Here is a 115,343-nt window from a genome sequence, read left to right as displayed (position 1 = left end):
GACAACGTCGAATTGATTCGTCAGCGTGTCTACACCCACAACGCGCGACTGGCACAACGTTTTCGTATTGACCGCGTACTGCTGGCGGGCGATGCCGCGCATATCATGCCGGTGTGGCAGGGGCAGGGCTATAACAGTGGTATGCGCGACGCCTTTAACCTCGCCTGGAAACTGGCGTTGGTTATCCAGGGGAAAGCTCGTGATGCGCTGCTCGATACCTATCAACAAGAACGTCGCGATCACGCCAAAGCGATGATTGATCTGTCGGTGACGGCGGGCAACGTACTGGCTCCGCCGAAACGCTGGCAGGGTACGTTACGTGACGGTGTTTCCTGGCTGCTGAATTATCTGCCGCCAGTAAAACGCTACTTTCTCGAAATGCGCTTCAAGCCGATGCCGCAATATTACGCCGGTGCGCTGGTGCGTGAAGGCGAAGCGAAACACTCTCCGGTCGGCAAGATGTTTATTCAGCCGAAAGTTACGCTGGAAAACGGCGACGTGACGCTGCTCGATAACGCGATCGGCGCGAACTTCGCGGTAATTGGCTGGGGATGCAATCCACTGTGGGGGATGAGCGATGAGCAAATCCAGCAATGGCGCGCGCTGGGTACTCGCTTCATTCAGGTGGTGCCGGATGTGCAAATTCATACCGCGCAGGATAACTACGACGGCGTGCTGCGCGTGGGCGATACGCAAGGTCGCCTGCGTAGTTGGTTCGCACAACATAATGCTTCGCTAGTGGTGATGCGCCCGGATCGCTTTGTTGCCGCCATCGCCATTCCGCAAACTCTGGGTAATACGCTGAATAAACTGGCGTCCGTGATGACACTCAACCGCCCTGATGTCGACGTTTCTGTCGAAAAGGTAGCCTGATATGCACGCTTATCTTCACTGTCTTTCCCACTCGCCGCTGGTAGGGTATGTCGACCCGGCGCAAGAGATACTCGATGAGGTCAATGGCGTGATTGCCAGCGCCCGCGAGCGTATTGCGGCCTTCTCCCCTGAACTGGTGGTGCTGTTTGCGCCAGATCATTACAACGGTTTTTTCTATGACGTGATGCCACCCTTCTGTTTAGGCGTTGGGGCGACGGCAATTGGCGATTTCGGCAGTGCGGCAGGAGAGCTTCCTGTGCCTGTGGAGTTGGCGGAGGCTTGTGCACATGCCGTCATGAAGAGCGGGATTGATCTTGCCGTTTCTTACTGTATGCAGGTGGATCATGGGTTCGCCCAGCCGCTGGAGTTCTTGCTCGGTGGGCTGGATAAGGTGCCGGTCCTGCCTGTATTCATCAACGGTGTCGCCACGCCGCTACCTGGTTTTCAGCGTACCCGCATGTTGGGTGAAGCCATTGGACGTTTCACCAGCACGCTGAATAAGCGCGTGCTGTTCCTGGGTTCCGGTGGGCTTTCCCATCAGCCGCCGGTGCCAGAACTGGCGAAAGCGGATGCCCATATGCGCGATCGTCTGTTGGGTAGCGGGAAAGATTTGCCCGCCAATGAGCGCGAAATGCGCCAGCAACGGGTGATTAGCGCCGCTGAGAGGTTTGTTGAGGATCAGAGAACTCTGCATCCGCTCAACCCGATTTGGGATAACCAGTTCATGTCTTTGCTGGAGCAGGGACGCATACAGGAACTGGATGCCGTCAGTAACGAAGAGCTTTCCGCCATTGCAGGAAAGTCGACACATGAAATCAAAACCTGGGTCGCTGCTTTTGCCGCTATTTCTGCGTTTGGCAACTGGCGTAGCGAAGGGCGTTATTACCGCCCGATCCCGGAGTGGATTGCCGGATTTGGCTCGTTAAGCGCCAGAACAGAGAACTGAATATGCAGGAGAAGATGATGAGTTATCAGCCACAAACCGAAGCCGCCACCAGCCGTTTTCTGAATGTAGAAGAAGCGGGTAAAACGCTGCGCATCCATTTTAATGATTGCGGACAAGGCGACGAAACCGTTGTCCTGCTGCACGGCTCCGGCCCGGGGGCTACGGGCTGGGCGAACTTCAGCCGCAATATCGATCCGCTGGTAGAAGCTGGTTATCGGGTGATCCTGCTGGATTATCCTGGTTGGGGTAAGAGCGATTCGATCGTTAACAGTGGTTCGCGATCGGATCTCAATGCGCGCATCCTGAAAAGCGTGGTGGATCAACTGGATATCGCCAAAATCCACCTGCTGGGCAACTCGATGGGCGGCCACAGTTCTGTGGCGTTCACCCTTAACTGGCCGGAGCGCGTCGGCAAACTGGTGCTGATGGGCGGCGGTACAGGTGGCATGAGTTTGTTTACGCCGATGCCAACTGAAGGCATTAAGCGACTGAATCAGCTTTATCGCCAGCCGACTATCGAAAATCTGAAGCTGATGATGGATATCTTCGTTTTCGATACCAGCGATTTGACCGACGCCCTGTTTGAAGCGCGCCTGAATAATATGCTGTCGCGCCGCGATCACCTGGAAAACTTCGTTAAGAGCCTGGAAGCCAATCCGAAACAGTTCCCGGATTTTGGCCCACGTCTGGCGGAAATCAAAGCGCAAACTCTGATTGTCTGGGGGCGTAACGACCGTTTTGTGCCGATGGACGCAGGGCTGCGTCTGCTTTCTGGCATCGCCGGTTCTGAGCTGCATATCTTCCGCGACTGTGGTCACTGGGCGCAGTGGGAACATGCCGACGCTTTCAATCAACTGGTACTGAATTTCCTCGCACGTCCTTAAGGAACGGTCATGACGAAGCATACTCTTGAGCAACTGGCGGCGGATTTACGCCGCGCCGCAGAACAGGGCGAAGCGATTGCGCCGCTACGCGATCTGATTGGTATTGATAACGCTGAAGCGGCCTACAGCATTCAGCACATAAATGTGCAACATGACGTCGCGCTGGGGCGTCGCGTTGTGGGGCGTAAAGTGGGACTGACGCATCCGAAAGTGCAGCAACAACTGGGGGTTGATCAACCGGATTTCGGAACATTATTTGCCGACATGTGTTATGGCGATAACGAAACCATTCCTTTTTCCCGTGTTCTGCAACCTCGTATTGAAGCAGAGATCGCACTGGTGCTAAACCGCGATTTACCCGCAACGGATATTACCTTCGACGAACTGTATAGCGCCATTGAATGGGTGCTTCCGGCGCTGGAAGTGGTGGGCAGCCGTATTCGCGACTGGTCGATTCAGTTTGTCGATACCGTGGCAGATAACGCCTCCTGTGGGGTATATGTCATCGGTGGTCCGGCGCAACGTCCGGCAGGGTTAGATCTGAAAAACTGCACTATGACGATGACGCGTAATAACGAAGAGGTTTCCAGCGGGCGCGGCAGCGAATGTCTGGGGCATCCACTTAATGCCGCCGTCTGGCTGGCACGCAAAATGGCCAGCCTGGGTGAACCGCTGCGCGCCGGAGATATCATTCTTACCGGGGCATTAGGTCCGATGGTGGCGGTAAATGCGGGCGATTGTTTTGAAGCCCATATCGAAGGCATAGGTTCAGTTGCTGCGACATTTTCAAACGCAGCCCTAAAAGGAAGTCTGTCATGAGTAAGCGTAAAGTCGCCATTATCGGTTCTGGCAACATTGGCACCGACCTGATGATTAAAATTTTGCGTCACGGTCAGCATCTGGAGATGGCGGTGATGGTCGGCATTGATCCTCAGTCCGACGGTCTGGCGCGTGCCAGACGTATGGGCGTCGCTACCACCCATGAAGGGGTGATTGGGCTGATGAACATGCCTGAATTTGCTGATATCGATATAGTGTTTGATGCGACCAGCGCGGGCGCACATGTGAAAAACGATGCCGCTTTGCGCGAAGCGAAACCGGATATTCGCTTAATCGACCTGACGCCAGCTGCCATCGGCCCTTACTGCGTGCCGGTCGTTAATCTCGACGCAAACGTCGATCAATTGAACGTCAACATGGTCACCTGCGGCGGCCAGGCCACCATTCCGATGGTAGCGGCGGTTTCACGCGTGGCGCGTGTTCATTACGCCGAAATCATCGCTTCTATCGCCAGTAAATCTGCTGGCCCTGGCACGCGTGCCAATATCGATGAATTTACGGAAACCACCTCGCGAGCCATTGAAGTCGTAGGCGGCGCGGCAAAAGGGAAGGCGATTATTGTGCTTAATCCGGCAGAGCCGCCGTTGATGATGCGCGACACGGTGTATGTATTGAGCGATGAAGCTTCACAAGATGATATCGAAGCCTCAATCAATGAAATGGCTGAGGCGGTGCAGGCTTACGTACCGGGATATCGCCTGAAACAGCGCGTGCAGTTTGAAGTTATCCCGCAGGATAAACCGGTTAATTTACCGGGCGTTGGTCAGTTCTCTGGGCTGAAAACGGCGGTCTGGCTGGAGGTCGAAGGCGCAGCGCATTATCTGCCTGCCTACGCAGGCAACCTCGACATTATGACTTCCAGTGCGCTGGCGACAGCAGAAAAAATGGCCCAGTCACTGGCGCGCAAGGCAGGAGAAGCGGCATGAACGGTAAAAAACTTTATATTTCAGACGTCACGTTGCGTGACGGTATGCACGCCATTCGTCATCAGTATTCACTTGAAAATGTCCGCCAGATTGCCAAAGCACTGGATGATGCCCGCGTGGATTCGATTGAAGTGGCCCATGGCGATGGTTTGCAGGGGTCCAGCTTTAACTATGGTTTCGGTGCGCATAGCGACCTTGAATGGATTGAAGCTGCGGCGGATGTGGTGAAGCACGCCAAAATCGCGACGTTATTGCTGCCAGGAATTGGCACTATTCACGATCTGAAAAATGCCTGGCAGGCTGGCGCGCGGGTGGTTCGTGTGGCTACGCACTGCACCGAAGCTGATGTTTCCGCTCAGCATATTCAGTATGCCCGCGAACTCGGAATGGATACCGTTGGCTTTCTGATGATGAGCCACATGACCACGCCGGAGAATCTCGCAAAGCAGGCAAAGCTGATGGAAGGCTACGGTGCGACCTGTATTTATGTGGTGGATTCTGGCGGTGCGATGAACATGAGCGATATCCGCGACCGTTTCCGCGCCCTGAAAGCGGTGCTGAAACCGGAAACGCAAACTGGCATGCATGCTCACCATAACCTGAGTCTTGGTGTGGCGAACTCTATCGCGGCGGTGGAAGAGGGCTGTGACCGCATCGACGCTAGCCTCGCGGGGATGGGCGCGGGTGCAGGTAACGCACCGCTGGAAGTGTTTATTGCCGCCGCGGATAAACTGGGCTGGCAGCATGGGACCGATCTCTATGCGTTAATGGATGCCGCTGACGACCTGGTGCGTCCGTTGCAGGATCGTCCGGTACGTGTCGACCGCGAAACGCTGGCGCTGGGATACGCTGGTGTTTACTCAAGCTTTTTGCGTCACTGTGAAACGGCGGCGGCGCGTTATGGTTTAAGCGCGGTGGATATTCTCGTTGAGCTGGGTAAACGCCGGATGGTCGGTGGCCAGGAGGATATGATCGTCGACGTGGCGCTGGATCTGCGCAACAACAAATCATGTTGACTGTTGACAACGTACATTTTGTATACCCATCCCAGGCATGATAAGACGCGTCAGCGTCGCATCAGGCAATGGCGCACGACTGCCGGATGCGGCATAAACGCCTTATCCGGCCTACGGATGGCGCGGGAATTTGTAGGCATGATAAGACGCGTCAGCGTCGCATCAGGCAATGGCGCACGACTGCCGGATGCGGCATAAACGCCTTATCCGGCCTACTTTCGTCCGTAGGCAGTCATTAAATGGTTTTGATTACGCGGCTGGCAATGTATCAGCCGCGATTCACCTGCATTCGCAACGAGGTTCATCTTATGTCGACTCGTACCCCTTCATCATCTTCATCCCGCCTGATGCTGACCGTCGGGCTTTGTTTTTTGGTCGCTCTGATGGAAGGTCTGGATCTTCAGGCGGCTGGCATTGCGGCGGGTGGCATCGCCCAGGCTTTTGCACTCGATAAAATGCAAATGGGCTGGATATTCAGTGCCGGAATACTCGGTTTGCTACCCGGCGCGCTGGTTGGCGGAATGCTGGCGGACCGTTATGGTCGTAAACGCATTTTGATTGGTTCAGTTGCACTGTTTGGTTTGTTCTCGCTGGCAACGGCTATTGCCTGGGATTTCCCCTCACTGGTCTTTGCGCGGCTGATGACCGGTGTCGGGCTGGGGGCGGCGTTGCCGAATCTTATCGCCCTGACGTCTGAAGCGGCGGGGCCACGTTTTCGTGGAACGGCGGTGAGCCTGATGTATTGCGGTGTCCCCATTGGCGCAGCGCTGGCGGCGACGCTGGGTTTCGCGGGGGCAAACTTAGCCTGGCAAACGGTGTTTTGGGTCGGTGGTGTGGTGCCGCTGATTCTGGTGCCGCTATTAATGCGCTGGCTGCCGGAGTCGGCGGTGTTCGCTGGCGAAAAACAGGCCGCGCCTCCACTGCGTGCGTTATTTGCGCCAGAAACGGCAACCGCAACGCTGCTGCTGTGGTTGTGTTATTTCTTCACTTTGCTGGTGGTCTACATGTTGATCAACTGGCTACCGCTGCTTTTAGTGGAACAAGGATTCCAGCCATCGCAGGCGGCAGGGGTGATGTTTGCACTACAAATGGGGGCGGCAAGCGGGACGTTAATATTGGGCGCACTGATGGATAAACTGCGTCCAATGACCATGTCGCTACTGATTTATAGCGGTATGTTAGCTTCGCTGTTAGCGCTGGGAACGGTGTCATCATTTAACGGTATGTTGCTGGCGGGATTCGTCGCAGGGTTGTTTGCAACAGGTGGGCAAAGCGTTTTGTATGCATTGGCTCCGTTGTTTTACAGTTCGCAGATCCGCGCAACCGGCGTGGGAACCGCCGTGGCGATTGGGCGTCTGGGTGCCATGAGCGGCCCGTTGCTGGCAGGGAAAATGCTGGCATTAGGCACTGGCACGGTTGGCGTAATGGCCGCATCTGCGCCGGGTATTCTTGTTGCTGGATTAGCGGTGTTTATTTTGATGAGTCGAAAATCACGAATGCAGCCGTGCGCTGATGCCTGACGCGCCTTATTAAGCCGGGGCGAAAGGGACTTGCCCCCCAATACACCCACGGCGTTTACAGGTATACTCGCTAAAAATTATTCAGCGGGTTTGGAAACAAAGATGGCAAAACTTACCTTACAAGAGCAGTTGCTCAAAGCAGGATTAGTCACCAGCAAAAAAGCGGCGAAGGTCGAGAGAACGGCGAAAAAATCGCGCGTTCAGGCGCGTGAAGCTCGGGCGGCGGTAGAAGAAAATAAAAAGGCACAGCTTGAGCGTGATAAACAGCTTAGCGAGCAGCAAAAACAAGCGGCACTGGCGAAAGAATATAAAGCTCAGGTGAAGCAGCTTATTGAAATGAACCGGATCACCATTGCCAATGGCGATATCGGTTTTAACTTTACCGATGGCAATCTGATTAAGAAGATTTTTGTCGATAAGCTCACACAAACGCAGTTGATTAATGGTCGTCTGGCGATTGCACGTTTGCAGATCGATAACAATAGTGAAGGTGAATACGCCATTATTCCCGCCAGCGTTGCCGATAAAATTGCTCAGCGTGACGCCAGCAGTATTGTGTTGCACAGCGCGCTCAGCGCCGAAGAGCAGGATGAAGACGATCCGTATGCCGACTTTAAAGTGCCTGATGATTTGATGTGGTAATCATCGATAAGCCGTGCACAGATGCCTGATGCGATGCTTTGCGTCTTATCATGCCTACGGCTCATGGGCGAAATGTAGGCCGGATAAGGCGTTCACGCCGCATCCGGCAGTTGTGCGCAGATGCCTGATGCGACACTATGCGCGTCTTATCATGCCTACGGTTTATGGGCGAAATGTAGGCGGATAAGGCGTTCACGCCGCATCCGGCTGGCGTGCGCGGATGCTCAACGCATATTCAGTTTATTGGCGTGGTAGGCAATATGCTCGCCAATAAAACTGGAGACAAAATAATAGCTGTGATCATAACCCTCGTGATAACGGATTAACGTTTTGATATTCATCTCCTGGCAGATCTTTTCAAGATTTGGAGTCCGCAGCTGTTCTGCGTAAAAATCATCACTCAATCCCTGATCAACCATGATTTCCGCAACGCGTTGACCTTGTGAAATAAGGCTCACCGGATCGTAATCCAACCAGGCATCTTTATTTTCACCAAGATATGCGGCAAAGGCTTGCTGTCCCCACGGTACTTGCGATGGGGAGACAATGGGCGAAAACGCCGAGACGCTGACATATTCATCTGGGTTACGTAACGCCAGCACCAGCGCGCCCAGCCCGCCCATAGAATGACCTGAGATAGACTTTCTGGTCGTTGCCGGAAAATGTTGCATCACTAAATCCGGCAGCTCGTTGTGGATATAATCATACATTTTGTAATGTTCATTCCACGGCGCTTGCGTTGCGTTCAGGTAAAACCCGGCACCTTGTCCGAGATCGTAACGGTCGGCATCTGCGACATGACTGCCTCGCGGACTGGTGTCTGGCGCAACAACAATAATGTTGTGCTCAGCCGCGTAACGTTGCATCCCCGATTTAGTAATGAAATTCTGCTCGTTACAGGTCAGGCCCGAAAGCCAGTACAGTACCGGCAATTTTTCATTCCCGGCTTTTGGCGGGAGATAGACACCGACATTCATTTCACATTTCAGTGATTGGGAATAATGCCGATACACATTTTGCCAGCCGCCAAAGCTGGCATGTTTTTCAATGAGTTCCATCAGTCATTATCTCATGGTTAATCCCCGGACGGCTGCCCGGGGACGGTATTGAGAACCCCGTCTGAACTGGACGGGGCGAAATCAGCGGGAAATCAGTAACGAATTACGGTTCGAATGGATTTGCCTTCATGCATCAGGTCGAAGGCGTCATTAATTTCATCCAGGCTCATGGTATGCGTGACAAACGGTTCCAGATCGATATCGCCTTTCATCGCATCTTCAACCATACCCGGTAACTGGGAACGACCTTTCACGCCGCCAAACGCGGAACCTTTCCATACGCGACCGGTGACCAACTGGAATGGACGGGTGGAGATTTCCTGACCGGAACCCGCGACCCCGATGATCACTGACTGACCCCAGCCGCGGTGAGCACTTTCCAGCGCCGCACGCATCACGTTGACGTTACCGATGCACTCAAAGGTATGGTCGATACCCCATTTGTTGATATCCAGCAGGACATCTTTAATCGGTTTGTCGTAGTCATTCGGGTTAATGCAGTCGGTGGCACCGAAGCGACGCGCCAGATCGAATTTCTTCGGGTTAGTGTCGATAGCGATAATCCGTCCCGCCTTCGCCTGACGTGCGCCCTGAACCACTGCCAGACCAATCGCGCCAAGACCAAACACAGCAACAGAATCACCTGGCTGGACATTAGCAGTGTTATGCACCGCGCCAATGCCAGTGGTCACGCCACAGCCCAGCAGGCAGACGTGTTCATGGTTTGCTTCTGGATTAATTTTGGCCAGAGACACTTCCGCGACCACGGTGTATTCGCTGAATGTAGAGCATCCCATGTAGTGATAAAGCGGCTGCCCGTTGTAAGAAAAACGGGTGGTGCCGTCTGGCATCAGGCCTTTACCCTGGGTTTCGCGAACCGCAACGCAGAGGTTGGTTTTGCCGGAACGACAGAACTCACACTCGCCGCACTCTGCGGTATAAAGCGGGATCACATGGTCGCCAGGTTTGACGCTGGTTACGCCTTCACCGACTTCAACCACAACGCCGGCCCCTTCGTGACCGAGAACTACCGGGAATACACCTTCCGGGTCATCGCCGGAGAGGGTAAATGCGTCGGTATGGCAAACGCCGGTATGGGTGACTTTAATCAGCACTTCACCTTTTTTCGGTGGTGCAACGTCAATTTCAACGATTTCCAGCGGTTTACCGGGAGCAAATGCAACGGCAGCACGTGATTTCATCTCTCGCTCTTCCTCAATATGGTAATAGATTCAGCTATTTAAGATAGGCGCGAACCAGTTCAATAGTGTCGTCAACGGATTGGCTGACTTCGCGGCTGTAGCAGTCATTTCGGTCAAACGTTTCCCGGATATGGCTTTCAAGCACTTCTGCCATCAGCCCGTTAGCCGCGCCCCGAACGGCAGCGATCTGTTGGAGTATGGCACGGCATTCGGCATCACCCTCCAGCGACCGTTCCAGAGCATCAATCTGCCCCCGAATACGACGAACTCGAGTAAGGACCTTTTTCTTCTCTTCCGGAGTACTGGGCATTTCGCACCTCATCATCTGCACGCAATATACTATAGGGGGGTATGCTATATGTCAATGCATACCCCCCTATAGTATATAACACTGGAGAATAAAATTTATCCGGTGAATGTAGTCGGATAACAAAAAGGAAAGAGGGGCCTAATCGACAGGGAAGGCCGCCCCGGATAGCGGGCGGCAGAAGGAATTAGAATTTCCAGGTCAGATGGGCTGCAAGTTGCAGACCGTTATAATCATCGATTGGGGTGTCGTACCACACTTTACCTGCCGTCAGCCCGAGATTAAGTTGCTCAGTCAGCGGTTGAATACGTTGCAAACTGACGCTCTTCATGCTGCCGTAGCGTGTTTCTGGCGTCCAGTCATAGGTGTAAGCACCTGTTCCGCGACTTAGCCATAGTTGAGTATAACCAGTGCCGCGCGGGTCATTCAGACGCACGGAAATCATATTGCTGTAACTACCACCTGCATCGCTGGAGTCATAATGGGTATAGCGATAGCTGGTGATCACCGGGCCAGTATAGAGGGATACGCCGCCTTGCCAGGCATCGACTTCGACATCATCGAAATATTTAGTGTAGCGATAACCGGTCGTGAAAAGCGTTTTTGGCAACAGGGCCAGGTTAATATCCTGACGAAAATCCTGGCGGGCAAAGACCGGCGTATTATCCGCAAAGGCAATACCCGTTCGGGTTGTCAGCCAGTTATTCCATTTGTACCAGACTGCACCCTGGCCGCGAGTGGCATTGAAATGTTCAGTTTCATAATCACGACGCCCCTGGGAAAGATTAAAAAGTAGCGTTGCGTTTTCAACTTTCGCCACCAGTTCAGCATACGCTAAATTACGATTGCCATGATCGCCAGAATAATCGGTAAAATCGTAGCCCGCGGTAATGGAAGTTAACCCGGCATAAGCGGGCAATGTGCTAAAAATTGCCGCCGCTAATAACGTCCGTTTTATCATTTTAATCTCCTGTACGGATAAGTTCTTGTCGGAGTGAATAAGTTCCGGTAGGTAAATTACGTTCTACAATCACGCGCGGGCCAAGTTGCGTGTTCGGGGAAATAATTCGCCCAGGCAAAATAATAACTTGTACGCCAAGGCGTGAACGCTGTCCGATATAACAACCTAATTTATCGCATCCGGTAGCGATAATTCCCTCTGGAGTTCGAACAGACACGGGCTGTTCATCCAGACGATGATTACTGGTACGTACTTGTGCGCCCAAATATGCCTGGTTTGCGACTACCGAGTCGGCAATAAAACATTGCGGACCAATCGTTGCTTCCGCTTCAATAACCGCATTTTTAATTTCGGTGGCGAAACCAATTTTTACGCCATTGCTGATTATTGTGCCAGGACGAATAAACGCATAATTACCTATCAGGCAGTTTGCGCCAATCACTACCGGACCCTGAATAACGGCACCGTGACAAATACGGGTATTCGCGCCGATAACAACTTCACCTGCAGTTTCATCAATAATTACCTGGTCTGCAATCTGAATATTTTTCTCTTTAACATTAAGCTTTAGATAGTTTTTCAGTTCCTGTGACAGAAGGTTGGGAATAAGCGGTTGACGCTTCCACCAGTGCGGAATAGCGGGTGGGTTTGTCGCGCTGAGGTTCGCGTCCAGTAAAAAAGGCAATAAGTCCATAAATAATCCAGATGGCATAAGCTAATAATACATACACAACGGAAAGCGGCGCTAAAGGCACCAACAACCAGCAACGATGAAACCAGGCGCTAAAAGCACCAATAACACAAACTACGCCGACCCAGATAAGCGGAAACATTGCCAACACCACACTATGCGGCCCGGTGGTGATGAATTCATTAAACTAGGTAGTGAGATAAATCCCAACGCCATAAAGCACAACCAACAGCATAGGAAATATACTGAAGATACCGAAGCGGCTAAATAAAAGTCTTTTATGCAGGCGCATACAGACCGCGTAGCCCACAATCCAACGCCGCCAGCGACGCCATTCCTCACGCGGGCTGTTGCATTCCTGTGGGTATACGATGCAGCGATTCGCCTGCCGAATACGATAGCCGTTTGCCACCAATGTCCAGGTGAGATCAAGGTCTTCGACTTTAGTACGATCAGAGAAACCGAACTTACGTAATACATCAGTACGGAACATCCCGCAGGCACCGCTGATAATAAACGGTGCGCCGCCCAGGAGCTGCTGTAGCGTGCGCTTCATAACAATCATCGGCAACTTTACGGTCGCGCGGATGTGCGGTAACAGACCCGCGCCTTTCAACGCAGTAGAGGGAATGCCGCCTACGGCATCAGCACCGCGCTCTATTTCTGCCAGCATATAGCCCATTCCGTCTTGATCGGGCGGAACATAGGTGTCGGCATCACTTAAAAAAACCTGGTCGCAGGTGGCGTAATTGAGGCCATTCATCAGCGCACCACCTTTACCGGTATTTTTTTGCGTGACGGCAATAAAGCGGTCGCCCCATTTGCGTTTGACTTCCGCCATGACCGCTTCGGTATTGTCCGTGGAGCCGTCGTTAACGCAAATTACCCGGCAAAAATAAGGGTTACGCAGCAGATTATCCAGTGACTGCGCCAGACACGGGCCTTCGTTATAAGCAGGTATAATGGCGTCAATACAGCTTTTTTTTTGGCTGGGCTTACGCCTTAACGTACTTAGGAACCATAGCAATATTGCTACGGCCATACATATAAATATCCAGGTTTTCATGCAATTTGCTCAAAGAATCATTTTATGAATTACAAAGCCTTCACCCAGATCGCTATTGACCTGTTGTCCGCGAAATTGTGCAACTGCACGCAGGCGATCCGGGCGCATATAATCACGATGGCCCTAGCTCTTATGCTGTTTTAATGCAGCCAGTTTAATGGTGAAATATTCCTCTTCCACGGATTCAAAAACCTGTGGCATAAATGAAAGCCAGGTACTTGGCGTTTCATAGCCGAGAATTTGCGGAATAGCGCGACAGGCAACCATTGAGGCTTGATAGACTGCAAGATGATCCTGATGGCGGTCAGCATCATGCATGGTGTATACACGAATGATTTTTACATCAGACGGAATTTGTTTTTTAAGGACATCTTCCAGAGCGGAAATCATATCATTAAGTTGTAAATGAGTACGGGTGTCAGCAAAATTAAAATGAATAGTTTGTTGACACCCCAAAATGTTTAATGCTTCGAGTGATTCCTGATGTCGATTAATTATTTCACTCACGCCGGAATTACCCGATGTCATCACTACCGCTGCAATATAGAACCCTTTTTTTGCAAGACGAGCGAGCGACGCGCCACAGCCCAATTCTATATCGTCAGGATGTGCGCCAATAGCAAGGATACCCTTTCTTTTATTTGCTGAAGAAAGGATGGCTGAATCTAAAACCTTATCCACTTAATGACACTCCATTTTATTTATTATACTACAAGCACAACGATGCCCACAGAGACGTAATCTCTGGCGCAGACAGATGCTAATATTTAAATGTTAAAAATTGCTGATAGCTGAAAAATAAGGGGCTTTCAGGTACGTGGATACGACTGCGTAATCTTTTATGTAGTTCATATGTTAAGTGTTTGTGTGTTTGGTTTGTATAGTTATTTTGTTTTATATATTGTATTTAGATGTGATTTAGTTTGTCAATTAATTACATATTAAAAATATGTTCTATGCACAAATATGGATTATATACATTATGTGAATATATTGTGTGGTTGATTGAGAATGACACAGTTATATATGCGGTGTGAATATAATGGTTTCATTATATGTATTGCTGTTAATAAAATAAAAGACATTATAATCTGCTTGTTTATGCATTAATAAAATGAAGTGCAGTAACTTACTGAATTGTCAGAGTGGGTGTAATTGCATATTTAATCTTTCCTTTGCCGCTTTTTTGCTAAGAATAAAATCATCTGTGTGATAACGACTAATTCTTTTAATGAATATTTTTATTCCTGAATACTGCTCCTATAACAAGACAGGGGAGCAGACAATCATGGCAATTTCATCGCGTAACACACTTCTTGCCGCACTGGCATTCATCGCTTTTCAGGCACAGGCGGTGAACGTCACCGTGGCCTATCAAACCTCCGCTGAACCAGCGAAAGTGGCTCAGGCTGATAACACCTTTGCTAAAGAGAGCGGGGCGACGGTGGACTGGCGCAAGTTTGACAGCGGAGCCAGCATCGTGCGGGCGCTGGCTTCAGGCGATGTCCAAATCGGTAACCTCGGTTCCAGCCCATTAGCGGTTGCAGCCAGCCAACAGGTGCCGATTGAAGTCTTCTTGCTGGCGTCAAAACTGGGTAACTCCGAAGCGCTGGTGGTGAAGAAAACCATCAGCAAACCCGAAGATCTCATTGGTAAACGCATCGCCGTACCGTTTATCTCCACCACCCACTACAGCCTGCTGGCGGCGCTGAAACACTGGGGTATTAAACCTGGGCAAGTGGAGATTGTGAACCTGCAGCCGCCTGCGATTATCGCCGCCTGGCAGCGGGGAGACATTGATGGTGCTTATGTCTGGGCACCGGCGGTTAACGCACTGGAAAAAGACGGCAAGGTGTTGACTGATTCCGAACAGGTCGGTCAGTGGGGCACGCCGACACTGGACGTCTGGGTAGTGCGCAAAGATTTTGCCGAGAAACATCCTGAAGTCGTGAAAGCGTTCGCTAAAAGCGCCATCGATGCTCAGCAACCGTACATTGCTAACCCAGACGCGTGGCTGAAACAGCCGGAAAACATCAGCAAACTGGCGCGTTTAAGCGGTGTGCCGGAAGGTGACGTTCCGGGGCTGGTGAAGGGGAATACCTATCTGACGCCGCAGCAACAAACGGCAGATCTGACCGGACCGGTGAACAAAGCGATCATCGACACCGCGCAGTTTTTGAAAGAGCAGGGCAAAGTCCCGGCTGTAGCGAATGATTACAGCCAGTACGTTACCTCGCGCTTCGTGCAATAAAAGGAGGCGCAGATGCTGCAAATTTCTCATCTTTACGCCGATTATGGCGGCAAACCGGCACTGGAAGATATCAACCTGACGCTGGAAAGCGGCGAGCTACTGGTGGTGCTGGGGCCGTCCGGCTGCGGCAAAACCACCTTGCTGAATCTGATTGCCGGTTTTGTGCCTTACCAGCATGGCAGCATTCAACTGGCGGGCAAACGCATTCAGGGGCCGGGGGCAGAGTGTGGCGTGGTTTTTCAGAATGAAGGGCTGCTACCGTGGCGCAATGTGCAGGACAATGTGGCGTTCGGCCTGCAACTGGCAGGTGTAGAGAAAGTACCGCGCCTGGAAATCGCGCACCAGATGGTGAAAAAAGTGGGGCTGGAAGGCGCAGAAAAACGCTATATCTGGCAGCTTTCCGGCGGTCAACGTCAGCGGGTTGGGATTGCCCGCGCGTTGGCGGCGAATCCTCAGCTGTTATTACTCGACGAACCGTTTGGTGCGCTGGACGCCTTCACCCGCGACCAGATGCAAACCCTGCTGCTGAAACTTTGGCAGGAGACGGGAAAGCAGGTGCTGTTGATTACCCACGATATAGAAGAAGCGGTGTTTATGGCGACTGAACTGGTTCTGCTTTCCCCCGGTCCAGGCCGTGTGCTGGAGCGGCTGCCGCTCAACTTTGCTCGCCGCTTTGTTGCGGGAGAGTCGAGCCGCAGCATCAAGTCCGATCCACAATTCATCGCCATGCGCGAATATGTTTTAAGCCGCGTATTTGAGCAACGGGAGGCGTTCTCATGAGTGTGCTCATTAATGAAAAACTGCATTCGCATCGGCTGAAATGGCGCTGGCCGCTCTCGCGTCAGGTGACCTTAAGCATTGGCACGTTAGCGGTTTTACTCACGGTATGGTGGGCAGTGGCGGCGCTGCAACTGATTAGCCCGCTGTTTTTGCCGCCGCCGCAACAGGTACTGGCAAAACTACTCACCATTGCAGGACCGCAGGGATTTATGGATGCCACCTTGTGGCAGCATCTGGCAGCCAGCCTGACGCGCATTATATTCGCGTTACTTGCGGCGGTGTTAATCGGCATTCCGGTTGGGATCGCCATGGGGCTAAGTCCGACGGTGCGGGGCATTCTGGATCCGATAATTGAATTGTATCGCCCGGTGCCGCCGTTGGCGTATTTGCCGCTGATGGTGATCTGGTTTGGTATTGGTGAAACCTCAAAGATCTTACTGATCTATTTAGCGATTTTTGCACCTGTGGCGATGTCGGCGCTGGCGGGGGTGAAAAGCGCGCAGCAGGTTCGCGTTCGTGCCGCGCAGTCGCTGGGAGCCAGCCGTGCGCAGGTGCTGTGGTTTGTTATTTTGCCCGGCGCGCTGCCGGAAATCCTCACCGGATTACGCATTGGCCTGGGTGTGGGCTGGTCTACGCTTGTGGCGGCGGAGCTGATTGCCGCGACGCGCGGTTTGGGTTTTATGGTCCAGTCAGCGGGTGAATTTCTCGCGACTGACGTGGTGCTGGCGGGGATCGCGGTGATTGCGATTATCGCCTTTCTTTTAGAACTGGGTCTGCGCGCGTTACAGCGCCGCCTGACGCCCTGGCATGGAGAAGTACAATGAGTGAACGTCTGAGCATTGCCCCGCTGGGGCCGTATATCGGTGCACAAATTTCGGGTGCCGACCTGACGCGTCCGTTAAGCGATAATCAGTTTGAACAGCTTTACCATGCGGTACTGCGCCATCAGGTGGTATTTGTGCGTGAACAAGCCATTACACCGCAGCAGCAACGCGCGCTGGCCCAGCGTTTTGGCGAACTGCATATTCATCCTGTTTACCCTCATGCCGAAGGGGTTGAGGAGATCATCGTACTGGATACTCATAACGATAATCCGCCAGATAACGATAACTGGCACACCGATGTGACATTTATTGAAACGCCACCCGCAGGGGCGATTCTGGCGGCGAAAGAGTTACCCTCGACTGGCGGCGATACGCTCTGGACCAGCGGTATTGCGGCCTATGAGGCGCTCTCAGCTCCCTTCCGTCAACTATTGAGCGGGCTACGTGCGGAGCATGATTTCCGTAAATCGTTCCCGGAATACAAGTACCGCAAAACCGAGGATGAGCATCAACGCTGGCGCGAGGCGGTCGCGAAAAATCCACCGTTGCTCCATCCAGTTGTGCGAACGCATCCGGTGACCGGTAAACAGGCGCTGTTTGTGAACGAAGGTTTTACCACACGAATTGTTGATGTCAGCGATAAAGAGAGCGAAGCCTTGTTAGGTTTTTTGTTTGCCCATATCACTAAACCGGAGTTTCAGGTGCGCTGGCGCTGGCAACCGAATGATATTGCGATTTGGGATAACCGAGTGACTCAGCACTATGCCAATGCGGATTACCTGCCACAGCGGCGGATTATGCATCGGGCGACGATTCTTGGGGATAAACCGTTTTATCGGGCGGGGTAAGGGGGAAATGCCGGGTTGGATAACCCGGCATAATGATCATTAACGCAGAATCTTCTTCTCAGCCAGATCCAGCGCAAAGTAGCTGAAAATCAGATCCGCACCCGCACGCTTAATCGAACCTAAGCTTTCGAGCACGACTTTCTCTTCATCTATAGCACCCGCCAGCGCGGCGAACTTAATCATCGCGTACTCACCGCTCACCTGATACGCACCAATCGGCAATTCAGTACGCTCACGCAGCTCACGCACGATGTCGAGGTACGCTCCGGCTGGTTTAACCATCAGGCAGTCCGCGCCCTGGGCTTCATCCAGCAGTGACTCACGAATCGCCTCGCGACGGTTCATTGGGTTCATCTGATAACTTTTGCGGTCGCCTTTTAATGCGCTTCCGGCAGCTTCACGGAACGGACCATAAAAGGAAGAGGCGAACTTGGTCGAATACGACATGATCGCCGTATCTTTAAAGCCCGCAGCGTCCAGCGCCTGGCGAATCGCTTGTACCTGGCCATCCATCGCGGCGGAAGGGGCGATGAAATCTGCGCCTGCAGCAGCTGCAACCACGGCCTGCTTGCCTAAATTTTCCAGAGTCGCGTCGTTGTCGACGCCATGCTCGCACAGAACACCGCAGTGACCGTGAGATGTGTATTCACAGAAGCAGGTGTCTGACATAACGATCATTTCTGGCACGGTCTGCTTGCAGATGCGCGACATACGCGCCACCAGACCATCTTCCCGCCAGGCATCGCTGCCGGTTTCATCGGTATGGTGAGAGATGCCGAAAGTCATCACGGAACGAATACCGGCGTTGGCGATGCGTTCAATTTCGCGTGCCAGATGTTTCTCTGGAATGCGCATCACGCCTGGCATGGCTTCAACGGCTTTGTAGTCGTCAATTTCTTCTTCAACAAAGATCGGCAACACCAGGTCGTTAAGGCTAAGTGTTGTCTCTTCAAACATAGCGCGCAGCGCAGGAGATTTGCGCAGGCGACGAGGGCGTTGGATTAAATCTGTCATGGTCTGCCTGATGTTTGTGGAATCGAGGGGCATAGTATACCTGAAGCAGGGTGGGGATGTTTTACGAAAGTTGTCGCGATGTTGACAAGAAGAGAATGAATGAGAGGTCAGGACATCTTTGTAATAGAAACAGCAATAATTTCATATTCATTGAAAATATTTTTAATTTTTATTTATAGCTATAGATTATTGTTTTTGGGGATTTGGTGACGTTTTCAAAAAGTGAATAGCGTAAAGTTCATTGCGTATTGATACATTATTTGTCTGGTTTGGTTGTTTTATATTTTTATGGTCTATGCTTTAAAATTGGCGCTTTCATTAACCTATTGAAATAATGTATTTTTGTTATTTATTTCTTTATGTGTGTTCACGTGCTTTATATATGTCCGCAATCGGACTTAGGGGAAAGAATAATTGAACCATTCCTCTATAACGCCGCATAATCGTAAACGCGAAACATAATATGTTTTCTATGCATTGATAATTGATGGATCAACTTATTACGTCCCTGAGGAGGGATGACAAATGCACTCCTGGAAAAAGAAACTTGTAGTATCACAATTAGCATTGGCTTGCACTCTGGCTATCACCTCTCAGGCTAATGCAGCGACCAACGATATTTCTGGTCAAACTTACAATACTTTCCATCACTACAACGACGCCACCTATGCTGATGACGTTTACTATGATGGTTATGTAGGCTGGAATAACTATGCCGCTGATAGTTATTACAACGGCGATATCTATCCGGTCATTAATAACGCTACCGTTAACGGCGTGATTTCTACCTACTATCTGGACGATGGTATTTCTACCAATACCAACGCCAATAGCCTGACAATCAAAAACAGCACTATTCACGGCATGATTTATTCCGAGTGCATGACAACTGATTGTGCTGATCGTGCGGATGACTACTACCATGATCGTCTGGCGCTGACCGTTGATAATTCAACGATCGATGACAACTACGAACACTACACATATAACGGCACCTACAATAATGCCGCTGACACTCATGTTGTAAATGTATTTAACATTGGTACTGCCATCACTCTGGATCAGGAAGTTGATCTGTCCATCTCTAATAACTCTCACGTAGCAGGCATTACGCTGACTCAGGGTTATGAGTGGGAAGATATCGACGACAACACTGTCAGCACTGGTGTAAACAGCAGCGAAGTATTTAATAACACCATCACTGTTAAAGATTCTACTGTGACCTCTGGTTCATGGACTGATGAAGGTACAACTGGTTGGTTTGGTAATACTGGTAATGCTAGTGATTACAATGGTGATGGGTGGAATGCTGATGATGTTGCATTAGCTGTTATTGCACATCCATATGCTGATAACGCTATGCAAACCACTGCCACATTCGATAATTCCACACTGATGGGCGATGTATTCTTCTCAAGTAATTTTGATGAGAACTTCTTCCCACAAGGTCGTGATAGCTATCGTGATGCTGACGGTGATGTAGATACTAACGGTTGGGATGGTACTGATCGCCTGGATCTGACCCTGAACAATGGCAGCAAGTGGGTTGGTGCGGCAATGTCTGCGCATCAGGTTGATCTGGGCTCAGATATTGGGACAGATACCGATGGCGACGGTGATGTTGATAACGATACCCTTGATGGTAAGATCGATAAAAACAGCCCGCTGGATGGCATTTACGATGCTTATGCGATGGGGTCCGACGCAACTGCAACTCTGATCGACATCGCAGCGAACAGCCTGTGGCCTTTATCAACTGTTGGTGTAGAAAACAGCGACTCTGAATACAGCGAATTTGATCACATCATCGGTAACGAAGTTTACCAGAGCGGTCTGTTCAATGTGACCCTGAACACCGGTTCACAGTGGGATACCACCAAAACTTCTCTGATCGACACCCTGAGCATCAACAGTGGTTCAACTGTTAATGTTGCTGATTCAACGCTGATTTCTGACTCTATCTCTCTGACTGGTCTTTCTGCGCTGAACATCAATGAAGATGGTCATGTTGCAACTGATTCACTGACTATCGACAACAGTACCGTAACCATTTCTGATGAAGTTTCTGCTGGCTGGGCTGTAGGTGATGCTGCTCTGTATGCCAACAACATCAAAGTGACTAACGACGGTATCCTGGATGTAGGTAACACTGCTGCGAATGCTCTGCAGGTTGATACTCTGAACCTGACCAGCACTACTGATACCAGTGGTAACATTCACGCTGGTGTGTTCAACATCGAAAGCAACCGCTTCGTACTTGATGCCGACCTGACCAACGACCGTACCAACGATACTACCAAGTCAAACTACGGTTATGGTTTAATCGCAATGAACTCTGATGGTCACCTGACCATTAACGGTAACGGCGATAACGACAACACTGCTTCTATCGAAGCTGGTCAGAACGAAGTTGATAACAACGGTGACCATGTTGCAGCGGCAACTGGTAACTACAAAGTTCGTATCGACAACGCTACTGGTGCTGGTTCTATTGCTGACTACAACGGCAACGAGCTGATCTACGTTAACGACAAAAACAGCAACGCGACCTTCTCTGCTGCTAACAAAGCTGACCTGGGTGCATACACCTATCAGGCTGAGCAGCGCGGTAACACCGTTGTTCTGCAACAGATGGAGCTGACCGACTACGCTAACATGGCGCTGAGCATCCCGTCTGCAAACACCAATATCTGGAACCTGGAACAAGACACCGTTGGTACTCGTCTGACCAACTCTCGTCATGGTCTGGCTGATAACGGCGGCGCATGGGTAAGCTACTTCGGTGGTAACTTCAACGGCGACAACGGCACCATTAACTATGATCAGGATGTAAACGGCATCATGGTCGGTGTTGATACCAAAGTTGACGGTAACAACGCTAAGTGGATTGTCGGTGCGGCTGCAGGCTTCGCTAAAGGTGACATGAATGACCGTTCTGGTCAGGTGGATCAAGACAGCCAGACTGCCTACATCTACTCTTCTGCTCACTTCGCGAACAACGTCTTTGTTGATGGTAGCTTGAGCTACTCTCACTTCAACAACGACCTGTCTGCAACCATGAGCAACGGTACTTACGTTGACGGTAGCACCAACTCCGACGCTTGGGGCTTCGGTTTGAAAGCCGGTTACGACTTCAAACTGGGTGATGCAGGTTACGTGACTCCTTACGGCAGCGTTTCTGGTCTGTTCCAGTCTGGTGATGACTACCAGCTGAGCAACGACATGAAAGTTGATGGTCAGTCTTACGACAGCATGCGTTATGAACTGGGTGTAGATGCAGGTTATACCTTCACCTACAGCGAAGACCAGGCTCTGACTCCGTACTTCAAACTGGCTTACGTCTACGACGACTCTAACAACGATAACGATGTGAACGGTGATTCCATCGATAACGGTACTGAAGGGTCTGCGGTACGTGTTGGTCTGGGTACTCAGTTCAGCTTCACCAAGAACTTCAGCGCCTATACCGATGCTAACTACCTCGGTGGTGGTGACGTAGATCAAGACTGGTCCGCGAATGTGGGTGTTAAATATACCTGGTAATATTCTTCACTCCGAAGAAATAGGTAATTTAATCTAAATAATGCCCGTCAAGGATTTGACGGGCATTACTGCAAAGGACGCGCAAATGTTATCTGTAGTTAAACCTCTTCAGGAATTTGGTAAGCTCGATAAATGTTTGTCCAGATACGGCACGCGCTTCGAGTTTAATAATGAAAAGCAAGTTATATTTTCAAGTGATGTCAATAGCGAAGATACTTTCGTTATTTTAGAGGGCGTTATCTCTTTGCGTAGAGAAGAAAACGTACTTATCGGTATTACCCAGGCTCCTTATATTATGGGACTGGCTGATGGTTTAATGAAAAACGATATACCATACAAATTAATATCAGAAGGAAATTGTACGGGATATCATCTGCCAGCCAAACAAACCATTACCCTTATTGAACAAAATCAACTCTGGCGAGACGCTTTTTACTGGTTAGCCTGGCAAAATAGAATTCTGGAATTACGTGACGTACAGCTCATTGGGCATAATTCCTACGAACAAATCCGCGCAACGTTATTATCAATGATTGACTGGAATGAAGAATTACGCTCACGTATTGGTGTGATGAATTATATCCATCAACGTACACGCATATCGCGTTCTGTCGTCGCAGAAGTTCTCGCTGCTTTACGTAAAGGCGGCTATATCGAAATGAATAAAGGCAAACTGGTCGCTATCAACCGTTTGCCTTCAGAGTATTAATCAGGACGCGGGGATGACCAACGGTTTATTCCCGCTCAGTTCGGTCACCAGGTCATTGATGCCATCGCTCATATTTTTAAAGCGCGTCAATGGCGAACGAGTGACCACCACAAATGCGCCAATATTCTTCTGCGGGATCATCGCCATATAGGTAATGAAACCGCCACCACCACCTGTCTTCTGAATAATCCCTGGACGACCCTCTTTCGGGGCCATATATACCCAGCCTAAACCAAGCGCATCCGCTTTGCCGGGGACATCCATGCCAATCACTTTTGTAAACTGCGCTCGCTGATAAATCAACGTCTGCATGCGATCTGCCTGGTTACTGCGCTGATAAAAATCAGATGACAAATACTGCTGCATCCAGCGCATCATATCGCCAGGCGTGGAATAGACTCCGCCGCTGCCAATTGCCGCCAGCGTGTTATTGCATGGACTGGCACCGCGCTCTGCAACCATTAAACGGCGGCACTGGTCCGGCGATGGAGTATAGGTCGTGTCTTTCATCCCCAACGGACGGGTAATCTGCTCTTCAAACAACTGGGTATAAGGCTTGCCAGAAGCATTCGCCAGTGCATCTGCCAGCAGGTCGAACGCAAGGTTAGAGTATGCCGCCTGACTGCCTGGCGCGGCTTTCAGCTTCGCCGTAGAAAGGTATTTCCAGCGTTGCTCGCGCGTTGGCCAGACAAACACTGGGCGATGTGCCGCACCTCCCGGCTGTTCACGGGGCAGGGCACTGGTATGGGTTGCCAGATTCACCAGGGTAATAGGCGTGCCATTGTAAGTCGGCACGCGTGCGCCTGGTGGAGCATATTTACTTAGCGGATCGTTTAACTTCACGGTCCCCTGGTCGAGCAATTTCACCAGCAACTCACTGGTCATTAGCTTGGTGAGCGAAGCAATACGCACGACCGAATCCAGCTGCGGGCGAACGTTATTACCCGGGCGCGTTTCGCCATAACTGCGAAAGACGCGCTGGTTACCGTCGATAACAACCAGCGCCATCCCCGTGGCACCACTGCCATAAAAAATATGATCGGCATAACGATCGACAATATCAGAGGCGAACTCCGGTTCAGTGATCGGCTGCGCCGCATGGACGGGGGTCAATAACGCCGCACAAAGCACGGCAGAAAAAAGCAGACTACGTTTCAACGGTGGTGTCCATAGATTGAATGAAGGTAACTGAGCGTATTTATACTACTCATTGATGGATTGCAAAGGGCGAATTAGTGCAATAATAGTGTTAAAAACGTAACGGCGCGTAAACACGATCTTTTTCCTGCTCACCAATGCCTGCATTTGTGATCCTGCGCGTGTTAATCCGCTAATGTAAATAATCTTTGGTTTGTGAAATCCGTCGAAACAATTCTTATGGTCAGGCTGGCGAACTATGCGCCTTGCTATGGGTCACAATGGGCAGTTTCATTTGGCTGATTCTTTGTAGCGGTCATGCGGTTAATACACAGCAGTTGTTAAAACGATAAGAAGTTAGCAGGAGTGCATATGTTTAAGTCTTTTTTCCCAAAGCCGGGAACGTTTTTTCCCTCGGCCTTTGTTTGGGCATTGATTGCCGTTATCTTCTGGCAAGCCGGTGGGGGGGATTGGGTGGCGCGCATCACCGGAGCTTCCGGGCAGATCCCAATTAGCGCCGCGCGTTTCTGGTCGTTAGATTTCCTGATTTTTTACGCTTACTACATTGTTTGCGTAGGGCTTTTTGCACTGTTCTGGTTTATTTATAGCCCGCATCGTTGGCAATACTGGTCAATACTCGGTACTGCGTTGATTATCTTCGTCACCTGGTTTTTGGTGGAAGTTGGAGTTGCCGTCAACGCCTGGTATGCGCCGTTTTATGATCTGATTCAAACTGCGCTAAGTTCGCCGCATAAAGTCACTATCGAACAATTTTACCGCGAAGTGGGCGTCTTTCTGGGGATTGCGCTGATCGCGGTGGTGATCAGTGTGCTGAACAACTTCTTTGTCAGTCACTACGTGTTCCGCTGGCGTACGGCGATGAACGAATATTACATGGCGAACTGGCAACAACTGCGTCATATCGAAGGTGCCGCCCAGCGTGTGCAGGAAGACACCATGCGTTTTGCTTCAACGCTTGAGAATATGGGCGTCAGTTTTATCAACGCTATCATGACGTTGATCGCCTTCCTGCCGGTACTGGTAACGCTCTCTGCGCATGTGCCGGAGCTGCCGATTGTCGGGCATATTCCGTATGGTCTGGTGATTGCTGCTATCGTATGGTCGTTGATGGGGACCGGATTGCTGGCAGTGGTAGGGATCAAACTGCCGGGACTGGAGTTTAAAAATCAGCGTGTAGAGGCTGCCTACCGTAAAGAGTTGGTTTATGGTGAAGACGATGCATCGCGCGCGACGCCGCCTACGGTACGCGAGCTGTTTAGCGCCGTGCGGAAAAACTATTTCCGCCTCTATTTTCACTATATGTATTTCAACATCGCCCGCATTCTCTATTTGCAGGTCGATAACGTTTTCGGTTTGTTCTTGCTGTTTCCGTCGATTGTTGCCGGTACGATTACGCTCGGCCTGATGACGCAGATTACCAACGTTTTTGGTCAGGTTCGCGGTGCTTTTCAGTACCTGATTAACTCATGGACCACGCTGGTTGAGTTGATGTCTATCTACAAACGTCTGCGCAGCTTTGAACATGAGCTGGATGGTGACAAAATTCAGGAAGTAACCCATACCTTGAGTTAAAAAGGAGAAGTAATGTCGCGCGTCAATCATCTATCTTCGCTTTCGTTGTTGGCGGTTCTGGTTTTAGCAGGGTGTAGTAGTCAGGCTCCGCAACCGTTGAAAAAGGGCGAAAAAGCGATAGATGTGGCGAGCGTCGTGCGGCAGAAGATGCCCGCGAGCGTGAAAGACCGCGATGCCTGGGCGAAAGATCTTGCCACCACGTTTGAAAGTCAGGGGCTGGCACCGACGCTGGAAAATGTCTGCTCGGTGCTGGCGGTGGCGCAGCAGGAGTCAAATTATCAGGCAGATCCGCCCGTTCCGGGCTTAAGCAAGATAGCATGGCAAGAGATTGACCGTCGTGCCGAACGGATGCACATCCCTGCTTTTCTGGTTCATACCGCGCTAAAAATCAAATCGCCAAACGGCAAAAGTTATAGTGAGCGGTTAGATTCTGTGCGTACAGAAAAGCAATTAAGCGCGATTTTTGACGATTTGATCAGCATGGTGCCAATGGGGCAGACGCTGTTTGGTTCGCTTAATCCGGTACGTACCGGTGGACCGATGCAGGTCAGCATTGCGTTTGCCGAACAGCATACCAAAGGGTATCCGTGGAAAATGGACGGTACAGTCCGTCAGGAAGTCTTCAGTCGCCGCGGCGGATTGTGGTTCGGTACTTACCATTTACTGAATTATCCCGCCAGTTATAGCGCGCCGATATACCGTTTTGCCGATTTTAACGCTGGCTGGTACGCCAGCCGTAATGCCGCTTTTCAGAACGCGGTCAGTAAGGCCACTGGCATAAAGCTGGCGCTGGACGGTGATTTAATTCGTTACGACAGTAAAGAACCAGGGAAAACAGAGCTGGCAACGCGCAAACTGGCAAGCAAACTGGGGATGAGCGACAGCGAAATTCGCCGTCAGTTAGAGAAAGGGGACAGCTTCTCTTTTGAGGAGACGGCGCTGTACAAGGAAGTTTATCAACTTGCCGAAGCAAAAACGGGTAGATCACTACCCCGCGAAATGTTGCCCGGCATCCAACTGGAAAGCCCGAAAATTACCCGCAATCTGACTACGGCCTGGTTTGCGAAGCGCGTAGACGAACGGCGGGCGCGTTGTATGAAACAGTAAGCAAGAGGGAACGCCAGGCCAGATAAGGCATTTTAGGCCGCATCTGGCAACCTACTCTTACTGGCGGCGATGTCGCCAGTGCAGCCATAGCGCCACCACTGCAAAAATGAAGCAGCCAATTAAAAATGGGATCAGCCCGAAAATGGTACCGACACCTAAACCAATTTCCACCCGTGGGCGGCCTGTTTCCTGAGCCTGCATTAAACGCTCATAGACGCCGGGCGCATGCACTAACAGGTTCAGCAATTGCGCCCCAGCCCAAAAGCAAAACAGCACAAACAACGCATAGGCAATGTTGCCAGGCGTAGAAGAGGCATTGCGATATTTTCCGCTAAACAGCGATTTTGACAGGGTGAAATCAGCCATAAAAACCTCCGGAAGTCATCTACTTCTCTTCTGGTGTCATACCAGCGGCTTATGGCAAGTCTGACAGGTCATTTAGATTGTCAATATCAGAATCATGGTAAATTGATGTTGGGAATATTCCCGAAGCGGGAATATTTGTCACGAGTCACAAAACGGTAACTTTAAGTTAAATTTTTTAACGATACGGGAAATGCTGTCTACCCCACAGACGTAAGTTATCGATTATGCGAAGATGTTATTTTTCGTTAACGGAGCTGCCATGAGTCTGCCTGTAAAAATTCGCCGTGACTGGCACTACTATGCGTTCGCCATTGGCCTGATATTCATTCTTAATGGCGTGGTGGGGTTACTGGGATTTGAAGCAAAAGGTTGGCAGACCTATGCCGTTGGTCTGGTGACGTGGGTGATTAGTTTCTGGCTCGCGGGGCTGATTATTCGTCGTCGCGATGAAGAAACTGAAAACGCCCAATAACAGTTATTGGGCATTTAAAAATTACATTGTGGTTTTCAATGCGTTATCCGCAGCGTGACGCTCCAGCGCCAACTCGATCAGACGTGTGATCAGGTCGGTGTAACCCAAACCGCTGGCTTGCCACAGCTTCGGATACATACTGATGTTGGTGAAGCCTGGCAGTGTGTTGATCTCGTTGATTACCACTTCGTTCTCTGGGGTTAAAAACACGTCTACACGCGCCATGCCTGCGCAACCCAACGTTTGATAAGCCTGAACGGCAATTGCCCGGATCTTATCGTTAATTTCAGGCGTAATGGCTGCCGGAACCACCACTTTCGCGCCATCTTCGTCAATGTACTTGGTGTCGTAGGCATAGAAATCGCTGGTTAGTACGATCTCGCCACAGGTACTGGCTTGCGGATTGTCGTTGCCCAGAACCGCGCATTCGATCTCACGACCTTTGATCCCTTGCTCAACGATCACTTTATGATCGAACTCGAACGCCAGATCGACGGCAATTGCGTACTCTTCTTCACTGGTTACTTTGCTGACACCAACAGAAGAGCCTTGGTTAGCGGGTTTTACAAACAGCGGTAACCCCAGTTTTGACTTCACTTCGGCAAAACTGATGTTTTGACGATTGGTGCGTGTCAGGGTAATAAATGGCGCAATGTTCAGCCCGGCATCGCGTAGCAGACGTTTGGTGACATCTTTATCCATACAGGCCGCTGACGCCAAAACATCAGAACCCACAAACGGTAAATTGGCGACCCGCAGCATTCCCTGCAAGGAACCATCTTCGCCTAGCGTACCGTGAACAATCGGGAAAATGACATCCACCGTCGGCAATGGCTGACCGTTTTGTGCGTCGATAAGCTGATGCTCATGTTTACCAGGCACCTGCGCAAGACTGGTCGCCGAAGGGCGCAACGCAATATGGGCAGGATCGTCTGCATTTAGCAGATAATTGTTGGCATCGCTGACGTGCCATTGCCCTTGTTTATCAATGCCCAGCAGCACAACGTCGAAGCGACTTTTATCAATGGCATCGACAATGTTTTTTGCCGATTGCAAAGACACTTCATGTTCCGCTGATTTACCACCAAAAACGATTCCTACCCGCAGTTTTTCCATCTTGAAAACCTATCCCGTCTAACACAAAGTGCATACATTACCACGACAAAACGGGGGATTCGCGGCCTTCTGACAGAATGTTGCAATCTTCTACTGACAAAGTGTGCAACGTACTGGTGAAGAAAGTGCGTTATCTCAAAGATGTGCGCAAGATCACAAAAATGATGAACGGGAAGCTAATTTATTCCTGGTTTAAATGGCCATGCAGTGAGTTTTTTTCTCTTAATTATAAGTTAGCAAAGAGAATATATTTCATAACTTTTACTTATAATAAAGGTTGATAATTAAAAACCTATACTTTGTATGGTTACTTATTTAAATAAGAGAAACGTTTCGCTGATAAATATGGAAAAAATATTTGCGCAAAGTATTTCATTCGTCATAAAAATACTACCTCCAGACACTATGAAGTTGTGAAGCATAATGTTAACTTCTCCATACTTTGGATAAGGAAATACAGACATGAAAAATCTCATTGCTGAGTTGTTATTTAAGCTTGCCCAAAAAGAAGAAGAGTCGAAAGAACTGTGCGCGCAGGTAGAAGCACTGGAGATTATCGTCACTGCAATGCTTCGTAATATGGCGCAAAATGACCAACAGCGGTTGATTGATCAGGTTGAGGGGGCACTTTACGAGGTAAAGCCCGATGCCAGCATTCCTGACGACGATACGGAGCTGCTGCGCGATTATGTAAAGAAGTTATTGAAGCATCCTCGTCAGTAAAAAGGTAATCTTTTCAACAGCTGTCATAAAGCTGTCACGGCTGAGACTTATAGTCGCTTTGTTTTTATTTTTTAATGTATTTGTACATGGAGAAAATAAAGTGAAACAAAGCACTATTGCACTGGCACTCTTACCGTTACTGTTTACCCCTGTGACAAAAGCCCGGACACCAGAAATGCCTATTCTGGAAAACCGGGCTGCTCAGGGCGATATTACTGCACCCGGCGGTGCTCGCCGCTTAACGGGTGATCAGAGCGCCGCTCTGCGTGATTCTCTTAGCGATAAGCCTGCAAAAAATATTATTTTGCTGATTGGCGATGGGATGGGGGATTCGGAAATTACTGCCGCACGTAATTATGCCGAAGGTGCGGGCGGCTTTTTTAAAGGTATTGATGCCTTACCGCTTACCGGGCAATACACTCACTATGCGCTGAATAAAAAAACCGGCAAACCGGACTACGTTACCGACTCGGCTGCATCAGCAACTGCCTGGTCAACCGGTGTCAAAACCTATAACGGCGCATTGGGTGTCGATATTCATGAAAAAGATCACCCAACGATTCTGGAAATGGCAAAAGCCGCAGGGCTGGCGACCGGTAACGTTTCTACCGCAGAGTTGCAGGATGCCACTCCCGCCGCGTTGGTGGCGCATGTGACTTCGCGCAAATGCTACGGTCCGAGCGCGACCAGTGAAAAATGTCCGGGTAACGCGCTGGAAAAAGGCGGAAAAGGATCGATTACCGAACAGCTGCTTAACGCCCGTGCCGATGTTACGCTTGGCGGCGGCGCAAAAACCTTTGCGGAAACGGCAACCGCCGGTGAATGGCAGGGAAAAACGCTGCGTGAACAGGCGCAGGCGCGTGGTTATCAGTTGGTGAGCGATGCTGCCTCACTGAATGCGGTGACGGAAGCGAACCAGCAAAAACCCCTGCTAGGACTGTTTGCTGACGGCAATATGCCAGTGCGCTGGCAAGGACCGAAAGCAACGTACCACGGCAATATCGACAAGCCCGCAGTTACCTGTACGCCTAATCCGCAACGTAATGACAGCGTACCGACCCTGGCGCAGATGACTGATAAAGCCATTGAATTGTTGAGTAAAAATGAGAAAGGCTTTTTCCTGCAAGTTGAAGGTGCATCAATCGATAAACAGGATCACGCGGCGAATCCTTGTGGGCAAATTGGCGAGACGGTCGATCTCGACGAAGCCGTACAACGGGCGCTGGAATTCGCTAAAAAGGATGGCAACACGCTGGTCATAGTCACCGCTGATCACGCCCACGCCAGCCAGATTGTCGCGCCGGACACCAAAGCGCCGGGCCTCACCCAGGCGCTAAATACCAAAGATGGCGCAGTGATGGTGATGAGTTACGGGAACTCCGAAGAGGATTCACAAGAACATACCGGTAGTCAGCTGCGTATTGCGGCGTATGGCCCACATGCCGCCAATGTCGTTGGACTGACCGACCAGACCGATCTCTTCTACACCATGAAAGCCGCCCTGGGGCTGAAATAAAACCTCGCCCGGCGGTGAAATTTCGCTGCCGGGTGGTTTTTTTGCGGTTAGCAACCAGACTTAATGGCAGATCACGGGCGCAAACGCTCATGGTTAAAACATGAAGAGGGATGGTGCTATGAAAATAACATTACTGGTTACCTTGCTTTTCGGACTGGTTTTTTTAACCACCGTCGGCGCTGCCGAGAGAACCTTAACCCCGCAACAACAGCGTATGACCTCCTGTAATCAGCAGGCGACGGCGCAGGCGTTGAAAGGGGATGCTCGTAAGACCTACATGAGTGATTGCCTGAAGAACAGCAAGTCTGCGCCTGGTGAAAAAAGTTTGACGCCACAGCAGCAAAAGATGCGCGAATGTAATAATCAAGCAACGCAACAATCTCTGAAAGGTGATGATCGTAATAAGTTTATGAGCGCCTGCCTCAAGAAAGCCGCCTGATACCTGATAGTGCTAACGGGTGAGCTACGAAAATGGCTCACCCGAAATTTCATACTTCTGCCTTTAGCCCCGTCTCTATAATTTGGGAAAATTGTTTCTGAATGTTCCCAAAAATAATGAATGATGAAAACTTTTTCAAAAAAGCGGCGGCGCATGGGGAGGAACCTCCTTTAACTCCTCAAAACGAACATCAGCGGTCCGGGCTGCGCTTCGCCCGTCGCGTCAGACTACCCCGCGCGGTTGGCCTGGCTGGCATGTTCTTACCGATTGCTTCAACGCTGGTTTCGCACCCGCCGCCGGGCTGGTGGTGGCTGGTGTTGGTCGGCTGGGCGTTCGTCTGGCCGCATTTAGCCTGGCAGATTGCAAGTAGGGCTGTCGATCCGCTTAGCCGGGAAATTTATAACTTAAAAACCGATGCAGTATTAGCGGGAATGTGGGTAGGCGTAATGGGCGTAAACGTGCTGCCTTCCACCGCGATGTTGATGATTATGTGTCTGAATTTGATGGGGGCAGGCGGCCCCCGTCTGTTTGTCGCGGGTCTGGTGTTGATGGTGGTTTCCTGCCTTGTCACCCTCGAACTGACGGGTATCACCGTGTCGTTCAATAGTGCGCCGCTGGAATGGTGGCTCTCCCTTCCCATTATCGTCATTTATCCTCTGCTGTTTGGTTGGGTCAGCTACCAGACGGCGACTAAACTGGCGGAACATAAACGCCGATTGCAGGTCATGAGTACCCGCGACGGTATGACGGGCGTGTATAACCGACGTCATTGGGAAACTATGTTACGCAATGAATTTGATAACTGTCGGCGGCATAACCGCGATGCGACGTTACTGATTATCGATATCGACCATTTCAAGAGCATCAACGATACCTGGGGCCATGATGTGGGCGATGAAGCGATTGTGGCGCTTACCCGACAATTACAAATTACCCTGCGCGGTAGCGATGTGATTGGTCGGTTTGGTGGCGATGAGTTTGCGGTGATCATGTCCGGTACGCCAGCTGAGAGCGCCATTACCGCCATGTTACGGGTACATGAAGGGCTAAATACGTTACGTTTGCCGAATACACCGCAGGTGATGTTACGGATTAGTGTGGGTGTCGCGCCGCTGAATCCACAAATGAGTCACTATCGGGAGTGGTTGAAATCGGCAGATTTGGCGCTCTACAAAGCAAAGAAAGCCGGACGTAACCGCACCGAAGTGGCGGCCTGACGTCCGGCGAAAGTCATCAGGATTTGCTGAGTTTTTCTGATTTTTCCATACACTTCGTCATCGCTTCGATCACTGCGGCACGGAAGCCTTTCTCTTCCAGTACGCGTACCGCCTCAATGGTGGTGCCTCCCGGTGAGCAGACCATATCTTTCAGTGCCCCCGGATGTTCTCCCGTTTCCAGCACCATTTTTGCGGAACCCATTACCGCCTGAGCGGCAAATTTATACGCCTGGGCGCGTGGCATCCCGCCCAGCACGGCGGCGTCGGCCATCGCCTCGATAAACATAAAGACGTAGGCTGGCGAAGAACCGCTCACACCGACCACCGGGTGGATCATCGGCTCGGCAATTACTTCCGCTTCGCCAAAGCAGCGGAAAATATTCAGCACATCAGCGGTATCTTCTGGGGTTACCAGCGCGTTTGGCGTTACGGAGGTCATCCCGGCATTAACCAGTGCGGGAGTGTTCGGCATGGCGCGGATAATTTTCCGGTCATGGCCCAGCGCGCGGGCAAGCTGGTCGAGCGTGACACCCGCAGCAATAGAAACGACCAGAGAGTCTTTATTCAGGCTGGAGGTGATTTCGCTAAGCACTTTAATCATGATGCCCGGTTTAACGGCGGCGAAAATGATGTCGGCGATTTGCGCCACTTCTTGCGCCGATTCTGCGGCGTTGATGCCGAACTGGTCATGCAGGGCGGCGACGTTATCCGGGGAGGGGGTATATACCCAGATTTGCCCTGGAAGCACCTGACCGCTGGCAATCAGACCGCCGAGAATGGCTTTTCCCATATTGCCGCAGCCAATAAAACCGATTTTCTTTTCCATTGCCTCACTCCTGCCGTGAAATTCATTGTTTTGATAATCGCTGGCAGAAGCATAAACAGAACTATGCCGGAAGGCAAAAGCGCGACACAATAGAGAATTACCCAACAAAGGATGACTTTATGACAATTTGGGTGGATGCCGACGCGTGTCCCAATGTAATTAAAGAGATTTTGTATCGCGCGGCTGAACGTATGCAGATGCCGCTGGTACTGGTAGCAAACCAGAATTTACGCGTACCGCCTTCGCGATTTATTCGTACGCTGCGTGTCGCGGCAGGTTTCGACGTTGCCGATAACGAAATTGTCCGGCAGAGTGAAGCGGGCGATTTGGTGATCACCGCAGATATTCCTTTGGCTGCTGAAGCCATCGAGAAAGGCGCTGCGGCGCTTAATCCACGCGGCGAACGTTACACACCAGCGACCATTCGTGAGCGCCTGACGATGCGCGATTTTATGGATACCTTACGCGCCAGTGGGATCCAGACCGGGGGACCAGATAGCCTTTCACAACGTGACCGCCAGGCCTTTGCCGCGGAGCTGGAGAAGTGGTGGCTGGAAGTGCAACGTAGTCGTGGCTGAATGTAATTTATTATTTACACTTCATTCTTGAAAATTTATTGGTATAGTAAGGGATGTATTAAAATTTTCACTTTAAGTGGAATTTTTTCTTTACAATCGAAATTGTACTAGTTTGATGGTATGATCGCTATTCTCATGACACCGGCTTTCGCCGCATTGCGACCTATTGGGGAAAACCCACGATGACACAACCTCTTTTTCTGATCGGGCCTCGGGGCTGTGGTAAAACAACGGTCGGAATGGCCCTTGCCGATTCGCTTAACCGTCGATTTGTCGATACCGACCAGTGGTTGCAATCACAGCTCAATATGACGGTCGCGGAGATCGTCGAAAGGGAAGAGTGGGCGGGATTCCGCGCCAGAGAAACGGCGGCGTTGGAAGCGGTAACTGCGCCATCCACCGTTATCGCCACGGGCGGCGGCATTATCCTGACGGAATTTAATCGTCACTTTATGCAAAATAACGGGATCGTGGTTTATTTGTGTGCGCCAGTATCAGTCCTGGTTAACCGACTGCAAGCTGCACCGGAAGAAGATTTACGGCCAACCTTAACGGGGAAACCGCTGAGCGAAGAAGTTCAGGAAGTGCTGGAAGAACGCGATGCGCTATATCGCGAAGTTGCGCATATTATCATCGACGCAACAAACGAACCCAGCCAGGTGATTTCTGAAATTCGCAGCGCCCTGGCACAGACGATCAATTGTTGATTTTCGAGCGCCTATACTTAACGTTCATCCCGTGAAATAAGGAAGAACGATGCCAACGAAACCGCCTTATCCTCGTGAAGCATATATAGTGACGATTGAAAAAGGAAAGCCAGGACAGACGGTAACCTGGTACCAACTCAGAGCCGATCATCCTAAACCAGACTCGTTGATCAGTGAACATCCGACCGCTCAGGAAGCGATGGATGCGAAAAAACGCTATGAGGACCCTGACAAAGAGTGACCGCATCAGACTGCTCGGAAGGGATTCTGAGTGCCACCACAAGGGATCTGCGTCACATTTTTCACAATTCATGTTTTTCAAATAATTAGAATATTAAACAATAACAATCCATTACTGGAATCATTTGGAATCTTTACATTATGCCGTGCAGGTCTGCTGCTACGCTTTTTGTCATTTGTAGCACAGGTAAGTGTCGGCAGTGGTGCTTAGCGCTTGCCCGGTAATTAACGACGAAATAAAAGTAAGGTGGAAGAACAATGAGTGCGTCGTTGGCGATCCTGACCATCGGCATTGTACCTATGCAGGAAGTTTTGCCGCTCCTGACAGAATACATTGACGAAGATAATATTTCCCATCATAGCCTGCTGGGGAAGTTAAGCCGCGAAGAAGTGATGGCGGAGTACGCGCCAGAAGCAGGCGAAGACACAATTCTCACATTATTAAATGACAACCAGCTGGCCCATGTTTCGCGTCGCAAAGTGGAGCGAGACCTGCAAGGTGTGGTTGAAGTGCTCGATAATCAGGGTTACGACGTCATTATATTAATGAGTACGGCAAACATTAGGAGTATGACCGCGCGTAATACGATCTTTCTTGAGCCGTCGCGAATATTGCCACCGCTGGTTTCCTCTATTGTTGAAGATCATCAGGTGGGGGTTATCGTTCCGGTTGAGGAGATGCTGCCCGTTCAGGCGCAAAAATGGCAAATTTTGCAGAAACCGCCAGTATTTTCATTGGGTAACCCCATTCATGATTCGGAACAAAAAATCATTGATGCCGGGAAAGAATTACTGGCAAAAGGGGCTGATGTCATCATGCTGGATTGTTTGGGATTTAACCAACGTCATCGCGATTTACTGCAAAAACAGCTCGATGTTCCTGTCTTGCTCTCTAACGTATTGATTGCACGGCTAGCTGCGGAATTACTGGTGTAATTTTGCGTGACAGCCAGCGCCTCTGGCCCCTATAGTGAAGTAGATGTTCAACTACCAGACAGGGCCAGTTTATGCTTCAAAGTAATGAGTACTTTTCCGGCAAAGTGAAATCGATCGGCTTTTCCAGCAGTAGCACTGGCCGCGCCAGCGTAGGTGTTATGGTTGAAGGCGAATACACCTTCAGCACCGCTGAACCGGAAGAGATGACGGTAATCAGTGGCGCGCTGAATGTGTTACTGCCTGACGCGACCGACTGGCAAGTGTACGAAGCCGGTTCGGTATTTCATGTTCCCGGTCACAGTGAGTTTCATCTGCAAGTTGCCGAACCTACCTCTTATCTGTGCCGCTATCTGTAATTCCCCGCCTTCCCCTTGAACGGGAGGGCATTTTTCTGAAATATCCTCTCTTTAACCCATAATAATATTTCCTTTGCTGCGATTTTTTCGATTTCCGATATATTCATAATTCATCAAGGTTGATATAAATATCAGTGAAGATTATGAATAGAATTAATATATTGGTCATCTGTATGGTCGTGTTTTTTATGACTGGCAATGCATGTGCCATAGAGTGGATCAGTAGCGAGGACCTTATCACCTCTGACTTTCATCTTATGACGGCAGATGAGCGCAACGTGGTTAAAGCGGCAACCAACGATAGTATGGAAGCTGCTTATATGCTAAAAGATAATATCCGCTGGTATTATCATAATGGTGACCTATCATTACCCGCTAACTTCAGCAATCAAAATAAACTGGTGGTGAACGGTAATTTAACGATTTCCGGCGATTATGATGATTATCTGTCAGGTAATGGTCATCTGATTGTATTAGGTAATGTTATTGTCGACAACTTTATTAATCATGATTTCGCGTATGTGAAAGGTCAGATGACAGCGAAAGGTTTGGTTTATGCTGATTATAATGATCACAACTTTGAAGTGATGAAAGGAATTAGCGCGCGAGGCATTATTGTTTCCGATAAAGCAACGCAATTTGAGGTCATCAAAGCTGAGTTTTATATCAATGAAGATGAAAGCGGTGAAGAATATAACTGGGACGAGAATATTCAAAAATCCTATTCACTGGTGACGCCTAATCTTTATGATCATAGTGAAATCGAAACCGATAATATTTCCAATGCGTATCCTGACTATGATAGCGTCGTAGACAATATCGTTCAGGGTTTACCTCTTTTTCGAGATAAAGCTGCTCCTGAAATTAATGAGAAATTACAATGGATTGAAACGGGGAAACTCGATAATTTCCTTGCGGATAAAATAAAGCATGAAGATCCACTGGTGGCACGTTTTCTGACTCATATAGAAAGTTTGTCAACCGCCGTTATGCTGCAATTGTTACAGCACCCTGATGACCAGACGCGTGAATCAATGGCGCAGTCCTGGCCTGCTCAACACATGCATTTGCTTACCGATGAATTAATTAAAGATGAAGCTGTTGCCAGAGGACTGGTTAAAAACAGCAATATATCCGCCGAAGTGAATAAAAAATTAATGTCTGTACCCGTCGAGAGCGTACAGCTGGAGCAGGCCAGACAGGATAATCTTTCTCCTGATATTGTTGTGTCGTTAAGTCAAAGCCCTTTTCTCAGTGTGCGCAAGACATTAATCAGCCATTACGATTACGCCTGGCTGGTTCCAACTGCAGTGGTTGATGAATTGATAAATAGCGAAGATCCGGAGTTACGCGAAAGAATTACCGGAACCGATTTAACCGCACAACAAGCGGTGTTGTTGAGTAAAGATAAATCGCTGAAAGTTCGTCAAGCATTAGCCCGGACGCTTACTGAACTAAAAATCACCCAACTGTCAGCGACCCTGAGGACAGAGGATGTTGAACGTATCGCAGAACAAATGTATCTGGATAATAAAGAAAATAAAAATATCGTGAAGGCGTTATTGGTCGCTTTGCCGGAGTCGCGTCAACTGACTTTGGCAAAAGAAGATGTGCACAACTTACGTGACGGCATGCGTTATCTGACCTCGAAGGAAGTGATTAGTTATCTACTGAATCAGCATGACATTCCCAGCATCTGGTATGAGCTGGCACGCGATAAATTGTTACCTCTGGAGTATAAGAAACAATTATGGCAACACACCTTAAAATTAATGATGAGTAAACGGCAAGAAGATCAAGAGCAAGCCTACGAAGTACAGCTGGCGCTGATTGATAATGGTATTATTGACGAAGAGATGCTTAATAATGCTATCGATTTACTGGTTTATTTACCTGCTGAATACCGCTATCGGATGCGAAACCAGTTATTTGATAATAAAGATTTACCCTCCGGAATTATCAACAAACTCGATCAACAGTATCGTTTTAACTCCGACTGGGCGTTGTCTATTGTCAGTATGAAAAATAGCACCCGTAGACAAAGTGAAAGAGGATTACACCGCTGGAATCATGAGGAAAGCGATATTTTTGCGGAGCTGGATACGATAAAAGATAAATCAGATGATGAATGGTGGTGCGGATTGCTGAAAAGTCACAATGATCATTTGCGGCAGACGGCGTTGCGCAATGTACATACCCCAGCCTCTTTGTTAACGACATTGACTGAGTCACAGGATCGGGCGCTGGCTATTAATAATCCACAGTTGGCTGCCGATGTGAAAACGGCGTGGTTAAAAGAGGATCCATCATTAATCTTATTTGTCGATCAGCCCGATCTTTCGCAGTTACGTGATTTAGTGAAAACCGGGGCAACGCGGCAAATTCGCAGTGAAGCGCGTAATCGGCTTGAGGAAAAACAATGACACAACGCCCCTGGAGCAAGTTACAGAGGGAGATTTATGACTTACTGACGCCAACGATCAACCTGCAAATTCACTGTACCCGTTATCCCATGCGCAGCCAAAATGGTGGAAGCACCGATTTACCGCGTTATTGGATCACGTTGGATAAAGACGTGATCTGGGATTACCCAAAAGACTTTATGGCAGGCAATGGTGGAGTGCGTAATTTTCATGGTGAAACTTGCTGGTATCCTTATCTGACGGATATTTGTTCAATTTCTGATTTATTGCGTGAATATATTGATACCCCAAAAGCGGAGCTGTTAACGAAACAATTTACCAGCGATAAATGGGGGTTAGTGAATATTCTGCGTGCCGCTGACAGGCGAATAGGGATGAGACGGTTGGATCAGTTACGGCGTAAAACGCATAATATTGCTGCGCTAAAAATTATTGCCCGCCGTAGCGAATGATTATATGCCTGGTGTGGATTCGTACGCCGGATAAGACGCCGCAGGCGTCGCATCCGGCATTAAAGGCAAATCAGCAATTAACGTTGTGCTTCGCCACCTAATCCTTCGATCAGGTTTTGGATTAATGCGGCTAGTTCACCGGTCATCAGGATGAAATCGGCATCAAAACGTTGGGCAAAATCTTCACGGTCGATATCTTCGTTTTGATCGCGCAGCTCGTCGCAGAACTTCAGACGCTTGAGTGAACCATCGTCGCACATCACAAACTGAATGCGCTGCTGCCAGTCGAGCGCCAGTTTAGTCACCACTTTTCCTGCTTCAATGTGGTTGGTGATTTCTTCGCTGGTCAAATCTTGTTTCTTCGCGCGGATCACGCCGCCATCTTCCAGCAACGATTTCAGTTCGGCTTCATCAAGCAGCTGGAAGCCTTGTGCCGCACTACCAGAGCGTACCCATTCGGTCAGCGTCAGTTCAATCGGGTTTTCCATGCTCAATGGTACAACCGGTAACGACCCCAGGCTTTTACGCAGTAATGCCAGCGTATCTTCTGCTTTTTTGGCACTGGCGCAGTCCACCATAATCAAACCGTTTACCGTGTCGATCCACATCATAGTTTGGCTGAAACGGCTGAAAGCGCGCGGCAGAAGAGAGTGCAGCACTTCATCTTTCAGCGAATCTTTTTCGGTTTTCTTCAGCTTGCGCGCCTGTTCCGCTTCCAGCTTGGCGATTTTTGCTTCCAGCGCCTGTTTAATCACCGGAGACGGGAGGATTTTTTCTTCTTTGCGCGCGCAGATAACAATTTGACCATTGGCAACGTGCGTTAACGCATCGCTGTGCGATCCCATCGGAGGAACCCAGCCCATCTTCGCCATGTCCTGGCTGCCGCATGGGGTAAATGCCATCGAGGCTAGCTGTTTTTCCATCTCTTCTGCACGCAGCGAAATCTCGCGGCTAAGACGGTAAACCATTAAATTTTTGAACCACAGCATGATAATTTCCACGGCCTTGTCGTTAAATTTAGCGGGCATGATAACGAATTGTCGGCGGCCTTGCATTGCCAATCCGGTTGTCCGTCTCTACGCTATTGATATTGAAAAAAATAAGGAGAGTACCGTGCGTATAGGTATCGATTTAGGCGGCACTAAAACTGAAGTGATTGCACTGGGCGATGCAGGGGAGCAGTTGTATCGTCATCGTCTGCCCACACCGCGTGATGATTACCATCAGACCATCGAAACGATCGCCACGTTGGTTGATATGGCGGAGCAGGCGACAGGGCAGCGCGGAACGGTAGGCATGGGCATTCCAGGCTCGATTTCGCCTTACACTGGCGTGGTGAAAAATGCCAATTCAACCTGGCTTAACGGTCAGCCATTTGATAAAGATTTAAGCGCGCGGTTGCAACGGGAAGTGCGGTTGGCAAATGACGCCAACTGTCTGGCGGTCTCGGAAGCGGTAGATGGCGCAGCAGCGGGAGCGCAGACGGTATTTGCCGTGATTATCGGCACGGGATGCGGCGCGGGCGTAGCGTTCAATGGTCGAGCGCATATCGGCGGCAATGGCACGGCAGGCGAGTGGGGACACAATCCGCTACCGTGGATGGACGAAGATGAACTGCGTTATCGCGAGGAAGTCCCTTGTTATTGCGGCAAACAAGGCTGCATTGAAACCTTTATTTCGGGTACGGGATTTGCGACGGATTATCATCGTTTGAGCGGACATGCGCTGAAAGGTAGTGAAATTATCCGCCTTGTTGAAGAAAGCGATCCGGTAGCGGAGTTGGCATTGCGTCGTTACGAGCTGCGGCTGGCAAAATCGCTGGCACATGTCGTGAATATTCTCGATCCGGATGTGATTGTGTTGGGGGGCGGGATGAGCAATGTAGATCGTTTATATCAAACGGTTCCGCAGTTGATTAAACAATTTGTCTTCGGTGGCGAATGTGAAACACCGGTGCGTAAGGCGAAACATGGTGATTCCAGCGGCGTACGCGGCGCTGCATGGTTATGGTCATAAGAATAAAAAACGTAGACAATTGGTGCATCATGCCTGATGCGACGCTTGCCGCGTCTTATCAGGCCTACAAAATGAGCAGCTCGCGTAGGTCGGATAAGACGCTCGCGCCGCATCCGACAACAAGCAGTGACTGCAACCTATCCCAGTGGTTTCGCCAGCATCGGACTATCCGCCGCTTGCTGGCGCTTATAGCGACCATACAGTAGCAACGACGACATCGCAGCAAACGAGAGCAGGGCGGCAGGCAGCGCCACGTAATTATAAGTCAGCCCCAGCGTCAGCATCATACCTCCGCAATATGCGCCGACGGCGCTACCGAGGTTAAACGCTATTTGCCCACCTGCGGCACCTAATAATTCTCCACCTTTGGCATTTTGCAGTAACAATATTTGCAGCGGTGCAGAGAGGGCAAATAATCCCGCGCAACAAATAAAAGCAAAAATAAGCGACGTTGTTTTCATGCCGCCGAAGAAAAAGAGCATCAGCAATGCCAGCACAATAATGAAATCAGTCACTGCCGCAATGCGTAGTGGTGAATAACGTCCTGAAATCCGGCCACTTAGCACATTCCCCAACACCATCCCCAGCCCAACTAACATCATAATAAAGGTCATCGCCGTTTCCGAAAAACCGGAAATAAACATCATGTATGGCTTTACGTAGCTGAACCAGGCAAATACACCCGCGTTGCCAAACATCGTGGCAGCGAAAATTAACCACGGGGCCGGGCTGCGCAAAAAGTGAAATTGTTCGCGCAGCTTTCCTTTCGCCTCGTCGCGAATATCCGGCACCCAAAAATAGACCGATGCCATCACCGCGATATTAAACACAGAGATCAATAAAAAGGTGTAACGCCAGCTAAACTCCTGACTTAAATACGTCCCCAGCGGAATGCCCAGCAAATTGGCAACTGTCATCCCCGAAACCATCCCCGCCACGGCGGCGGTGACTTTGCCGGGTTTGATAATTTTCGATAACACAATCGCCCCGACGCCAAAAAATGCACCATGCGGAAAGCCGGAAACCAGCCGACCAATGGCGAGCATCAGGTAAGACGAAGAGAGCGTGAACATGGCGTTGCCAATGACGCACAACGCCACCAGAAACAACAAGATATGTTTGAGTGAGTAGCGGCTGGAAAAGAGGGCGATGATTGGCGCACCGACCACCACCCCCAGCGCATAATACGAGATCATATGCCCGGCAGCAGGAATCGAAATTCCTACGTTATGCGCCAGCTCCGTGAGCACGCCCATAATGCCAAATTCGGCCATCCCCAAACCAAACGTGCCCAGAGCCAAAGATAAAATGACTTTTTTCATACCACCATCACAACCACCAGAACGGCTACCAATCACCGTAGCCAATAAAGTGATAGCTTGCAGGATAACGGCCAGCGAGGCCAAGAGATAATTCGCCCCTCTGTATTCATTATCCTGCTGAATAGTTATTTCACTGCAAACGCACTTTCCAGTTTGCTGTATCCCAGGCCGTTGATCTTTTTCACTTTGATCTGCACCGGAATACGCTCTTTCATCGCTTCAACGTGGCTAATCACACCGATAGTTTTACCACTGGCATTCAGAGCATCCAGGGCATCAAGGGCGGTATCCAGTGTTTCGCTATCCAGCGTGCCAAAACCTTCATCAAGGAACAGCGAGTCAATACGCGTTTTATGGCTGACCAGATCCGAAAGCGCCAGCGCCAGCGCCAGACTGACGAGAAAACTTTCGCCGCCAGAAAGCGTACGGGTATCGCGTACCGCGTCTGCCTGCCAGGTATCGACAACCTCGACTTCCAGCGCCTCGCTGGCTTTGCGCTGTAACAGATAGCGCCCATGCAGGCGAGTCAGTTGCTGATTAGCGAGATGGACTAAATTATCCAGCGTCAGCCCTTGGGCGAACTTACGGAATTTATCGCCCTCTTTGGAACCTATTAGCGAATTCAGATATCCCCAGTCCTCAACCTGCTGCGTCATTTGAGCAATTTGCTGCATTAAGGTTTGTTGTTGCTGACGGTTTTCCGCATCCTGTTTCAGCTGCTGGCGAATCTCGCCCTGACTGGTGGTGTTTTCACGCAACTTTTGGTGAGTTTGCGCTAACTCTTGCTGAATCTGCTCCACCGTCACACTGAGATCCAGGCCGTCAGGTCGGTGTTGCTGATGCTGTGCCAGCGTTTCAGCTGTCTGAGTGACCAGCGTTTGCGCCTGACGGCGCTGGTTTTCCAGATTCTGCTTGAGCTGTTCCAGCTGGGTTAGTGTTTGTTCATCCATTAGCGCCGCAAGGAACGCCTGTTGATCGTCAAAGACACTGGCCTGTAGCGCGGTGTCAAACTGCGCCTGGGCTTTTTGCAGACTTTGCGCCGCCAGAACATCCTGTTGCTGTAACGTCTGCTGCTGGCTGTGTAATGCGAGACATTGTTCATGAACCTGCCGCCAGTTTTCCAGCGCCACAGTTTCTTCGCTGTGCGGTAACTCATCACCTTGCGGTAACGTATCCAGAATCGGCGTCAGTTGCTGAATACGGTTTTGCAGCGTGGTTAATTCGTTCTGACGCTGTTGCCAGCTCTGCGCTTCTTGCTGACGCGTCGCCAACCAGCTCTCTTCTTCATCTTCCTGTGGCAATGTCAGTGCATAACCCGCCAATGCCGTTAAGAGTTGCTGCTGGCATTGTTCAATTTGCTGTTGATACTGGATAATTTGCTGATTATGCGTAGCAATCTGCCCTTGTAATTCATGTCGTTGGCTGAGTAACCGCAATTGGCGTTCATGTTCATCTTGTGCATCCAGCCACGGTTGAATGTCGTCCTGTGGCTGCAAGGTGATATTGAGGCTGGCTGTGACAGCTCGCCACTGTTGAGTAAGTGCTTGCTCATCTTGTCGGAGGCTTTGCGCTTCGTTCTCATCGCGCTGAAGCTGCTTCGTTAATGCATCCAGTTGCCCGCGCAGCGCCGCGCCTTCCTCCCCGAGCTTTTTCACTTCGTTTTCAAGCGTCAGTAAGCGGGCCTGATTAACACCCGGTTCCAGTGCCTGATACGCCTTGACCGCCGGGTGGTTGGTGGAACCACAAAGTGGGCAAGGCTGACCCGCCTGTAACTGCGCACGTTGAACTTCCAGCGTTTTGATACGAGCTTCCTGCTCGCAAATGGTTTTCACATCGGCAAGTTGTTGCGTTTTTTCTTTATAACGCTGGCGCATTTCGTTAAGTGCGGCGTTACGTTGCGTCTGTTCCTGCGTGACATTCTGGATAGCAACCTGTAATTGCGCCAGGCGTTTTTGTTGGGGAACAATCTGCCCATGCAGCGCGACCAGGCGCTGACGCAGCGTGCGTTGCTCAGCATGTTGCGCCTGGGCGCTAGCAACTTCATCGGCGGTTAACGTCAACGTGATCGCCGCAAGCGCATTAAGTTTTTGCTCAGCATGGGTTAACTGTTGCTGCCATTGCCGCAGATGCTCGCGATCGCTGGTTTGTTGGGAGAACTGCGCACGCCAACCCGCCAGTTCGTTGTTCCACTGACGGAAGCGGTCGTGTTCCTGTAACCAGGCATTCAGGCTTTGTTGCTGCTGCTGTAATTCTGCTGACTGCTTCGCCGCGTGGTGGCGAATGCTCTCGCGAAGCGCCATTGTGCTCTGTAAGCGAGTATTTACTTCTTCAATCTGCTGGCGAGTATGCGCCAGTGCCGCAGTGTGTTCTGCGATGCGTTCCCAGTGCGGACGAAGATTTCGCGCCGGTTGTGCCAGACTGAGCGCCGCCAGTTGAGGTTGCGCTTTTTCTTCTTCGGCTAACGCCTGTTGCAATGCCTGCTGACGGCGGCTGGCTTCTTGCTGCAATTCGTCCAGACGCGTTAACCAGTTTAGCGATTGTTGTTCTTGCTGCTGCGCGGCGAGTAACTGTTTCTCTTCGACAGTGAGTACCTGCAAACTTTCTGTCAGCGATTGCACTTGTTCTGGCGCTAATAACGCGACGCCGCTGGCCTGCGCTTGCAGTTTCTCCAGCTCAGTGCGGGCCGATTTGTGCTGCTCAAAGACCATCGCCGAGATTTGCCCGTAGATTTCGGTGCCGGTTAATTCCTCGAGCAATTCCGCGCGTTCTTTTGGTTTGGCATTCAGGAAGGCAGCAAATTGCCCCTGCGAAAGCAGCATCGAACGGGTGAAACGCCCATAATCCAGTCCGGTTAACGTCGCCGTCAGTTCCAGCTTATCTTTCACTTTGTCAGCGAGAATTTTGCCATCGGTACAGCGCGCCAGCTCTACGCGCGGCACCTGCAAATTACCGTCTGGCTGGTTACGCGCCCGATTCTGGCTCCAGAAGGCACGGTACGCTTCACCTTTGACTTCAAACTCCACTTCCGCCAGACATTCGGCGGTATCGCGGGTCATTAGATCATTTTGCGATTGTGAAACGTTAGAAAGGCGCGGAGTTTCGTGATACAGCGCCAGGCAAATGGCATCCAGCAGGGTGGTTTTCCCCGCGCCGGTTGGGCCGGTAATCGCAAACAGCCCATTGCTGGCGAACGGCTCGCGGGTGAAATCAATCTTCCATTCGCCTTTTAACGAGTTCAGGTTTTTCAGGCGCAGGCTGAGAATTTTCATGCTTCGTGTTCTCCGGCGAGGGTCTGCAGCGTCGTGGTGAAAAGATGTTGCAGACGTTGCTGCTGTGATTCATCCAGTTCTTCCAGTGCGAGACGACGATTAAACACCTCTTCGACGCTGAGTTCGCTGAGGGTTTCACGCTGTTGGCTGGCTAACACACGCTCGCGCTGTTCACGGCTGCGGCGTACCAGCAATACTTCGACAGGCAGTGATTCAGTTAATGCCTGGATTTTGCGCTGAATATCATGCAGATACTCATCAGTAGTGATTTCGATATCCAACCAGACAGGTGGTTCCTGTGATACATCGCGCCACTGTTCCAGCTGTTCGGTAATCGACGCCAGATCGCCTTTCAGTACCGCCATCGGTTGCGTTATCGGCACGCTCAGGTTTTCCACGCTCTCTAATTTGCCGTTTGAAAATGTCACCAGATGGACATATTTACTTTTTCCGCATTCATCAAAACTCAGTGGAATGGGGGAACCGCAATAGCGAACATGTTCCATGCCGCCAATAATCTGTGCGCGGTGAATATGCCCGAGCGCGATGTAGTCGGCTGGCGGAAAGTTTTGTGCCGGGAAGGCGTCCAGCGTGCCAATATAAATGTCACGCACGGCGTCACTTTTGCTGGCACCAACGGTCGTTAAATGCCCCGTGGCGATGATGGGCAGAGGCTGATCGCCGCGCAGTTTGCAGGCATCGGCATAATGTTGTTGGTAATAATCGGTAATAGCCGCCAGCAAATGTTGTTGTTTTTCAATACCGTTAAGCCCCGACTGGCTGGTAATAATGTCACGCGGGCGTAAAAAAGGAATGGGGCACAGCACTGCGCCTGGCGTCCCGTCGCGACGAGGCAAGATTTGCGGCGCATGTCCGGCGCTGGCGACCACGGTAGTATTGAGGAACGCCATGATATCGCGCGATTCATTCAGCGTGGCGACCGAGTCATGGTTTCCTGCCAGTACCACCAGATGACAGCCCGTTTGCTGTAAATTGACAACAAAACGGTTGTATAACGTGCGGGCGTAACTGGGCGGTGATCCGGTATCGAAAACATCACCGGCAACAATAATCGCATCCACCTGATGGGTTTGCGCTGTTTCCAGCAGCCAGTCAAGAAAGGCCTGGTGTTCAGCTTCGCGGCTTTTACTGTAGAAGTTCTGGCCGAGGTGCCAGTCTGAGGTGTGAAGGATGCGCATAACGATTCCCTGGCGAAAAAGCATGGGCGCGATTATACCCAAACAGATGTGCCATTTGCTTTTTTCTGCGCCACGGAAATCAACTACCTGAAGATATGTGCGACGTGCTTTTCATAAATCTGTCATAAATCTGACGCATAATGACGTCGCATTAATGATCGCAACCTATTTATTACAACAGGGCAAATCATGGCGAGACGTATTCTGGTCGTAGAAGATGAAGCTCCAATTCGCGAAATGGTCTGCTTCGTGCTCGAACAAAATGGCTTTCAGCCGGTCGAAGCGGAAGATTATGACAGTGCTGTGAATCAACTGAATGAACCCTGGCCGGATTTAATTCTCCTTGACTGGATGTTACCTGGCGGCTCCGGTATCCAGTTCATCAAACACCTCAAGCGCGAGTCGATGACCCGGGATATTCCAGTGGTGATGCTGACCGCCAGAGGGGAAGAAGAAGATCGCGTGCGCGGCCTTGAAACCGGTGCGGATGACTATATCACCAAGCCGTTTTCGCCGAAGGAACTGGTGGCACGAATCAAAGCGGTAATGCGCCGTATTTCGCCAATGGCGGTGGAAGAGGTGATCGAGATGCAGGGGCTCAGTCTCGACCCGACATCTCACCGGGTGATGGCGGGCGAAGAACCGCTGGAGATGGGGCCGACAGAATTTAAACTGCTGCACTTTTTTATGACGCATCCCGAGCGCGTGTACAGCCGCGAGCAGCTGTTAAACCACGTCTGGGGAACCAACGTATATGTGGAAGACCGCACGGTCGATGTTCACATTCGTCGCCTGCGTAAGGCACTGGAGCCCGGCGGACATGACCGCATGGTGCAGACCGTACGCGGTACAGGATATCGTTTTTCAACCCGCTTTTAACGCCTTGCTCATCGGACGCAGAGCAGGGCTTATGATTTCTTAACTGGAGTATCTTACGTGCTGGAACGGCTGTCGTGGAAAAGGCTGGTGCTGGAGCTGCTACTTTGCTGCCTCCCGGCTTTCATCCTGGGTGCATTTTTTGGTTACCTGCCTTGGTTTTTGCTGGCATCGGTAACAGGACTGCTTATCTGGCATTTTTGGAATTTATTGCGCCTTTCATGGTGGCTGTGGGTGGATCGCAGTATGACCCCGCCTCCGGGGCGTGGTAGCTGGGAACCGCTGCTATACGGCTTACACCAGATGCAGCTGCGTAATAAAAAACGTCGCCGCGAACTGGGCAATCTGATTAAACGCTTTCGTAGCGGCGCGGAGTCGCTGCCTGATGCGGTGGTGCTGACCACGGAAGAGGGCGGTATTTTCTGGTGTAATGGTCTGGCGCAACAAATTCTTGGTTTGCGCTGGCCGGAAGATAACGGGCAGAACATCCTTAATCTGCTTCGTTATCCGGAGTTTACGCAATATCTGAAAACGCGTGATTTTTCTCGCCCGCTCAATCTGGTGCTCAATACCGGGCGGCATCTGGAAATTCGCGTCATGCCTTATACCCACAAACAGTTGCTGATGGTGGCGCGTGATGTCACGCAAATGCATCAACTGGAAGGGGCGCGGCGTAACTTTTTTGCCAACGTGAGCCATGAGTTACGTACGCCATTGACAGTGTTACAGGGTTACCTGGAGATGATGGATGAGCAACCACTGCAAGGTGCGGTACGTGAAAAAGCGTTGCACACCATGCGCGAGCAGACCCAGCGGATGGAAGGGCTGGTGAAGCAATTGCTGACGCTGTCGAAAATAGAAGCCGCACCGACGCAGTTGCTCAATGAAAAGGTTGATGTGCCGATGATGCTGCGCGTTGTTGAGCGCGAGGCTCAGACTCTGAGTCAGAAAAAACAGACATTTACCTTTGAAATAGATAACGACCTCAAGGTGTCTGGCAACGAAGACCAACTTCGCAGCGCGATTTCGAACCTGGTTTATAACGCCGTGAATCATACGCCGGAAGGTACGCATATCACCGTACGCTGGCAGCGAGTGCCGCACGGTGCCGAATTTAGCGTTGAAGATAATGGAGCGGGCATCGCACCGGAGCATATTCCGCGCCTGACCGAGCGTTTTTATCGCGTTGATAAAGCACGTTCCCGACAAACTGGCGGTAGCGGATTAGGGTTAGCGATCGTGAAACATGCGGTGAATCATCACGAAAGTCGCCTGCATATTGAGAGTACGGTGGGAAAAGGTACGCGTTTCAGTTTTGTTATCCCGGAACGTTTAATTGCCAAAAACAGCGAATAATCCGCCTTTGTCATCTTTTATTGCCATAAGCCAGCTGATGCTGGCTTATTTTCTTTGCAGTCAAAATACGGGCGTTAGATTTTACAACGGTTGGTGATTTTTTGTTCGCATGATTAGCCATGTCTTTTTCGCGGAAATAGTGTTTTATACTGGTTGGTGATTTCTTATCGCTATATACCTCTGGTTTTTAGATCCCTTCTTGCTTTAAAACGTTATAAGCGTTTAAATTGCGCTTCAGGTGCTGTCATGCTGACTGCATTCACGCGGTAAATCGAAAAACTATTCTTCGCCGCGCCTGGTTGGGAGTATTTCCCGCTAAAATTGTTTAAATATACCGCTGTATCATCCCCAGGGATTGGCACAAAAATTTAACGTTACAACACCACATCCACAGGCAGTATGATTTATGACCCATCAATTAAGATCGCGCGATATCATCGCTCTGGGCTTTATGACATTTGCGTTGTTCGTCGGCGCAGGTAACATCATTTTCCCTCCAATGGTCGGCTTGCAGGCAGGCGAACACGTCTGGACTGCGGCATTCGGCTTCCTCATTACTGCCGTTGGCCTGCCGGTATTAACGGTGGTGGCGCTGGCGAAAGTTGGCGGCGGTGTTGACAGCCTCAGCACGCCAATTGGTAAAGTCGCTGGCGTACTGCTGGCAACGGTTTGCTACCTGGCTGTAGGGCCGTTGTTCGCCACGCCGCGTACAGCCACCGTCTCCTTTGAAGTGGGCATTGCGCCCCTGACGGGTGACTCCGCGCTGCCGCTGTTAATCTACAGCCTGGTCTATTTCGCTATCGTTATTCTGGTTTCGCTCTATCCGGGCAAACTGCTGGATACCGTCGGTAACTTCCTGGCACCGCTGAAAATTATCGCGCTGGTCATCCTGTCTGTTGCGGCAATTGTCTGGCCAGCGGGCTCTATCAGCACGGCGACTGAGGCTTATCAAAACGCCGCGTTTTCTAACGGCTTCGTTAATGGCTATCTGACCATGGATACGCTGGGCGCGATGGTGTTTGGTATCGTTATTGTTAATGCGGCGCGTTCTCGCGGCGTTACCGAAGCGCGTCTGCTGACCCGTTATACCGTCTGGGCTGGCCTGATGGCGGGTGTTGGTCTGACTCTGCTGTACCTTGCACTGTTCCGTCTGGGTTCAGACAGCGCGTCGCTGGTCGATCAGTCTGCAAACGGTGCGGCTATTCTGCATGCCTACGTTCAGCACACCTTTGGCGGCGGCGGTAGCTTCCTGCTGGCGGCGTTAATCTTTATCGCCTGCCTGGTCACGGCGGTTGGCCTGACCTGTGCTTGTGCAGAATTCTTTGCTCAGTACGTACCGCTCTCCTATCGTACGCTGGTGTTTATCCTCGGCGGCTTCTCGATGGTGGTGTCTAACCTCGGCTTGAGCCAGCTGATTCAGATCTCCGTACCGGTGCTGACCGCTATTTATCCGCCGTGTATCGCACTGGTTGTATTAAGTTTTACACGCTCATGGTGGCATAATTCGTCCCGCGTGATTGCTCCGCCGATGTTTATCAGCCTGCTTTTTGGTATTCTCGACGGGATCAAAGCATCTGCATTCAGCGATATCTTACCGTCCTGGGCGCAGCGCTTACCGCTGGCCGAACAAGGTCTTGCGTGGTTAATGCCAACAGTGGTGATGGTGGTTCTGGCCATTATTTGGGATCGCGCGGCAGGTCGTCAGGTGACCTCCAGCGCTCACTAAATCACTGAATATTTGTTTTAACCACGGGGCTGCGATGCCCCGTGGTTTTTTATTGTGTTGATGGGTTAGGAATTGATGGAAAGTAAGAACAAGCTAAAGCGTGGGCTAAGTACCCGACACATACGCTTTATGGCACTGGGTTCAGCAATTGGCACCGGGTTGTTTTACGGTTCGGCAGACGCCATCAAAATGGCCGGTCCGAGCGTGTTGTTGGCCTATATTATCGGTGGTATCGCGGCGTATATCATTATGCGTGCGCTGGGGGAAATGTCGGTACATAACCCGGCAGCCAGCTCTTTCTCGCGCTATGCGCAGGAAAACCTCGGTCCACTGGCAGGTTATATCACTGGCTGGACCTACTGCTTTGAAATCCTTATTGTCGCCATCGCCGATGTGACCGCTTTCGGTATCTATATGGGCGTCTGGTTCCCGACGGTGCCACACTGGATTTGGGTACTGAGCGTAGTGCTGATTATCTGCGCCGTAAACCTGATGAGCGTGAAGGTATTTGGTGAGCTTGAGTTCTGGTTCTCGTTCTTTAAAGTCGCCACCATCATCATCATGATTGTCGCCGGTTTCGGCATCATTATCTGGGGGATTGGCAACGGCGGGCAACCGACCGGTATCCATAATCTTTGGAGCAACGGCGGCTTCTTCAGTAACGGCTGGCTTGGCATGGTGATGTCGCTGCAAATGGTAATGTTTGCTTACGGTGGGATCGAAATTATCGGGATTACCGCCGGGGAAGCGAAAGATCCGGAAAAATCGATTCCGCGTGCGATTAACTCCGTGCCGATGCGTATTCTGGTGTTCTACGTCGGTACGCTGTTCGTCATTATGTCTATCTATCCGTGGAATCAGGTTGGCACTGCCGGTAGCCCGTTCGTGCTGACGTTCCAGCATATGGGCATTACCTTTGCCGCCAGCATTCTTAACTTTGTTGTGCTGACCGCTTCGCTGTCAGCAATTAACAGTGACGTATTTGGCGTAGGTCGTATGCTTCACGGCATGGCAGAGCAGGGTAGCGCGCCGAAAATTTTCAGCAAAACCTCGCGTCGCGGTATTCCGTGGGTCACGGTGCTGGTGATGACTACCGCGCTATTGTTTGCGGTATATCTGAACTACATCATGCCGGAAAATGTCTTCCTGGTGATCGCTTCGCTGGCAACCTTCGCCACGGTGTGGGTATGGATTATGATCCTGCTGTCGCAAATTGCTTTCCGTCGCCGTTTGCCACCAGAAGAAGTGAAGGCACTGAAATTTAAAGTACCAGGTGGGGTAGCAACGACCATCGGCGGTTTGATTTTCCTGCTCTTTATTATCGGATTGATTGGTTATCATCCGGACACACGTATCTCGCTGTACGTTGGTTTCGCGTGGATTGTTCTGCTGTTGATTGGCTGGATGTTTAAACGCCGCCACGATCGTCAGCTGGCTGAAAATCACTAATCACTGCGTTCTGTAAGCCGGATCAAGGCAAGCCCTGATCCGGCTATTCCGAAAGTTATCCGCCCCCGTCCTCCTCCCCCAAATATCCTTCAGATGATGAGTGATCCTGCATTAGGCTATGGCAAGGTGATCAGATTTTCATCACAGGGGAATTATGATGTTAAATGCATGGCACCTGCCGGTGCCCCCATTTGTTAAACAAAGCAAAGATCAACTACTCATTACACTGTGGCTGACAGGCGAAGACCCACCGCAGCGGATTATGCTACGTACAGAAAACGATAACGAAGAAACGTCAGTACCGATGCATAAGCAGCGCAGTCAGCCCCTGCCTGGTGTCACGGCATGGCGGGCGGCCATCGATATTTCCATTGGGCAACCCCGGCGGCGCTATAGCTTCAAATTATTGTGGCACGATCACCAGCGTTGGTTTACACCGCAGGGCTTCAGCCGAATGCCGCCAGCGCGACTGGAGCAGTTTGCCGTCGATGTACCGGACATCGGGCCACAATGGGCGGCAGATCAGATTTTTTATCAGATCTTCCCTGATCGTTTCGCCCGTAGTCTTCCTCGTGAAGCTGAACAGGATCATGTTTATTACCATCACGCAGCCGGACAAGAGATCATATTGCGTGACTGGGATGAACCGGTCACGGCGCAGGCGGGCGGATCAACGTTCTATGGCGGCGATCTGGACGGTATCAGCGAAAAACTGCCGTATCTGAAAAAGCTCGGCGTGACGGCGCTGTATCTTAATCCGGTGTTTAAAGCCCCCAGCGTACACAAATACGATACCGAGGATTATCGCCATGTCGATCCGCAGTTTGGCGGCGATGGGGCGTTGCTGCGTTTACGAAACAATACACAGCAGATGGGAATGCGGCTGGTGCTGGACGGCGTGTTTAACCACAGTGGCGATTCCCATGCCTGGTTTGACCGACATAATCGTGGGACAGGTGGCGCTTGTCACAACCCCGAATCGCCCTGGCGTGACTGGTACTCATTTAGCGATGATGGCACGGCGCTCGACTGGCTGGGCTATGCCAGCCTGCCGAAGCTGGATTATCAATCGGAAAGTCTGGTAAATGAAATTTATCGCGGGGAAGACAGCATTGTCCGCCATTGGCTGAAAGCACCATGGAATATGGACGGCTGGCGGCTGGATGTGGTGCATATGCTGGGAGAAGCGGGTGGGGCGCGCAATAATTTACAGCACGTCGCTGGGATCACCGAAGCCGCGAAAGAAACCCAACCGGAAGCGTATATAGTCGGCGAACATTTTGGCGATGCACGGCAATGGCTACAGGCCGATGTGGAAGATGCCGCCATGAACTATCGTGGCTTCACATTCCCGTTGTGGGGATTTCTTGCCAACACTGATATCTCTTACGATCCGCAGCAAATTGACGCCCAAACCTGTATGGCCTGGATGGATAATTACCGCGCAGGGCTTTCTCATCAACAGCAATTGCGCATGTTTAATCAGCTCGACAGCCACGATACTGCGCGATTTAAAACACTTCTCGGTCGGGATGTCGCGCGTCTGCCGCTGGCGGTGGTCTGGCTTCTTACCTGGCCTGGCATACCGTGTATTTATTACGGTGATGAAGTGGGGGTGGATGGCAAAAACGATCCGTTTTGCCGTAAACCGTTCCCCTGGCAGGTGGATAAACAGGATACGGCATTATTCGCGCTGTACCAGCGAATGATTGCGCTACGTAAGAAAAGCCATGCGCTGCGTCGTGGTGGCTGCCAGGTGGTATATGCGGAAGATAACGTAGTGGTATTTGTCCGCGTGCTGAATCAGCAGCGTGTGCTGGTGGCTATCAACCGTGGCGAAGCCTGTGAAGTGGTGCTACCCGCGTCGCCGTTACTCAATGTCGCGCAATGGCAACGCAAGGAGGGGCATGGGCAACTGACGGACGGGATTCTGGCTTTGTCTGCCATTTCGGCTACGGTGTGGATGAATTAACCTCTTATAACGCCTTGCGTGACGCCTGCGCCATCATCCGCGGATAAAACTGCCAGAAGCGGGTTTCCAGGGCGTCGTAATGGGTGTCTAAATCGTACCAGGAGTCACGCAGGGCATCCAGACGTGGGCGACGGCTTGCCATGCCGTTTAACACGTTCTGGATGAAATCCATATCGCGATAGCGAACCAGCCATTGCTCAGACCATAAGTAGTTGTTCAGATTGATAAAGCGTGGCGGTGAGTCCGGCAAAATCGTCATCACTTGCTCGCGGGCATAACAAACAAATTCCTGTAGTGGAAAGTCCGGCGACAGCTGCGACCAGTGGCGGGAAAGAAAGTGATCCCACATGACATCCAGCGTAATAGGCGCAACGCGGCGGGTTTCACGACGAAACCACTCCCTTGCTTCGCGGACTTCCGGCAGATTATCGGTCAGTACGTCGATACGGCGATGCATATGAATGCCAGCCACGACGTCGGGCGGAAAATTTTCTTCAGGATTTCCGCGTACGAAATCAGCCAGTAAATTGCCGGAAAGCGAGCTTTCCGCGAGATGGGCTAGATGCAGGTGAGCTAAAAAATTCATCGATTATATTCTATCCAAAGGGGGGTAAAGGTTGCAGGGAGAGCGCCCCGGCACTAGACTACCCGCCTCTTATTTTAGTCTGAGTCAGTGTCATGCGCGTTACCGATTTCTCCTTTGAATTGCCCGAATCCCTGATTGCCCACTATCCAATGCCTGAACGCAGTAGCTGTCGTTTACTGTCGCTGGACGGGCCGACGGGCGCGCTGACGCACGGTACTTTCACCGATTTACTCGATAAGCTCAACCCCGGCGATCTTCTGGTTTTTAATAATACCCGCGTGATCCCGGCGCGCCTGTTTGGGCGTAAAGCCAGCGGCGGCAAGATTGAAGTGCTGGTTGAGCGTATGCTCGACGACAAACGCATTCTTGCGCATATTCGCGCTTCGAAAGCGCCAAAACCGGGCGCAGAGCTGCTGTTGGGCGATGACGAAAGTATCAACGCAACAATGACCGCTCGCCACGGCGCACTGTTTGAAGTCGAATTTAATGATGATCGTTCTGTACTGGATATCCTCAACAGCATCGGCCACATGCCACTGCCGCCGTACATCGACCGTCCGGACGAAGATGCAGACCGCGAACTTTATCAAACAGTTTATAGTGAAAAACCGGGCGCGGTAGCGGCCCCGACTGCCGGGCTGCATTTTGACGAACCTTTGCTGGAAAAATTGCGCGCCAAAGGCGTGGAGATGGCGTTCGTAACTCTGCACGTTGGTGCGGGTACTTTCCAGCCGGTGCGCGTCGACACCATTGAAGATCACATCATGCACTCAGAATACGCTGAAGTGCCGCAGGATGTGGTAGACGCGGTACTGGCAGCAAAAGCACGCGGTAATCGGGTGATTGCGGTTGGCACCACCTCGGTACGTTCGCTGGAAAGCGCGGCCCAGGCGGCGAAAAACGATCTCATCGAACCGTTCTTTGACGATACCCAAATCTTTATCTATCCGGGCTTCCAGTACAAAGTGGTCGATGCGCTGGTGACGAACTTCCACCTTCCTGAATCGACGCTGATTATGCTGGTTTCGGCATTTGCCGGCTATCAACACACTATGAACGCCTATAAAGCGGCGGTAGAAGAGAAATATCGCTTTTTTAGTTACGGTGATGCGATGTTTATCACGTACAATCCGCAGGCAATTAATGAGCGCGTCGGGGAGTAATTCCGCGGCGCTGGTTTAAACGTTGGACTGTTTTTCTGACGTAGTGGAGAAAAAATGAAATTTGAACTGGACACCACCGACGGTCGCGCACGCCGTGGCCGCCTGGTCTTTGATCGTGGCGTAGTGGAAACGCCTTGCTTTATGCCTGTTGGCACCTACGGCACCGTAAAAGGGATGACGCCGGAAGAAGTTGAAGCCACTGGCGCACAAATTATTCTCGGTAACACCTTCCACCTGTGGCTGCGCCCGGGCCAGGAAATCATGAAACTGCATGGCGATCTGCACGATTTTATGCAGTGGAAAGGCCCGATTCTTACCGACTCCGGCGGCTTCCAGGTCTTCAGCCTTGGCGATATTCGTAAAATCACCGAACAGGGCGTTCACTTCCGTAACCCGATCAACGGCGATCCGATTTTCCTCGACCCGGAAAAGTCGATGGAGATTCAGTACGATCTTGGTTCGGATATCGTCATGATCTTTGATGAGTGTACGCCGTATCCTGCTGACTGGGATTACGCAAAACGCTCGATGGAGATGTCTCTGCGTTGGGCGAAGCGTAGCCGTGAGCGTTTTGACAGTCTCGGAAACAAAAATGCGCTGTTTGGTATCATTCAGGGCAGCGTTTACGAAGATTTACGTGATATTTCTGTTAAAGGTCTGGTAGATATCGGTTTTGATGGCTACGCTGTCGGCGGTCTGGCTGTGGGTGAGCCGAAAGCAGATATGCACCGTATTCTGGAGCATGTGTGTCCGCAAATTCCGGCAGACAAACCACGTTACCTGATGGGCGTTGGTAAACCGGAAGATCTGGTTGAAGGCGTACGTCGCGGTATCGATATGTTTGACTGCGTAATGCCAACCCGCAACGCCCGAAATGGTCATTTGTTCGTGACCGATGGCGTGGTGAAAATCCGCAATGCGAAGTATAAGAGCGATACTGGCCCGCTCGATCCTGAGTGTGATTGCTACACCTGTCGCAATTATTCACGCGCTTACTTGCATCATCTCGACCGTTGCAACGAAATATTAGGCGCGCGACTCAATACCATTCATAACCTTCGTTACTACCAGCGTTTGATGGCGGGTTTACGCAAGGCTATTGAAGAGGGTAAATTAGAGAGCTTCGTAACTGATTTTTACCAGCGTCAGGGGCGAGAAGTACCACCTTTGAACGTTGATTAATATTAATAATGAGGGAAATTTAATGAGCTTTTTTATTTCTGATGCGGTAGCGGCAACGGGTGCACCGGCGCAAGGTAGCCCGATGTCTTTGATTTTGATGCTGGTGGTATTCGGTCTGATTTTCTATTTCATGATCCTGCGTCCACAGCAGAAGCGCACCAAAGAACACAAAAAGCTGATGGACTCCATTGCCAAAGGTGATGAAGTTCTGACGAACGGTGGCCTGGTCGGTCGCGTAACCAAAGTAGCGGAAAACGGCTACATTGCTATCGCACTGAATGACACCACTGAAGTAGTTATTAAACGTGACTTCGTAGCTGCCGTCCTGCCGAAAGGCACCATGAAGGCGCTGTAATTAAAATTTTTCCCTAAGGGAATTGCCGTGTTAAACCGTTATCCTTTGTGGAAGTACGTCATGCTGATCGTGGTGATTGTCATCGGTCTGCTGTATGCGCTTCCCAACCTGTTTGGTGAGGATCCGGCTGTTCAGATCACTGGTGCGCGCGGAGTCGCCGCCAGTGAGCAAACGCTGATCCAGGTCCAGAAAACGTTACAAGAAGAAAAAATAACTGCTAAGTCTGTGGCACTGGAAGAGGGCGCTATTCTTGCGCGCTTCGACTCCACTGACACCCAGCTGCGCGCTCGTGAAGCATTAATGGGCGTTATGGGTGACAAATACGTCGTGGCGCTTAACCTTGCCCCGGCAACGCCGCGCTGGCTGGCAGCTATTCACGCTGAGCCGATGAAGCTCGGCCTTGACCTGCGTGGCGGCGTTCACTTCCTGATGGAAGTGGATATGGACACCGCGCTTGGCAAACTCCAGGAACAAAATATCGATAGCCTGCGCAGCGACCTGCGCGAAAAGGGCATCCCGTATACCACCGTTCGTAAAGAAAACAACTACGGCCTGAGCATCACTTTCCGCGATGCTAAAGCTCGTGATGAAGCCATTGCGTATCTGAGCAAGCGTCATCCGGACCTGGTGATTAGTAGCCAGGGCAGCAATCAGCTGCGTGCGGTAATGAGCGATGCGCGTCTGAGTGAGGCGCGTGAATACGCGGTGCAACAGAACATCAACATACTGCGTAACCGTGTAAACCAGCTTGGCGTGGCGGAGCCGGTGGTTCAGCGTCAGGGTGCTGACCGTATCGTTGTTGAGCTGCCTGGTATCCAGGACACCGCACGAGCGAAAGAGATTCTGGGTGCAACGGCAACGTTGGAATTCCGTCTGGTAAATACCAACGTTGACCAGGCCGCTGCTGCGTCTGGACGCGTACCGGGCGACTCTGAAGTGAAACAGACCCGCGAAGGTCAGCCTGTTGTGCTGTACAAACGCGTAATTCTGACCGGTGACCACATCACTGATTCCACTTCCAGCCAGGACGAATACAACCAGCCGCAGGTTAACATCTCGCTCGATAGCGCTGGTGGCAACATCATGTCTAACTTCACCAAGGACAACATCGGCAAACCGATGGCGACCCTATTTGTGGAGTACAAAGACAGCGGTAAGAAAGATGCTAACGGTCGTGCGGTTCTGGTGAAACAGGAAGAGGTGATTAACATCGCTAACATCCAGTCTCGTCTGGGTAACAGCTTCCGTATCACCGGTATTAACAACCCGAACGAAGCCCGTCAGCTTTCACTTTTGCTGCGTGCCGGTGCGTTGATCGCGCCAATTCAGATTGTTGAAGAACGTACCATTGGCCCGACTCTGGGTATGCAGAACATTGAACAGGGGCTGGAGGCTTGCCTTGCCGGTCTGCTGGTTTCTATTCTGTTTATGATCATCTTCTATAAGAAGTTTGGTCTGATTGCGACCAGTGCTCTGATTGCCAACTTGATCTTGATCGTCGGCATTATGTCGCTGTTGCCAGGCGCAACGCTGAGTATGCCAGGTATCGCGGGTATCGTCTTAACCCTTGCGGTAGCGGTCGATGCGAACGTACTGATCAACGAACGTATTAAAGAAGAGTTGAGCAACGGACGTACTGTTCAACAGGCAATTGATGAAGGTTATCGTGGCGCATTCAGTTCCATTTTCGATGCGAACATCACCACGCTGATTAAAGTCATCATCCTGTACGCAGTGGGTACCGGGGCAATTAAAGGGTTCGCGATTACTACCGGTATCGGTGTGGCGACGTCGATGTTTACCGCGATTGTCGGTACGCGTGCCATCGTAAACCTGCTATATGGCGGCAAGCGCGTCAAGAAGCTGTCAATCTGAGGAGTGCGATGTGGCACAGGAATATACTGTTGAACAACTAAACCACGGCCGTAAAGTCTATGACTTTATGCGCTGGGACTACTGGGCATTTGGCATCTCTGGTCTGCTGTTGATCGCCGCTATCGTCATAATGGGCGTACGCGGCTTTAACTGGGGGCTGGATTTCACCGGTGGTACGGTTATTGAAATTACGCTCGAAAAACCCGCTGAAATTGATGTAATGCGTGATGCATTGCAAAAAGCCGGTTTTGAAGAGCCAATGCTGCAAAACTTTGGTAGCAGCCACGACATCATGGTCCGCATGCCGCCTGCTGAAGGCGAAACCGGCGGTCAGGTGCTGGGCAGCCAGGTTCTGAAGGTGATTAACGAATCCACCAATCAGAATGCGGCAGTGAAGCGTATTGAATTCGTTGGTCCGAGCGTGGGGGCAGACCTTGCGCAAACCGGTGCGATGGCGTTGATGGTGGCGCTGCTGTCTATCCTCGTGTATGTAGGTTTCCGCTTTGAGTGGCGACTGGCTGCAGGGGTCGTTATTGCGCTGGCGCACGACGTGATCATTACGTTGGGTATTTTGTCGTTATTCCATATCGAGATTGACCTGACTATTGTGGCATCACTGATGTCGGTCATCGGTTACTCGCTTAACGACAGTATCGTGGTCTCGGACCGTATTCGTGAAAACTTCCGCAAGATCCGTCGCGGTACGCCTTACGAAATCTTTAACGTGTCCTTGACCCAGACGCTGCACCGTACCTTGATCACATCCGGTACTACCTTGATGGTTATCCTGATGCTGTACCTCTTCGGTGGTCCGGTACTGGAAGGCTTCTCGCTGACCATGCTGATTGGTGTGACTATCGGTACTGCATCTTCTATCTACGTAGCATCGGCGCTGGCCCTGAAACTGGGTATGAAGCGCGAACACATGTTACAGCAGAAAGTGGAGAAAGAAGGGGCGGATCAGCCGTCAATTCTGCCTTAATCAAGTTTCAGCTGATGTTGAAAATCCCGGTCAGAAGATCGGGATTTTTTTTTGATGTAAGGTGATTGCGAAAACCCTCGCATCTTGGGAAACTGCGCCTAACCCTACATTTCATCCAGGTAACTTCTCATGGCTATCATCCCAAAAAATTATGCGCGGTTAGAAAGCGGCTATCGCGAAAAAGCGTTAAAACTCTATCCGTGGGTCTGCGGTCGCTGTTCCCGCGAGTTTGTCTATTCCAACCTGCGTGAACTTACTGTTCACCACATTGATCACGACCATACTAATAACCCGGAAGATGGCAGTAACTGGGAATTGTTGTGTCTCTATTGCCACGATCATGAGCATTCGAAATATACCGAAGCGGATCAGTATGGTACGACGGTTATCGCAGGGGAAGATGCGCAGAAAGATATCGGTGAAGCGAAGTACAACCCATTCGCTGATTTAAAAGCGATGATGAATAAGAAGAAGTGATAAAAAAATGACGGATACAAAATCCGTTATTTGAGCTTTATGACAAACGCAAAATTGCCTGATGCGCTACGCTTATCAGGCCTACGTAATCTCAGCAATGTATTGAATTTACGTGTTTTTGTAGGCCGGATAAGGCGTTTATGCCGCATCCGGCATGAACAAAGCGCACGTTGTTAACAATCTGAAATGCCGGATACAAGATCCGGCATTTCATTCATCAGAAGTTGTAACCTACTACCAGGTAGCCACCCCAGCCGGTAGAGCGAACGTTGAAGTTGCCGTTGCCGAAGTTCAGTTCTGCATCGTCGTTCCACTGACCACCGTCGTGCCAGTAACGAGCTACGACAGAGTAGTGCCAGTGATCGTAGTTCAGAGCCAGAATATGGCTGGAAGCGATGGAGTTATTGGTACGGGTCTTAATACCGTTGATTGCGTTACCGCTGTCATCCCCTAAATCGGAACCCCAGTCGAAGTTGGTGAAGCCGATGTAGCTCAGCTGACCACCCCACAGATCGGTAATCGGCACAAAGTATTTAATTTTGAAACGGTAACCGTCCCACTCGTTTTCGTTCGCTGCGCCATAGTTCTGCCACTGGTATTTTGCATACACGTTCATGGACAGGCTCATCGGCAGGCCAGTATCAATATCGGTACCCAGACCCATGTACCAGGTGCTCTGGCGACCATCTTTATTACGACCCATGTCGTAAATGTAGTTGTTCGCGAAGTACCACTCTTTGAACGGACCAAAGCTAAGGTCAGTATTGGTCAGCTTGTCGATGGAGAAACGTGGTTCGATTTCCATAAACAGCGGGGAACCGTGGTTCCAGATACCTTTTGCATCGGAGTTACCGCCGAAGAATACCGGCGCATCCGCATACCCATAGAAGTCGAACCAGTCTTTTTTAGCGAATGCTTCGTACTCAAGGTAGGTATCGTTGCGGATCTGCGGTCCGAAACGGGTGTGATAGCTTCCGACAACGTTAACGCTCTGGTGCCACCAGTCGGAAAGATACTGCGGTTTGTCGTTTTCAGCTGCGTTAACAGTAAAAGACGAAGAGAGCGCCAGTACCGCACCGGCTGCCAGTAATGTTTTTTTCATATGTATGCCACTGTTTGAAAATCCCTTGCGGGAGTGAAAAAGGCGCAAATTGCGTTTCTAAATATTTCGTATACAGAGGAGCCTATTATAAAAATCATTGCTCACAAAAATATGTTTCGTTTCACAGTTCTATCATTTACGTAATCGATTGCGTTCACGTTTACACACATTCGGGCGGGGATTGTACTGACTTTCACCCTTGTTGCAAACTTTTACTATCAATCTGGGTGATGTAAGCAGAGTAACAAAATGACGGGGAAAGATGTTGCGGGACGCACAAAACGCCCCGCGATACGTTTACTGCATAACAGGTTGAATGTCGTGGATACGTACAAAGCCTAACTGATCCACAGAAATACCCTTTAACTGTAACGGAATATCAACATCGCTGGGGGCGAGGACGCTGGCGGGGGCGTTAATCAATTGATTCTGCACATTGATTTCCTGAAAGTTGTCTATTGTTCCCTGAATTTGCCCATATTCAACAGTTCCGCTGAATGCGGGCAAGGGATCATTCGACTCGCCCTGAATACGTAGCGTCAGGGTGGTGCCATCTGTATCAGGCGTAATATTCACCAGCGACATACGTAAAGTACCGATCTGGCTTTCCAGTCTTGCTGGTGTTTTCGCTCCAGGCAGAAGGTAAACCCCACTGCTGGATTTTGCATTCAGCCTGTTTTGCTGAGTGATTTTGACCGTTTCTTTATTGAGTTGCGTCATCTCCTGGTTCAGTGTGCTGACGCTGTGTTTCATCTGCCGCACTTCGCTTTGCTGCACACAGGCGCTAAGGCTGAACAGGCTTCCCAGCAGGAGCAGTCGAAAAACGTTTGTATTCATAGGTCGTCCCTTTCTTATCGCAATAAGCCTAATGGTAGAGGGTAAAAGCAGCGAAAGCATCGATCCTTTATCTCAAAAGCGTTGCGCCTTTGTTGTATCGTCAGTTCAGGGTAAAATAGATTTCTGTTAACCACCTGGTCAGGACGCCGTATGCATTGCCCATTCTGTTTCGCCGTGGACACTAAGGTAATTGACTCTCGTCTCGTAGGCGAGGGCTCATCCGTACGCCGCCGTCGGCAGTGTCTGGTGTGTAATGAACGTTTCACCACCTTTGAAGTGGCGGAGCTGGTTATGCCACGTGTTGTAAAAAGCAATGACGTGCGTGAACCGTTTAATGAAGAGAAATTACGTAGCGGAATGCTGCGGGCGCTGGAAAAACGTCCGGTGAGTTCCGATGACGTCGAAATGGCAATCAATCATATTAAATCGCAGCTGCGCGCCACCGGTGAGCGTGAAGTGCCGAGCAAGATGATTGGCAATTTGGTGATGGAGCAATTGAAAAAGCTCGATAAAGTCGCCTATATCCGTTTTGCCTCTGTCTATCGCAGTTTCGAAGATATCAAAGAATTTGGCGAAGAGATCGCGCGCCTGGAGGACTAAGCCGTGCAGGACGAGTATTACATGGCGCGGGCGCTTAAGCTGGCGCAACGAGGACGTTTTACCACTCATCCCAACCCGAATGTCGGGTGCGTCATTGTAAAAGATGGCGAAATCGTCGGTGAAGGTTACCATCAGCGAGCGGGTGAACCGCATGCCGAGGTACACGCGTTGCGCATGGCTGGCGAAAAAGCCAAAGGTGCCACGGCGTATGTCACACTCGAACCTTGTAGTCATCATGGTCGTACGCCGCCATGTTGCGATGCGTTGATTGCTGCGGGTGTCACGCGCGTGGTTGCCGCGATGCAGGATCCTAACCCGCAGGTCGCTGGGCGTGGACTTTATCGTTTGCAACAGGCTGGCATTGACGTCAGCCACGGCCTGATGATGAGTGAAGCCGAGCAATTGAATAAAGGCTTTCTCAAGCGCATGCGCACCGGCTTTCCTTATATCCAGTTAAAACTTGGCGCGTCGCTAGATGGCCGCACGGCGATGGCGAGCGGTGAGAGCCAGTGGATCACGTCTCCTCAGGCGCGACGCGATGTACAACGTCTGCGTGCGCAAAGTCATGCCATTTTAACCAGCAGCGCAACAGTCATGGCGGACGATCCAGCCTTAACGGTGCGTTGGTCTGAACTGGATGAACAAACTCAGGCGCTCTATCCGCAACAAAATCTCCGCCAGCCAGTACGTATTGTGATTGATAGCCAAAATCGCGTGACGCCGGAACACCGTATTGTGCAGCAGTCTGGCGAAACCTGGTTCGCGCGTACGCAGGAAGATTCTCGTGAGTGGCCGGAAACGGTGCGAACCTTGCTGATTCCAGAGCATAAAGGTCATCTGGATCTGGTTGTATTGATGATGCAACTGGGTAAACAGCAGATTAATAGCATCTGGGTGGAAGCTGGGCCAACGCTCGCTGGCGCATTGCTACAGGCGGGCTTAGTCGATGAGCTGATTGTCTATATCGCACCTAAACTATTAGGCAACGACGCCCGTGGATTATGCACGCTGCCAGGACTTGAGAAATTAGCCGACGCCCCCCAATTTAAATTCAAAGAGATACGTCATGTAGGCCCGGATGTTTGCCTGCATTTAGTGGGTGCATGATCTCCCGGCTCGAAAGGGAAGCAGCGCACGAAATATTATGCTAAAATCCGCCCCCCTGCGGGGCCATACTCGAACCCGAAGGAAGAAAATGAACATTATTGAAGCTAACGTTGCTACCCCGGACGCTCGCGTCGCCATCACCATTGCGCGTTTCAACAACTTTATCAATGACAGCCTGCTGGAAGGTGCAATTGACGCACTGAAACGTATCGGTCAGGTAAAAGATGAAAACATTACCGTTGTTTGGGTGCCTGGTGCCTATGAGCTGCCGCTGGCGGCGGGTGCACTGGCTAAAACCGGTAAATATGACGCGGTGATTGCGCTGGGTACGGTTATTCGTGGTGGCACTGCCCACTTTGAATATGTCGCTGGTGGTGCAAGCAACGGCCTGGCGCATGTTGCCCAGGACAGCGAAATTCCGGTTGCTTTTGGTGTTCTGACCACTGAAAGCATTGAACAAGCGATCGAACGTGCTGGCACCAAAGCTGGCAACAAAGGTGCAGAAGCTGCACTGACCGCGCTTGAAATGATTAATGTATTGAAAGCCATCAAGGCCTGAAATTAGTAAGGGGAAATCCGTGAAACCTGCTGCTCGTCGCCGCGCTCGTGAGTGTGCCGTCCAGGCGCTCTACTCCTGGCAGTTGTCCCAGAACGACATCGCTGATGTTGAATACCAGTTCCTGGCTGAACAGGATGTAAAAGACGTTGACGTCCTGTACTTCCGTGAGCTGCTGGCCGGGGTGGCGACTAACACCGCATACCTCGACGGACTGATGAAGCCGTACCTGTCCCGTCTGCTGGAAGAACTGGGCCAGGTAGAAAAAGCAGTACTGCGCATTGCGCTGTACGAGCTGTCTAAACGTAGCGATGTGCCATACAAAGTGGCCATTAACGAAGCGATCGAACTGGCGAAATCGTTCGGCGCAGAAGACAGCCATAAGTTCGTCAACGGCGTACTCGATAAAGCAGCACCTGTGATTCGCCCTAACAAAAAGTGATATCCAGGCCGGTAGATTCACGGAAGACCGTTCCGCGATCGCCGGCCTTTTCTTTTTTACCTGCTGAGGCATAACGTATGGCATGTGGCGAGTTCTCCCTGATTGCCCGTTATTTTGACCGTGTAAGAAGTTCTCGTCTTGATGTCGAACTGGGCATTGGCGACGATTGCGCACTTCTCAATATCCCCGAGAAACAGACCCTGGCGATCAGCACTGATACGCTGGTGGCGGGCAACCATTTCCTCCCTGATATCGATCCTGCGGATTTGGCATATAAAGCTCTGGCAGTGAATTTAAGCGATCTGGCCGCGATGGGCGCCGATCCGGCCTGGCTGACGCTGGCATTAACCTTACCGGACGTCGACGAAGCGTGGCTTGAGTCCTTCAGCGACAGTTTGTTTGATCTTCTCAATTATTACGATATGCAACTTATTGGCGGCGATACCACGCGTGGGCCATTATCAATGACGCTGGGTATCCACGGCTTTGTTCCGATGGGACGAGCCTTAACGCGCGCTGGGGCGAAACCGGGTGACTGGATCTATGTGACCGGTACACCGGGCGATAGCGCCGCCGGGCTGGCGATTTTGCAAAACCGTTTGCAGGTTGCCGATGTTAAAGATGCGGACTACTTGATCAAACGTCATCTCCGTCCATCTCCGCGTATTTTACAGGGACAGGCACTGCGCGATCTGGCAAATTCAGCTATCGATCTCTCTGACGGTCTGATTTCCGATCTCGGGCATATCGTGAAAGCCAGCGACTGCGGCGCACGTATTGACCTGGCATTGCTGCCGTTTTCTGATGCGCTTTCTCGCCATGTTGAACCGGAACAGGCGCTGCGCTGGGCGCTCTCTGGCGGTGAAGATTACGAGTTGTGTTTCACGGTGCCGGAACTGAACCGTGGCGCGCTGGATGTGGCTCTCGGACACCTGGGCGTACCGTTTACCTGTATTGGGCAAATGACCGCCGATATCGAAGGGCTTTGTTTTATTCGTGACGGCGAACCTGTCACATTTGACTGGAAAGGATATGATCATTTTGCCACGCCATAAAGATGTCGCGAAAAGTCGCCTTAAGCTGAGTAATCCGTGGCATCTGCTTGCTGTTGGATTTGGTAGTGGATTAAGCCCAATTGTTCCAGGCACGATGGGGTCGCTGGCGGCGATTCCATTCTGGTATCTGATGACCTTTTTGCCCTGGCAGCTCTATTCGCTGGTAGTCATGCTGGGGATCTGTATCGGCGTCTATCTTTGTCATCAAACGGCGAAAGACATGGGCGTGCACGATCACGGCAGCATTGTCTGGGACGAATTTATTGGTATGTGGATCACGCTCATGGCGCTGCCGACCAATGACTGGCAGTGGGTCGCCGCCGGGTTTGTGATTTTCCGTATCCTGGATATGTGGAAACCGTGGCCGATCCGCTGGTTTGACCGCAATGTGCATGGCGGCATGGGGATCATGATAGATGATATTGTCGCCGGGGTGATTTCCGCAGGCATCCTGTACTTTATTGGTCATCATTGGCCGCTGGGTATTCTGTCGTAGCTGTGCACCGATGCCTGATGTGACGCTTGTCACGTCTCATCAGGCCTGGATTCCTATTTAAATCCTACGACCGGATGCGGTTTATACGGCGTTTCCAGTTCAGCAATCTGTTCCGGCTTCAAGGTGATATCCACCGCGTTCAGCAATTCATCAAGTTGTTCTTCCCGCGATGTACCGATAATCGGTGCGGCAATGCCAGGTTTGCTCAACAACCAGGCCAGCGCGACTTGTGCTCGCGTTGCCCCCAGTTCTTCACTGACGCCCGTTAAGCGTTCTGCAATCTGCGCGTCATTTTCATCGCTTTCTTGGTAGAGATTTTTCCCCACTTCATCCGACACCAGCCGCGCGGTGGTTTCTCCCCAGGGACGCGTCAGACGTCCCCGCGCCAGCGGACTCCACGGAATCACCGCTACGCCTTCCTGATAACACAGCGGCAGCATTTCACGCTCTTCTTCGCGATAAATCAGATTGTAGTGATCCTGCATACTGACAAACTGCGCCCAGCCGTGCTGTTTTTGCAGTTCCAGCGCCTGAGCAAACTGCGAGGCGTGCATGGATGACGCGCCGATATAACGCGCTTTCCCGGCTTTTACCACGTCGTTCAGGGCTTCCAGCGTCTCTTCGATCGGCGTGTTGTAATCCCAGCGATGAATTTGCAGGATATCGACATAATCCATGCCGAGACGTCGCAAGCTGTCGTCAATAGAGCGCAAAATTTGCGCACGGGATAATCCTTCCGACAAATCACCAACGCGATGGAACACTTTAGTTGCAACGACCACGTCTTCACGACGGGCAAAGTCCCGCAGTGCACGACCGACGATCTCTTCGCTGCTGCCGTCAGAATAACTATTGGCGGTATCAAAGAAATTTATGCCGCCTTCCAGCGCGCGTTTAATGATGGGACGGCTGCTCTCTTCGGGCAGTGTCCATGCGTGATTACCGCGATCCGGCTCACCAAAGGTCATACAGCCGAGGCAAAGTCGGGAAATGCGAAGGTCGGTTTTTCCTAAGGGGTTGTATTGCATGCTGCCACTCCTGCCATACTCGTCATACTTCAAGTTGCATGTGCTGCGGCTGCATTCGTTCACCCCAGTCACTTACTTATGTAAGCTCCTGGGGCTTCACTCGTTTGCCGCCTTCCTGCAACTCGAATTATTTAGAGTCTATGAATAATTTCTTAAGCATAGCAGGAGTGGAGTAGGGATTATGCCAGCCAGGCTTTGATTTTGGCTTCCATACCGGCGGCATCGAGGCCGAGTTCGGCGCGCATTTCTTCCTGTGTTCCTTGTGGAATAAAGAAGTCCGGCAGGCCAATGTTCAGCACGGGTACTGGTTTACGATGGGCCATCAGCACTTCGTTCACGCCGCTGCCTGCACCGCCCATAATGGCGTTTTCTTCAATGGTGATCAGCGCCTCGTGGCTGGCAGCCATTTCCAGAATTAACGCTTCATCAAGCGGCTTCACAAAACGCATATCGACCAGCGTAGCGTTCAGCGATTCTGCGACTTTCGCTGCTTCCGGCATCAGCGTACCAAAGTTGAGAATCGTCAGTTTCTCGCCACGACGCTTCACAATGCCTTTGCCAATCGGGAGCTTTTCCAGCGGCGTCAGTTCTACGCCTACAGCGTTGCCGCGAGGGTAGCGCACCGCTGACGGGCCATCGTTATAGTGATAGCCGGTATAGAGCATCTGGCGACATTCGTTTTCATCGCTCGGGGTCATAATGACCATTTCCGGAATGCAGCGTAGGTAAGAGAGATCAAAAGCGCCCTGGTGGGTTTGACCGTCAGCACCAACAATGCCCGCGCGGTCAATGGCGAACAGAACCGGGAGTTTTTGTATCGCCACGTCATGTAGCACCTGATCATAGGCGCGTTGCAGGAAAGTGGAGTAGATCGCGACAATGGGTTTGTAGCCACCAATCGCCAGACCCGCAGCAAAGGTCACAGCGTGTTGCTCGGCGATTGCCACGTCGAAGTAGCGATCCGGGAATTTACGTGAAAACTCGACCATACCGGAGCCTTCACGCATCGCCGGGGTAATCGCCATCAGCTTGTTGTCTTTTGCTGCGGTTTCGCACAACCAGTCGCCAAAGATTTTTGAATAGCTCGGCAGGCCGCCGCTGCTTTTCGGCAGGCAACCGCTGGAGGGGTCAAATTTAGGCACGGCGTGGAAGGTGATTGGATCTTTTTCTGCCGGTTCGTAACCACGACCTTTTTTGGTCATGATATGCAGGAACTGCGGGCCTTTCAGGTCGCGCATGTTCTTAAGCGTGGTGATAAGCCCCAGCACATCGTGACCGTCAACCGGGCCGATGTAGTTAAAGCCCAGCTCTTCAAACAGCGTGCCTGGTACTACCATGCCTTTAATATGTTCTTCGGTACGTTTGAGCAGCTCTTTAATGGGCGGAACGCCGGAGAATACTTTTTTCCCGCCCTCGCGCAGTGAAGAGTAAAGCTTGCCGGAAAGCAGCTGCGCCAGATGGTTGTTGAGCGCGCCAACATTTTCGGAAATCGACATTTCGTTGTCGTTGAGAATAACCAGCATGTCCGGGCGGATGTCGCCCGCGTGATTCATCGCTTCAAACGCCATGCCAGCAGTAATCGCGCCATCGCCTATAACACAGACGGTGCGGCGATTTTTGCCTTCTTTCTCGGCAGCAACCGCAATACCAATTCCGGCACTGATAGAGGTTGATGAATGCCCGACGCTTAACACGTCATATTCACTTTCGCCGCGCCACGGGAACGGGTGCAGGCCGCCTTTTTGACGGATGGTGCCTATTTTGTCGCGGCGTCCGGTCAAAATTTTATGCGGATAAGCCTGATGCCCCACATCCCAAATCAATTGGTCAAACGGGGTGTTATAGACGTAGTGCAGCGCTACGGTCAGCTCGACCGTGCCCAGCCCGGAGGCGAAGTGCCCGCTGGAACGGCTCACGCTGTCGAGTAAATAGCGGCGCAGTTCGTCGCAGAGTTTCGGTAAACTCTCTTTTGGCAACAGTCGTAACTCCTGGGTGGAGTCGACCAGTGCCAGGGTCGGGTATTTGGCAATATCAAAACTCATCAGGGGCCTATTAATACTTATTGTTTATTTATTACGCTGGATGATGTAGTCCGCTAGCGCTTCCAGTGCCGAGGTATCGAGTGACTGTTCAGCCAGTTGTTTTAGCGACTGGCGGGCATCGTCGATCAGATCCTGGGCTTTCTTCCGGGCTTGCTCAAGACCCAGAAGTGCAGGGTAGGTACTTTTACCAAGTTGCTGGTCGGCACCCTGGCGTTTACCCAACGTTGCAGTATCTCCCACCACATCCAGGATGTCATCCTGAACCTGGAAGGCAAGGCCGATGCTCTCTGCGTATTTGTCGAGAATTGGCAGAGCACGACGTCCTTTATCTCCGGCGCTTAATGCACCAAGACGAACGGCGGCGCGAATTAATGCGCCGGTTTTATGGCGATGAATACGCTCGAGTGCGTCCAGAGGTACGTGTTTGCCTTCCGCATCTAAATCTAATGCCTGACCACCGCACATTCCGCCAATACCGCTGGCGCTCGCCAGTTCAGAAATCATCGAAATTCTGTCGCGATCCGACACTTCCGGCATATCGGCATCACTTAAAATCGAGAACGCCAGCGTTTGTAAAGCGTCGCCAGCGAGAATCGCGTTTGCTTCGCCAAACTTCACATGGCAGGTCGGCAAACCGCGACGCAGATCGTCATCATCCATTGCCGGTAAATCATCATGAATTAATGAATACGCGTGGATACACTCCACGGCGGCAGCGGGTGCGTCCAGCGTGTTTGTGCTAACGCCGAACATATGGCCGGTGGCATAAACCAGGAACGGTCGCAGGCGCTTACCACCTAATAATGCGCCATACTGCATGGTTTCGACCACGGGAGTGTTCTGAAAGGGCAGAGGGGCAATAAAACGGCTCAGCGCCTGGTTGGCCTGCTTAACGCAGGCTTCGAGTTGCTGCGGAAAGTCCATTACTCATTGTCCGGTGTAAAAGGAGTTAAAGAGGCGTCTTTATTGTCAGACAGCAGAATTTGTACGCGCTGTTCGGCTTGTTGTAATTTGGCCTGCCCCTGACGTGCCAGCTGCACGCCACGTTCGAACTCGTTCAGCGCCTCTTCCAGCGGCAGGTCGCCACTTTCCAGACGGGTTACAATCTGTTCCAGCTCGCTCAGCGCCTTTTCAAAGCTGGCGGGCGCCTCATTTTTCTTCGGCATAATGAATGTCTGACTCTCAATATTTTTCGCCCCGTCATGGTAACGGACTCAGGGCAAATAGCAAATAACGCGCAATGGTAAGGTGATGTGCGCAGCAAAGCGATGTTAGTGGTATACTTCCGCGCCTGGATGCAGCCGCAGGTGTGGGCTGCTGTATTTTTCCCTATACAAGTCGCTTAAGACTTGCCAACGAACCATTGCCGCCATGAAGTTTATCATTAAATTGTTCCCGGAAATCACCATCAAAAGCCAATCTGTGCGCTTGCGCTTTATAAAAATCCTTACCGGGAACATTCGTAACGTTTTAAAGCACTATGATGAGACGCTCGCTGTCGTCCGCCACTGGGATAACATCGAAGTTCGCGCAAAAGATGAAAACCAGCGTCTGGCTATTCGCGACGCCCTGACCCGTATTCCGGGTATCCACCATATTCTCGAAGTCGAAGACGTGCCGTTTACCGACATGCACGATATTTTCGAGAAAGCGTTGGTTCAGTATCGCGAGCAGCTGGAAGGTAAAACCTTCTGCGTACGCGTGAAGCGCCGTGGTAAGCATGAGTTTAGCTCGATTGATGTGGAACGTTACGTCGGCGGCGGTTTAAATCAGCATATTGAATCCGCGCGCGTGAAGCTGACCAATCCGGATGTGACTGTCCATCTGGAAGTTGAAGACGATCGTCTCCTGCTGATCAAAGGCCGCTACGAAGGCATTGGCGGTTTCCCAATCGGCACCCAGGAAGATGTACTGTCGCTTATTTCCGGTGGTTTCGACTCCGGAGTTTCCAGCTATATGTTGATGCGTCGCGGCTGCCGCGTGCATTACTGCTTCTTTAATCTCGGCGGCGCGGCGCATGAAATTGGTGTTCGTCAGGTGGCGCATTATCTGTGGAACCGTTTTGGTAGCTCCCACCGCGTGCGTTTTGTCGCCATTAACTTTGAGCCGGTCGTCGGTGAAATTCTCGAGAAAATCGACGACGGTCAGATGGGCGTAATCCTCAAACGTATGATGGTGCGTGCCGCGTCTAAAGTGGCTGAACGTTACGGCGTACAGGCGCTCGTCACCGGCGAAGCGCTGGGACAGGTGTCCAGCCAGACGCTAACCAACCTGCGCCTGATTGATAACGTCTCCGATACGCTGATCCTGCGTCCGCTGATCTCTTACGACAAAGAGCACATCATCAACCAGGCTCGCCAGATTGGCACCGAAGATTTTGCCCGCACCATGCCGGAATACTGCGGTGTTATCTCCAAAAGCCCGACCGTGAAAGCGGTTAAGTCGAAGATTGAAGCGGAAGAAGAGAAGTTCGACTTCAGCATTCTCGATAAAGTGGTTGAGGAAGCGAATAACGTTGATATCCGCGAAATCGCTCAGCAGACCGAGCAGGAAGTGGTGGAAGTGGAAACCGTCAACGGCTTCGGCCCGAACGACGTGATCCTCGATATCCGTTCTGTTGATGAACAAGAAGATAAGCCGCTGAAAGTTGAAGGTATCGACGTGGTTTCTCTGCCGTTCTATAAACTGAGCACCAAATTTGGCGATCTCGACCAGAACAAAACCTGGCTGTTGTGGTGTGAGCGCGGGGTGATGAGCCGCCTGCAGGCGCTCTATCTACGCGAGCAGGGCTTTAACAATGTGAAGGTGTATCGTCCGTAATTTGTGGTTTTTACGTCGCATCTGGTCAGATGCGACGTTTACTGCATCCGACACTACTCGTAATAATTATAAATCCCTGCCGCCATCACCAGTTGTGATGCCACTTCATGGGCTTTTTCACGCCCAACCAACAGGTCGATAATTTTCAGACCAAAATCAATAGCCGTACCTGGCCCCTGACTGGTCAGCAATTTTACCCGAGCATCCCAGACGACGCGCTTGTCCTGCCATTGTTCAGCGGGAATTTTGTCTTTCAACGTCGGGAAGCCGGTCATATTGCCAATCGGGAAGATATCATGAGGCACCAGCACGGTGGCTGGTGCGGCGCAAATAGCCGCGACGATACGCCCGGAACGGTGGAACTGTTTCACGGTTTCAACCAGCAGGGTGCTATCACGAAAACACTCCGCGCCTTTAATGCCACCAGGCAGCACGATCACGTCATATTCGCCATCAGCTACTTCGACCAGCGGCGCATCCGCCAGCAGCTTCACGCCGCGTGAGCAGGTAATCGCAAGATTACCATCGCTGGCGACGCTGGCAGTGGTGACGTTGATACCGCCGCGAACCAAGAGATCGATAGTGGTGACGGCTTCAGTCTCTTCACTACCAGGGGCGAGGCAAACCAGTGCCGATGCGCTCATATTCACTCTCCTTTCTTTTTACCATTTCAAACAGGCGGGTGTTTTCCGGTACGGCAATCCCATGCGCGCGAGCGCGGCGTAAGAGAAAACCAGTGATATAGTCGATTTCGGTGTGGCGCAGCGCGCGGATATCCTGCAACATCGACGAAATGTTTTCCGCTGTTGCATCAATCACCTGCATAACATAATCACGCAAATCTTCCGCTGAAGTATGATGCCCTTCGCGTTCGATCACTGCCGCGACTTCTTCGCATATCTGCATAATGTCTTGCGGATGATGTCGTAATTCACCATTCGGGCAATTCCAGATAGCGGTCAGTGGATTAATTACACAGTTGACCGCCAGCTTACGCCACAGCTCGGCGCGGATATTGTTATGCCATGCGACATCAGGTAATACGGTTTGCAAAATATCCGCCAGATAACTGTAATCGCCATCCTGTTGCCGTGCCGGGCCAATATGCGTAATACCATTTGCCACATGAATAATGACATTGCCGTCTCGGCGGGCGGCATGAGTGGTGGTGCCCATCAGTAACGGCTGCTGAATGTTTTGCAACTCTTCGATGGTGCCCATGCCGTTGTGAATTAACAGTATTGGCGTGGTTACAGGCAGTGTAGACGCGAGGCTTTTGACGGCATCGGAAACCTGCCATGCTTTCAGCGTCACCAGGAGCAGATCGCTGGTGGCGAGAAAATCGGGATCGTTGGCGGTCAGAGACTCATTAAATATCGAACCGTCGGTTTCAACCAGATTCACGCTACAATAAGGTTGCGGTACGCGCAGCCAGCCCTGAACGTCGTGACCCTGTTTGCAAAGTGCTGTAAGCCATAATTGCCCTAAGGCACCGCATCCCAATACGGTAATTTTCATTGTTCCTCCTCACCCGCAACCACTCCGGGTGTTCAATAAGGCTATCCCTTAATTGTGCATGCTGTTGCGACTATGCACAATTAAGGGATACGTCCTGGTGCAGGACTGTCGGTTATTTAACTTTGCAGGTATTATGCTTCGCATCAAAAATGAAGGGAGAGGAAAAGATGCCATCTTTCGATATTGTCTCTGAAGTTGATCTTCAGGAAGCACGAAACGCGGTCGATAACGCGAGCCGCGAAGTGGAGTCCCGTTTTGACTTCCGTAACGTTGAAGCCTCATTTGAGCTGAACGACGCCAGCAAAACCATCAAAGTGTTGAGCGAGTCCGACTTCCAGGTCAATCAGTTGCTGGATATTCTGCGTGCCAAGCTGCTGAAGCGCGGCATTGAAGGCAGTTCGCTGGATGTACCGGAAAATATCGTTCATAGCGGTAAAACCTGGTTTGTGGAAGCAAAACTGAAACAGGGCATTGAAAGCGCGACCCAGAAGAAAATCGTCAAGATGATCAAAGACAGCAAACTGAAAGTGCAGGCGCAAATTCAGGGCGATGAGATCCGTGTGACGGGCAAATCTCGTGATGATTTGCAGGCTGTCATGGCGATGGTACGTGGTGGCGATCTGGGTCAGCCGTTCCAGTTCAAAAACTTCCGCGATTAATCGCGACAACCTGCGCTTTGTTCATGTCAGATGCGGCATGAACGCCTGATTCGGCCTACAAAGATTTGTCACTCAGGAACTTTGTAGGCCTGAAAAGCGTAGCGCAACAGGCAATTCGCCTCGTTTTTTATGCCTGACGAATTGCCTGTTCAACCTCAAAGCGATTCGTCACTTTGCTGTCGATTTTCACATAAGCTGAATGTTCTTCTTCTGCAATCAACACTTCTTTGACACCCGCAGTTTCCATCAAACGCACTTTTAACGTCTCGTTTGCGGCAATGTCCGATGGGATTTCAATGCGCAAGCTGCTGACATACGGCGGTTCTTTCATGGTACTGGCGACTGCCAGCCACACTGCGGCCAGCATTGCGCCAGCGAGAAATACGCCCTGACCGTCAAACATGCCGTCAATCCAGCCACCCAGCGAACCGCCAATGGCCACGCCAAGAAACTGGCTGGTGGAGTAAACGCCCATCGCCGTACCTTTGTAACCGGCTGGCGACTCTTTACTGATAAGCGAGGGGAGGAGGGCTTCCATCAAATTAAACGCCACAAAGAAAAGCTGCACGCCGACCACCAGTTGCCAGAACTGCGTTTGTGCGTTCCACAACACAATTTCCGCAACCACGATCAGCCCGACGCAGAAGACAAAGACTTGCTTCATTTTGCGCTTAACTTCAGCGTAGATAATGAAAGGCACAACCGAGCCAAAGGCGATTAACATCGTCGCCAGATAGACCTTCCAGTGCTCAGCCGCCGGGAACCCCGCATCAGCCAACTGTCCGGGCAGGGCAACAAACGTCGACATCAGCAGCATGTGCAGACACATAATGCCGAAGTTGAGTTTCAGCAGTCGCGGTTCTGCCAGCACTTTGCTGAAACTGCCTTTCACCATTCCGGACTCACGATTAAGTACGTGCGTGCTGCTGTTGGGCACCACCCAAATGGTCAACGCAATGCCGGTTGTTGCCAGAATAGCGATCATCCAGAACAGCGCATGCAGCCCAAGTTTGTGAGTGATGATTGGGCCAAGCACCATCGCAATGGCGAAGGTAATACCAAAACTCACGCCGATAAACGCCATCGCTTTGGTACGGTTCTGTTCGCGCGTGAGATCAGAAAGTAGCGCCATAACGGCAGCGGCAATCGCTCCAGAACCTTGTAACGCCCGGCCCAGAATAATTCCCCAAATTGAGTCGGAAAGCGCAGCGATAACGCTACCGGCAGCAAACACCGCCAGCCCGCCGACAATTAATGGTTTGCGACCAATACGGTCTGAGAGCAGGCCAAACGGAATCTGAAAAACGGCCTGAGTCAGGCCATAAATACCAATGGCAATACCGATTAATGCTTCACTGGCACCTTGCAGTGCCATACCGTACGTAGTTAGAACCGGCAGTACCATAAACATGCCCAGCATGCGCAATGAAAATACGGTCCCTAAACCCCAGGTCGCGCGCCGCTCACCTGGCGTCATTTTATAATCGTTCATTACCACCTCTTAAAAAATTGCCCACATAGTGTAGTGCGGAGCGCATGTTGGGTAAACAGAGTGTTAATGAGTAAATATTACATAAGAGCGTGATTTTTACGTCAGGCATGCGCTTCTCTCGTATTCTTGCCATTAATACTTAGTGCGTTAAATATAACAAATGAAAAGCTCGCCTGATTTTATCCTGCCACGAATGATATTATTTTCGGATTTGTTGATGAGCGTGTGATTTTTTATTAAAGGATGGTGTTATTTTATCGCAATAAATAGAGGTGTTGGAGGTGCTGGTTATTCTGCTTCAGCTTAAATGTTTACTTATTACCTGAGGTTGTTATGGCTGTGTATTTATTCATGAAGTGGATGTTTGGTGGTTAGGTATATTGAAAAATATAGTGATGGATGCATAAAAGTTATTTATGTTAAATAAAAAGAGTTTATTGGCTATTTTATTAATTGCCTCACAAGGTTCACTGGCAAGCGAGAAAGCGCATGAATTGTATGACAGCATATACAGTGAAAAGCCTGCCCCCGATGTGATAAGGACACTGTATAAAATGGCTGAGTCGGGGGATGTCGACGCGCAAAGCCTGTTAGGCTGGGAATATTATCAGCCCCGCTACGATACCAAACCCAACGTTCAGGAAGCCATTAAATGGTTCGAGTTAGCCGCTAAACAAGGTGATGAAGAAGCTCCGTTAGCGCTGGGGAATATCTACTACGAAGGTGAACAGGTGCGAGTGGATTACGCCAAAGCGTATACGTTATTTAATCAGGCTACGCAACGCGGTGTGAATTTAGCATGGTCCAGGTTGGGCATGATGTACGCCAATGGTCAGTATGTCGAGGTGGATTGTAGTAAAGCGAAAGAATATCTTGATAAGGGTGTTCACATTTATGCTGGTCCGGAAGACTTTATGGCCGCCTGTCGAAAAGATATGATTGACAGAAAAACGGTTGACGATACGTTACCTGTGATCACGATTACCCGTTCTGGAATGCGGGATAATTTTTTAGATAAAGGTTTTTCCTGTATGGATAGCCTCTTTGCCAAAACCAATAAATTAGGCGAAGTGGCCAATCTTCGTGTTACGTACAACATCAAGAGTCCGTCAGGTAAGGAAACTATTCAAACGGTCGGCTTTGCACCTTTCGGCTTAAACCGACTGGATATTAACTTTACAGATTACCGGCTTGATTCATTTACCAGTAATTCGTTGCTTATTCTTTATAAACCGGAATTTGAACGAAAATCTTGTGCAGCTATAAGGACCACAATCGTTGCCGCAACGGCAACCATTAAAGGCAAGGATGTGGACCTGATGAAAGCGGGGGCAATTGAACAAAAGTGGTAACGCTGCTCAGTCCCCGGCTGAGGCAAAACTTGCCATGGCCGGAGGCGATAATAATCTAAGCCGCGAGAATATGCTGAATCGCTAAAAACATCGGTACAGCACCGAAAACATTGGGCCTCGCTGAAAGCTGAACAAAGCCGAGACGAGTATAAAAGTTAATGGCGGCAGGGTCAGCATCAAGATAAACCCCTTTAATTGGTAATGCCCGGTGAATTATTTTTACATGTTCAAAAAAATCACATAGTAGGTCCTGACCAAAGCCCCGCTTTTGATATTTCCGCGCTACCCCTAACATGACTAATCTGACAACACCAATCTCTGAAGGTTGTGAACCCTGAAGGACGCCAGAAACGCGTTGTTTTTCCAGCGAATATGCCGTAAAAGTACAGATGCCAATCAGTTCACCACTTTGTCTGTCAATAAGTGCTTTAGCAGCACAGTCGCTATTACGCACACTTTTCTTTAGCGATGCGCGTACAAATTTATCGATAACAGGGTTACCGCAATCAAACTGTTTTTGCCCAGGATAAGTAATATCAGACTGATAATTACAGGAGAGGACTATGGGCAGAGTAATCTCTTCATGCTTGTCGACCATCGCTGTTTTTCCTTTTCATTAACGCCTTGAGGGCGAGCGTCGGTTGAGCAGGTTCAGCGATGAGTTGGTTCATCAGTTCCCAGCTTTGATTCGAAAGCTCACGGCGACGTTGGTTATCAAGCACACTTTCGGCGCGTTCCATAGCTGCGCTCAAAATAAAAGCGCTTAAATCTACCCCAACGGCTTGCGCAGCTTCACGAAGTTTGTTTTTGGCGTCGGGACTGGTTTTGAGTTCAACCCGCGCATTTTTCAGCGTTTTATCGATATCGGGTAGAGCGACTGTTTTTCCAGGCATTATGACCTCTTTGATTAACTGAATGAAATCGTAGGGAGTCGATCTCATGCATAATACGGCTATCAACCGTATGATTAATTTATGTGCATATACTCACTCTGTCAAGAGATACGGTTATTAGCCGTATCTCTGTTCTCAGACAATAAAAAAGGTGCCGTAGCACCTTTTTTATAGAGAGGTTGTGTTACCACACAGCAGCCAGCAGCGTATGCGAGTCCGGCACCATAAAATCAACGGACATCATTACCGAGAGGGCAGTGATGGCGATGATCGAGAAGCCGAATAGCTTGCGCGCCCAGATTCGATCATCAGCAACTTTATAACCGCGCAGGGCCATACCTAACCACCAGACGCTAACCGCCGCGGCGACCACCAGATATTTATACCCAGCGTAACCGCCAAGAGAGAGCATCAGCGTGGCAACGGCAAAGGCGATGATATACAGCGTAATGTGGTTTTTCGCTACCGAAATGCCTTTCACCACTGGCAGCACCGGAATGTTTGCCGCCTGATAATCCTTAAAGCGGAAAATGGCGATGGCATAAGAGTGAGGCATCTGCCACAGGCTGAAGATAGCCAACAGGATTGCTGCGCCGCTATCGAACTCGCCTGTCACTGCACAGTAGCCAATCACCGGCGGCGCTGCGCCGGAGAGCGAACCAATCAACGTGCCGTAGACCGAGTGGCGTTTCATGTACAGGCTGTAGACGCCGACATAAACCACAAAGCCCATCACCCCCAGCCAGCAGGCCAGCGGATTCGCGCCAAACCACAGCAGCATAAAGCCAGCAATACCCAGCAAGGTGGCGTACACCAGCGAGACAGCAGGAGAGATCAGGCCCTTAACCAGCACCCGATTCTTCGTCCTTTCCATCTTTCTGTCGATATCCCTGTCGATGTAGTTGTTAAACACACAACCCGACGCCACAACCAGTGACACCCCAACCAGCGTGTAGATAAACAGGGGATAATCAATGCTGCCCTTTGAGGCCAGCAGGAATCCCCCAATCACCGAGATCAGGTTGCCAAAGATGATGCCTGGTTTCGTTACTTGCAGGTATTGCTTAAACATCATAACCGCCGCTCTTAGTGCATCATCATGTTGTAGTTGAGGTTCCACATAATCCAGATGGAGCCTACAACCAGGATAGCGATGATTAGCACGGTGAAGACAAACGCCGTCATGTTCCAGCCTTCATCTGATTTGGTATTCATGTGCAGGAAGCACACCAGATGCACCAGAACCTGTACCACTGCCATTGCCAGGATTGTTCCCAGAATTACGGCCGGAGAGGCAGCCCCTGTCATCACCATCCAGAACGGAATCACCGTCAGAATGATCGACAGGATAAAACCTGTCATGTAGGTTTTTACGCTGCCATGGGACGCGCCGCTGTGATCGGTAGAATGACTCATTACATCGCCCCCATCAGATAAACAACAGTGAACACACAGATCCAAACCACATCCAGGAAGTGCCAGAACAAACTCAGACACATGATGCGGGTACGGTTAGTGCTGGTCAGGCCGCGACGGGCGATCTGCACCATCAGCACCGCCATCCAGATAAGACCGGAAGTGACGTGCAGACCGTGCGTGCCGACCAGCGCAAAGAACGCTGACAGGAAGCCGCTGCGATCCGGACCCATGCCGTTAACAATCAGGTGATGGAATTCATAGATTTCCATCCCGATAAATCCGGCACCAAACAACCAGGTCAACGCCAGCCAGGAGATAACCTGGCTTTTGTTGTTTTTGTACATGGCGATAGCCGCCATGCCGTAGGTGATGGAGCTGAACAACAGCAAGAAAGTTTCAACCAGAACGAACGGCAGTTCGAAAATGTCCTTACCTGTCGGGCCACCTGCGGTGCCGTTCACCAGAACGGCATAGGTAGCAAACAAGATAGAGAACAGAATGCAGTCGCTCATCAGGTAGATCCAAAATCCGAAGATTTTGTTTCCGCCTGCATCGTGGTGCCCGTGTTCGTGCGCGTGGGCAGTCGCGTGCGTCAAAGTATCAGTTGCCATTTTTCAGCCCTGCCTTAGTAATCTCATCGAAATGCTGGTTTTCCAGTTTTTCGATTTCTGCCACCGGCACGTAGTAATCCACGTCCTCGTCGAAGCTTTTCACGATCCAGGTGATGATCATGCCTGCGAAGCCAACAATCGCCAGCCACCAGATATGCCAAATCATGGCGAAACCGAAGATGGTGGAGAAAGCCGCAATGACGATACCGGCGCCGCTGTTTTTCGGCATATGAATTTCTTCATAGTGGTCTGGCTTTTTGTACGCTTCGCCTTTCTCTTTCATTTCCCAGAATGCATCACGCTCGTGAACGTGCGGCACAACGGCAAAGTTATAGAACGGAGGCGGGGAAGAGGTTGCCCACTCCAGCGTACGGCCACCCCACGGGTCGCCGGTCAGGTCACGGTTCTGGTCGCGGTCGCGAATAGAAACGTACATCTGAATAACGAGGCAGAGAATACCCAGCGCAATCAGTACTGCACCGCTGGCGGCAATCATCAGCATGGTGTGGAACTGCGGGTCAATCTGCTGGCTCAAGCGACGGGTCATACCCATGAAGCCCAGCGCATACAGCGGCATAAAGGCAACGAAGAAGCCGATGATCCAGAACCAGAACGCGCGTTTACCCCAGGTTTCGTTCAGTTTGAAACCGAACGCTTTAGGCCACCAGTAGGTCATCCCTGCGAAGCAGCCGAACACCACGCCGCCGATGATCACGTTATGGAAGTGCGCAATCAGGAACAGGCTGTTATGCAGAACGAAGTCTGCGCCCGGTACTGCCAGCAGTACACCAGTCATACCGCCTACCGAGAAGGTGACGATAAAACCGATGGTCCACAGCATCGCAGAATGGAACACGATGCGGCCCTGATACATGGTGAACAGCCAGTTGAAGATCTTCACCCCGGTCGGGATGGCGATAATCATGGTGGTGATACCAAAGAAGGCGTTTACGTTCGCGCCCGCACCCATCGTAAAGAAGTGGTGCAGCCAGACGATGAACGACAGCACGGTGATACAGACGGTTGCCCATACCAGCGAGGTATAACCAAACAGACGTTTACGCGAGAAGGTTGCCGCAATTTCGGAGAACACACCGAAAACAGGCAGGATCAGGATGTAAACTTCCGGGTGGCCCCAGGCCCAAATCAGGTTGATGTACATCATCATGTTGCCACCCATATCGTTGGTAAAGAAATGGGTGCCCAGATAGCGATCCAGGGTCAACAACGCGACGGTAACCGTCAGAATTGGGAAGGAAGCAATAATCAGTACGTTCGCGCACAGAGATGCCCAGGTAAATACTGGCATCTTGAACATGGTCATGCCCGGTGCGCGCATCTTCAGAATGGTAACGAAGAAGTTGATACCGGTAAGAGTCGTACCTATACCGGATAGCTGGAGACTCCATATCCAGTAATCGACACCGACTCCCGGACTGTACTCTATTCCCGATAGCGGTGGATAGGCCAGCCAGCCAGTCTGCGCAAATTCGCCCACGCCGAGAGAAACGTTTACCAGAATCACACCAACAACGGTAAACCAGAAGCTTAGGTTGTTGAGGAACGGGAACGCAACATCACGCGCGCCGATCTGCAGCGGAACCACCAGGTTCATCAGACCGATAACGAAAGGCATCGCCACGAAGAAGATCATAATCACGCCGTGCGCGGTGAAGATCTGATCGTAGTGGTGAGGTGGCAGGAAGCCCGCTTCGCCCGCAGAGGCAAGGGCCTGCTGGCTACGCATCATAATGGCGTCAGCAAAACCACGCAGCAACATCACAATCGCCACGATGATATACATGATACCGAGGCGTTTATGGTCGACGGAGGTCAGCCACTCTTTCCACAGGTAGGTCCACTTACCGAAGTAAGTGATCAGGCCAACGAGCGCCAGACCTCCCAAAATAATGCCAGCGATCGTAACCATGACGATAGGTTCATGGAACGGGACTGCATCAAGTGATAATTTTCCGAACATCTTTATTCTTCCTCAACCCCTTTAATGGGCGGATTCCGCGTGGCTCATGTCCATGCCTTCCATACCTTCGTGTGCGCTGTGCTCACCTTCTGGCTGGGTCATGTCCATGCTCTTACCGTGAGCCATAAACTTGTTAATCACATCGGCAAACAAGTCTGGTTTCACGTTGGAGAAATATTCCACCTGGTTGTATTCGCTAGGCGCGGCCAGTTTTTCGAACGCTGCCATGTCAGACATGGTGTTCGGCGACTGTTTCGCTTTTGCGACCCACTGGTCGAATTCGGCGCGATCCGGTGTTGCAATAGCTTTGAACTTCATGCCTGAGAAGCCCGGGCCGCTGTAGCTGGCGGAGATACCGTCATAAGTGCCGGGTTCGTTGGCGATCAGATGCAGGCGAGTCTGCATACCGGCCATGGCATAAATCTGGCTACCCAGACGCGGAATGAAGAAGGAGTTCATCACGGAGTTGGAGGTCACTTTGAAGTACACCGGAGTGTTCGCCGGGAAAGCGATTTCATTCACGGTAGCAATGCCCTGTTCCGGGTAGATGAAGAACCATTTCCAGTCCATGGAAACCACTTCGATGGTAATGGGCTTCTCGTCGTGTGCCAGCGGCTTGCTAGGCTCAAGAGCGTGAGTGGTTTTCCAGGTCAGTACCGCAAGGAAGATGATGATTAAGATAGGTACCGTCCAGACCACAGCTTCCACTTTATTGGAGTGTGACCAGTTCGGGCTGTACTTAGCATCTTTATTGCTCGCACGGTACTTCCAGGCGAAACCAACAGCCATCAAGATTGCGGGAATAACGACAATCAACATCAGGCCAAATGCCGTCAGTATCAGTGAACGTTGCTCCAGACCAATCTGTCCTTTGGGATCTAACAGCGCAGAATTACAGCCACTGAGCAATACAGTGCCTGCAAATAATGACAACCATCCCAAACTTTTATTGTATTTCCTGAGTCTCATTTAACGACCTCAATTCCACGGGATCTGGTGGCGTTTAAAGTGTGTGGGCATTTTACGGGAAGGTTACATTACTGTAAACATGATTAAATTCCTGTTACTTGGATTTGGCTGCTAGGTCACATATGTTGCAAAACATATCAAGTTGATTTTAAGAAGCTGTTGCAAAAGGGCGTTATAACGAAAGGGGAGTGCAGAAGGAGTCTGAGCGGGCAATTGGTATAACCAATGCTAAATAAAACATTTATTTAACAAGTAATTATCATTAAGGTGACAATTGGGTGGTGGGGAAATAAAGTCTCATTAGCTGAATCGTGTAAGAAAAAATAGAATTCATAAATGGCGTCAATAATTTCCAAACACTAAGCCGCACAAAAGAACAAATATTAATAAGCGATGCTGATGTTTATTTAGCCGTAATAATTACGGCGAGTGATTACTACAGCTAAATAATATTTACAGATTACGTCAGATGCGTTTTTCGTAGCGCCAGATAATCCAGCAAACCACCAAGCACGACGCCAGAAAGGGCGACTAAAACCCCGACTTCCAGCAGAGCAGGCAGAAATGAGAAGTGCGTCAAATCCAGCGCGTCCATCGTCAACAGCAGTAACCACACGGTCAACAGGCTGACGCCCGCCGCCAGTGTCCACATGGCAAAGGCATAACCTGACGGATACTCGGTGCGGGAGATAAAGTTGTCATTTACCCGTGTATATTCAAGCGTCTGGCGGCAAACCAGCAATAAAATAAGCCCTGGTACGGCGGCGGCGACGGAAAAAAGATAGAACGTCGACCAGCCGTGTGATTCAACAAACCAACCTGCCACGGGGCCGACATAAACTCGCCCTACAGCAGAAAGCGCTGAGAGCAGGGCAAATTGAGTAGCGGAAAATGACTTATTACACAGCGTCATTAACAGCGCGACAAAGGCTGATGTACCCATCCCGCCACAGAGGTTTTCGAAAAAGACGGCTGCGCCCATGCTGTAGATATGCTTATCAGTAATCGACAGCAGCCAGTAACCGGCGTTAGATGCACCTTGTAAAATGCCGAAAATCAGCAGCGCCCGGAACAGTGACAGGCGCTGCATCAAAATCCCACCGTACAACGCGCCAACAATGGTCGCCAGCAAGCCAAGCGTTTTGTTAACCACGCCTACTTCACCTGCATCAAATCCGACGCCGCGAATCAAAAACGTGGTTGTCAGGCTCATGGCGAATGCGTCGCCCAGCTTATACAGCACGATGAGAAGCAAAATAAGCCACGCGTTATTGCGACCAAAGAAATCGCGCAGAGGTGCAACAACCGCTTGTTCCAGCGTTTTGGGCACAGGAACGGTGTCGGTTGGTTCTGGTGCAAGTAACGTCGCGATAATACAGGGGATCAACAGCGCCGCCATCAACCAGTACATGCCCTGCCAGCCCAGCCATTTATCTGCCAGCCACAGGGCTAAGCCGCCGGAAACCAGCATCCCTAAACGGTAACCCAGCACGCTGATTGCCGCGCCCGCACCACGCTCTTCTGCCGGGAGCACATCGGTTTTCCACGCATCGAAGACGATATCCTGGGAGGCAGAGCAAAAAGCGATCACCACCGCCAGTGCCGCCATCCAGCGGAGCTGGGTGCTTGGTTCGAGAAAACCCATCGCCGCAATGGCGACTAATAACAGGATTTGCGTGGCGAGCAGCCAACCGCGCCGCCGCCCGAAAAATGGGGGCGTGTAGCGGTCCATCAGCGGTGACCAGAGGAATTTAAAAACGTAAGCCTGGCCTACCAGAGAGAAGAAACCAATGGTTTTAAGATCGATATTCTCGACCGTCATCCAGGCCTGTAAGGTGCCGGATGTCAGGGCGAGCGGTAGCCCGGAAGCAAAACCCAGAATCAGCAATATGGCTGAACGTGGCTGTTGAAAAATACGTAAATATTGACTGGACATGGGCGTCTACAGGCCCGGCTTGCACCGGGCCAGAGGGCAGAAATTAACGCGCGTTCTGCTTGATGAATTCGTGGATGCTGGTGTCCTGAGACATATCAGCGATGGTATCGGTCAGCACACTGTTAACCGCATCGGCGATATTTTTGTTGGAGGCCTGGAACGCACCTTCAACGTTGTAGCTGGCACGATAGTTTTTGGTCATTTTGTTGCCATTCTGCGCGGTAGCGATGATAGCGATATCCGCTTTGGTGGCGATGTTATAGCGCACGTTGCCCTGGGACACGTCAGCATACAGTTGGCTAACGATGATTTGCAGATTAACCGGGCCATTCGGACCAACCATGTAACCACGCGCGGTCATCTGTTTTTCCAGCACTTCTTGCAGCAGGAAACGCAGATCGCGGGAGGCTGTCAGGGTAACGATTTGATTATCGCGGGTGACTTTTGCCAGCGCCTGATCGGTACGCTGATCGGCACCATTAATGCTTACGGTGACGCCCATCAGGCTTGGATCCTGCTGTGGCAGTGTTATCGTCGGTGAAACTTCAATAGTTGTTGGCGGTTTTGCGCATCCTGCAAGCATAAACAGAGCAACTAACGGGAAGAGGATTTTTTTGAACATGTTCGGGCTCTCAGAGACTCTTAAGCGTGTTTGGTAAAAATTCCCGCCATCATAACATTGCCAACGGCGAGGGGAAGTGGGTAAGGCATGTAAATTCATCATGTTGACGAAATAATCGCCCCTGGTAAAAGAAACGCTGATGCGAGGCCTGTGTTTCAATCTTTAAATCAGTAAACTTCATACGCTTGACGGAAAAACCAGGACGAAACCTAAATATTTGTTGTTAAGCTGCAATGGAAACGGTAAAAGCGGCTAGTATTTAAAGGGATGGATGACATCTCAGCGTTGTCGGAGGAGATATTTCATGATGATACGTGAGCGGATAGAAGAAAAATTAAGGGCGGCGTTCCAACCCGTATTCCTCGAAGTAGTGGATGAAAGCTATCGTCACAATGTCCCAGCCGGCTCTGAAAGCCATTTTAAAGTTGTGCTGGTCAGCGATCGTTTTACGGGTGAACGTTTTCTGAATCGTCATCGAATGATTTACAGTACTTTAGCGGAGGAACTCTCTACTACCGTTCATGCGCTGGCTTTGCATACTTACACTATTAAGGAGTGGGAAGGGTTGCAGGACACCGTCTTTGCCTCTCCTCCCTGTCGTGGAGCAGGAAGCATCGCGTAAAAACGCATTTGCAACTGTCGGCGCTTTTCCAGTATGTTGCTAAAGATTTTATGAAAAACGGCCTGCGGGCCGTTTTGTTTTGTCTGGATTTTGCGCTTTTTGCCCAGCATTCAGACGAAAATTGCCCGGGAATTGTGAAAAAATACGCGACAGCGCGCAATAACCGTTCTCGACTCATAAAAGTGATGCCGCTATAATGCCGCGTCCTATTTGAATGCTTTCGGGATGATTCTGGTAACAGGGAATGTGATTGATTATAAGAACATCCCGGTTCCGCGAAGCCAACAACCTGTGCTTGCGGGGTAAGAGTTGACCGAGCACTGTGATTTTTTGAGGTAACAAGATGCAAGTTTCAGTTGAAACCACTCAAGGCCTTGGCCGCCGTGTAACGATTACTATCGCTGCTGACAGCATCGAGACCGCTGTTAAAAGCGAGCTGGTCAACGTTGCGAAAAAAGTACGTATTGACGGCTTCCGCAAAGGCAAAGTGCCAATGAATATCGTTGCTCAGCGTTATGGCGCCTCTGTACGCCAGGACGTTCTGGGTGACCTGATGAGCCGTAACTTCATTGACGCCATCATTAAAGAAAAAATCAATCCGGCTGGCGCACCGACTTATGTTCCGGGCGAATACAAGCTGGGTGAAGACTTCACCTACTCTGTAGAGTTTGAAGTTTATCCGGAAGTTGAACTGCAGGGTCTGGAAGCGATCGAAGTTGAAAAACCGATCGTTGAAGTGACCGACGCTGACGTTGACGGCATGCTGGATACTCTGCGTAAACAGCAGGCGACCTGGAAAGAAAAAGACGGCGCTGTTGAAGCAGAAGACCGCGTAACCATCGACTTCACCGGTTCTGTAGACGGCGAAGAGTTCGAAGGCGGTAAAGCGTCTGATTTCGTACTGGCGATGGGCCAGGGTCGTATGATCCCGGGCTTTGAAGACGGTATCAAAGGACACAAAGCTGGCGAAGAGTTCACCATCGACGTGACCTTCCCGGAAGAGTACCACGCAGAAAACCTGAAAGGTAAAGCAGCGAAATTCGCTATCAACCTGAAGAAAGTTGAAGAGCGTGAACTGCCGGAACTGACTGCAGAATTCATCAAACGTTTCGGCGTTGAAGATGGTTCCGTAGAAGGTCTGCGCGCTGAAGTGCGTAAAAACATGGAGCGCGAGCTGAAGAGCGCCATCCGTAACCGCGTTAAGTCTCAGGCGATCGAAGGTCTGGTAAAAGCTAACGACATCGACGTACCGGCTGCGCTGATCGACAGCGAAATCGACGTTCTGCGTCGTCAGGCGGCACAGCGTTTCGGCGGTAACGAAAAACAGGCTCTGGAACTGCCGCGCGAACTGTTCGAAGAACAAGCTAAACGCCGCGTAGTTGTTGGCCTGCTGCTGGGCGAAGTTATCCGCACCAACGAGCTGAAAGCTGACGAAGAACGCGTTAAAGGCCTGATCGAAGAGATGGCTTCTGCGTACGAAGATCCGAAAGAAGTTATCGAGTTCTACAGCAAAAACAAAGAACTGATGGACAACATGCGCAATGTTGCTCTGGAAGAACAGGCTGTTGAAGCTGTACTGGCGAAAGCGAAAGTGACTGAAAAAGAAACCACTTTCAACGAGCTGATGAACCAGCAGGCGTAATTTACGCAGCATAACGCGCTAAATTCGCACAAAGGCCCATCACCGCCAGGTGGTGGGCCTTTTTTTTGTCATGAATTTTGCATGGAACCGTGCGAAAAGCCTCTTTCGGTGTTAGCGTAACAACAAAAGATTGTTATGCTTGAAATATGGTGATGCCGTACCCATAACACAGGGACTAGCTGATAATCCGTCCATAAGGTTACAATCGGTACAGCAGGTTTTTTCAATTTTATCCAGGAGACGGAAATGTCATACAGCGGCGAACGAGATAACTTTGCACCCCATATGGCGCTGGTGCCGATGGTCATTGAACAGACCTCACGTGGTGAGCGCTCTTTTGATATCTATTCTCGTCTACTTAAGGAACGCGTCATTTTTCTGACTGGCCAGGTTGAAGACCACATGGCTAACCTGATTGTGGCGCAGATGCTGTTCCTGGAAGCAGAAAACCCAGAAAAAGATATCTATCTGTACATTAACTCCCCAGGCGGGGTGATCACTGCCGGGATGTCTATCTATGACACCATGCAGTTTATCAAGCCTGATGTCAGCACCATCTGTATGGGCCAGGCGGCTTCGATGGGCGCTTTCTTGCTGACTGCAGGGGCAAAAGGTAAACGTTTCTGCCTGCCGAATTCGCGCGTGATGATTCACCAGCCGTTGGGCGGCTACCAGGGCCAGGCGACCGATATCGAAATTCATGCCCGTGAAATTCTGAAAGTTAAAGGGCGTATGAATGAACTTATGGCGCTTCATACGGGTCAATCATTAGAACAGATTGAACGTGACACCGAGCGCGATCGCTTCCTTTCCGCCCCTGAAGCGGTGGAATACGGTCTGGTCGATTCGATTCTGACCCATCGTAATTGATGCCAGAGGCGCAACTGTGCCGCTATACTTATCCAGGGCGGCACAACGCTATAAAGCGGCTTGCGCCTGAGAATGGCATTTGCGTCGTCGTGTGCGGCACAAAGAACAAAGAAGAGGTTTTGACCCATGACAGATAAACGCAAAGATGGCTCAGGCAAATTGCTGTATTGCTCTTTTTGCGGCAAAAGCCAGCATGAAGTGCGCAAGCTGATTGCCGGTCCATCCGTGTATATCTGCGACGAATGTGTTGATTTATGTAACGACATCATTCGCGAAGAGATTAAAGAAGTTGCACCGCATCGTGAACGCAGTGCGCTACCGACGCCGCATGAAATTCGCAACCACCTGGACGATTACGTTATCGGTCAGGAACAGGCGAAAAAAGTGCTGGCGGTCGCGGTATACAACCACTACAAACGTCTGCGCAACGGAGATACCAGCAATGGTGTCGAGTTGGGCAAAAGTAACATTCTGCTGATCGGTCCGACCGGTTCCGGTAAAACGCTGCTGGCCGAAACGCTGGCGCGCCTGCTGGACGTCCCGTTCACCATGGCCGATGCAACCACGCTGACCGAAGCCGGTTATGTGGGCGAAGACGTTGAAAACATCATTCAGAAGCTGTTGCAAAAGTGCGATTACGACGTACAGAAAGCGCAGCGCGGGATTGTCTACATCGATGAAATCGACAAGATTTCTCGTAAGTCAGACAACCCGTCCATTACCCGAGACGTTTCCGGTGAAGGCGTACAGCAGGCACTGTTGAAACTGATCGAAGGTACGGTAGCTGCTGTTCCACCGCAAGGTGGGCGTAAACATCCGCAGCAGGAATTCTTGCAGGTTGATACCTCTAAGATCCTGTTTATCTGTGGCGGTGCGTTTGCCGGTCTGGATAAAGTGATTTCCCATCGTGTAGAAACAGGCTCCGGCATTGGTTTTGGCGCGACGGTAAAAGCGAAATCTGACAAAGCAAGTGAAGGCGAGCTGCTGGCGCAGGTTGAACCGGAAGATCTGATCAAGTTTGGTCTGATCCCTGAGTTCATTGGTCGTCTGCCGGTTGTCGCAACGTTGAATGAACTGAGCGAAGAAGCTCTGATTCAGATCCTCAAAGAGCCGAAAAACGCCCTGACCAAGCAGTATCAGGCGCTGTTTAATCTGGAAGGCGTGGATCTGGAATTCCGTGACGAGGCGCTGGATGCTATCGCTAAGAAAGCGATGGCGCGTAAAACCGGTGCCCGTGGCCTGCGTTCCATCGTAGAAGCCGCACTGCTCGATACCATGTACGATCTGCCGTCCATGGAAGACGTCGAAAAAGTGGTTATCGACGAATCGGTAATTGATGGTCAAAGCAAGCCGTTGCTGATTTATGGCAAGCCGGAAGCGCAACAGGCATCTGGTGAATAATTAACCATTCCCATACAATTAGTTAACCAAAAAGGGGGGATTTTATCTCCCCTTTAATTTTTCCTCTATTCTCGGCGTTGAATGTGGGGGAAACATCCCCATATACTGACGTACATGTTAATAGATGGCGTGAAGCACAGTCGTGTCATCTGATTACCTGGCGGAAATTAAACTAAGAGAGAGCTCTATGAATCCTGAGCGTTCTGAACGCATTGAAATCCCCGTATTGCCGCTGCGCGATGTGGTGGTTTATCCGCACATGGTCATCCCCTTATTTGTCGGGCGGGAAAAATCTATCCGTTGTCTGGAAGCGGCGATGGACCATGATAAAAAAATTATGCTGGTCGCGCAGAAAGAAGCTTCAACGGATGAGCCGGGTGTAAACGATCTTTTCACCGTCGGGACCGTGGCCTCTATATTGCAGATGCTGAAACTGCCTGACGGCACCGTCAAAGTGCTGGTCGAGGGGTTACAGCGCGCGCGTATTTCTGCGCTCTCTGACAATGGCGAACACTTTTCTGCGAAGGCGGAGTATCTGGAGTCGCCGACCATTGATGAGCGGGAACAGGAAGTGCTGGTGCGTACTGCAATCAGCCAGTTCGAAGGCTACATCAAGCTGAACAAAAAAATTCCACCAGAAGTGCTGACGTCGCTGAACAGCATCGACGATCCGGCGCGTCTGGCGGATACCATTGCTGCGCATATGCCGCTGAAACTGGCTGACAAACAGTCTGTTCTGGAGATGTCCGACGTCAACGAACGTCTGGAATATCTGATGGCGATGATGGAATCGGAAATCGATCTGCTGCAGGTTGAGAAACGCATTCGCAACCGCGTTAAAAAGCAGATGGAAAAATCCCAGCGTGAGTACTATCTGAACGAGCAAATGAAAGCTATTCAGAAAGAACTCGGCGAAATGGACGATGCACCGGACGAAAACGAAGCACTGAAGCGCAAAATCGACGCGGCGAAAATGCCGAAAGAGGCAAAAGAGAAAGCGGAAGCAGAACTGCAGAAGCTGAAAATGATGTCTCCGATGTCGGCAGAAGCGACCGTGGTGCGTGGTTATATCGACTGGATGGTGCAGGTGCCGTGGAATGCGCGTAGCAAGGTCAAAAAAGACCTGCGTCAGGCGCAGGAAATCCTTGATACCGACCATTATGGTCTGGAGCGCGTGAAAGATCGCATCCTTGAGTATCTTGCGGTTCAAAGCCGTGTCAACAAAATCAAGGGACCGATCCTCTGCCTGGTAGGGCCGCCGGGGGTAGGTAAAACTTCTCTTGGTCAGTCCATCGCCAAAGCTACCGGACGTAAATATGTTCGTATGGCGCTGGGCGGCGTGCGTGACGAAGCGGAAATCCGTGGTCACCGCCGTACTTACATCGGTTCTATGCCGGGTAAACTGATCCAGAAAATGGCGAAAGTGGGCGTGAAAAACCCGCTGTTCCTGCTCGATGAGATCGACAAAATGTCCTCTGACATGCGTGGCGATCCGGCTTCCGCACTACTTGAAGTGCTGGATCCAGAGCAGAACGTAGCGTTCAGCGACCACTACCTGGAAGTGGATTACGACCTTAGCGACGTGATGTTTGTCGCGACGTCAAACTCCATGAACATTCCGGCACCACTGCTGGATCGTATGGAAGTGATTCGCCTCTCCGGTTATACCGAAGATGAAAAACTGAACATCGCCAAACGTCACCTGCTGCCAAAGCAGATTGAACGTAATGCACTGAAAAAAGGTGAGCTGACCGTCGACGATAGCGCCATTATCGGCATTATTCGTTACTACACCCGTGAGGCGGGCGTACGTGGTCTGGAACGTGAAATATCCAAACTGTGCCGCAAAGCGGTTAAGCAGTTACTGCTCGATAAGTCATTAAAACATATCGAAATTAACGGCGATAACCTGCATGACTACCTCGGTGTTCAGCGTTTCGACTATGGACGCGCGGATAACGAAAACCGTGTCGGTCAGGTAACCGGTCTGGCGTGGACGGAAGTGGGCGGTGACTTACTTACCATTGAAACCGCGTGCGTTCCGGGTAAAGGCAAACTGACCTATACCGGTTCGCTCGGCGAAGTGATGCAGGAGTCCATTCAGGCGGCGTTAACGGTGGTTCGTGCGCGTGCGGAAAAACTGGGGATCAACCCTGATTTTTACGAAAAACGCGACATCCACGTCCACGTACCGGAAGGTGCGACGCCGAAAGATGGTCCGAGTGCCGGTATTGCTATGTGCACCGCGCTGGTTTCTTGCCTGACCGGTAACCCGGTTCGTGCCGATGTGGCAATGACCGGTGAGATCACTCTGCGTGGTCAGGTACTGCCGATCGGTGGTTTGAAAGAAAAACTACTGGCAGCGCATCGCGGCGGGATTAAAACAGTGTTAATTCCGTTCGAAAATAAACGCGATCTGGAAGAGATTCCTGACAACGTAATTGCTGATCTGGACATTCATCCTGTGAAACGCATTGAGGAAGTTCTGACTCTGGCGCTGCAAAATGAACCGTCTGGCATGCAGGTTGTGACTGCAAAATAGTGACCTCGCGCAAAATGCACTAATAAAAACAGGGCTGGCAGGCTAATTCGGACTTGCCAGCCTTTTTTTGTCTCGCTAAGTTAGATGGCGGATTGGGCTTGCCCTTATTAAGGGGTGTTGTAAGGGGATGGCTGGCCTGATATAACTGCTGCGCGTTCGTACCTTGAAGGATTCAAGTGCGATATAAATTATAAAGAGGAAGAGAAGAGTGAATAAATCTCAATTGATCGACAAGATTGCTGCAGGGGCTGATATCTCTAAAGCTGCGGCTGGCCGTGCGTTAGATGCTATTATTGCTTCCGTAACTGAATCTCTGAAAGAAGGGGATGATGTAGCACTGGTAGGTTTTGGTACTTTTGCCGTTAAAGAGCGTGCTGCCCGTACTGGCCGCAACCCGCAGACCGGTAAAGAGATCACCATCGCTGCCGCTAAAGTACCGAGCTTCCGTGCAGGTAAAGCACTGAAAGACGCGGTAAACTAAGCGTTGTCCCCAGTGGGGGTGTGACGAAGTTCAAGGGCGCATCTACTGATGTGCCTTTTTTATTTGTATTCGGTGACTTTCTGCGTCTTGTGGGCTGACAATTGCCCCCGTTTCTTGTCACAATAGGCCTTTGCGCGCATCGATACGTTGCGTGAGGTACACAGTCATCTACAGCGGAGTGTTGTTACACCATGATGGACAGCTTACGCACGGCTGCAAACAGTCTCGTGCTCAAGATTATTTTCGGTATCATTATCGTGTCGTTCATATTGACCGGCGTGAGTGGTTACCTGATTGGCGGAGGCAATAACTACGCCGCAAAAGTGAATGACCAGGAAATCAGCCGTGGGCAGTTCGAGAACGCCTTCAACAGCGAGCGTAATCGCATGCAGCAACAGCTGGGCGATCAATACTCTGAGCTTGCAGCGAACGAAGGCTATATGAAAACCCTGCGTCAACAGGTGCTGAATCGTCTGATCGACGAGGCGCTGCTGGATCAGTACGCTCGTGAGCTGAAACTGGGTATCAGTGATGAGCAGGTTAAACAGGCGATTTTCGCGACCCCAGCCTTCCAGGTTGACGGCAAATTTGATAACAGCCGCTATAACGGTATCCTCAACCAGATGGGGATGACCGCCGATCAGTACGCCCAGGCGCTACGTAACCAGCTCACTACCCAACAGCTGATTAACGGCGTTGCCGGTACCGATTTTATGCTGAAAGGTGAAACCGACGAGCTGGCGGCACTGGTAGCTCAACAACGCGTGGTACGTGAAGCGACTATCGATGTTAACGCGCTGGCGGCGAAGCAGCCTGTGACCGAACAGGAAATTGCCAGCTACTACGAACAAAACAAAAACAATTTCATGACGCCGGAACAATTCCGCGTGAGTTACATCAAGCTGGATGCCGCAACGATGCAGCAACCGGTTAGCGATGCGGATATCCAGAGCTACTACGATCAGCATCAGGATCAATTCACCCAGCCGCAGCGTACCCGCTACAGCATCATCCAGACCAAAACTGAAGATGAAGCGAAAGCGGTACTTGATGAGCTGAATAAAGGCGGTGATTTTGCTGCGTTAGCCAAAGAAAAATCTGCCGATATTATCTCTGCCCGTAACGGCGGCGATATGGGTTGGTTAGAAGATGCTACTATCCCGGACGAACTGAAAAATGCTGGTCTGAAAGAAAAAGGCCAACTCTCTGGTGTCATCAAATCTTCGGTCGGTTTCCTGATTGTACGTCTGGACGACATTCAGCCAGCGAAAGTGAAGTCGTTAGACGAAGTGCGTGACGATGTCGCGGCGAAAGTGAAACACGAAAAAGCCCTCGATGCGTACTACGCACTGCAGCAGAAAGTGAGCGATGCAGCAAGCAATGATACCGAGTCTCTGGCCGGTGCAGAGCAAGCTGCGGGCGTAAAAGCCACTCAGACGGGTTGGTTCAGCAAAGATAACCTGCCGGAAGAGTTGAACTTTAAGCCGGTTGCAGACGCTATCTTTAACGGCGGTCTGGTAGGTGAAAACGGCGCACCGGGCATCAACTCTGACATCATCACCGTAGACGGCGACCGCGCATTCGTGCTGCGCATCAGCGAGCACAAACCGGAAGCGGTGAAACCGTTGGCAGATGTTCAGGAACAAGTTAAGGCACTGGTTCAGCACAACAAAGCTGAACAACAGGCTAAAGTGGATGCTGAAAAACTGCTGGTTGATCTGAAAGCGGGCAAGGGTGCGGAAGCCATGCAGGCTGCCGGTCTGAAATTTGGCGAGCCGAAAACCTTAAGCCGTTCCGGTCGTGACCCGATTAGCCAGGCGGCGTTTGCACTGCCACTGCCTGCGAAAGACAAACCGAGCTACGGTATGGCGACCGATATGCAAGGCAATGTCGTTCTGCTGGCGCTGGACGAAGTGAAACAAGGTTCAATGCCGGAAGAGCAGAAAAAAGCGATGGTGCAGGGGATCACCCAGAACAACGCACAAATCGTCTTTGAAGCTCTGATGAGTAACCTGCGTAAAGAGGCGAAAATCAAAATTGGCGATGCGCTGGAACAGCAATAATCCTGAAGCCGCCTCGCAAAAAAATGCTTTGCAGCTGTAACAAGAAAAGGTCGCTTTCGCGGCCTTTTCCATTTCTGAACATTGCCATTTGTTTCCTGTTTTCACTGTCGTTAAGGTGATTCCACTGTTAACAAACAAGGAGAAAACAGTATGAAACACGGAATTAAAGCACTGCTCATTACCCTGTCCCTGGCCTGTGCCGGAATGTCTCATAGCGCGCTGGTGGCAGCTCCTGCGGCGAAACCGACAACGGTAGAAACCAAAGCGGAAGCTCCTGCAGCACAAAGTAAAGCAGCAGTACCGACTAAAGCCAGTGACGAAGAAGGTACCCGGGTCAGCATTAATAATGCCAGCGCGGAAGAGTTAGCCCGCGCGATGAATGGCGTTGGCCTGAAGAAGGCGCAGGCGATTGTCAGTTATCGCGAAGAGTACGGTCCGTTTAAAACGGTGGAGGATCTCAAGCAGGTGCCGGGGATGGGCAATTCGCTGGTGGAACGTAATCTGGCGGTATTAACCCTGTAATTAATTTGCATAGTGGCAAATTTTTGCCAGACTGAAGAGGTCATACCAGTTATGACCTCTGCACTTATAACAGTTCTTATAACAACAACGTAAGGTTATTGCGCTATGCAAACACAAATCAAAGTTCGTGGATATCATCTCGACGTTTACCAGCACGTAAACAACGCCCGCTACCTTGAGTTTCTCGAAGAAGCCCGCTGGGATGGGTTGGAAAATAGCGACAGTTTTCAGTGGATGACGGCCCATAACATCGCCTTCGTCGTGGTCAATATCAATATTAACTATCGTCGCCCGGCGGTATTAAGCGACCTGTTAACCATTACCAGTCAGTTGCAGCAATTAAACGGTAAAAGCGGCATCTTAAGCCAGGTCATTACACTGGAGCCGGAAGGGCAGGTAGTCGCGGATGCGCTTATTACGTTTGTTTGTATTGATCTTAAAACGCAGAAAGCATTAGCTCTGGAAGGGGAATTGCGCGAAAAGCTGGAGCAGATGGTTAAGTAAACGTTTTGTGGTGCCGGATGCTCAAGCCGCATCCGGCGACACCCGGAATAATTACTTCAACCCGGTTTTCTGCTTCATCGCTGCCATCACCGTCGGTTTATCGGCCAGATAATGATGCAAACCGTTGGAGCGTAAATTACACGCCGCACAATGACCGCAACCGTCGCCTTTAATGCCGTTATAGCAGGTCAACGTTTCGTTACGGACTAAATCTAGTTTGCCGTAATAATCAGCCAGCGCCCAGGTTTCCGCTTTATCAATCCACATCAGCGGCGTTTCAAAACGAATATCTTTCGCCATGCCTAAACTGACGGCATGGTTTAGTGCTTTCACAAACTCATCGCGGCAATCCGGGTAACCGGAGAAATCCGTTTCGCAGACGCCGGTAATCACTGCTTCGGCTTTGACCTGATACGCATATATTGCCGCCAGCGTCAGGAATAAAATATTACGGCCTGGGACAAACGTATTCGGGATGCCATCGGCTTCAGGTTCATAATCTGGCACTGGAATGCTGTCACGTGTCAGGCTGCTGACCGCCAGCTCGTTGAGCAGCGTTACATCAAGAACCTTATGCGCGCGTGCCCCCAGTTTCAGCGCCAGTTCGCGTGCCACGTCGATTTCTGCGCGATGTCGCTGACCGTAATCGAACGTCACGCAATGGACTTCATCATATTGTTGTAATGCCTGCACCAGACAGGTGGTGGAATCCTGGCCTCCACTGAACACAACGACAGCACGTTTCATAGATAATCCTGCTTGAACAATAAAAGCGTTATGGTAACGCCTGCGATTAACCCGGACCAGCTATTCATTGCGACGGCGCGGGAAGCCAGGCTTCGGTAAATTCAAACCAGCCTCGCGGTGTCAGCCGCACACCGTTCACGCCGGGAGGGGCGCTAATGCGATAGTGATAGTTGAACAGCGGCGTCAGCGTCGCATCTGCCATTAACTGGCTAAAAACCGCTTTCAGGGCATTAAATCGGTTTTCCTCATCAGGCATTACTTGCACCGCGTCCAGTGTCGATTGCAAATGTGCATATGCTGGAGCGTCGAAAACATGTGGCCACAGTGGATCGCAACGCAGCCATTGCTCCAGGGTATATTCCGGTGCTTCGCCAATTAACCTGTCGCCCATCATGAGGTCTGCGTGTGCCAGTAGGGTCGTGTCGTCCCAGTTTTTTGCGTTATGAAAAATAATTGTAAGTTCACAGCCTTCCGCGGCCAGCGTCGCCTGTAGGCGTTCTGCCATGGTATGAAGTTCTATCGGTAGGTGATAAACCAGCGTCAAGGTTTTCGGTAGTTTGACTTCATCCGATACTTGCCATTGTGGAATAGTCCAGCCAGGCAGTAATGCATGACAGGCGGTGATCAGGTTTTCTCCGACTTCTAACGTTTGTAATAAACCGGATTGATGAATAATGGAGATCACTTTTCGCGCCTGCCAGAGGGACAGTCGGGGACTTTTGCGCAACGTTAAATAGCAAAAACCTAAACTGATGCCACTACTGACCTGGCTGACCCGTTGCAGCTCCTCAGGTTTGCCGATAGTGATTTGCACGGGATGCCGACAACTGGTTCCCAAATCTTTTTCGAAAAGCGGCGGAGTTATCCAGTACTCAACCGCTTTAAGCAGCGGATGACGTAAATGGTAATAATCATGACTCTCCAGGCGCACCAGTTCCGCTGTGAATTGTGTTAAGCGAAAAGGTCCGGTTCCTACCAGGGGTAATTGCGGATGCGCCAGATGGCTGCAATAGCTCGCCAGCCGGTGCGCAAGCCAGTAATCAGGGCGATGTAAAAAAAAGGTCAGACACTGCGGATGGGTGACTTCAATACGCTTCACGCTAATAAATAATTGATCCAGTGCTGGCAGTTGTAACAGCATCAATAACCGCTGGTGTAAGTGGGAGGCTTTTACTGCATCGCCGTTATGCCAGTGTAAGGTTGAGCGAAGATAAAAATCCCAGCGTAACCCGTCAGTAGAGGTTTCCCAGTGATGCGCTAAATCGCCAATCGGGCGCTGGGTATTATTATCGAAGCGGGTCAGGCCGGAAAATATCTGTCCGGCGAGATGCTGCTCGGCACGACCGGGCAAAAAGCCCGGTTGTAGCGGTTCGAGCGGGCGATAGTAGGGAATACGCAACGTTGGCGTGTCGTTTTGCCATTGTCCGCCCATAAACGGCTGTAACAGAGTGCGCAGCTCACCTGGGGCCAGTTGCGCCAGCTCCAGCACATCTTGCTGCTTTCCGGTTTCCAGCGCCTGTTCCATCATCGCATTGCGTAGCGATTCTGGCGTGACCAGAAAGCGTAGTTGACCGCGCTTTCCGCGTCCTGACTGCGCCTGCCACTCCAGCCATCCCGCCTCCTGTGCCTGGCGTAACAGCGTACGAACATGGCGTTCGCTGCAAAAACAGCGTTCGGCCAGTTCGCTGACGGTGACGGTTTGCGGCTTTCCGGCGGAAGGTTGCCACAGACGTTGATACTGGTTAAGACGGTTGAGCAGTCGCATATAAACCCGGAACAATATTATTTAACTATTCACTATTACTTCCGTATATATCAGGTGATACTCAATCACTATTAACCGTGTCACAGAGTGGAGAAAGAAATGGCTCGTCTGGCAGCATTTGATATGGACGGCACTTTATTGATGCCTGACCATCATTTAGGTGAGAAAACACTCTCTACTTTGGCACGACTGCGTGAACGCGACATTACCCTCACTTTCGCCACAGGTCGTCATGCGCTGGAGATGCAGCATATTCTCGGGGCGCTATCGCTGGATGCGTATTTGATTACCGGCAACGGAACGCGCGTGCATTCTCTGGAAGGTGAACTTTTACATCGTGATGATTTACCTGCGGATGTGGCAGAGCTGGTGCTGTATCAGCAATGGGATACCCGAGCTAGCATGCATATTTTCAATGACGATGGTTGGTTTACCGGAAAAGAGATCCCTGCGTTGTTGCAGGCATTTGTCTATAGCGGTTTTCGTTATCAGATAATCGATGTTAAAAAAATGCCACTCGGCAGCGTCACCAAGATCTGCTTCTGTGGCGATCACGACGATCTTACACGCTTGCAGATCCAACTACACGAAGCATTAGGCGAGCGTGCACATTTGTGTTTTTCCGCGACGGATTGCCTCGAAGTGCTCCCGGTGGGCTGCAATAAAGGCGCTGCATTGACGGTGCTGACCCAACATTTAGGTTTATCGTTGCGCGATTGCATGGCCTTTGGTGATGCGATGAACGATCGCGAAATGTTAGACAGCGTCGGTAGCGGCTTTATTATGGGCAATGCGATGCCGCAACTGCGCGCGGAGCTCCCTCATTTACCGGTGATTGGACATTGCCGAAATCAGGCGGTCTCTCACTATTTGACGCACTGGCTGGACTATCCACATCTACCTTATTCCCCCGAATAACGAGATCCCTTCCAGCACCGGGCAATTGCCCGGTTTTTTTTGCGTTGAATTTGTCATTTTGTGCCGTGATGTTTAAACCGCACAGAATAAATTGTCGCGATTTCACCTTTAAAATAGAATTAAAAGAGAAAAAAATTCTCTGTGGAAGGGTTATGTTAGATAAAATTGACCGTAAGCTGCTGGCCTTACTACAGCAGGATTGCACCCTCTCTTTGCAGGCATTGGCTGAAGCCGTTAATCTGACAACCACGCCTTGCTGGAAGCGACTGAAACGGTTGGAGGATGACGGTATCCTTATCGGCAAAGTCGCCCTGTTGGACCCGGAAAAAATTGGCCTCGGTCTGACCGCCTTTGTGCTGATAAAAACGCAACATCACAGCAGCGAATGGTATTGCCGCTTTGTGACGGTGGTTACTGAAATGCCAGAAGTGCTGGGGTTCTGGCGCATGGCCGGGGAATACGATTATCTGATGCGCGTCCAGGTTGCCGACATGAAACGCTACGACGAGTTTTATAAGCGTCTGGTAAACAGCGTGCCGGGGCTGTCGGACGTCACTTCCAGCTTCGCGATGGAACAGATTAAATACACCACTTCTTTACCCATCGAATAAATATCCAGAATCAGGTCAGGACACTACGCGTGCGATTATTTGCTCAATTAAGCTGGTATTTCCGTCGGGAATGGCGTCGCTATCTCGGGGCTGTTGCCTTGCTTGTCATTATCGCGATGCTGCAACTGGTTCCGCCGAAAGTGGTTGGTATTGTTGTCGATGGCGTGACAGAACAACACTTTACTACCGGGCAGATCCTGATGTGGATCGCCACCATGGTGCTGATTGCTGTTGTGGTTTATCTCCTGCGTTACGTCTGGCGCGTATTGCTGTTTGGCGCGTCTTATCAACTGGCTGTTGAACTGCGTGAAGATTATTACCGTCAGCTAAGCCGGCAGCATCCTGAGTTTTACCTGCGTCATCGCACGGGGGACCTCATGGCTCGTGCGACCAATGACGTCGATCGGGTCGTGTTTGCCGCCGGAGAAGGGGTGCTGACGCTGGTGGATTCACTGGTGATGGGCTGCGCTGTGTTGATTATGATGTCAACGCAAATTAGCTGGCAGTTGACCTTATTTGCCCTGTTGCCGATGCCAGTGATGGCGATCATGATTAAGCGCAACGGCGATGCCTTACATGAACGTTTTAAGTTGGCGCAGGCGGCGTTTTCCAGTCTTAATGACCGAACTCAAGAAAGCCTCACCAGTATCCGCATGATCAAAGCCTTTGGTCTGGAAGATCGCCAGTCGGCGTTATTTGCCGCGGATGCCGAAGATACCGGCAAAAAAAACATGCGGGTGGCGCGTATTGATGCTCGTTTCGACCCGACCATCTATATCGCGATTGGTATGGCGAACTTGCTGGCGATTGGCGGCGGTAGTTGGATGGTGGTGCAGGGCAGTTTAACGCTGGGCCAGCTCACCAGTTTTATGATGTATTTAGGTCTGATGATTTGGCCGATGCTGGCGCTGGCATGGATGTTTAACATAGTGGAGCGTGGTAGTGCTGCGTACAGCCGTATTCGCGCGATGCTGGCGGAAGCGCCGGTGGTGAACGATGGTAGCGAACCAGTGCCAGAAGGTCGTGGTGAACTGGATGTAAATATTCGCCAGTTTATGTATCCGCAGACTGACCATCCTGCGCTGGAAAACGTCAACTTCGCCCTGAAACCCGGTCAGATGCTGGGTATCTGCGGGCCGACTGGTTCCGGCAAAAGTACCCTGTTGTCGCTCATTCAGCGTCATTTCGACGTCAGCGAGGGGGATATTCGCTTTCATGATATTCCTCTGACGAAGTTACAACTCGATAGCTGGCGTAGCCGCCTGGCGGTGGTCAGCCAGACGCCATTCCTTTTTTCCGACACCGTGGCGAACAACATCGCGCTAGGTTGCCCGAATGCCACACAGCAAGAGATTGAGCATGTCGCGCGGTTAGCCAGCGTACATGACGATATTTTGCGTCTACCGCAAGGTTACGATACAGAGGTGGGCGAGCGCGGCGTGATGCTTTCTGGTGGGCAAAAACAGCGTATCTCCATTGCTCGTGCGTTATTAGTCAACGCGGAAATCCTCATCCTTGATGATGCGCTTTCGGCGGTGGACGGACGCACAGAGCACCAGATCCTGCATAACCTGCGCCAGTGGGGGCAGGGAAGGACGGTAATCATCAGTGCCCATCGCCTTTCTGCACTGACGGAAGCCAGTGAAATTATTGTGATGCAGCACGGACATATCGCCCAGCGTGGCAATCATGATGTGCTGGCACAACAAAGCGGCTGGTATCACGATATGTATCGCTATCAACAACTGGAGGCGGCGCTCGACGACGCTCCGGAAATTCGCGAGGAGGCCATCGATGCGTAGTTTTAGCCAACTGTGGCCGACTCTCAAGCGCCTGTTAGCGTACGGTTCGCCGTGGCGTAAACCGTTGGGGATTGCGGTCCTGATGATGTGGGTTGCGGCGGCGGCAGAAGTCAGCGGGCCGCTGCTTATCAGCTATTTTATCGACAATATGGTAGCGAAAAATAACCTGCCGTTGAAAGTGGTTGCCGGGCTGGCTGCGGCGTATGTTGGGCTACAACTGTTTGCCGCTGGGCTACATTACGCGCAATCGCTGCTGTTTAATCGGGCGGCAGTAGGTGTAGTGCAACAGTTGCGTACCGACGTGATGGATGCTGCGTTACGCCAACCGTTGAGTGAGTTTGATACCCAGCCTGTCGGGCAGGTGATTTCCCGCGTTACCAATGATACTGAAGTGATCCGCGACCTCTACGTTACCGTAGTGGCAACTGTCCTGCGTAGCGCCGCACTTGTGGGTGCGATGTTGGTGGCAATGTTCAGCCTCGACTGGCGAATGGCGTTGGTGGCGATAATGATTTTCCCGGTGGTGCTGGTGGTGATGGTGATATACCAGCGTTACAGCACGCCAATTGTCCGCCGTGTGCGCGCTTATCTGGCGGATATCAACGACGGCTTTAACGAAATCATCAATGGCATGAGCGTCATCCAGCAGTTCCGTCAGCAGGCGCGATTTGGCGAACGTATGGGTGAGGCCAGTCGTTCACACTATATGGCGAGGATGCAAACCCTGCGCCTCGACGGTTTTCTGCTGCGTCCGCTGCTAAGTCTGTTTTCATCACTCATTCTTTGTGGCTTGTTGATGCTGTTTGGCTTCTCCGCCAGCGGTACCATTGAAGTGGGCGTACTGTATGCGTTTATCAGCTATCTTGGGCGGCTTAACGAACCCTTAATCGAACTGACCACGCAACAGGCGATGCTGCAACAGGCTGTTGTTGCTGGTGAGCGCGTGTTTGAGTTGATGGACGGGCCGCGCCAGCAATACGGCAATGATGATCGCCCGTTGCAGAGCGGCACCATTGAAGTCGATAACGTGTCATTTGCTTATCGCGATAACAATCTGGTGCTGAAGAATATTAATCTCTCTGTGCCTTCGCGTAACTTTGTGGCGCTAGTGGGGCATACCGGCAGTGGAAAAAGTACCCTCGCCAGTTTATTGATGGGCTATTACCCGCTAACGGAAGGTGAGATTCGCCTTGATGGTCGTCCGTTAAGTTCGCTAAGTCACAGCGTGCTGCGCCAGGGCGTGGCGATGGTGCAACAAGATCCGGTGGTACTGGCGGATACCTTCCTCGCCAACGTGACGCTGGGACGTGATATCTCCGAAGAACGTGTCTGGCAGGCGCTGGAAACCGTGCAACTGGCGGAGCTGGCGCGCAGCATGAGTGATGGTATTTATACGCCGCTGGGCGAGCAGGGGAATAATCTCTCCGTCGGGCAAAAGCAACTGCTGGCACTGGCGCGCGTGCTGGTGGAGACGCCGCAAATCCTGATCCTTGATGAGGCAACCGCCAGCATTGACTCCGGTACTGAACAGGCGATTCAACACGCACTGGCGGCGGTGCGTGAACACACTACGCTTGTGGTGATTGCTCACCGCTTATCGACCATTGTCGATGCCGACACCATTCTGGTGCTTCATCGTGGTCAGGCTGTGGAACAGGGGACTCACCAGCAACTGCTGGCCGCCCAGGGGCGCTACTGGCAGATGTATCAACTGCAACTTGCGGGCGAAGAGCTGGCAGCCAGCGTGCGTGAAGATGAATCATTGAGCGCCTGAATAGCGCAATATTTCATCGTTGGTGCAAAAATGTAACGCACTGTGCACTGTCATAGTGCGTTTTTGTTTTCAATCTTCTTAACTTCCTGCTCTCTTTCTCGTTTTTCATTTCTGGCACACCGCTTGCAATACCTTCTTTGTGTAGCAGAACTATTACCGAATTCTGACCGGAGGGGATCTATGAAGCTGGTGACCGTGATAATCAAACCATTCAAACTGGAAGACGTTCGTGAAGCGTTATCTTCCATTGGTATTCAGGGCCTGACCGTCACCGAAGTGAAAGGTTTCGGGCGTCAGAAAGGGCATGCCGAGCTGTACCGGGGGGCGGAATACAGCGTCAACTTTCTGCCAAAAGTAAAAATTGATGTGGCGATTGCTGATGACCAACTCGATGAAGTGATCGATATCGTCAGCAAAGCGGCTTACACCGGAAAAATTGGCGACGGCAAAATCTTCGTCGCTGAATTGCAACGCGTCATTCGTATTCGTACCGGCGAAGCCGACGAAGCGGCGCTGTAATCTCTGGCACACAGCAACAGGAACGAAAAATGAAGATAGCGACGATAAAAACTGGGCTTGCTTCACTGGCGATGCTGCCGGGACTGGTAATGGCTGCACCTGCGGTGGCCGATAAAGCTGACAATGCGTTTATGATGATTTGTACTGCGCTGGTGCTGTTTATGACTATTCCGGGGATTGCCCTGTTTTACGGTGGGTTAATTCGCGGCAAAAACGTGCTGTCGATGCTGACGCAGGTGACGGTGACGTTTGCTCTGGTCTGCATTCTCTGGGTGGTTTACGGCTACTCGCTGGCGTTTGGTGAGGGCAACAACTTCTTCGGTAACATTAACTGGTTGATGCTGAAAAACATCGAACTGACGGCGGTGATGGGCAGCATTTATCAGTATATCCACGTGGCGTTTCAGGGATCGTTTGCCTGCATTACCGTCGGCTTGATCGTCGGGGCGCTGGCGGAACGGATCCGCTTCTCAGCTGTGCTGATTTTCGTGGTGGTGTGGCTGACGCTCTCTTACATTCCGATTGCGCATATGGTCTGGGGCGGTGGTTTGCTGGCTTCTCACGGTGCGCTGGATTTTGCGGGTGGCACGGTGGTGCACATTAACGCCGCTATTGCAGGTCTGGTGGGCGCATATCTAATTGGTAAACGCGTGGGCTTCGGCAAAGAGGCGTTTAAACCGCACAACCTGCCGATGGTCTTTACCGGCACTGCCATTCTCTATATCGGCTGGTTTGGCTTTAACGCCGGATCAGCGGGCACGGCGAATGAAATTGCAGCACTGGCATTTGTGAATACTGTGGTCGCAACGGCGGCGGCAATTCTTGGCTGGATCTTCGGTGAATGGGCGCTGCGCGGTAAGCCTTCACTGCTGGGAGCGTGTTCTGGCGCGATTGCCGGTCTGGTCGGCGTGACGCCAGCCTGTGGCTACATTGGTGTTGGCGGCGCGTTGATTATCGGCGTAGTCGCTGGTCTGGCGGGCTTGTGGGGCGTTACCATGCTCAAACGCTTGCTGCGGGTGGATGATCCCTGCGATGTCTTCGGTGTGCACGGTGTTTGTGGCATTGTCGGCTGTATCATGACTGGGATTTTTGCCGCCAGCTCGCTGGGCGGCGTAGGCTTCGCTGAAGGTGTGACGATGGGCCATCAGTTGCTGGTACAGCTGGAAAGTATTGCCATTACGATTGTCTGGTCTGGTGTGGTGGCATTTATTGGCTACAAACTGGCGGATCTGACGGTTGGTCTGCGTGTACCGGAAGAACAGGAGCGAGAAGGGTTGGACGTCAACAGCCACGGCGAAAATGCCTATAACGCGTAATAAGCACTGCAAAAAACAGCCGGACGGTTTTCACCTCCGGCTATTTTTTTAATTGTGATTACGCATTACCCCTTCCTGAACGGTCGAGGCAACCAGCACGCCGTCCTGGGTATAAAACTCACCGCGCACAAAGCCGCGTGCGCTGGACGCCGAGGTGCTCTCCACGCTATACAGCAGCCATTCATTCAAATTAAACGGGCGATGGAACCACATGGAATGGTCAATGGTGGCAATCTGAATCCCCGGTTCGAGAAAACCGATGCCGTGCGGCTGTAGAGCTACCGGCAGGAAATTAAGGTCAGAAGCGTAACCGAGCAGATACTGATGAACGCGCAGATCATCCGGCACGCTACCATTTGCGCGGATCCATACCTGACGATGTGGTTCTGCGACATGCCCTTTCAGTGGGTTATGAAATTCTACCGGACGGACTTCCAGCGGACGATCGCAGATGAATTTATCTTTCAGCACTGGCGGCAGCAGGTGCGCCAGCGATTGGGCGATTTGCGTTTCTGAAGGCAGGCCATCAGGTGCGGGTGCGGGTGGCATAGCTTTTTGATGTTCGAAACCCGCTTCCGGAGCCTGGAAAGAGGCTGTCATATAGAAAATCGGTTTACCGTTTTGAATAGCAGCAACCCGGCGGGCGCTGAAGCTGTTACCGTCACGCAACGTTTCGACATCATAAATAATCGGCTTCTTACTGTCGCCTGGGCGAAGAAAGTAGCTGTGAAACGAATGTACCAGCCGCTCTTCAGGGACGGTCTCTTTTGCAGCATACAAGGCCTGACCCACTACCTGGCCGCCAAACACTTGGCGTAAACCTAAATCTTCACTCTGGCCGCGAAAGAGTCCTTCCTCAATTTTTTCCAGATTTAACAATGTCAGTAAATTTTTTAGCGCCTGACTCATATAACTCTCCAGTAACAAAGCTGCCGCAGCAAGCCAAAGTGAGTTGAGTATAACGCAAATTTGCCACTGGTCCGATGGGTGCAATAGTCTGAATTACTAGCCAATTACAGGCAGAAATGCGTGATGTGTGCCACACTTGTTGACGTTACTATTTTGTTAACCACTCTTCCGGCGAGGAAAGTTAGCCCGCTGGTGCATTGATAATAAGGAGAAGTGAATGAAACTCGTGCACATGGCCAGTGGTTTAGCGGTTGCGATTGCGTTGGCGGCTTGCGCAGATAAAAGCGCGGATATTCAGACGCCAGCACCGGCTGCAAATACGTCTATTTCAGCAACACAGCAACCTGCTATCCAGCAACCGAATGTTTCCGGTACCGTCTGGATCCGTCAGAAAGTCGCACTGCCGCCTGATGCCGTGCTGACCGTGACACTTTCTGACGCATCGTTAGCCGATGCACCGTCAAAAGTGCTGGCTCAAAAAGCGGTGCGTACTGAAGGTAAACAGTCACCATTCAGTTTTGTTCTGCCATTTAACCCGGCAGACGTTCAGCCGAACGCGCGTATTCTGTTGAGTGCGGCGATTACCGTGAATGATAAACTGGTATTTATCACCGATACCGTTCAGCCGGTGATCAACCAGGGCGGAACTAAAGCTGACCTGACATTGGTGCCGGTGCAGCAAACCGCCGTGCCGGTTCAGGCCAGCGGTGGCGCAACGACTACCGTACCTTCGACCTCACCAACCCAGGTGAATCCGTCTTCGGCAGTTCCAGCTCCTACGCAATATTAAGCGAAGTTAACCCTCTCCGCCCGGAGAGGGTTAGTAGTTCCAGCGATAACGCTGCAAGTCGATTTGCCCTCTTCCTGACACAATCACACCTTCTGCCAGTAATGCCTGTCGCTGACGCTGTAAATCCGGTCCGGTTAGCGAAATGGTGCCGTGGCGATTAACCACCCGATGCCAGGGCAAGGTGCTGCCTTCCGGGAGACGCTTTAACACACCACCTACCTGGCGCGCGGCGCGGGGCGATCCCGCCAGTTTCGCCACATCACCGTAAGTGGTGACATAGCCTTCGGGAATAGCGGCTACGATTTGCCAGACGCGTTGGGGAAATGAATCTTCTTTTTCCATCTTTTCTTCCTGAGGTAATTTTTCAGCATAATCTGGAAAAACGCCCGAGTGAAGCCGCATTGCGCAAGAAACCAGCATCTGGCACGCAATGGGTTGCAATTAGCCGGGGCAGCAGTGATAATGCGCCTGCGCGTTGGTTCTCAACGCTCTCAATGGGGGCACTGTTGGTTCTCCCGCAACGCTACTCTGTTTACCAGGTCAGGTCCGGAAGGAAGCAGCCAAGGCAGATGACGCGTGTGCCGGGATGTAGCTGGCAGGGCCCCCACCCATTTCTGCCTCCCACCGTTTCGTCAAAAAATCCCAACATGGCTAAACTTTAACCACAACTGACGTCGCAAGAATTGTCTGGCTGCGCAGTACGCTTCGGAGGTATGTCTGATGAAGTATGTTGATGGTTTTGTGGTTGCCGTTCCTGCCGATAAAAAGGATGCCTATCGGGAAATGGCCGCTAAGGCCGCGCCATTGTTTAAAGAGTTTGGCGCGCTTCGTATTGTCGAATGCTGGGCCAGCGATGTACCGGATGGCAAAGTGACCGATTTTCGTATGGCGGTGAAAGCGGAAGAGAATGAAGAGGTTGTCTTTAGCTGGATTGAATACCCTTCAAAAGAGGTCCGCGACGCTGCTAATCAAAAGATGATGTCGGACCCACGGATGAAGGAGTTCGGCGAGTCCATGCCGTTTGATGGCAAGCGAATGATCTATGGCGGATTCGAGTCAATCATCGACGAATAGGTAGCGTGACGGGCTGTGCGGCGTGCCGTCAGCCCAAAAATTCACAAATGTTGCTCGGCCCAGCGTAAGAAATCCTCTTTCGGTAATGCCTTGCTATAGAGCCAGCCCTGGCCGTAGTGCACGCCATGCTGGCGTAGCCACTCTTCTTGTTTACTGGTTTCGATTCCCTCCGCTACCATTTTCAGTTTCAGTGTTTTTGCCATTTCGATGATATGTGGCGTGACATTTTTATATTCCAGCGCATCAACGAAAGATTTATCGATCTTCAGAATGTCGACATCCAGATCCTGTAAATAGCTTAAACTTGAATACCCCGTACCAAAATCATCGAGATAAATTTCATGGCCCGCCTCCCGGTAGCGAGAAATTATCGGGGCGCTGGTTTTCGGATCGGCAAACTCGCGTTCAGTGAGTTCAAGCGCGATCTGTCTGGGATTAACCTGATAGTGATTGATCATTTCACGCAGCAATTGCGGGATTTTTTCCGAGGTGAGTACGGTGGATTCAAGATTGATCGAAATATGCTGCTGCGGATGCTGACGCAGCCAGTCGCCCATATCTTCAAAGACACTTTTTATAATCAGTAGCGTCAACGGCTCAGAAAGCCCCGTTTGCTGTGCCAGCGGAATAAAACTATCTGGTGACAACCAACTACCGTCTGTCTGCGGCCAGCGCGCCAGTGCCTCAGCACCGACAATTTTGCCATTGGCTAAGGAGACAATCGGCTGATAGTGCACGCATATATCACGATTTTCGATAGCATCCTGCAGTCGATGATGCGGTGACTGGATACGGCGCAAAATACGCAGCACAAACATCGCTGCCAGCAGGCCAATCACCAACCCGAGCGGTAACCAAATAAAGACTTGCCGATGCCAGCCTTTCTGCAACATTTTCGTTGAAGCCCAGGTGATGATCGAAATATTCATCTCCGGGAAGGGCTGGATATCGTAAATAATTCCATTATTTTCGATATGCTCACCGGGTGTTTTTTGTAGCCTGGTAATAATTCCCTGAGCAATTTCATCGCTGCTGGTTATGACAACATTATGGGCATTGCCAATAATGGCGGCATCAATTTGCCATGAGCTATAGGGAATGACATCAATAAAGGAAGCGGGGTCGATCATGACGACATAATGTGCCGTTCCTATAGCGACCATGTAACGGATAATGCCTAAATCGTTATGCGATGTTAACCAGACCCGATAACCATCTTTCGAAATTTTACCTGGCTCGGGGAAGGCATCGGGTGGGCTTTCATGCTCCAGAGACGAACACTGGGGAACGTTGTTATCGATATAGACCACTTCCTGAATATAGCGATAACTGTAAGATACCCGACGCATTTTCATGAGATGGGCTGCGCTACAGGCCGCACCTTGCCACCTTTCCAGCTCCTGCAGAGCATCTTTCCCTTGTATCGCCACCTTATTGGCCCGAATAGCGACGCGGGAGGAATAAGTATTCAACTCTTCAATAAACGATGTTTGTACTTGCTGATGGGCCAGCCAGATGCTTAAGCCGACAGGCAGTAATACTGAAAGAATCAGTACTCCCGAAATCAGGCTGACCAGATGTCGTGTTCTCACCAGCATATCCTTATTAACATAGTGTAGGGAAAGTATATCTGATTGTGGAAAAAGGCAGGCAGGAGATAAGGAGGTAGAGCTGGTATTTCATGAAGCGATGGGTGGAAACGATCGTTGTCATTTGACCAGGCGTAGAGCTTTACGCCTGGTATGTAACCCTAACTTAAGATGTTGATTCGGCGCGAGCGAGGGTAAAAATATCGTAAAAAGACAGTTCACCTTTACGGACGATCATTTTTTGCAGTTGTTCTTTATGAACATCCGCGACACGCGGAGAGTTCAAGATGGCTTCAACCAGCGCGGCAGGTACAAAGCGCGTGTTGTACCATTCGCCGTTATAGCAAACGCGGAAATCAAGCACGTCGATATCTTCATAGCGGTAGCGTGGGTAGACATCGAAAAAGAAGAAACCATTAAGCAGGATAAATAATACAACCAGTAGCCAGACAGAGCCTGACAGCGTTTCGGACTGCAACATCACCGCCAGGGTGGCAAAAAAAGCAACGTACATACCGATAAACAGCCCCGGATGTTTACGGATAAAACTGATACTAAAGCGGGGTTTGTTGTCGCGTTTTTCGCGGGTATTCAGAGACTCAATCGTTTCGGTCAGCAGGCGTTGTATTTCGGTCATCTTTTGCCTTCGTGGTATCTGCAACTTTCCAGGGAACACCCTATTTTAACGTGGGAATAGTAGAGGGAAAGTAACAGATTTGCCACGATTTTGCATAACAGTTGCGAAAAACAGGTTACAATTTTTTAATGATTCTGGCTGGATTACCGCCCACGACAACATTGTCCGGGACATCTTTTGTGACAACTGCACCTGAGGCTACCACGACGTTATCACCAATGGTCACACCAGGGTTAATGACTGCACGTCCGCCAATCCAGACGTTGTTACCGATGGTGACGGGTTTCCCCAGTTCAACACCGCTATTACGTGCTACAGGGTCGATGGGATGTGTTGCCGTGTAGATATGAACACCTGGCGCTAACATACAGTTATCACCGATGCGAATAGGGCAGACATCAAGCATCACGCAATCGAAGTTGGCGAAAAAATTATTGCCGAGAAAAATGTTATAGCCATAGTCACAGCGAAACGTTGGCTCAATATAAGCCTCTGTCACCTGACCGAATAATTCAGCGAGAATTTGCTGGCGTAATGTGTGCTCTTCCGCCAGGGAATGATTGTATCGGTGAATAAGCTGACGAGCGCGCAGGCGATCGCGAGATAACGTCTCATCTGCCGAGCGATACAACTCACCAGCAATCATCTTTTCTTTTTCTGTGCTCATTACTGACCTCCGGTTGCTGAAAATGCGGCAACACAGTAAGACGAAAAGTCAGTGAAGAGAACGTTCCCATTACGTCTGTGTGATGAAGATCACATAGGGTATGCCTTCATGGCGATAAAGTATAAAATTCTTAATAAACAGCTGGTTATAGCTCCGAAAGCCAATTATTTATTAGCGAATAAATTTCCATACTGAGGAAGGGATCTTGTCGTACAGTTTATTCATGGTCAATTCGGCGAGGCGGTGATCTGCGGCTGAGTAAAATACCGCCAGTTCATTATCTGATAATTCGTATTTATTTTTCTCGATAACACGCTCCAGCGTGTCAATTGTCTGGCAACGACGCAAACGCATTAAATAATCGGTTTTGGTTAAAGGTTTTTCGGACATACTTCTACCCATGGTTGTAATAATTCTAACAAGATAAACTCGCAGGATTCTCTTTCGTCGCATTGACAAAACAACGGAATAGTCGATTACCTGACTTCCGCCATTTTTGAAGATCCTGCATATTAATACCATAACTACTGAACAACATAAAGGTGTCATCCAGATATTCGTCGATCTGCTCAATGAGCTTATTGTCTTCATTATACTTAATTTTGTAATTAAGTGCGAAGGTCGCAATATGCTCAATCAGTTCATTCAACTGGAGGTTGATCGCCGAGGTTGGGTCGTTAACCCAGCCATGGTTGCTTTCTTCAAGGTTTGCAAGGCAATCATGATACAGGGTTTCACAGAGAAACTTAAGCTGTGCGATATCATGTCTTTTGGGTGAGTATTCATCCATAACGCGTCCCCTTCTTAGCGGTTGAACTAACGGACACCTTTCGGGATGGAAAAAACTTACTGACCTGGACTTGCCCTCTCGTTTGTTAGCTTAACTATAAGCCACTCTTTGCAGGTTTTCATCGCATTATTACGAAAAATTACAAATAGGAAGGAAGCGGGATAGGACTCACTTTTTCATACTAGCACCAACCCGCTGCAGGTAAAAGCAGTTTGCTCGAACTGTTCATAACATTTCAAGATTATCGCCAGATGAAATTGGTCACACTAATACCAGGAATGCTCTGAATATGTCGTAATAACCGAGGAATGAATAAAGAATTACCGCAAATAATTAAGAAAAGCCTCTAAATGATTATGGATTATTAAATCTATTAGCCCTGCTTAATATAAATTAACTAACAATCAGTATTTTTTATGAATTTTATGCGAAGTTAATACTGGTTTTCATATGAGATTCTGAGTTGATTGTTCAGTTCCCCATTCAACTCGTAGGTTATGCATCTAAAAAAGGCCGCTTGCGCGGCCTTAGTGATTACACGTTGTATCAATGATGATCGACAGTATGGCTGTGCTCGATATCTTCATTCTTGCGGCTAAAGCGGCGGCGAACCACCACAAAGAATACCGGAACGAAGAAGATTGCCAGTACCGTTGCGGTCACCATCCCGCCCATTACACCGGTACCTACTGCGTTCTGCGCGCCGGAACCAGCACCAGTACTGATAACCAGCGGCATAACGCCGAGGATAAACGCCAGCGAGGTCATCAGGATCGGACGTAAACGCATCCGCACCGCATCAAGCGTCGCTTCAATCAGACCTTTACCTTCTTTATCCATCAAGTCTTTGGCGAATTCGACGATAAGTATCGCGTTCTTCGCCGACAACCCAATGGTTGTGAGCAGGCCTACCTGGAAGTAAACGTCATTGGTCAGGCCACGGAAGGTGGCAGCCAGCAACGCACCGATAACCCCCAGCGGAACGACCAGCATAACGGAGAACGGAATCGACCAGCTCTCGTACAGCGCCGCCAGACACAGGAACACGACAATCAACGAAATCGCGTACAGTGAAGGTGCCTGGTTGCCGGAGAGACGTTCCTGATAGGACATCCCCGTCCAGTCATAGCCAACACCGGTAGGCAGTTTACTCGCCAGTTGTTCCATCAGCTCCATTGCTTCACCGGTACTTTTACCCGGTGCCGCCTGGCCTAAGATTTCCATAGACGGCAGGCCGTTGTAACGTTCCAGACGCGGCGAACCGTACTCCCAACGAGAAGAGGAGAACGCCGAGAACGGTACCATCTGACCATCAGCAGCACGAACATACCAGTCGCCGATATCATCCGGCAGCATACGGTATTTCGCTTCTGACATGACGTAAACTTTCTTCACACGACCGCGGTCGATAAAGTCGTTCACATAACTACCGCCCCATGCTGCGCCTAAAGTGGTGTTAATGTCGTTGATAGAAACACCCAGCGCCTGCGCTTTTTCCTGGTCGATATCAATCTTAAACTGCGGTGTATCTTCCAGACCGTTTGGACGTACGCTGGTCAGCATATCAGGGTGCTTCGCTGCTTCTGCAAGCAGCTGGTTACGTGCCTGAGTCAGTTTTTCGTGACCAAGGCCAGCCTGGTCAATCAGCTCAAAGTCAAAGCCGGTTGCAGTACCCAGTTCCACGATTGCGGGCAGGTTAAAGGCGAAAACCATCGCATCTTTGATTTGCGAGAAAGCGCGTGTTGCACGCATGGTAATCGCTTCAACTTTGTTTTCTTCACCCGGACGATCGGCCCAATCCTTCAAGGAAACGAACGCAATACCGGTATTCTGACCACGTCCCGCAAAGCCGAAGCCGTTAACGGCGAACACCGACTCAACGTTGTTTTTCTCTTTGGTCAGATAGTAATGCGTTACCTCATTGAGCACTTTCTGCGTACGTTCCTGCGTTGCACCTGCTGGCAGCTGAACCATGGTCATAAATACGCCCTGGTCCTCATCTGGCAAGAAGGAGCTTGGCAGACGCACAAACAGATAGGCCATGCCGACCACGATGATTAGATACAGCACCAGGTAACGCCCCGTACTGCGCAGAATACCGCCTACGCTGTCGGTGTAGTGGTGCGTGCTCTTCTCGAACATGCGGTTAAACCAGCCGAAGAAGCCTTTTTTACCTTCTCCGTGATCGCCTTTGGCAATCGGTTTCAGCATGGTGGCACAAAGAGCCGGAGTCAGAATCAACGCCACCAGTACCGACAGCGCCATTGCTGAAACAATGGTAATAGAGAACTGACGATAGATAGCACCAGTAGAACCGCCAAAGAAGGCCATCGGTACGAAT

The 115,343-nt window shown here is 50.8% G+C and carries 112 protein-coding genes, 1 other RNA gene and 1 pseudogene (2 of these 114 cut by a window edge); 69 read left to right on the top strand and 45 right to left on the bottom strand.

What is annotated here, in order from left to right:
- The 8 genes from BEB42_RS08330 to BEB42_RS08295 all read left to right on the top strand — a co-directional run.
- Positions 1–873, top strand: the 3' portion of a protein-coding gene (locus BEB42_RS08330) for a bifunctional 3-(3-hydroxy-phenyl)propionate/3-hydroxycinnamic acid hydroxylase (RefSeq protein ID WP_105267287.1). Its footprint begins 792 nt before the window's first position; the window shows 873 of its 1,665 coding nt (coding positions 793–1,665); its start codon lies off the left edge, out of view; its stop codon occupies positions 871–873.
- A gap of 1 nt (position 874) precedes the next feature.
- Positions 875–1,819: a 2,3-dihydroxyphenylpropionate/2,3-dihydroxicinnamic acid 1,2-dioxygenase gene (mhpB, locus tag BEB42_RS08325; RefSeq protein ID WP_000543449.1), complete on the top strand. Its 945-nt coding sequence runs from the start codon at positions 875–877 to the stop codon at positions 1,817–1,819.
- Positions 1,820–1,836: 17 nt separating this feature from the next.
- A complete protein-coding gene (gene mhpC, locus BEB42_RS08320) occupies positions 1,837–2,703 on the top strand; it encodes a 2-hydroxy-6-oxonona-2,4-dienedioate hydrolase (protein WP_105267286.1) in 867 nt (288 codons plus the stop codon).
- A 9-nt stretch (positions 2,704–2,712) separates the two neighbouring features.
- Positions 2,713–3,522 carry a 2-keto-4-pentenoate hydratase gene (gene mhpD, locus BEB42_RS08315; RefSeq protein ID WP_105267285.1) on the top strand — a complete coding sequence of 270 codons (810 nt, stop codon included), beginning with the start codon at positions 2,713–2,715 and terminating at the stop codon, positions 3,520–3,522.
- Entirely contained in the window at positions 3,519–4,469 is a 951-nt protein-coding gene (gene mhpF, locus BEB42_RS08310) for an acetaldehyde dehydrogenase (protein ID WP_047644767.1), read from the top strand. Before mhpD ends, mhpF begins: the two co-directional genes overlap by 4 nt.
- Positions 4,466–5,485, top strand: a complete 1,020-nt coding sequence (gene mhpE, locus BEB42_RS08305; protein ID WP_001013508.1) for a 4-hydroxy-2-oxovalerate aldolase — start codon at positions 4,466–4,468, stop codon at positions 5,483–5,485. The genes mhpF and mhpE overlap by 4 nt, the downstream gene beginning before the upstream one ends.
- Positions 5,486–5,793: 308 nt before the next feature.
- Positions 5,794–7,005 (top strand): 3-(3-hydroxy-phenyl)propionate transporter MhpT, encoded by a 1,212-nt coding sequence (gene mhpT, locus BEB42_RS08300; protein ID WP_105267292.1) that lies wholly within the window; start codon positions 5,794–5,796, stop codon positions 7,003–7,005.
- A gap of 102 nt (positions 7,006–7,107) precedes the next feature.
- Entirely contained in the window at positions 7,108–7,647 is a 540-nt protein-coding gene (locus tag BEB42_RS08295) for a DUF2058 domain-containing protein (protein WP_001096712.1), read from the top strand.
- A gap of 224 nt (positions 7,648–7,871) precedes the next feature.
- Here BEB42_RS08295 and fghA read toward each other — a convergent pair whose 3' ends face one another.
- From fghA to BEB42_RS08265, 6 genes and pseudogenes are all read right to left on the bottom strand, one after another.
- Positions 7,872–8,705 (bottom strand): S-formylglutathione hydrolase, encoded by an 834-nt coding sequence (gene fghA / locus BEB42_RS08290; protein WP_000419075.1) that lies wholly within the window; start codon positions 8,703–8,705, stop codon positions 7,872–7,874.
- A 92-nt stretch (positions 8,706–8,797) separates the two neighbouring features.
- Positions 8,798–9,907 carry an S-(hydroxymethyl)glutathione dehydrogenase gene (gene frmA, locus BEB42_RS08285; RefSeq protein ID WP_000842112.1) on the bottom strand — a complete coding sequence of 370 codons (1,110 nt, stop codon included), beginning with the start codon at positions 9,905–9,907 and terminating at the stop codon, positions 8,798–8,800.
- Between the two features lie 34 nt (positions 9,908–9,941).
- On the bottom strand, positions 9,942–10,217 hold the full coding sequence (gene frmR / locus BEB42_RS08280) for a formaldehyde-responsive transcriptional repressor FrmR (protein WP_001141271.1): 276 nt from the start codon (positions 10,215–10,217) through the stop codon (positions 9,942–9,944).
- A 184-nt stretch (positions 10,218–10,401) separates the two neighbouring features.
- Positions 10,402–11,175: a YaiO family outer membrane beta-barrel protein gene (locus BEB42_RS08275; RefSeq protein WP_105267284.1), complete on the bottom strand. Its 774-nt coding sequence runs from the start codon at positions 11,173–11,175 to the stop codon at positions 10,402–10,404.
- Between the two features lies 1 nt (position 11,176).
- Positions 11,177–11,758, bottom strand: coding sequence for an acetyltransferase (locus BEB42_RS08270; RefSeq protein WP_024183734.1), 582 nt, complete (start codon positions 11,756–11,758; stop codon positions 11,177–11,179).
- Positions 11,736–12,932 (bottom strand): annotated as a pseudogene (locus tag BEB42_RS08265) (glycosyltransferase). The gene BEB42_RS08270 and the pseudogene BEB42_RS08265 overlap by 23 nt, the downstream one beginning before the upstream one ends.
- 24 nt (positions 12,933–12,956) lie before the next feature.
- Here BEB42_RS08265 and BEB42_RS27195 point away from each other — a divergent pair.
- Positions 12,957–13,076: a hypothetical protein gene (locus BEB42_RS27195; RefSeq protein WP_439330439.1), complete on the top strand. Its 120-nt coding sequence runs from the start codon at positions 12,957–12,959 to the stop codon at positions 13,074–13,076.
- Here BEB42_RS27195 and BEB42_RS08260 read toward each other — a convergent pair.
- Positions 13,056–13,613 carry a PIG-L deacetylase family protein gene (locus BEB42_RS08260; protein WP_105267283.1) on the bottom strand — a complete coding sequence of 186 codons (558 nt, stop codon included), beginning with the start codon at positions 13,611–13,613 and terminating at the stop codon, positions 13,056–13,058. The two genes, BEB42_RS27195 and BEB42_RS08260, sit on opposite strands and share 21 nt — an antisense overlap.
- A 607-nt stretch (positions 13,614–14,220) precedes the next feature.
- Here BEB42_RS08260 and tauA point away from each other — a divergent pair.
- From tauA to tauD, 4 genes are read left to right on the top strand one after another with little or no spacing between them, the layout of a single operon-like run.
- A complete protein-coding gene (gene tauA, locus BEB42_RS08250; protein ID WP_105267282.1) occupies positions 14,221–15,183 on the top strand; it encodes a taurine ABC transporter substrate-binding protein in 963 nt (320 codons plus the stop codon).
- 12 nt (positions 15,184–15,195) lie between these two features.
- Positions 15,196–15,963, top strand: a complete 768-nt coding sequence (gene tauB / locus BEB42_RS08245; protein WP_105267281.1) for a taurine ABC transporter ATP-binding subunit — start codon at positions 15,196–15,198, stop codon at positions 15,961–15,963.
- Entirely contained in the window at positions 15,960–16,787 is an 828-nt protein-coding gene (gene tauC / locus BEB42_RS08240; protein WP_105267280.1) for a taurine ABC transporter permease TauC, read from the top strand. The genes tauB and tauC overlap by 4 nt, the downstream gene beginning before the upstream one ends.
- Positions 16,784–17,635, top strand: coding sequence for a taurine dioxygenase (tauD, locus tag BEB42_RS08235; RefSeq protein ID WP_105267279.1), 852 nt, complete (start codon positions 16,784–16,786; stop codon positions 17,633–17,635). The genes tauC and tauD overlap by 4 nt, the downstream gene beginning before the upstream one ends.
- Positions 17,636–17,674: 39 nt before the next feature.
- Here tauD and hemB read toward each other — a convergent pair whose 3' ends face one another.
- The gene (gene hemB, locus BEB42_RS08230; RefSeq protein ID WP_001295337.1) at positions 17,675–18,649 is read right to left on the bottom strand and encodes a porphobilinogen synthase; all 975 of its coding nucleotides are present in this window, start codon (positions 18,647–18,649) and stop codon (positions 17,675–17,677) included.
- A gap of 525 nt (positions 18,650–19,174) precedes the next feature.
- On the opposite strand from hemB, the gene ehaB reads away from it, so the two are divergent.
- Both ehaB and iprA read left to right on the top strand, forming a co-directional pair.
- A complete protein-coding gene (gene ehaB / locus BEB42_RS08225; protein ID WP_105267278.1) occupies positions 19,175–22,192 on the top strand; it encodes an autotransporter adhesin EhaB in 3,018 nt (1,005 codons plus the stop codon).
- Positions 22,193–22,277: 85 nt separating this feature from the next.
- Complete coding sequence (gene iprA / locus BEB42_RS08220; RefSeq protein ID WP_001295817.1) at positions 22,278–22,901, top strand: hydrogen peroxide resistance inhibitor IprA; 624 nt, start codon at positions 22,278–22,280, stop codon at positions 22,899–22,901.
- Here the strand turns inward: iprA and ampH are convergent, their stop codons facing one another.
- The gene (gene ampH / locus BEB42_RS08215; protein ID WP_000830728.1) at positions 22,902–24,059 is read right to left on the bottom strand and encodes a D-alanyl-D-alanine-carboxypeptidase/endopeptidase AmpH; all 1,158 of its coding nucleotides are present in this window, start codon (positions 24,057–24,059) and stop codon (positions 22,902–22,904) included.
- 351 nt (positions 24,060–24,410) lie between these two features.
- On the opposite strand from ampH, the gene sbmA reads away from it, so the two are divergent.
- Together sbmA and yaiW are read left to right on the top strand one after the other, a co-directional pair.
- Positions 24,411–25,631: a peptide antibiotic transporter SbmA gene (sbmA, locus tag BEB42_RS08205; protein ID WP_105267277.1), complete on the top strand. Its 1,221-nt coding sequence runs from the start codon at positions 24,411–24,413 to the stop codon at positions 25,629–25,631.
- A gap of 12 nt (positions 25,632–25,643) precedes the next feature.
- A complete protein-coding gene (gene yaiW, locus BEB42_RS08200) occupies positions 25,644–26,738 on the top strand; it encodes a surface-exposed outer membrane lipoprotein YaiW (protein ID WP_000092053.1) in 1,095 nt (364 codons plus the stop codon).
- A gap of 57 nt (positions 26,739–26,795) precedes the next feature.
- On the opposite strand, the gene BEB42_RS08195 is transcribed toward yaiW, so the two are convergent.
- Positions 26,796–27,104 carry a YaiY family protein gene (locus BEB42_RS08195; protein WP_000763146.1) on the bottom strand — a complete coding sequence of 103 codons (309 nt, stop codon included), beginning with the start codon at positions 27,102–27,104 and terminating at the stop codon, positions 26,796–26,798.
- A 259-nt stretch (positions 27,105–27,363) separates the two neighbouring features.
- On the opposite strand from BEB42_RS08195, the gene BEB42_RS08185 reads away from it, so the two are divergent.
- A complete protein-coding gene (locus tag BEB42_RS08185) occupies positions 27,364–27,576 on the top strand; it encodes a DUF2754 domain-containing protein (protein ID WP_000056900.1) in 213 nt (70 codons plus the stop codon).
- 21 nt (positions 27,577–27,597) lie between these two features.
- Here BEB42_RS08185 and ddlA read toward each other — a convergent pair whose 3' ends face one another.
- Entirely contained in the window at positions 27,598–28,692 is a 1,095-nt protein-coding gene (gene ddlA, locus BEB42_RS08180; protein ID WP_000413662.1) for a D-alanine--D-alanine ligase, read from the bottom strand.
- Between the two features lie 77 nt (positions 28,693–28,769).
- Here ddlA and BEB42_RS26475 point away from each other — a divergent pair, with 77 nt between their 5' ends.
- The 5 genes from BEB42_RS26475 to adrA all read left to right on the top strand — a co-directional run bounded on the left by BEB42_RS26475 (position 28,770) and on the right by adrA (position 32,587).
- Entirely contained in the window at positions 28,770–28,973 is a 204-nt protein-coding gene (locus BEB42_RS26475; RefSeq protein ID WP_001353412.1) for a hypothetical protein, read from the top strand.
- Positions 28,974–29,154: 181 nt separating this feature from the next.
- Complete coding sequence (gene iraP, locus BEB42_RS08170) at positions 29,155–29,415, top strand: anti-adapter protein IraP (protein WP_000792970.1); 261 nt, start codon at positions 29,155–29,157, stop codon at positions 29,413–29,415.
- Between the two features lie 100 nt (positions 29,416–29,515).
- Positions 29,516–30,931: an alkaline phosphatase gene (gene phoA, locus BEB42_RS08165; protein ID WP_001353411.1), complete on the top strand. Its 1,416-nt coding sequence runs from the start codon at positions 29,516–29,518 to the stop codon at positions 30,929–30,931.
- Positions 30,932–31,049: 118 nt separating this feature from the next.
- The gene (psiF, locus tag BEB42_RS08160) at positions 31,050–31,370 is read left to right on the top strand and encodes a phosphate starvation-inducible protein PsiF (protein WP_001295332.1); all 321 of its coding nucleotides are present in this window, start codon (positions 31,050–31,052) and stop codon (positions 31,368–31,370) included.
- A gap of 101 nt (positions 31,371–31,471) precedes the next feature.
- The gene (gene adrA / locus BEB42_RS08155; protein ID WP_000484041.1) at positions 31,472–32,587 is read left to right on the top strand and encodes a diguanylate cyclase AdrA; all 1,116 of its coding nucleotides are present in this window, start codon (positions 31,472–31,474) and stop codon (positions 32,585–32,587) included.
- Positions 32,588–32,603: 16 nt separating this feature from the next.
- Here adrA and proC read toward each other — a convergent pair whose 3' ends face one another.
- Positions 32,604–33,413: a pyrroline-5-carboxylate reductase gene (proC, locus tag BEB42_RS08150; protein WP_001353410.1), complete on the bottom strand. Its 810-nt coding sequence runs from the start codon at positions 33,411–33,413 to the stop codon at positions 32,604–32,606.
- Positions 33,414–33,532: 119 nt separating this feature from the next.
- On the opposite strand from proC, the gene BEB42_RS08145 reads away from it, so the two are divergent.
- The 7 genes from BEB42_RS08145 to BEB42_RS08105 all read left to right on the top strand — a co-directional run bounded on the left by BEB42_RS08145 (position 33,533) and on the right by BEB42_RS08105 (position 39,105).
- Complete coding sequence (locus BEB42_RS08145) at positions 33,533–33,991, top strand: YaiI/YqxD family protein (RefSeq protein WP_000158146.1); 459 nt, start codon at positions 33,533–33,535, stop codon at positions 33,989–33,991.
- Between the two features lie 182 nt (positions 33,992–34,173).
- A complete protein-coding gene (gene aroL, locus BEB42_RS08140) occupies positions 34,174–34,698 on the top strand; it encodes a shikimate kinase AroL (RefSeq protein ID WP_000193393.1) in 525 nt (174 codons plus the stop codon).
- Between the two features lie 49 nt (positions 34,699–34,747).
- A complete protein-coding gene (gene yaiA / locus BEB42_RS08135) occupies positions 34,748–34,939 on the top strand; it encodes a protein YaiA (RefSeq protein WP_001142439.1) in 192 nt (63 codons plus the stop codon).
- 257 nt (positions 34,940–35,196) lie between these two features.
- A complete protein-coding gene (locus BEB42_RS08125; protein ID WP_001276408.1) occupies positions 35,197–35,874 on the top strand; it encodes an AroM family protein in 678 nt (225 codons plus the stop codon).
- Between the two features lie 71 nt (positions 35,875–35,945).
- Positions 35,946–36,230, top strand: coding sequence for a pyrimidine/purine nucleoside phosphorylase (ppnP, locus tag BEB42_RS08120; protein WP_000941940.1), 285 nt, complete (start codon positions 35,946–35,948; stop codon positions 36,228–36,230).
- 143 nt (positions 36,231–36,373) lie between these two features.
- Entirely contained in the window at positions 36,374–38,653 is a 2,280-nt protein-coding gene (locus tag BEB42_RS08115) for a DUF2773 domain-containing protein (RefSeq protein WP_123058302.1), read from the top strand.
- Positions 38,650–39,105, top strand: coding sequence for an SF0329 family protein (locus BEB42_RS08105; protein ID WP_000194192.1), 456 nt, complete (start codon positions 38,650–38,652; stop codon positions 39,103–39,105). The genes BEB42_RS08115 and BEB42_RS08105 overlap by 4 nt, the downstream gene beginning before the upstream one ends.
- A gap of 77 nt (positions 39,106–39,182) precedes the next feature.
- On the opposite strand, the gene rdgC is transcribed toward BEB42_RS08105, so the two are convergent.
- On the bottom strand, positions 39,183–40,094 hold the full coding sequence (gene rdgC, locus BEB42_RS08100; RefSeq protein ID WP_001298537.1) for a recombination-associated protein RdgC: 912 nt from the start codon (positions 40,092–40,094) through the stop codon (positions 39,183–39,185).
- A 124-nt stretch (positions 40,095–40,218) separates the two neighbouring features.
- Between rdgC and mak the strand changes: the two genes are divergently transcribed.
- The gene (gene mak / locus BEB42_RS08095) at positions 40,219–41,121 is read left to right on the top strand and encodes a fructokinase (protein ID WP_001219292.1); all 903 of its coding nucleotides are present in this window, start codon (positions 40,219–40,221) and stop codon (positions 41,119–41,121) included.
- Between the two features lie 137 nt (positions 41,122–41,258).
- Here the strand turns inward: mak and araJ are convergent, their stop codons facing one another.
- The 3 genes from araJ to sbcD all read right to left on the bottom strand — a co-directional run bounded on the left by araJ (position 41,259) and on the right by sbcD (position 46,911).
- Entirely contained in the window at positions 41,259–42,443 is a 1,185-nt protein-coding gene (araJ, locus tag BEB42_RS08090) for an MFS transporter AraJ (RefSeq protein WP_024218665.1), read from the bottom strand.
- Positions 42,444–42,568: 125 nt separating this feature from the next.
- The gene (gene sbcC / locus BEB42_RS08085) at positions 42,569–45,712 is read right to left on the bottom strand and encodes an exonuclease subunit SbcC (protein WP_105267276.1); all 3,144 of its coding nucleotides are present in this window, start codon (positions 45,710–45,712) and stop codon (positions 42,569–42,571) included.
- The gene (gene sbcD, locus BEB42_RS08080; protein WP_001221338.1) at positions 45,709–46,911 is read right to left on the bottom strand and encodes an exonuclease subunit SbcD; all 1,203 of its coding nucleotides are present in this window, start codon (positions 46,909–46,911) and stop codon (positions 45,709–45,711) included. Before sbcD ends, sbcC begins: the two co-directional genes overlap by 4 nt.
- 189 nt (positions 46,912–47,100) lie before the next feature.
- Between sbcD and phoB the strand changes: the two genes are divergently transcribed.
- From phoB to malZ, 5 genes are all read left to right on the top strand, one after another.
- Positions 47,101–47,790 (top strand): phosphate response regulator transcription factor PhoB, encoded by a 690-nt coding sequence (phoB, locus tag BEB42_RS08075; RefSeq protein ID WP_000113933.1) that lies wholly within the window; start codon positions 47,101–47,103, stop codon positions 47,788–47,790.
- 57 nt (positions 47,791–47,847) lie between these two features.
- Positions 47,848–49,143, top strand: coding sequence for a phosphate regulon sensor histidine kinase PhoR (gene phoR, locus BEB42_RS08070; RefSeq protein ID WP_105267275.1), 1,296 nt, complete (start codon positions 47,848–47,850; stop codon positions 49,141–49,143).
- A gap of 406 nt (positions 49,144–49,549) precedes the next feature.
- Positions 49,550–50,869: a branched-chain amino acid transporter carrier protein BrnQ gene (gene brnQ, locus BEB42_RS08065; protein ID WP_000149650.1), complete on the top strand. Its 1,320-nt coding sequence runs from the start codon at positions 49,550–49,552 to the stop codon at positions 50,867–50,869.
- Between the two features lie 75 nt (positions 50,870–50,944).
- Positions 50,945–52,318, top strand: coding sequence for a proline-specific permease ProY (gene proY, locus BEB42_RS08060; RefSeq protein ID WP_001353407.1), 1,374 nt, complete (start codon positions 50,945–50,947; stop codon positions 52,316–52,318).
- 154 nt (positions 52,319–52,472) lie between these two features.
- Positions 52,473–54,290, top strand: a complete 1,818-nt coding sequence (gene malZ, locus BEB42_RS08055) for a maltodextrin glucosidase (RefSeq protein WP_000979371.1) — start codon at positions 52,473–52,475, stop codon at positions 54,288–54,290.
- 4 nt (positions 54,291–54,294) lie between these two features.
- Here the strand turns inward: malZ and acpH are convergent, their stop codons facing one another.
- Positions 54,295–54,876 carry an ACP phosphodiesterase gene (acpH, locus tag BEB42_RS08050; protein ID WP_001009864.1) on the bottom strand — a complete coding sequence of 194 codons (582 nt, stop codon included), beginning with the start codon at positions 54,874–54,876 and terminating at the stop codon, positions 54,295–54,297.
- A 92-nt stretch (positions 54,877–54,968) separates the two neighbouring features.
- Here acpH and queA point away from each other — a divergent pair, with 92 nt between their 5' ends.
- The 6 genes from queA to yajD all read left to right on the top strand — a co-directional run bounded on the left by queA (position 54,969) and on the right by yajD (position 60,910).
- A complete protein-coding gene (gene queA, locus BEB42_RS08045) occupies positions 54,969–56,039 on the top strand; it encodes a tRNA preQ1(34) S-adenosylmethionine ribosyltransferase-isomerase QueA (RefSeq protein WP_001266492.1) in 1,071 nt (356 codons plus the stop codon).
- Between the two features lie 54 nt (positions 56,040–56,093).
- Entirely contained in the window at positions 56,094–57,221 is a 1,128-nt protein-coding gene (gene tgt, locus BEB42_RS08040; RefSeq protein WP_000667319.1) for a tRNA guanosine(34) transglycosylase Tgt, read from the top strand.
- Between the two features lie 22 nt (positions 57,222–57,243).
- Positions 57,244–57,576, top strand: a complete 333-nt coding sequence (gene yajC / locus BEB42_RS08035; RefSeq protein WP_000007629.1) for a preprotein translocase subunit YajC — start codon at positions 57,244–57,246, stop codon at positions 57,574–57,576.
- Positions 57,577–57,603: 27 nt separating this feature from the next.
- On the top strand, positions 57,604–59,451 hold the full coding sequence (gene secD / locus BEB42_RS08030) for a protein translocase subunit SecD (protein WP_000934822.1): 1,848 nt from the start codon (positions 57,604–57,606) through the stop codon (positions 59,449–59,451).
- A gap of 10 nt (positions 59,452–59,461) precedes the next feature.
- Entirely contained in the window at positions 59,462–60,433 is a 972-nt protein-coding gene (secF, locus tag BEB42_RS08025; protein WP_000046644.1) for a protein translocase subunit SecF, read from the top strand.
- Positions 60,434–60,562: 129 nt separating this feature from the next.
- On the top strand, positions 60,563–60,910 hold the full coding sequence (yajD, locus tag BEB42_RS08020; RefSeq protein WP_000974822.1) for an HNH nuclease YajD: 348 nt from the start codon (positions 60,563–60,565) through the stop codon (positions 60,908–60,910).
- Positions 60,911–61,127: 217 nt separating this feature from the next.
- Here the strand turns inward: yajD and tsx are convergent, their stop codons facing one another.
- Entirely contained in the window at positions 61,128–62,012 is an 885-nt protein-coding gene (gene tsx / locus BEB42_RS08015; protein WP_001295328.1) for a nucleoside-specific channel-forming protein Tsx, read from the bottom strand.
- 297 nt (positions 62,013–62,309) lie between these two features.
- Positions 62,310–62,849, bottom strand: a complete 540-nt coding sequence (locus BEB42_RS08010; RefSeq protein WP_001314529.1) for a DUF3251 domain-containing protein — start codon at positions 62,847–62,849, stop codon at positions 62,310–62,312.
- Between the two features lie 150 nt (positions 62,850–62,999).
- Between BEB42_RS08010 and nrdR the strand changes: the two genes are divergently transcribed.
- The 6 genes from nrdR to pgpA all read left to right on the top strand — a co-directional run bounded on the left by nrdR (position 63,000) and on the right by pgpA (position 67,105).
- Positions 63,000–63,449: a transcriptional regulator NrdR gene (nrdR, locus tag BEB42_RS08005; protein ID WP_000543535.1), complete on the top strand. Its 450-nt coding sequence runs from the start codon at positions 63,000–63,002 to the stop codon at positions 63,447–63,449.
- A 3-nt stretch (positions 63,450–63,452) separates the two neighbouring features.
- Positions 63,453–64,556, top strand: coding sequence for a bifunctional diaminohydroxyphosphoribosylaminopyrimidine deaminase/5-amino-6-(5-phosphoribosylamino)uracil reductase RibD (gene ribD, locus BEB42_RS08000; RefSeq protein WP_001150481.1), 1,104 nt, complete (start codon positions 63,453–63,455; stop codon positions 64,554–64,556).
- 88 nt (positions 64,557–64,644) lie between these two features.
- Positions 64,645–65,115, top strand: a complete 471-nt coding sequence (ribH, locus tag BEB42_RS07995; protein WP_001021161.1) for a 6,7-dimethyl-8-ribityllumazine synthase — start codon at positions 64,645–64,647, stop codon at positions 65,113–65,115.
- A gap of 19 nt (positions 65,116–65,134) precedes the next feature.
- Positions 65,135–65,554 (top strand): transcription antitermination factor NusB, encoded by a 420-nt coding sequence (gene nusB / locus BEB42_RS07990; RefSeq protein ID WP_000801125.1) that lies wholly within the window; start codon positions 65,135–65,137, stop codon positions 65,552–65,554.
- Positions 65,555–65,631: 77 nt separating this feature from the next.
- Positions 65,632–66,609: a thiamine-phosphate kinase gene (gene thiL, locus BEB42_RS07985; protein WP_000742098.1), complete on the top strand. Its 978-nt coding sequence runs from the start codon at positions 65,632–65,634 to the stop codon at positions 66,607–66,609.
- A complete protein-coding gene (gene pgpA / locus BEB42_RS07980) occupies positions 66,587–67,105 on the top strand; it encodes a phosphatidylglycerophosphatase A (RefSeq protein WP_000584830.1) in 519 nt (172 codons plus the stop codon). Before thiL ends, pgpA begins: the two co-directional genes overlap by 23 nt.
- Positions 67,106–67,158: 53 nt before the next feature.
- Here the strand turns inward: pgpA and yajO are convergent, their stop codons facing one another.
- The 4 genes from yajO to xseB all read right to left on the bottom strand — a co-directional run bounded on the left by yajO (position 67,159) and on the right by xseB (position 71,341).
- A complete protein-coding gene (gene yajO / locus BEB42_RS07975; RefSeq protein ID WP_001199778.1) occupies positions 67,159–68,133 on the bottom strand; it encodes a 1-deoxyxylulose-5-phosphate synthase YajO in 975 nt (324 codons plus the stop codon).
- A 179-nt stretch (positions 68,134–68,312) separates the two neighbouring features.
- Positions 68,313–70,175: a 1-deoxy-D-xylulose-5-phosphate synthase gene (dxs, locus tag BEB42_RS07970; protein ID WP_105267274.1), complete on the bottom strand. Its 1,863-nt coding sequence runs from the start codon at positions 70,173–70,175 to the stop codon at positions 68,313–68,315.
- Positions 70,176–70,199: 24 nt separating this feature from the next.
- Positions 70,200–71,099 (bottom strand): (2E,6E)-farnesyl diphosphate synthase, encoded by a 900-nt coding sequence (ispA, locus tag BEB42_RS07965; protein ID WP_000347229.1) that lies wholly within the window; start codon positions 71,097–71,099, stop codon positions 70,200–70,202.
- Entirely contained in the window at positions 71,099–71,341 is a 243-nt protein-coding gene (gene xseB, locus BEB42_RS07960; RefSeq protein WP_105267273.1) for an exodeoxyribonuclease VII small subunit, read from the bottom strand. The genes ispA and xseB overlap by 1 nt, the downstream gene beginning before the upstream one ends.
- 205 nt (positions 71,342–71,546) lie before the next feature.
- Here xseB and thiI point away from each other — a divergent pair, with 205 nt between their 5' ends.
- On the top strand, positions 71,547–72,995 hold the full coding sequence (thiI, locus tag BEB42_RS07955; RefSeq protein WP_105267272.1) for a tRNA uracil 4-sulfurtransferase ThiI: 1,449 nt from the start codon (positions 71,547–71,549) through the stop codon (positions 72,993–72,995).
- A 53-nt stretch (positions 72,996–73,048) separates the two neighbouring features.
- Here the strand turns inward: thiI and yajL are convergent, their stop codons facing one another.
- Both yajL and panE read right to left on the bottom strand, forming a co-directional pair.
- Positions 73,049–73,639 (bottom strand): protein deglycase YajL, encoded by a 591-nt coding sequence (gene yajL, locus BEB42_RS07950; RefSeq protein WP_001276329.1) that lies wholly within the window; start codon positions 73,637–73,639, stop codon positions 73,049–73,051.
- On the bottom strand, positions 73,602–74,513 hold the full coding sequence (panE, locus tag BEB42_RS07945) for a 2-dehydropantoate 2-reductase (RefSeq protein WP_000705835.1): 912 nt from the start codon (positions 74,511–74,513) through the stop codon (positions 73,602–73,604). Before panE ends, yajL begins: the two co-directional genes overlap by 38 nt.
- 167 nt (positions 74,514–74,680) lie before the next feature.
- On the opposite strand from panE, the gene yajQ reads away from it, so the two are divergent.
- Positions 74,681–75,172 carry a nucleotide binding protein YajQ gene (gene yajQ / locus BEB42_RS07940; RefSeq protein WP_001138904.1) on the top strand — a complete coding sequence of 164 codons (492 nt, stop codon included), beginning with the start codon at positions 74,681–74,683 and terminating at the stop codon, positions 75,170–75,172.
- 127 nt (positions 75,173–75,299) lie between these two features.
- Here yajQ and BEB42_RS07935 read toward each other — a convergent pair whose 3' ends face one another.
- Complete coding sequence (locus BEB42_RS07935; RefSeq protein ID WP_001000980.1) at positions 75,300–76,664, bottom strand: MFS transporter; 1,365 nt, start codon at positions 76,662–76,664, stop codon at positions 75,300–75,302.
- 416 nt (positions 76,665–77,080) lie between these two features.
- On the opposite strand from BEB42_RS07935, the gene BEB42_RS07930 reads away from it, so the two are divergent.
- Positions 77,081–78,016 (top strand): tetratricopeptide repeat protein, encoded by a 936-nt coding sequence (locus BEB42_RS07930; RefSeq protein WP_105267271.1) that lies wholly within the window; start codon positions 77,081–77,083, stop codon positions 78,014–78,016.
- Between the two features lie 55 nt (positions 78,017–78,071).
- Here the strand turns inward: BEB42_RS07930 and BEB42_RS07925 are convergent, their stop codons facing one another.
- From BEB42_RS07925 to BEB42_RS07885, 9 genes are all read right to left on the bottom strand, one after another.
- On the bottom strand, positions 78,072–78,614 hold the full coding sequence (locus BEB42_RS07925) for a GNAT family N-acetyltransferase (protein ID WP_000227787.1): 543 nt from the start codon (positions 78,612–78,614) through the stop codon (positions 78,072–78,074).
- Positions 78,598–78,909: a type II toxin-antitoxin system TacA family antitoxin gene (locus BEB42_RS07920; RefSeq protein WP_001353405.1), complete on the bottom strand. Its 312-nt coding sequence runs from the start codon at positions 78,907–78,909 to the stop codon at positions 78,598–78,600. Before BEB42_RS07920 ends, BEB42_RS07925 begins: the two co-directional genes overlap by 17 nt.
- A 184-nt stretch (positions 78,910–79,093) precedes the next feature.
- Positions 79,094–79,984, bottom strand: a complete 891-nt coding sequence (gene cyoE / locus BEB42_RS07915) for a heme o synthase (RefSeq protein WP_000971336.1) — start codon at positions 79,982–79,984, stop codon at positions 79,094–79,096.
- 11 nt (positions 79,985–79,995) lie between these two features.
- A complete protein-coding gene (locus BEB42_RS07910; RefSeq protein ID WP_000019869.1) occupies positions 79,996–80,325 on the bottom strand; it encodes a cytochrome o ubiquinol oxidase subunit IV in 330 nt (109 codons plus the stop codon).
- Positions 80,325–80,939 (bottom strand): cytochrome o ubiquinol oxidase subunit III, encoded by a 615-nt coding sequence (locus BEB42_RS07905; protein WP_000179807.1) that lies wholly within the window; start codon positions 80,937–80,939, stop codon positions 80,325–80,327. Before BEB42_RS07905 ends, BEB42_RS07910 begins: the two co-directional genes overlap by 1 nt.
- Positions 80,929–82,920 (bottom strand): cytochrome o ubiquinol oxidase subunit I, encoded by a 1,992-nt coding sequence (gene cyoB, locus BEB42_RS07900; protein WP_000467180.1) that lies wholly within the window; start codon positions 82,918–82,920, stop codon positions 80,929–80,931. The genes BEB42_RS07905 and cyoB overlap by 11 nt, the downstream gene beginning before the upstream one ends.
- A gap of 21 nt (positions 82,921–82,941) precedes the next feature.
- Positions 82,942–83,889, bottom strand: coding sequence for a cytochrome o ubiquinol oxidase subunit II (gene cyoA / locus BEB42_RS07895; RefSeq protein WP_001239441.1), 948 nt, complete (start codon positions 83,887–83,889; stop codon positions 82,942–82,944).
- Positions 83,890–84,349: 460 nt separating this feature from the next.
- Positions 84,350–85,825, bottom strand: coding sequence for a muropeptide MFS transporter AmpG (gene ampG / locus BEB42_RS07890; RefSeq protein ID WP_105267270.1), 1,476 nt, complete (start codon positions 85,823–85,825; stop codon positions 84,350–84,352).
- Between the two features lie 43 nt (positions 85,826–85,868).
- Entirely contained in the window at positions 85,869–86,447 is a 579-nt protein-coding gene (locus BEB42_RS07885; RefSeq protein WP_001295326.1) for a lipoprotein, read from the bottom strand.
- A 304-nt stretch (positions 86,448–86,751) separates the two neighbouring features.
- On the opposite strand from BEB42_RS07885, the gene bolA reads away from it, so the two are divergent.
- The 9 genes from bolA to fadM all read left to right on the top strand — a co-directional run bounded on the left by bolA (position 86,752) and on the right by fadM (position 97,094).
- Positions 86,752–87,069, top strand: a complete 318-nt coding sequence (bolA, locus tag BEB42_RS07875; protein WP_000973448.1) for a transcriptional regulator BolA — start codon at positions 86,752–86,754, stop codon at positions 87,067–87,069.
- A gap of 343 nt (positions 87,070–87,412) precedes the next feature.
- Positions 87,413–88,711 carry a trigger factor gene (gene tig, locus BEB42_RS07865; RefSeq protein ID WP_001198386.1) on the top strand — a complete coding sequence of 433 codons (1,299 nt, stop codon included), beginning with the start codon at positions 87,413–87,415 and terminating at the stop codon, positions 88,709–88,711.
- A gap of 246 nt (positions 88,712–88,957) precedes the next feature.
- Complete coding sequence (gene clpP, locus BEB42_RS07860; RefSeq protein WP_000122253.1) at positions 88,958–89,581, top strand: ATP-dependent Clp endopeptidase proteolytic subunit ClpP; 624 nt, start codon at positions 88,958–88,960, stop codon at positions 89,579–89,581.
- Positions 89,582–89,707: 126 nt separating this feature from the next.
- Positions 89,708–90,982: an ATP-dependent protease ATP-binding subunit ClpX gene (gene clpX, locus BEB42_RS07850; RefSeq protein WP_000130305.1), complete on the top strand. Its 1,275-nt coding sequence runs from the start codon at positions 89,708–89,710 to the stop codon at positions 90,980–90,982.
- Between the two features lie 187 nt (positions 90,983–91,169).
- A complete protein-coding gene (gene lon / locus BEB42_RS07845) occupies positions 91,170–93,524 on the top strand; it encodes an endopeptidase La (protein ID WP_001295325.1) in 2,355 nt (784 codons plus the stop codon).
- A 190-nt stretch (positions 93,525–93,714) separates the two neighbouring features.
- On the top strand, positions 93,715–94,005 hold the full coding sequence (hupB, locus tag BEB42_RS07840) for a nucleoid-associated protein HU-beta (RefSeq protein WP_254892905.1): 291 nt from the start codon (positions 93,715–93,717) through the stop codon (positions 94,003–94,005).
- Positions 94,006–94,196: 191 nt separating this feature from the next.
- The gene (ppiD, locus tag BEB42_RS07835) at positions 94,197–96,068 is read left to right on the top strand and encodes a peptidylprolyl isomerase (RefSeq protein WP_000969383.1); all 1,872 of its coding nucleotides are present in this window, start codon (positions 94,197–94,199) and stop codon (positions 96,066–96,068) included.
- 150 nt (positions 96,069–96,218) lie between these two features.
- Positions 96,219–96,590, top strand: coding sequence for a helix-hairpin-helix domain-containing protein (locus BEB42_RS07830; RefSeq protein ID WP_105267269.1), 372 nt, complete (start codon positions 96,219–96,221; stop codon positions 96,588–96,590).
- Positions 96,591–96,695: 105 nt separating this feature from the next.
- Positions 96,696–97,094: a long-chain acyl-CoA thioesterase FadM gene (fadM, locus tag BEB42_RS07825; RefSeq protein WP_001194534.1), complete on the top strand. Its 399-nt coding sequence runs from the start codon at positions 96,696–96,698 to the stop codon at positions 97,092–97,094.
- Between the two features lie 51 nt (positions 97,095–97,145).
- Here fadM and queC read toward each other — a convergent pair whose 3' ends face one another.
- Positions 97,146–97,841, bottom strand: a complete 696-nt coding sequence (gene queC, locus BEB42_RS07820) for a 7-cyano-7-deazaguanine synthase QueC (RefSeq protein WP_000817234.1) — start codon at positions 97,839–97,841, stop codon at positions 97,146–97,148.
- A 64-nt stretch (positions 97,842–97,905) separates the two neighbouring features.
- A complete protein-coding gene (locus tag BEB42_RS07815) occupies positions 97,906–99,606 on the bottom strand; it encodes an SgrR family transcriptional regulator (protein WP_105267268.1) in 1,701 nt (566 codons plus the stop codon).
- A 99-nt stretch (positions 99,607–99,705) separates the two neighbouring features.
- On the opposite strand from BEB42_RS07815, the gene cof reads away from it, so the two are divergent.
- From cof to amtB, 6 genes are all read left to right on the top strand, one after another.
- A complete protein-coding gene (cof, locus tag BEB42_RS07810) occupies positions 99,706–100,524 on the top strand; it encodes an HMP-PP phosphatase (RefSeq protein WP_105267267.1) in 819 nt (272 codons plus the stop codon).
- 152 nt (positions 100,525–100,676) lie between these two features.
- A complete protein-coding gene (gene decR / locus BEB42_RS07805) occupies positions 100,677–101,135 on the top strand; it encodes a DNA-binding transcriptional regulator DecR (RefSeq protein WP_000884589.1) in 459 nt (152 codons plus the stop codon).
- Positions 101,136–101,164: 29 nt separating this feature from the next.
- On the top strand, positions 101,165–102,937 hold the full coding sequence (locus BEB42_RS07800; protein ID WP_105267266.1) for a SmdA family multidrug ABC transporter permease/ATP-binding protein: 1,773 nt from the start codon (positions 101,165–101,167) through the stop codon (positions 102,935–102,937).
- Positions 102,930–104,711, top strand: coding sequence for a SmdB family multidrug efflux ABC transporter permease/ATP-binding protein (locus BEB42_RS07795; RefSeq protein ID WP_074500882.1), 1,782 nt, complete (start codon positions 102,930–102,932; stop codon positions 104,709–104,711). Before BEB42_RS07800 ends, BEB42_RS07795 begins: the two co-directional genes overlap by 8 nt.
- Positions 104,712–104,891: 180 nt before the next feature.
- Positions 104,892–105,230 carry a P-II family nitrogen regulator gene (gene glnK / locus BEB42_RS07790; RefSeq protein WP_000780338.1) on the top strand — a complete coding sequence of 113 codons (339 nt, stop codon included), beginning with the start codon at positions 104,892–104,894 and terminating at the stop codon, positions 105,228–105,230.
- Between the two features lie 29 nt (positions 105,231–105,259).
- Positions 105,260–106,546 (top strand): ammonium transporter AmtB, encoded by a 1,287-nt coding sequence (amtB, locus tag BEB42_RS07785; protein WP_000685029.1) that lies wholly within the window; start codon positions 105,260–105,262, stop codon positions 106,544–106,546.
- Positions 106,547–106,594: 48 nt separating this feature from the next.
- On the opposite strand, the gene tesB is transcribed toward amtB, so the two are convergent.
- Positions 106,595–107,455, bottom strand: a complete 861-nt coding sequence (gene tesB / locus BEB42_RS07780; RefSeq protein ID WP_001353401.1) for an acyl-CoA thioesterase II — start codon at positions 107,453–107,455, stop codon at positions 106,595–106,597.
- A 217-nt stretch (positions 107,456–107,672) separates the two neighbouring features.
- On the opposite strand from tesB, the gene BEB42_RS07775 reads away from it, so the two are divergent.
- Positions 107,673–108,245 carry a YbaY family lipoprotein gene (locus BEB42_RS07775; RefSeq protein ID WP_000779831.1) on the top strand — a complete coding sequence of 191 codons (573 nt, stop codon included), beginning with the start codon at positions 107,673–107,675 and terminating at the stop codon, positions 108,243–108,245.
- Between the two features lie 30 nt (positions 108,246–108,275).
- On the opposite strand, the gene BEB42_RS07770 is transcribed toward BEB42_RS07775, so the two are convergent.
- Positions 108,276–108,587, bottom strand: a complete 312-nt coding sequence (locus BEB42_RS07770; RefSeq protein WP_172954545.1) for an MGMT family protein — start codon at positions 108,585–108,587, stop codon at positions 108,276–108,278.
- Between the two features lie 162 nt (positions 108,588–108,749).
- Here BEB42_RS07770 and ffs point away from each other — a divergent pair.
- An RNA gene (gene ffs / locus BEB42_RS07765) (signal recognition particle sRNA small type) lies at positions 108,750–108,846 on the top strand.
- A gap of 119 nt (positions 108,847–108,965) precedes the next feature.
- A complete protein-coding gene (locus BEB42_RS07760) occupies positions 108,966–109,319 on the top strand; it encodes a DUF1428 domain-containing protein (protein WP_000878140.1) in 354 nt (117 codons plus the stop codon).
- Positions 109,320–109,360: 41 nt separating this feature from the next.
- Here the strand turns inward: BEB42_RS07760 and pdeB are convergent, their stop codons facing one another.
- The 6 genes from pdeB to acrB all read right to left on the bottom strand — a co-directional run.
- Positions 109,361–110,911 carry a cyclic-guanylate-specific phosphodiesterase PdeB gene (pdeB, locus tag BEB42_RS07755; protein WP_001353400.1) on the bottom strand — a complete coding sequence of 517 codons (1,551 nt, stop codon included), beginning with the start codon at positions 110,909–110,911 and terminating at the stop codon, positions 109,361–109,363.
- Between the two features lie 163 nt (positions 110,912–111,074).
- A complete protein-coding gene (locus BEB42_RS07750) occupies positions 111,075–111,545 on the bottom strand; it encodes a YlaC family protein (protein WP_000136192.1) in 471 nt (156 codons plus the stop codon).
- A 115-nt stretch (positions 111,546–111,660) separates the two neighbouring features.
- Complete coding sequence (gene maa, locus BEB42_RS07745; protein WP_000102576.1) at positions 111,661–112,212, bottom strand: maltose O-acetyltransferase; 552 nt, start codon at positions 112,210–112,212, stop codon at positions 111,661–111,663.
- A gap of 171 nt (positions 112,213–112,383) precedes the next feature.
- Complete coding sequence (locus tag BEB42_RS07740) at positions 112,384–112,602, bottom strand: HHA domain-containing protein (RefSeq protein ID WP_001291435.1); 219 nt, start codon at positions 112,600–112,602, stop codon at positions 112,384–112,386.
- Positions 112,603–112,627: 25 nt separating this feature from the next.
- Positions 112,628–113,002 carry an Hha toxicity modulator TomB gene (gene tomB, locus BEB42_RS07735; protein ID WP_000344800.1) on the bottom strand — a complete coding sequence of 125 codons (375 nt, stop codon included), beginning with the start codon at positions 113,000–113,002 and terminating at the stop codon, positions 112,628–112,630.
- A 546-nt stretch (positions 113,003–113,548) separates the two neighbouring features.
- Positions 113,549–115,343, bottom strand: the 3' portion of a protein-coding gene (acrB, locus tag BEB42_RS07730) for an efflux RND transporter permease AcrB (protein WP_001132492.1). It continues 1,355 nt past the right edge of the window; only the last 1,795 of its 3,150 coding nucleotides appear in the window; its start codon lies off the right edge, out of view; its stop codon occupies positions 113,549–113,551.

Origin of the sequence: Escherichia sp. MOD1-EC5990, from assembly GCF_002965285.1 — a bacterium.
Classification (GTDB): Bacteria; Pseudomonadota; Gammaproteobacteria; order Enterobacterales; family Enterobacteriaceae; genus Escherichia; species Escherichia coli_F.
Note: the sequence above shows the minus strand (reverse complement) of the source record. Positions and strands in the feature narration are given on the sequence as shown.

Bases quoted from the DNA above. Each gene is read 5' to 3' on its own strand.
- mhpB (WP_000543449.1), top strand. From the start codon at position 875: ATGCACGCTTATCTTCACTGTCTTTCCCACTCGCCGCTGGTAGGGTAT.
- mhpC (WP_105267286.1), top strand. From the start codon at position 1,837: ATGAGTTATCAGCCACAAACCGAAGCCGCCACCAGCCGTTTTCTGAAT.
- mhpD (WP_105267285.1), top strand. From the start codon at position 2,713: ATGACGAAGCATACTCTTGAGCAACTGGCGGCGGATTTACGCCGCGCC.
- mhpF (WP_047644767.1), top strand. From the start codon at position 3,519: ATGAGTAAGCGTAAAGTCGCCATTATCGGTTCTGGCAACATTGGCACC.
- mhpE (WP_001013508.1), top strand. From the start codon at position 4,466: ATGAACGGTAAAAAACTTTATATTTCAGACGTCACGTTGCGTGACGGT.
- mhpT (WP_105267292.1), top strand. From the start codon at position 5,794: ATGTCGACTCGTACCCCTTCATCATCTTCATCCCGCCTGATGCTGACC.
- BEB42_RS08295 (WP_001096712.1), top strand. From the start codon at position 7,108: ATGGCAAAACTTACCTTACAAGAGCAGTTGCTCAAAGCAGGATTAGTC.
- fghA (WP_000419075.1), bottom strand. From the start codon at position 8,705: ATGGAACTCATTGAAAAACATGCCAGCTTTGGCGGCTGGCAAAATGTG.
- frmA (WP_000842112.1), bottom strand. From the start codon at position 9,907: ATGAAATCACGTGCTGCCGTTGCATTTGCTCCCGGTAAACCGCTGGAA.
- frmR (WP_001141271.1), bottom strand. From the start codon at position 10,217: ATGCCCAGTACTCCGGAAGAGAAGAAAAAGGTCCTTACTCGAGTTCGT.
- BEB42_RS08275 (WP_105267284.1), bottom strand. From the start codon at position 11,175: ATGATAAAACGGACGTTATTAGCGGCGGCAATTTTTAGCACATTGCCC.
- BEB42_RS27195 (WP_439330439.1), top strand. From the start codon at position 12,957: ATGAATTACAAAGCCTTCACCCAGATCGCTATTGACCTGTTGTCCGCG.
- tauA (WP_105267282.1), top strand. From the start codon at position 14,221: ATGGCAATTTCATCGCGTAACACACTTCTTGCCGCACTGGCATTCATC.
- tauB (WP_105267281.1), top strand. From the start codon at position 15,196: ATGCTGCAAATTTCTCATCTTTACGCCGATTATGGCGGCAAACCGGCA.
- tauC (WP_105267280.1), top strand. From the start codon at position 15,960: ATGAGTGTGCTCATTAATGAAAAACTGCATTCGCATCGGCTGAAATGG.
- tauD (WP_105267279.1), top strand. From the start codon at position 16,784: ATGAGTGAACGTCTGAGCATTGCCCCGCTGGGGCCGTATATCGGTGCA.
- hemB (WP_001295337.1), bottom strand. From the start codon at position 18,649: ATGACAGATTTAATCCAACGCCCTCGTCGCCTGCGCAAATCTCCTGCG.
- ehaB (WP_105267278.1), top strand. From the start codon at position 19,175: ATGCACTCCTGGAAAAAGAAACTTGTAGTATCACAATTAGCATTGGCT.
- iprA (WP_001295817.1), top strand. From the start codon at position 22,278: ATGTTATCTGTAGTTAAACCTCTTCAGGAATTTGGTAAGCTCGATAAA.
- sbmA (WP_105267277.1), top strand. From the start codon at position 24,411: ATGTTTAAGTCTTTTTTCCCAAAGCCGGGAACGTTTTTTCCCTCGGCC.
- yaiW (WP_000092053.1), top strand. From the start codon at position 25,644: ATGTCGCGCGTCAATCATCTATCTTCGCTTTCGTTGTTGGCGGTTCTG.
- BEB42_RS08195 (WP_000763146.1), bottom strand. From the start codon at position 27,104: ATGGCTGATTTCACCCTGTCAAAATCGCTGTTTAGCGGAAAATATCGC.
- BEB42_RS08185 (WP_000056900.1), top strand. From the start codon at position 27,364: ATGAGTCTGCCTGTAAAAATTCGCCGTGACTGGCACTACTATGCGTTC.
- ddlA (WP_000413662.1), bottom strand. From the start codon at position 28,692: ATGGAAAAACTGCGGGTAGGAATCGTTTTTGGTGGTAAATCAGCGGAA.
- BEB42_RS26475 (WP_001353412.1), top strand. From the start codon at position 28,770: ATGTTGCAATCTTCTACTGACAAAGTGTGCAACGTACTGGTGAAGAAA.
- iraP (WP_000792970.1), top strand. From the start codon at position 29,155: ATGAAAAATCTCATTGCTGAGTTGTTATTTAAGCTTGCCCAAAAAGAA.
- psiF (WP_001295332.1), top strand. From the start codon at position 31,050: ATGAAAATAACATTACTGGTTACCTTGCTTTTCGGACTGGTTTTTTTA.
- adrA (WP_000484041.1), top strand. From the start codon at position 31,472: ATGTTCCCAAAAATAATGAATGATGAAAACTTTTTCAAAAAAGCGGCG.
- proC (WP_001353410.1), bottom strand. From the start codon at position 33,413: ATGGAAAAGAAAATCGGTTTTATTGGCTGCGGCAATATGGGAAAAGCC.
- BEB42_RS08145 (WP_000158146.1), top strand. From the start codon at position 33,533: ATGACAATTTGGGTGGATGCCGACGCGTGTCCCAATGTAATTAAAGAG.
- aroL (WP_000193393.1), top strand. From the start codon at position 34,174: ATGACACAACCTCTTTTTCTGATCGGGCCTCGGGGCTGTGGTAAAACA.
- yaiA (WP_001142439.1), top strand. From the start codon at position 34,748: ATGCCAACGAAACCGCCTTATCCTCGTGAAGCATATATAGTGACGATT.
- BEB42_RS08125 (WP_001276408.1), top strand. From the start codon at position 35,197: ATGAGTGCGTCGTTGGCGATCCTGACCATCGGCATTGTACCTATGCAG.
- ppnP (WP_000941940.1), top strand. From the start codon at position 35,946: ATGCTTCAAAGTAATGAGTACTTTTCCGGCAAAGTGAAATCGATCGGC.
- BEB42_RS08115 (WP_123058302.1), top strand. From the start codon at position 36,374: ATGAATAGAATTAATATATTGGTCATCTGTATGGTCGTGTTTTTTATG.
- BEB42_RS08105 (WP_000194192.1), top strand. From the start codon at position 38,650: ATGACACAACGCCCCTGGAGCAAGTTACAGAGGGAGATTTATGACTTA.
- rdgC (WP_001298537.1), bottom strand. From the start codon at position 40,094: ATGCTGTGGTTCAAAAATTTAATGGTTTACCGTCTTAGCCGCGAGATT.
- araJ (WP_024218665.1), bottom strand. From the start codon at position 42,443: ATGAAAAAAGTCATTTTATCTTTGGCTCTGGGCACGTTTGGTTTGGGG.
- sbcC (WP_105267276.1), bottom strand. From the start codon at position 45,712: ATGAAAATTCTCAGCCTGCGCCTGAAAAACCTGAACTCGTTAAAAGGC.
- sbcD (WP_001221338.1), bottom strand. From the start codon at position 46,911: ATGCGCATCCTTCACACCTCAGACTGGCACCTCGGCCAGAACTTCTAC.
- phoB (WP_000113933.1), top strand. From the start codon at position 47,101: ATGGCGAGACGTATTCTGGTCGTAGAAGATGAAGCTCCAATTCGCGAA.
- brnQ (WP_000149650.1), top strand. From the start codon at position 49,550: ATGACCCATCAATTAAGATCGCGCGATATCATCGCTCTGGGCTTTATG.
- proY (WP_001353407.1), top strand. From the start codon at position 50,945: ATGGAAAGTAAGAACAAGCTAAAGCGTGGGCTAAGTACCCGACACATA.
- malZ (WP_000979371.1), top strand. From the start codon at position 52,473: ATGATGTTAAATGCATGGCACCTGCCGGTGCCCCCATTTGTTAAACAA.
- acpH (WP_001009864.1), bottom strand. From the start codon at position 54,876: ATGAATTTTTTAGCTCACCTGCATCTAGCCCATCTCGCGGAAAGCTCG.
- queA (WP_001266492.1), top strand. From the start codon at position 54,969: ATGCGCGTTACCGATTTCTCCTTTGAATTGCCCGAATCCCTGATTGCC.
- tgt (WP_000667319.1), top strand. From the start codon at position 56,094: ATGAAATTTGAACTGGACACCACCGACGGTCGCGCACGCCGTGGCCGC.
- yajC (WP_000007629.1), top strand. From the start codon at position 57,244: ATGAGCTTTTTTATTTCTGATGCGGTAGCGGCAACGGGTGCACCGGCG.
- yajD (WP_000974822.1), top strand. From the start codon at position 60,563: ATGGCTATCATCCCAAAAAATTATGCGCGGTTAGAAAGCGGCTATCGC.
- tsx (WP_001295328.1), bottom strand. From the start codon at position 62,012: ATGAAAAAAACATTACTGGCAGCCGGTGCGGTACTGGCGCTCTCTTCG.
- BEB42_RS08010 (WP_001314529.1), bottom strand. From the start codon at position 62,849: ATGAATACAAACGTTTTTCGACTGCTCCTGCTGGGAAGCCTGTTCAGC.
- nrdR (WP_000543535.1), top strand. From the start codon at position 63,000: ATGCATTGCCCATTCTGTTTCGCCGTGGACACTAAGGTAATTGACTCT.
- ribH (WP_001021161.1), top strand. From the start codon at position 64,645: ATGAACATTATTGAAGCTAACGTTGCTACCCCGGACGCTCGCGTCGCC.
- thiL (WP_000742098.1), top strand. From the start codon at position 65,632: ATGGCATGTGGCGAGTTCTCCCTGATTGCCCGTTATTTTGACCGTGTA.
- pgpA (WP_000584830.1), top strand. From the start codon at position 66,587: ATGATCATTTTGCCACGCCATAAAGATGTCGCGAAAAGTCGCCTTAAG.
- yajO (WP_001199778.1), bottom strand. From the start codon at position 68,133: ATGCAATACAACCCCTTAGGAAAAACCGACCTTCGCATTTCCCGACTT.
- dxs (WP_105267274.1), bottom strand. From the start codon at position 70,175: ATGAGTTTTGATATTGCCAAATACCCGACCCTGGCACTGGTCGACTCC.
- ispA (WP_000347229.1), bottom strand. From the start codon at position 71,099: ATGGACTTTCCGCAGCAACTCGAAGCCTGCGTTAAGCAGGCCAACCAG.
- xseB (WP_105267273.1), bottom strand. From the start codon at position 71,341: ATGCCGAAGAAAAATGAGGCGCCCGCCAGCTTTGAAAAGGCGCTGAGC.
- thiI (WP_105267272.1), top strand. From the start codon at position 71,547: ATGAAGTTTATCATTAAATTGTTCCCGGAAATCACCATCAAAAGCCAA.
- yajL (WP_001276329.1), bottom strand. From the start codon at position 73,639: ATGAGCGCATCGGCACTGGTTTGCCTCGCCCCTGGTAGTGAAGAGACT.
- panE (WP_000705835.1), bottom strand. From the start codon at position 74,513: ATGAAAATTACCGTATTGGGATGCGGTGCCTTAGGGCAATTATGGCTT.
- yajQ (WP_001138904.1), top strand. From the start codon at position 74,681: ATGCCATCTTTCGATATTGTCTCTGAAGTTGATCTTCAGGAAGCACGA.
- BEB42_RS07935 (WP_001000980.1), bottom strand. From the start codon at position 76,664: ATGAACGATTATAAAATGACGCCAGGTGAGCGGCGCGCGACCTGGGGT.
- BEB42_RS07930 (WP_105267271.1), top strand. From the start codon at position 77,081: ATGTTAAATAAAAAGAGTTTATTGGCTATTTTATTAATTGCCTCACAA.
- BEB42_RS07925 (WP_000227787.1), bottom strand. From the start codon at position 78,614: ATGGTCGACAAGCATGAAGAGATTACTCTGCCCATAGTCCTCTCCTGT.
- BEB42_RS07920 (WP_001353405.1), bottom strand. From the start codon at position 78,909: ATGCCTGGAAAAACAGTCGCTCTACCCGATATCGATAAAACGCTGAAA.
- cyoE (WP_000971336.1), bottom strand. From the start codon at position 79,984: ATGATGTTTAAGCAATACCTGCAAGTAACGAAACCAGGCATCATCTTT.
- BEB42_RS07910 (WP_000019869.1), bottom strand. From the start codon at position 80,325: ATGAGTCATTCTACCGATCACAGCGGCGCGTCCCATGGCAGCGTAAAA.
- BEB42_RS07905 (WP_000179807.1), bottom strand. From the start codon at position 80,939: ATGGCAACTGATACTTTGACGCACGCGACTGCCCACGCGCACGAACAC.
- cyoB (WP_000467180.1), bottom strand. From the start codon at position 82,920: ATGTTCGGAAAATTATCACTTGATGCAGTCCCGTTCCATGAACCTATC.
- cyoA (WP_001239441.1), bottom strand. From the start codon at position 83,889: ATGAGACTCAGGAAATACAATAAAAGTTTGGGATGGTTGTCATTATTT.
- ampG (WP_105267270.1), bottom strand. From the start codon at position 85,825: ATGTCCAGTCAATATTTACGTATTTTTCAACAGCCACGTTCAGCCATA.
- BEB42_RS07885 (WP_001295326.1), bottom strand. From the start codon at position 86,447: ATGTTCAAAAAAATCCTCTTCCCGTTAGTTGCTCTGTTTATGCTTGCA.
- bolA (WP_000973448.1), top strand. From the start codon at position 86,752: ATGATGATACGTGAGCGGATAGAAGAAAAATTAAGGGCGGCGTTCCAA.
- tig (WP_001198386.1), top strand. From the start codon at position 87,413: ATGCAAGTTTCAGTTGAAACCACTCAAGGCCTTGGCCGCCGTGTAACG.
- clpP (WP_000122253.1), top strand. From the start codon at position 88,958: ATGTCATACAGCGGCGAACGAGATAACTTTGCACCCCATATGGCGCTG.
- clpX (WP_000130305.1), top strand. From the start codon at position 89,708: ATGACAGATAAACGCAAAGATGGCTCAGGCAAATTGCTGTATTGCTCT.
- lon (WP_001295325.1), top strand. From the start codon at position 91,170: ATGAATCCTGAGCGTTCTGAACGCATTGAAATCCCCGTATTGCCGCTG.
- ppiD (WP_000969383.1), top strand. From the start codon at position 94,197: ATGATGGACAGCTTACGCACGGCTGCAAACAGTCTCGTGCTCAAGATT.
- BEB42_RS07830 (WP_105267269.1), top strand. From the start codon at position 96,219: ATGAAACACGGAATTAAAGCACTGCTCATTACCCTGTCCCTGGCCTGT.
- fadM (WP_001194534.1), top strand. From the start codon at position 96,696: ATGCAAACACAAATCAAAGTTCGTGGATATCATCTCGACGTTTACCAG.
- queC (WP_000817234.1), bottom strand. From the start codon at position 97,841: ATGAAACGTGCTGTCGTTGTGTTCAGTGGAGGCCAGGATTCCACCACC.
- BEB42_RS07815 (WP_105267268.1), bottom strand. From the start codon at position 99,606: ATGCGACTGCTCAACCGTCTTAACCAGTATCAACGTCTGTGGCAACCT.
- cof (WP_105267267.1), top strand. From the start codon at position 99,706: ATGGCTCGTCTGGCAGCATTTGATATGGACGGCACTTTATTGATGCCT.
- decR (WP_000884589.1), top strand. From the start codon at position 100,677: ATGTTAGATAAAATTGACCGTAAGCTGCTGGCCTTACTACAGCAGGAT.
- BEB42_RS07795 (WP_074500882.1), top strand. From the start codon at position 102,930: ATGCGTAGTTTTAGCCAACTGTGGCCGACTCTCAAGCGCCTGTTAGCG.
- glnK (WP_000780338.1), top strand. From the start codon at position 104,892: ATGAAGCTGGTGACCGTGATAATCAAACCATTCAAACTGGAAGACGTT.
- amtB (WP_000685029.1), top strand. From the start codon at position 105,260: ATGAAGATAGCGACGATAAAAACTGGGCTTGCTTCACTGGCGATGCTG.
- tesB (WP_001353401.1), bottom strand. From the start codon at position 107,455: ATGAGTCAGGCGCTAAAAAATTTACTGACATTGTTAAATCTGGAAAAA.
- BEB42_RS07775 (WP_000779831.1), top strand. From the start codon at position 107,673: ATGAAACTCGTGCACATGGCCAGTGGTTTAGCGGTTGCGATTGCGTTG.
- BEB42_RS07770 (WP_172954545.1), bottom strand. From the start codon at position 108,587: ATGGAAAAAGAAGATTCATTTCCCCAACGCGTCTGGCAAATCGTAGCC.
- BEB42_RS07760 (WP_000878140.1), top strand. From the start codon at position 108,966: ATGAAGTATGTTGATGGTTTTGTGGTTGCCGTTCCTGCCGATAAAAAG.
- BEB42_RS07750 (WP_000136192.1), bottom strand. From the start codon at position 111,545: ATGACCGAAATACAACGCCTGCTGACCGAAACGATTGAGTCTCTGAAT.
- maa (WP_000102576.1), bottom strand. From the start codon at position 112,212: ATGAGCACAGAAAAAGAAAAGATGATTGCTGGTGAGTTGTATCGCTCG.
- BEB42_RS07740 (WP_001291435.1), bottom strand. From the start codon at position 112,602: ATGTCCGAAAAACCTTTAACCAAAACCGATTATTTAATGCGTTTGCGT.
- tomB (WP_000344800.1), bottom strand. From the start codon at position 113,002: ATGGATGAATACTCACCCAAAAGACATGATATCGCACAGCTTAAGTTT.